This is a genomic window from Sphingobium indicum B90A (assembly GCF_000264945.2).
GTDB classification, from domain to species: Bacteria; Pseudomonadota; Alphaproteobacteria; order Sphingomonadales; family Sphingomonadaceae; genus Sphingobium; species Sphingobium indicum.
Genome location: NZ_CP013070.1, coordinates 3,521,377 through 3,634,888, shown reverse-complemented (window position 1 = coordinate 3,634,888; position 113,512 = coordinate 3,521,377). Strand labels below are relative to the sequence as shown.

105 protein-coding genes and 2 tRNA genes (2 of these 107 running past the window's edge) are annotated in these 113,512 nt (G+C 65.2%); 51 read left to right on the top strand and 56 right to left on the bottom strand.

All coding sequences use genetic code 11. The features are described 5' to 3' along the window. Positions 1 to 933: the start of a TonB-dependent receptor domain-containing protein gene (locus SIDU_RS17565; protein WP_007686821.1), read on the bottom strand. The gene continues 1,872 nt to the left of window position 1, outside the view; the window shows 933 of its 2,805 coding nt (coding positions 1–933); it begins with the start codon at positions 931 to 933; the stop codon falls past the left edge of the window. Between the two features lie 723 nt (positions 934 to 1,656). On the opposite strand from SIDU_RS17565, the gene SIDU_RS17560 reads away from it, so the two are divergent. Then, positions 1,657 to 2,430 carry an EthD family reductase gene (locus SIDU_RS17560; RefSeq protein WP_007686822.1) on the top strand — a complete coding sequence of 258 codons (774 nt, stop codon included), beginning with the start codon at positions 1,657 to 1,659 and terminating at the stop codon, positions 2,428 to 2,430. 108 nt (positions 2,431 to 2,538) lie between these two features. On the opposite strand, the gene SIDU_RS20280 is transcribed toward SIDU_RS17560, so the two are convergent. The 7 genes from SIDU_RS20280 to SIDU_RS17525 all read right to left on the bottom strand — a co-directional run bounded on the left by SIDU_RS20280 (position 2,539) and on the right by SIDU_RS17525 (position 10,644). Then, a complete protein-coding gene (locus SIDU_RS20280) occupies positions 2,539 to 4,503 on the bottom strand; it encodes a 3-hydroxyacyl-CoA dehydrogenase NAD-binding domain-containing protein (protein ID WP_007686824.1) in 1,965 nt (654 codons plus the stop codon). A gap of 20 nt (positions 4,504 to 4,523) precedes the next feature. Beyond that, positions 4,524 to 5,315 carry an enoyl-CoA hydratase-related protein gene (locus SIDU_RS17550; RefSeq protein WP_007686826.1) on the bottom strand — a complete coding sequence of 264 codons (792 nt, stop codon included), beginning with the start codon at positions 5,313 to 5,315 and terminating at the stop codon, positions 4,524 to 4,526. A gap of 2 nt (positions 5,316 to 5,317) precedes the next feature. After that, a complete protein-coding gene (locus SIDU_RS17545) occupies positions 5,318 to 6,463 on the bottom strand; it encodes a thiolase family protein (RefSeq protein ID WP_007686828.1) in 1,146 nt (381 codons plus the stop codon). A 9-nt stretch (positions 6,464 to 6,472) separates the two neighbouring features. Beyond that, entirely contained in the window at positions 6,473 to 6,898 is a 426-nt protein-coding gene (locus tag SIDU_RS17540) for a Zn-ribbon domain-containing OB-fold protein (protein WP_007686830.1), read from the bottom strand. A gap of 95 nt (positions 6,899 to 6,993) precedes the next feature. Then, the gene (locus tag SIDU_RS17535) at positions 6,994 to 9,108 is read right to left on the bottom strand and encodes a PQQ-dependent dehydrogenase, methanol/ethanol family (RefSeq protein WP_073507204.1); all 2,115 of its coding nucleotides are present in this window, start codon (positions 9,106 to 9,108) and stop codon (positions 6,994 to 6,996) included. 30 nt (positions 9,109 to 9,138) lie between these two features. Then, positions 9,139 to 10,029, bottom strand: coding sequence for an amidohydrolase family protein (locus SIDU_RS17530; RefSeq protein WP_007686835.1), 891 nt, complete (start codon positions 10,027 to 10,029; stop codon positions 9,139 to 9,141). Next, positions 10,030 to 10,644, bottom strand: coding sequence for a glutathione S-transferase family protein (locus SIDU_RS17525; RefSeq protein ID WP_025160745.1), 615 nt, complete (start codon positions 10,642 to 10,644; stop codon positions 10,030 to 10,032). Positions 10,645 to 10,826: 182 nt separating this feature from the next. Here SIDU_RS17525 and SIDU_RS17520 point away from each other — a divergent pair, with 182 nt between their 5' ends. From SIDU_RS17520 to SIDU_RS17505, 4 genes are all read left to right on the top strand, one after another. Continuing rightward, positions 10,827 to 12,182: an MFS transporter gene (locus SIDU_RS17520; RefSeq protein ID WP_007686838.1), complete on the top strand. Its 1,356-nt coding sequence runs from the start codon at positions 10,827 to 10,829 to the stop codon at positions 12,180 to 12,182. A 1-nt stretch (position 12,183) separates the two neighbouring features. Beyond that, a complete protein-coding gene (locus SIDU_RS17515) occupies positions 12,184 to 13,602 on the top strand; it encodes a CoA-binding protein (protein WP_007686839.1) in 1,419 nt (472 codons plus the stop codon). After that, positions 13,599 to 14,120 (top strand): DUF4286 family protein, encoded by a 522-nt coding sequence (locus tag SIDU_RS17510; protein WP_007686841.1) that lies wholly within the window; start codon positions 13,599 to 13,601, stop codon positions 14,118 to 14,120. The genes SIDU_RS17515 and SIDU_RS17510 overlap by 4 nt, the downstream gene beginning before the upstream one ends. Positions 14,121 to 14,271: 151 nt before the next feature. Continuing rightward, the gene (locus tag SIDU_RS17505; protein ID WP_233431852.1) at positions 14,272 to 16,308 is read left to right on the top strand and encodes a PQQ-dependent dehydrogenase, methanol/ethanol family; all 2,037 of its coding nucleotides are present in this window, start codon (positions 14,272 to 14,274) and stop codon (positions 16,306 to 16,308) included. Positions 16,309 to 16,539: 231 nt separating this feature from the next. Here the strand turns inward: SIDU_RS17505 and SIDU_RS19520 are convergent, their stop codons facing one another. Then, the gene (locus SIDU_RS19520) at positions 16,540 to 16,812 is read right to left on the bottom strand and encodes a hypothetical protein (RefSeq protein WP_129965625.1); all 273 of its coding nucleotides are present in this window, start codon (positions 16,810 to 16,812) and stop codon (positions 16,540 to 16,542) included. A gap of 42 nt (positions 16,813 to 16,854) precedes the next feature. Here SIDU_RS19520 and lptB point away from each other — a divergent pair, with 42 nt between their 5' ends. The 11 genes from lptB to SIDU_RS17455 all read left to right on the top strand — a co-directional run bounded on the left by lptB (position 16,855) and on the right by SIDU_RS17455 (position 26,505). Then, the gene (gene lptB, locus SIDU_RS17500; RefSeq protein ID WP_007686845.1) at positions 16,855 to 17,640 is read left to right on the top strand and encodes an LPS export ABC transporter ATP-binding protein; all 786 of its coding nucleotides are present in this window, start codon (positions 16,855 to 16,857) and stop codon (positions 17,638 to 17,640) included. 48 nt (positions 17,641 to 17,688) lie between these two features. Then, on the top strand, positions 17,689 to 19,203 hold the full coding sequence (gene rpoN / locus SIDU_RS17495; protein ID WP_007686846.1) for an RNA polymerase factor sigma-54: 1,515 nt from the start codon (positions 17,689 to 17,691) through the stop codon (positions 19,201 to 19,203). 215 nt (positions 19,204 to 19,418) lie between these two features. Continuing rightward, positions 19,419 to 20,270: a D-amino-acid transaminase gene (locus SIDU_RS17490; protein WP_007686848.1), complete on the top strand. Its 852-nt coding sequence runs from the start codon at positions 19,419 to 19,421 to the stop codon at positions 20,268 to 20,270. A 241-nt stretch (positions 20,271 to 20,511) separates the two neighbouring features. Then, a complete protein-coding gene (locus SIDU_RS17485; RefSeq protein ID WP_007686850.1) occupies positions 20,512 to 21,516 on the top strand; it encodes a MarR family transcriptional regulator in 1,005 nt (334 codons plus the stop codon). Positions 21,517 to 21,602: 86 nt separating this feature from the next. Next, positions 21,603 to 21,677, top strand: a tRNA-Val gene (locus tag SIDU_RS17480). Positions 21,678 to 21,765: 88 nt separating this feature from the next. Next, a complete protein-coding gene (locus tag SIDU_RS19850; protein ID WP_007686852.1) occupies positions 21,766 to 21,939 on the top strand; it encodes a hypothetical protein in 174 nt (57 codons plus the stop codon). A 56-nt stretch (positions 21,940 to 21,995) separates the two neighbouring features. Next, positions 21,996 to 22,223, top strand: coding sequence for a zinc-finger domain-containing protein (locus SIDU_RS17475; protein ID WP_013038834.1), 228 nt, complete (start codon positions 21,996 to 21,998; stop codon positions 22,221 to 22,223). Between the two features lie 208 nt (positions 22,224 to 22,431). Beyond that, entirely contained in the window at positions 22,432 to 23,874 is a 1,443-nt protein-coding gene (gene tldD, locus SIDU_RS17470) for a metalloprotease TldD (protein WP_007686856.1), read from the top strand. A gap of 55 nt (positions 23,875 to 23,929) precedes the next feature. Further along, the gene (locus SIDU_RS17465; protein WP_025771279.1) at positions 23,930 to 24,505 is read left to right on the top strand and encodes a DUF924 family protein; all 576 of its coding nucleotides are present in this window, start codon (positions 23,930 to 23,932) and stop codon (positions 24,503 to 24,505) included. A gap of 223 nt (positions 24,506 to 24,728) precedes the next feature. Next, positions 24,729 to 25,067: a P-II family nitrogen regulator gene (locus SIDU_RS17460; RefSeq protein ID WP_007686860.1), complete on the top strand. Its 339-nt coding sequence runs from the start codon at positions 24,729 to 24,731 to the stop codon at positions 25,065 to 25,067. A 13-nt stretch (positions 25,068 to 25,080) separates the two neighbouring features. After that, positions 25,081 to 26,505: an ammonium transporter gene (locus SIDU_RS17455; protein WP_007686863.1), complete on the top strand. Its 1,425-nt coding sequence runs from the start codon at positions 25,081 to 25,083 to the stop codon at positions 26,503 to 26,505. Between the two features lie 103 nt (positions 26,506 to 26,608). On the opposite strand, the gene SIDU_RS17450 is transcribed toward SIDU_RS17455, so the two are convergent. From SIDU_RS17450 to crtY, 4 genes are all read right to left on the bottom strand, one after another. Next, entirely contained in the window at positions 26,609 to 27,562 is a 954-nt protein-coding gene (locus SIDU_RS17450; protein WP_007686865.1) for a phytoene/squalene synthase family protein, read from the bottom strand. A 298-nt stretch (positions 27,563 to 27,860) separates the two neighbouring features. Then, the gene (locus tag SIDU_RS17445) at positions 27,861 to 28,442 is read right to left on the bottom strand and encodes an LOG family protein (protein WP_007686866.1); all 582 of its coding nucleotides are present in this window, start codon (positions 28,440 to 28,442) and stop codon (positions 27,861 to 27,863) included. 9 nt (positions 28,443 to 28,451) lie between these two features. Then, positions 28,452 to 29,933, bottom strand: a complete 1,482-nt coding sequence (locus SIDU_RS17440) for a phytoene desaturase (RefSeq protein ID WP_007686867.1) — start codon at positions 29,931 to 29,933, stop codon at positions 28,452 to 28,454. A gap of 13 nt (positions 29,934 to 29,946) precedes the next feature. Then, positions 29,947 to 31,107 (bottom strand): lycopene beta-cyclase CrtY, encoded by a 1,161-nt coding sequence (gene crtY, locus SIDU_RS17435; RefSeq protein ID WP_007686868.1) that lies wholly within the window; start codon positions 31,105 to 31,107, stop codon positions 29,947 to 29,949. Between the two features lie 145 nt (positions 31,108 to 31,252). Here crtY and SIDU_RS17430 point away from each other — a divergent pair, with 145 nt between their 5' ends. Then, positions 31,253 to 31,525: a metal/formaldehyde-sensitive transcriptional repressor gene (locus SIDU_RS17430; RefSeq protein ID WP_007686869.1), complete on the top strand. Its 273-nt coding sequence runs from the start codon at positions 31,253 to 31,255 to the stop codon at positions 31,523 to 31,525. Beyond that, a complete protein-coding gene (gene dmeF / locus SIDU_RS17425; RefSeq protein ID WP_007686870.1) occupies positions 31,522 to 32,508 on the top strand; it encodes a CDF family Co(II)/Ni(II) efflux transporter DmeF in 987 nt (328 codons plus the stop codon). The genes SIDU_RS17430 and dmeF overlap by 4 nt, the downstream gene beginning before the upstream one ends. 188 nt (positions 32,509 to 32,696) lie before the next feature. On the opposite strand, the gene SIDU_RS17420 is transcribed toward dmeF, so the two are convergent. The 4 genes from SIDU_RS17420 to SIDU_RS17405 form a co-directional block, all read right to left on the bottom strand. Then, positions 32,697 to 33,881 carry a BaiN/RdsA family NAD(P)/FAD-dependent oxidoreductase gene (locus tag SIDU_RS17420; RefSeq protein ID WP_007686871.1) on the bottom strand — a complete coding sequence of 395 codons (1,185 nt, stop codon included), beginning with the start codon at positions 33,879 to 33,881 and terminating at the stop codon, positions 32,697 to 32,699. Continuing rightward, entirely contained in the window at positions 33,881 to 34,309 is a 429-nt protein-coding gene (locus SIDU_RS17415; RefSeq protein WP_007686872.1) for a protein tyrosine phosphatase family protein, read from the bottom strand. Before SIDU_RS17415 ends, SIDU_RS17420 begins: the two co-directional genes overlap by 1 nt. Positions 34,310 to 34,677: 368 nt before the next feature. Next, a complete protein-coding gene (recQ, locus tag SIDU_RS17410) occupies positions 34,678 to 36,450 on the bottom strand; it encodes a DNA helicase RecQ (RefSeq protein ID WP_007683151.1) in 1,773 nt (590 codons plus the stop codon). A gap of 162 nt (positions 36,451 to 36,612) precedes the next feature. Then, positions 36,613 to 36,927 (bottom strand): hypothetical protein, encoded by a 315-nt coding sequence (locus tag SIDU_RS17405; protein ID WP_013038815.1) that lies wholly within the window; start codon positions 36,925 to 36,927, stop codon positions 36,613 to 36,615. Between the two features lie 38 nt (positions 36,928 to 36,965). Here SIDU_RS17405 and SIDU_RS17400 point away from each other — a divergent pair, with 38 nt between their 5' ends. Then, the gene (locus SIDU_RS17400) at positions 36,966 to 38,090 is read left to right on the top strand and encodes a serine hydrolase domain-containing protein (protein ID WP_007683145.1); all 1,125 of its coding nucleotides are present in this window, start codon (positions 36,966 to 36,968) and stop codon (positions 38,088 to 38,090) included. Positions 38,091 to 38,282: 192 nt separating this feature from the next. On the opposite strand, the gene SIDU_RS17395 is transcribed toward SIDU_RS17400, so the two are convergent. The 6 genes from SIDU_RS17395 to SIDU_RS17370 form a co-directional block, all read right to left on the bottom strand. Continuing rightward, on the bottom strand, positions 38,283 to 39,071 hold the full coding sequence (locus tag SIDU_RS17395; protein WP_007683138.1) for a PhzF family phenazine biosynthesis protein: 789 nt from the start codon (positions 39,069 to 39,071) through the stop codon (positions 38,283 to 38,285). Between the two features lie 93 nt (positions 39,072 to 39,164). Next, entirely contained in the window at positions 39,165 to 40,943 is a 1,779-nt protein-coding gene (locus SIDU_RS17390; RefSeq protein ID WP_007683136.1) for an SLC13 family permease, read from the bottom strand. A 380-nt stretch (positions 40,944 to 41,323) separates the two neighbouring features. Further along, positions 41,324 to 42,400, bottom strand: coding sequence for a chorismate synthase (gene aroC, locus SIDU_RS17385; RefSeq protein ID WP_025771271.1), 1,077 nt, complete (start codon positions 42,398 to 42,400; stop codon positions 41,324 to 41,326). 89 nt (positions 42,401 to 42,489) lie between these two features. Next, the gene (gene fabI, locus SIDU_RS17380; RefSeq protein WP_007683122.1) at positions 42,490 to 43,296 is read right to left on the bottom strand and encodes an enoyl-ACP reductase FabI; all 807 of its coding nucleotides are present in this window, start codon (positions 43,294 to 43,296) and stop codon (positions 42,490 to 42,492) included. Further along, on the bottom strand, positions 43,293 to 44,264 hold the full coding sequence (locus tag SIDU_RS17375) for a YihY/virulence factor BrkB family protein (RefSeq protein WP_007683119.1): 972 nt from the start codon (positions 44,262 to 44,264) through the stop codon (positions 43,293 to 43,295). The genes fabI and SIDU_RS17375 overlap by 4 nt, the downstream gene beginning before the upstream one ends. A gap of 14 nt (positions 44,265 to 44,278) precedes the next feature. Next, positions 44,279 to 45,214, bottom strand: a complete 936-nt coding sequence (locus SIDU_RS17370) for a DnaJ C-terminal domain-containing protein (protein WP_007683116.1) — start codon at positions 45,212 to 45,214, stop codon at positions 44,279 to 44,281. Positions 45,215 to 45,337: 123 nt separating this feature from the next. On the opposite strand from SIDU_RS17370, the gene pdxH reads away from it, so the two are divergent. Further along, positions 45,338 to 45,913, top strand: coding sequence for a pyridoxamine 5'-phosphate oxidase (pdxH, locus tag SIDU_RS17365; RefSeq protein ID WP_007683115.1), 576 nt, complete (start codon positions 45,338 to 45,340; stop codon positions 45,911 to 45,913). 175 nt (positions 45,914 to 46,088) lie between these two features. Then, positions 46,089 to 47,420 carry a dicarboxylate/amino acid:cation symporter gene (locus SIDU_RS17360; RefSeq protein ID WP_007683112.1) on the top strand — a complete coding sequence of 444 codons (1,332 nt, stop codon included), beginning with the start codon at positions 46,089 to 46,091 and terminating at the stop codon, positions 47,418 to 47,420. Between the two features lie 226 nt (positions 47,421 to 47,646). On the opposite strand, the gene SIDU_RS17355 is transcribed toward SIDU_RS17360, so the two are convergent. The 6 genes from SIDU_RS17355 to SIDU_RS17330 form a co-directional block, all read right to left on the bottom strand. Further along, positions 47,647 to 48,222, bottom strand: coding sequence for an NADPH-dependent FMN reductase (locus SIDU_RS17355; protein WP_007683111.1), 576 nt, complete (start codon positions 48,220 to 48,222; stop codon positions 47,647 to 47,649). Between the two features lie 155 nt (positions 48,223 to 48,377). After that, positions 48,378 to 48,560 carry a hypothetical protein gene (locus SIDU_RS17350; RefSeq protein WP_007685461.1) on the bottom strand — a complete coding sequence of 61 codons (183 nt, stop codon included), beginning with the start codon at positions 48,558 to 48,560 and terminating at the stop codon, positions 48,378 to 48,380. Between the two features lie 5 nt (positions 48,561 to 48,565). Then, a complete protein-coding gene (locus SIDU_RS17345; RefSeq protein ID WP_007685463.1) occupies positions 48,566 to 49,855 on the bottom strand; it encodes an adenylosuccinate synthase in 1,290 nt (429 codons plus the stop codon). Positions 49,856 to 49,985: 130 nt separating this feature from the next. Next, positions 49,986 to 51,116, bottom strand: a complete 1,131-nt coding sequence (locus SIDU_RS17340; protein ID WP_007685464.1) for an ATP phosphoribosyltransferase regulatory subunit — start codon at positions 51,114 to 51,116, stop codon at positions 49,986 to 49,988. Between the two features lie 61 nt (positions 51,117 to 51,177). Next, positions 51,178 to 52,758, bottom strand: coding sequence for a phosphoglycerate dehydrogenase (gene serA / locus SIDU_RS17335; RefSeq protein ID WP_007685466.1), 1,581 nt, complete (start codon positions 52,756 to 52,758; stop codon positions 51,178 to 51,180). A gap of 125 nt (positions 52,759 to 52,883) precedes the next feature. Next, positions 52,884 to 54,044 carry a phosphoserine transaminase gene (locus SIDU_RS17330; RefSeq protein WP_007685468.1) on the bottom strand — a complete coding sequence of 387 codons (1,161 nt, stop codon included), beginning with the start codon at positions 54,042 to 54,044 and terminating at the stop codon, positions 52,884 to 52,886. Between the two features lie 161 nt (positions 54,045 to 54,205). On the opposite strand from SIDU_RS17330, the gene SIDU_RS17325 reads away from it, so the two are divergent. The 6 genes from SIDU_RS17325 to SIDU_RS17300 all read left to right on the top strand — a co-directional run bounded on the left by SIDU_RS17325 (position 54,206) and on the right by SIDU_RS17300 (position 61,018). Beyond that, on the top strand, positions 54,206 to 54,901 hold the full coding sequence (locus SIDU_RS17325; RefSeq protein WP_039979983.1) for an extensin family protein: 696 nt from the start codon (positions 54,206 to 54,208) through the stop codon (positions 54,899 to 54,901). Positions 54,902 to 54,977: 76 nt separating this feature from the next. Next, positions 54,978 to 55,856, top strand: coding sequence for an LOG family protein (locus SIDU_RS17320; RefSeq protein ID WP_007685472.1), 879 nt, complete (start codon positions 54,978 to 54,980; stop codon positions 55,854 to 55,856). Positions 55,857 to 56,229: 373 nt separating this feature from the next. Beyond that, positions 56,230 to 56,901: a pyrimidine 5'-nucleotidase gene (locus SIDU_RS17315; protein ID WP_007685475.1), complete on the top strand. Its 672-nt coding sequence runs from the start codon at positions 56,230 to 56,232 to the stop codon at positions 56,899 to 56,901. Continuing rightward, positions 56,898 to 57,737 (top strand): 2,3,4,5-tetrahydropyridine-2,6-dicarboxylate N-succinyltransferase, encoded by an 840-nt coding sequence (dapD, locus tag SIDU_RS17310; protein ID WP_007685477.1) that lies wholly within the window; start codon positions 56,898 to 56,900, stop codon positions 57,735 to 57,737. The genes SIDU_RS17315 and dapD overlap by 4 nt, the downstream gene beginning before the upstream one ends. Positions 57,738 to 57,892: 155 nt before the next feature. After that, complete coding sequence (locus SIDU_RS17305) at positions 57,893 to 59,752, top strand: ABCB family ABC transporter ATP-binding protein/permease (protein WP_007685479.1); 1,860 nt, start codon at positions 57,893 to 57,895, stop codon at positions 59,750 to 59,752. Between the two features lie 285 nt (positions 59,753 to 60,037). After that, positions 60,038 to 61,018: a TerC family protein gene (locus SIDU_RS17300; RefSeq protein WP_007685481.1), complete on the top strand. Its 981-nt coding sequence runs from the start codon at positions 60,038 to 60,040 to the stop codon at positions 61,016 to 61,018. A 232-nt stretch (positions 61,019 to 61,250) separates the two neighbouring features. Here the strand turns inward: SIDU_RS17300 and SIDU_RS17295 are convergent, their stop codons facing one another. After that, on the bottom strand, positions 61,251 to 61,649 hold the full coding sequence (locus SIDU_RS17295) for an acyl-CoA thioesterase (RefSeq protein WP_025771262.1): 399 nt from the start codon (positions 61,647 to 61,649) through the stop codon (positions 61,251 to 61,253). A 142-nt stretch (positions 61,650 to 61,791) separates the two neighbouring features. Continuing rightward, positions 61,792 to 63,867, bottom strand: a complete 2,076-nt coding sequence (locus SIDU_RS17290; RefSeq protein ID WP_007682862.1) for a S9 family peptidase — start codon at positions 63,865 to 63,867, stop codon at positions 61,792 to 61,794. Positions 63,868 to 63,960: 93 nt separating this feature from the next. Here SIDU_RS17290 and SIDU_RS17285 point away from each other — a divergent pair, with 93 nt between their 5' ends. Beyond that, positions 63,961 to 65,742 carry an aminopeptidase P family protein gene (locus SIDU_RS17285; protein WP_007682864.1) on the top strand — a complete coding sequence of 594 codons (1,782 nt, stop codon included), beginning with the start codon at positions 63,961 to 63,963 and terminating at the stop codon, positions 65,740 to 65,742. Positions 65,743 to 65,752: 10 nt separating this feature from the next. Here the strand turns inward: SIDU_RS17285 and SIDU_RS20255 are convergent, their stop codons facing one another. Continuing rightward, entirely contained in the window at positions 65,753 to 65,887 is a 135-nt protein-coding gene (locus SIDU_RS20255) for a hypothetical protein (protein ID WP_257787142.1), read from the bottom strand. Positions 65,888 to 66,001: 114 nt separating this feature from the next. Between SIDU_RS20255 and SIDU_RS17280 the strand changes: the two genes are divergently transcribed. Next, positions 66,002 to 66,076: transfer RNA gene (locus SIDU_RS17280), tRNA-Thr, on the top strand. 515 nt (positions 66,077 to 66,591) lie between these two features. After that, complete coding sequence (locus SIDU_RS17275) at positions 66,592 to 68,151, top strand: Fic family protein (RefSeq protein WP_233431851.1); 1,560 nt, start codon at positions 66,592 to 66,594, stop codon at positions 68,149 to 68,151. Between the two features lie 271 nt (positions 68,152 to 68,422). Here SIDU_RS17275 and SIDU_RS17270 read toward each other — a convergent pair whose 3' ends face one another. The 7 genes from SIDU_RS17270 to SIDU_RS17240 are packed head-to-tail and all read right to left on the bottom strand — an operon-like array spanning position 68,423 to position 75,702. Next, entirely contained in the window at positions 68,423 to 69,439 is a 1,017-nt protein-coding gene (locus SIDU_RS17270; protein ID WP_007682869.1) for an NADP-dependent oxidoreductase, read from the bottom strand. Then, on the bottom strand, positions 69,436 to 71,505 hold the full coding sequence (locus SIDU_RS17265) for a 3-hydroxyacyl-CoA dehydrogenase NAD-binding domain-containing protein (protein ID WP_007682871.1): 2,070 nt from the start codon (positions 71,503 to 71,505) through the stop codon (positions 69,436 to 69,438). Before SIDU_RS17265 ends, SIDU_RS17270 begins: the two co-directional genes overlap by 4 nt. 1 nt (position 71,506) lies before the next feature. Next, the gene (locus tag SIDU_RS17260) at positions 71,507 to 73,033 is read right to left on the bottom strand and encodes a class I adenylate-forming enzyme family protein (RefSeq protein WP_007682874.1); all 1,527 of its coding nucleotides are present in this window, start codon (positions 73,031 to 73,033) and stop codon (positions 71,507 to 71,509) included. Continuing rightward, on the bottom strand, positions 73,026 to 73,820 hold the full coding sequence (locus SIDU_RS17255) for an SDR family NAD(P)-dependent oxidoreductase (RefSeq protein WP_007682875.1): 795 nt from the start codon (positions 73,818 to 73,820) through the stop codon (positions 73,026 to 73,028). Before SIDU_RS17255 ends, SIDU_RS17260 begins: the two co-directional genes overlap by 8 nt. Continuing rightward, positions 73,813 to 74,151 carry an EthD family reductase gene (locus tag SIDU_RS17250; protein ID WP_007682877.1) on the bottom strand — a complete coding sequence of 113 codons (339 nt, stop codon included), beginning with the start codon at positions 74,149 to 74,151 and terminating at the stop codon, positions 73,813 to 73,815. Before SIDU_RS17250 ends, SIDU_RS17255 begins: the two co-directional genes overlap by 8 nt. A 3-nt stretch (positions 74,152 to 74,154) precedes the next feature. After that, positions 74,155 to 74,952, bottom strand: a complete 798-nt coding sequence (locus SIDU_RS17245) for an enoyl-CoA hydratase/isomerase family protein (protein ID WP_007682879.1) — start codon at positions 74,950 to 74,952, stop codon at positions 74,155 to 74,157. Positions 74,953 to 74,994: 42 nt separating this feature from the next. Continuing rightward, on the bottom strand, positions 74,995 to 75,702 hold the full coding sequence (locus SIDU_RS17240; protein ID WP_007682880.1) for a carboxymuconolactone decarboxylase family protein: 708 nt from the start codon (positions 75,700 to 75,702) through the stop codon (positions 74,995 to 74,997). Between the two features lie 182 nt (positions 75,703 to 75,884). Here SIDU_RS17240 and SIDU_RS17235 point away from each other — a divergent pair, with 182 nt between their 5' ends. From SIDU_RS17235 to SIDU_RS17215, 5 genes are all read left to right on the top strand, one after another. Next, the gene (locus tag SIDU_RS17235) at positions 75,885 to 77,123 is read left to right on the top strand and encodes an acyl-CoA dehydrogenase family protein (protein ID WP_007682881.1); all 1,239 of its coding nucleotides are present in this window, start codon (positions 75,885 to 75,887) and stop codon (positions 77,121 to 77,123) included. Then, the gene (locus SIDU_RS17230; protein ID WP_007682882.1) at positions 77,120 to 78,202 is read left to right on the top strand and encodes a phosphotransferase family protein; all 1,083 of its coding nucleotides are present in this window, start codon (positions 77,120 to 77,122) and stop codon (positions 78,200 to 78,202) included. The genes SIDU_RS17235 and SIDU_RS17230 overlap by 4 nt, the downstream gene beginning before the upstream one ends. Before the next feature lie 65 nt (positions 78,203 to 78,267). Then, positions 78,268 to 81,156: a TonB-dependent receptor domain-containing protein gene (locus SIDU_RS17225; RefSeq protein ID WP_007682883.1), complete on the top strand. Its 2,889-nt coding sequence runs from the start codon at positions 78,268 to 78,270 to the stop codon at positions 81,154 to 81,156. Between the two features lie 102 nt (positions 81,157 to 81,258). Then, a complete protein-coding gene (locus tag SIDU_RS17220) occupies positions 81,259 to 82,557 on the top strand; it encodes a spinster family MFS transporter (protein WP_007682884.1) in 1,299 nt (432 codons plus the stop codon). Positions 82,558 to 82,564: 7 nt separating this feature from the next. After that, entirely contained in the window at positions 82,565 to 84,037 is a 1,473-nt protein-coding gene (locus SIDU_RS17215) for a DUF1254 domain-containing protein (RefSeq protein WP_007682885.1), read from the top strand. A gap of 170 nt (positions 84,038 to 84,207) precedes the next feature. On the opposite strand, the gene SIDU_RS17210 is transcribed toward SIDU_RS17215, so the two are convergent. The 8 genes from SIDU_RS17210 to SIDU_RS17175 all read right to left on the bottom strand — a co-directional run bounded on the left by SIDU_RS17210 (position 84,208) and on the right by SIDU_RS17175 (position 91,395). Continuing rightward, positions 84,208 to 84,954 (bottom strand): SDR family oxidoreductase, encoded by a 747-nt coding sequence (locus SIDU_RS17210; RefSeq protein ID WP_007682886.1) that lies wholly within the window; start codon positions 84,952 to 84,954, stop codon positions 84,208 to 84,210. A 10-nt stretch (positions 84,955 to 84,964) separates the two neighbouring features. Then, positions 84,965 to 85,963 (bottom strand): acyl-CoA dehydrogenase family protein, encoded by a 999-nt coding sequence (locus tag SIDU_RS17205; protein WP_007682887.1) that lies wholly within the window; start codon positions 85,961 to 85,963, stop codon positions 84,965 to 84,967. 3 nt (positions 85,964 to 85,966) lie between these two features. Then, entirely contained in the window at positions 85,967 to 87,142 is a 1,176-nt protein-coding gene (locus tag SIDU_RS17200) for an acetyl-CoA C-acetyltransferase (protein WP_007682888.1), read from the bottom strand. A gap of 18 nt (positions 87,143 to 87,160) precedes the next feature. Next, the gene (locus tag SIDU_RS17195) at positions 87,161 to 88,339 is read right to left on the bottom strand and encodes an acyl-CoA dehydrogenase family protein (RefSeq protein WP_007682889.1); all 1,179 of its coding nucleotides are present in this window, start codon (positions 88,337 to 88,339) and stop codon (positions 87,161 to 87,163) included. Positions 88,340 to 88,343: 4 nt separating this feature from the next. Then, positions 88,344 to 89,492, bottom strand: coding sequence for a thiolase family protein (locus tag SIDU_RS17190; protein ID WP_007682890.1), 1,149 nt, complete (start codon positions 89,490 to 89,492; stop codon positions 88,344 to 88,346). Next, positions 89,489 to 89,911 carry a Zn-ribbon domain-containing OB-fold protein gene (locus SIDU_RS17185; RefSeq protein ID WP_007682892.1) on the bottom strand — a complete coding sequence of 141 codons (423 nt, stop codon included), beginning with the start codon at positions 89,909 to 89,911 and terminating at the stop codon, positions 89,489 to 89,491. Before SIDU_RS17185 ends, SIDU_RS17190 begins: the two co-directional genes overlap by 4 nt. A 66-nt stretch (positions 89,912 to 89,977) precedes the next feature. After that, complete coding sequence (locus tag SIDU_RS17180) at positions 89,978 to 90,775, bottom strand: helix-turn-helix transcriptional regulator (protein ID WP_007682894.1); 798 nt, start codon at positions 90,773 to 90,775, stop codon at positions 89,978 to 89,980. A gap of 2 nt (positions 90,776 to 90,777) precedes the next feature. Further along, positions 90,778 to 91,395: a TetR/AcrR family transcriptional regulator gene (locus SIDU_RS17175; RefSeq protein WP_007682896.1), complete on the bottom strand. Its 618-nt coding sequence runs from the start codon at positions 91,393 to 91,395 to the stop codon at positions 90,778 to 90,780. A gap of 118 nt (positions 91,396 to 91,513) precedes the next feature. Between SIDU_RS17175 and SIDU_RS17170 the strand changes: the two genes are divergently transcribed. Further along, positions 91,514 to 92,266 carry an SDR family NAD(P)-dependent oxidoreductase gene (locus tag SIDU_RS17170; RefSeq protein ID WP_007682897.1) on the top strand — a complete coding sequence of 251 codons (753 nt, stop codon included), beginning with the start codon at positions 91,514 to 91,516 and terminating at the stop codon, positions 92,264 to 92,266. A 13-nt stretch (positions 92,267 to 92,279) separates the two neighbouring features. On the opposite strand, the gene SIDU_RS17165 is transcribed toward SIDU_RS17170, so the two are convergent. Further along, positions 92,280 to 92,969 (bottom strand): carboxymuconolactone decarboxylase family protein, encoded by a 690-nt coding sequence (locus tag SIDU_RS17165; RefSeq protein WP_007682900.1) that lies wholly within the window; start codon positions 92,967 to 92,969, stop codon positions 92,280 to 92,282. Between the two features lie 168 nt (positions 92,970 to 93,137). Between SIDU_RS17165 and SIDU_RS17160 the strand changes: the two genes are divergently transcribed. The 7 genes from SIDU_RS17160 to SIDU_RS17130 are packed head-to-tail and all read left to right on the top strand — an operon-like array spanning position 93,138 to position 100,044. Next, positions 93,138 to 94,025 carry an SDR family NAD(P)-dependent oxidoreductase gene (locus SIDU_RS17160; protein WP_007682901.1) on the top strand — a complete coding sequence of 296 codons (888 nt, stop codon included), beginning with the start codon at positions 93,138 to 93,140 and terminating at the stop codon, positions 94,023 to 94,025. Further along, positions 94,022 to 94,774, top strand: a complete 753-nt coding sequence (locus SIDU_RS17155) for an SDR family NAD(P)-dependent oxidoreductase (RefSeq protein ID WP_007682904.1) — start codon at positions 94,022 to 94,024, stop codon at positions 94,772 to 94,774. The genes SIDU_RS17160 and SIDU_RS17155 overlap by 4 nt, the downstream gene beginning before the upstream one ends. Then, on the top strand, positions 94,771 to 95,931 hold the full coding sequence (locus SIDU_RS17150; protein WP_007682906.1) for an acyl-CoA dehydrogenase family protein: 1,161 nt from the start codon (positions 94,771 to 94,773) through the stop codon (positions 95,929 to 95,931). Before SIDU_RS17155 ends, SIDU_RS17150 begins: the two co-directional genes overlap by 4 nt. After that, positions 95,928 to 97,367, top strand: coding sequence for a DUF1254 domain-containing protein (locus tag SIDU_RS17145; RefSeq protein ID WP_007682908.1), 1,440 nt, complete (start codon positions 95,928 to 95,930; stop codon positions 97,365 to 97,367). The genes SIDU_RS17150 and SIDU_RS17145 overlap by 4 nt, the downstream gene beginning before the upstream one ends. Beyond that, the gene (locus tag SIDU_RS17140; RefSeq protein ID WP_007682910.1) at positions 97,364 to 98,434 is read left to right on the top strand and encodes a phosphotransferase; all 1,071 of its coding nucleotides are present in this window, start codon (positions 97,364 to 97,366) and stop codon (positions 98,432 to 98,434) included. Before SIDU_RS17145 ends, SIDU_RS17140 begins: the two co-directional genes overlap by 4 nt. Continuing rightward, positions 98,431 to 99,213: an enoyl-CoA hydratase/isomerase family protein gene (locus SIDU_RS17135; RefSeq protein WP_007682911.1), complete on the top strand. Its 783-nt coding sequence runs from the start codon at positions 98,431 to 98,433 to the stop codon at positions 99,211 to 99,213. Before SIDU_RS17140 ends, SIDU_RS17135 begins: the two co-directional genes overlap by 4 nt. A 42-nt stretch (positions 99,214 to 99,255) precedes the next feature. Then, positions 99,256 to 100,044, top strand: coding sequence for a DUF2889 domain-containing protein (locus tag SIDU_RS17130; protein ID WP_007682913.1), 789 nt, complete (start codon positions 99,256 to 99,258; stop codon positions 100,042 to 100,044). Between the two features lie 478 nt (positions 100,045 to 100,522). On the opposite strand, the gene SIDU_RS17125 is transcribed toward SIDU_RS17130, so the two are convergent. Both SIDU_RS17125 and SIDU_RS17115 read right to left on the bottom strand, forming a co-directional pair. Then, positions 100,523 to 102,526, bottom strand: coding sequence for an ATP-dependent nuclease (locus SIDU_RS17125; RefSeq protein WP_007682915.1), 2,004 nt, complete (start codon positions 102,524 to 102,526; stop codon positions 100,523 to 100,525). Positions 102,527 to 102,901: 375 nt separating this feature from the next. Next, complete coding sequence (locus SIDU_RS17115) at positions 102,902 to 103,498, bottom strand: SbcC/MukB-like Walker B domain-containing protein (protein WP_007682917.1); 597 nt, start codon at positions 103,496 to 103,498, stop codon at positions 102,902 to 102,904. Between the two features lie 198 nt (positions 103,499 to 103,696). Between SIDU_RS17115 and SIDU_RS19500 the strand changes: the two genes are divergently transcribed. Together SIDU_RS19500 and SIDU_RS19495 are read left to right on the top strand one after the other, a co-directional pair. Further along, complete coding sequence (locus SIDU_RS19500) at positions 103,697 to 104,581, top strand: hypothetical protein (protein WP_129965620.1); 885 nt, start codon at positions 103,697 to 103,699, stop codon at positions 104,579 to 104,581. Between the two features lie 210 nt (positions 104,582 to 104,791). Beyond that, complete coding sequence (locus tag SIDU_RS19495) at positions 104,792 to 105,259, top strand: hypothetical protein (protein WP_129965619.1); 468 nt, start codon at positions 104,792 to 104,794, stop codon at positions 105,257 to 105,259. A 981-nt stretch (positions 105,260 to 106,240) separates the two neighbouring features. Here SIDU_RS19495 and SIDU_RS19845 read toward each other — a convergent pair. The 6 genes from SIDU_RS19845 to SIDU_RS17085 form a co-directional block, all read right to left on the bottom strand. Continuing rightward, complete coding sequence (locus SIDU_RS19845; RefSeq protein ID WP_007682921.1) at positions 106,241 to 106,399, bottom strand: hypothetical protein; 159 nt, start codon at positions 106,397 to 106,399, stop codon at positions 106,241 to 106,243. 303 nt (positions 106,400 to 106,702) lie between these two features. Continuing rightward, entirely contained in the window at positions 106,703 to 107,413 is a 711-nt protein-coding gene (locus tag SIDU_RS17105) for a hypothetical protein (RefSeq protein WP_007682923.1), read from the bottom strand. Between the two features lie 174 nt (positions 107,414 to 107,587). Continuing rightward, positions 107,588 to 107,863, bottom strand: coding sequence for a hypothetical protein (locus SIDU_RS17100; protein ID WP_013038956.1), 276 nt, complete (start codon positions 107,861 to 107,863; stop codon positions 107,588 to 107,590). Between the two features lie 215 nt (positions 107,864 to 108,078). Next, positions 108,079 to 108,330: a hypothetical protein gene (locus SIDU_RS19490; protein WP_129965618.1), complete on the bottom strand. Its 252-nt coding sequence runs from the start codon at positions 108,328 to 108,330 to the stop codon at positions 108,079 to 108,081. 41 nt (positions 108,331 to 108,371) lie between these two features. Then, complete coding sequence (locus SIDU_RS17095) at positions 108,372 to 108,584, bottom strand: hypothetical protein (RefSeq protein WP_025771247.1); 213 nt, start codon at positions 108,582 to 108,584, stop codon at positions 108,372 to 108,374. A 439-nt stretch (positions 108,585 to 109,023) separates the two neighbouring features. After that, positions 109,024 to 110,220, bottom strand: coding sequence for a tyrosine-type recombinase/integrase (locus SIDU_RS17085; RefSeq protein WP_025771243.1), 1,197 nt, complete (start codon positions 110,218 to 110,220; stop codon positions 109,024 to 109,026). An 8-nt stretch (positions 110,221 to 110,228) separates the two neighbouring features. Between SIDU_RS17085 and SIDU_RS17080 the strand changes: the two genes are divergently transcribed. The 6 genes from SIDU_RS17080 to SIDU_RS17055 all read left to right on the top strand — a co-directional run. After that, positions 110,229 to 110,522: a hypothetical protein gene (locus SIDU_RS17080; RefSeq protein WP_007682935.1), complete on the top strand. Its 294-nt coding sequence runs from the start codon at positions 110,229 to 110,231 to the stop codon at positions 110,520 to 110,522. A gap of 130 nt (positions 110,523 to 110,652) precedes the next feature. Beyond that, the gene (locus SIDU_RS17075; RefSeq protein ID WP_007682937.1) at positions 110,653 to 110,967 is read left to right on the top strand and encodes a hypothetical protein; all 315 of its coding nucleotides are present in this window, start codon (positions 110,653 to 110,655) and stop codon (positions 110,965 to 110,967) included. After that, on the top strand, positions 110,964 to 111,323 hold the full coding sequence (locus SIDU_RS17070) for a helix-turn-helix domain-containing protein (protein ID WP_007682939.1): 360 nt from the start codon (positions 110,964 to 110,966) through the stop codon (positions 111,321 to 111,323). Before SIDU_RS17075 ends, SIDU_RS17070 begins: the two co-directional genes overlap by 4 nt. Before the next feature lie 3 nt (positions 111,324 to 111,326). Further along, positions 111,327 to 112,214 carry an ImmA/IrrE family metallo-endopeptidase gene (locus SIDU_RS17065; protein WP_007682941.1) on the top strand — a complete coding sequence of 296 codons (888 nt, stop codon included), beginning with the start codon at positions 111,327 to 111,329 and terminating at the stop codon, positions 112,212 to 112,214. Beyond that, positions 112,207 to 113,061: a thymidylate synthase family protein gene (locus SIDU_RS17060; protein ID WP_007682942.1), complete on the top strand. Its 855-nt coding sequence runs from the start codon at positions 112,207 to 112,209 to the stop codon at positions 113,059 to 113,061. The genes SIDU_RS17065 and SIDU_RS17060 overlap by 8 nt, the downstream gene beginning before the upstream one ends. Positions 113,062 to 113,067: 6 nt before the next feature. Then, positions 113,068 to 113,512, top strand: the beginning of a protein-coding gene (locus SIDU_RS17055) for a nucleotide kinase domain-containing protein (protein ID WP_007682944.1). The gene runs 728 nt beyond the window's last position; the window shows 445 of its 1,173 coding nt (coding positions 1–445); it begins with the start codon at positions 113,068 to 113,070; its stop codon lies beyond the right edge, outside the window.

The following is a 113,512-nucleotide window of genomic DNA, read 5'->3' as shown; positions in this document are numbered from 1 at the left end:
CAGGATGCCGGAATCGAACGGTCGCACGCTGCCATCGGAATTGAAGGTGTATTTGTTCAGCGAGAAGCCGGCCGGGCCGGTGATCCTGCCGCCCGCGCCCAGATTATTGTGCACCCCCTGCGTCAGGATCAGCGCCGGCTGACCGTTCGTCCTGTAGGCGGAGTTGCTATAGATTTGATATTCCTTGCGGCCCCAGTCACGCGTGTACATGTCGCCGACGCCGCTGTTGCGCTCATAGTCCGCGCTCACGACGACATGGCCGCGATCCTGCGCGAAGCTGGTGCCCGCGATGAAACCCAGGCGCTGCGTCGCATAGTCGCCTTCCTCGGATATGCCCGCCTGGGCGCGCGCCTCGAGCCCGGTGAAGTGTTTCTTCAGGATGACGTTCACGACGCCGGACACGGCGTCGGAACCATATTGGGCGGATGCGCCGCCCGTCACCGTCTCCACCCGATCGACCATCAGCGTGGGGATCAGGTTGAGGTCCACCGTGACGGGCACGCCTAGCTTGCTGGCGGGCGATGACGGCACCATGCGACTGCCATTCACCAACACCAGCGTGCGTTGTCCGCCCAGGGAGCGCAGGTCGGCCGTCGCCTGGGCCGGGCTGCCGGTATTGGTCGCGTTGGCGCCGGGGCTGCGCGTCGGCTTGAAGGCCGGGTTGAGGTTCAGCACGGACATCACCGTTGTGGCCGCGCGGCGATCGATCACCTCGGAGCCGACTACGGCGGTCGGCGACGGGGCCTGGAACCCGCTCAACGCAACGCGCGAGCCAGTGACCACGATGTCCTGCGCGTTGATGTCCTGCGTCTTGTCAGGGGCGGCATCCTGCGCCGCGGCGGTCGCAGGCGCGGTCTGCGCGCCCGCCGCGGCAGCGAGGAAGGACGCGATGCCGATGGCGGACACCGACGCAGTCAAAAGGCGATACCGCATTAAGAGCCCTCTCTGTGTTTCCGGTTTTATTTTCTATAGGTCAGTCTATCATACTTTATGAGCTGGTCAATCATTCTCCAGCGAGTCGACCCACCAGTCAGATGGGCAGAGGGACGAAAACATGGTGGACCATAGCGCAGCTACACGAAATCCTCACGCGTCACGCCGGGCGGCGCGAGATCAGCGTCATGATCTTCAGCCTGCGGCGTCTGGGCGGCACGAAGACATGCCTGCGTCACGAACATATAATGCTGCCCATATAGGTGGGTGCCGCAGCGGCGGCGGAGAGCATCGAAGTCGGGATGGCGGCGCAGGCGCCAAGCGCAAGGACATCTCGCCGCGCAAGCTTCCAATCCCTGGAAGACTCTTAAGCCGCATGGACAAATTCGAAATATCGGCGAATGGCCAATGGTGAGCGTCAATCCTCCCTGCGCGCAGCGTGGAGAGAGGGACCGCCGCTGAAAGCGGTGGTGGAGGGGAAATCGGAGGTCGTGCCCCTTCCCCTCCACCAGCCTTCGGCCGGTCCCCCTCCCCATCTCCCGATGGGGAGGATTAAAGAGGTCCGCTCTCCGTTTAAATCACTTAGCCGGGGCGATGCTCGAATTTGTCCACGCTGCCCAAGGGTCAGAGGGCATCTAGCCAGGATGCTTTTGATAAGCTAATAAATTAGGTCATTAGTGTAAACGTCGGAAAGTGGGCGGCTGAGGAGTGGGCGTGAACAGCATGCGGCATGGGATGGAGCGTCGGGCGCTGATCGGCGGCGCGCTGGCGACGGGACTGGCGGGCGCCTTGCCCGGCCGCCTCCTGGCCGCCGCGCCCGATGGCCGTCTGTTCAAATGCACAGAATTCCTCCGGCGCGCGCCCGGAATGACGCCGGACGCCTTCCTCGCCCATTGGGAGAAGGAACGCGCGCCGCTTCTGCTCGGACTGAAGGGTCTGCGCGGCCTCATTTTCAACCGGGTGATCCGCGAACGATCGCCGGACGCCCCGCATGACGGCATCATCGAAATGTGGTTCGCGGACGAGGCGGCGTACACTCATGCCTTTGGCGCTGCGGACGAGCAGCTGATCGGCGCGCTGGCGGACGACCTGCCGCGCTTTGCGGCGGGCGATCCGATGGGGTTGTTCACGCGGGAAGTGCCCATCCGGATTCCCTACCCCAAAACAGGCAACGCCAAGCGCATCGGCCTGGTCGGACGGAATCCCGGCACGACCGAGGACCAGTTCTTCCGGGAGTGGCGGACCGTCCACGCCAAGGAAGCGGCCAATCAGCCGGGACTCGCCGGCTATGTACTGAACATGCGCGCGGGGCCTCGCCTGCCCGATCTGCCCTGGGACGGCTATGCCCAATTGTGGTGGACCGACTGGCCAGCGTTCGAGGCGGCCAGCCGGGCGATCCACGCCACGGTAGGCGCGCGGCTCCACTTTTTCCACGCGCACCAGCTTTATTATGTCGACGAGTTCATCGCGCTGGCGCCCGAAGGCCGCTTCGGCTGACGATCCGTCAGACCCGTTCTGAGCAGCAAGGCGATGCCCTGACCGACGCCGGCACCGTTCAGCCGACCATCAGGGAGAGGCCGGATCGCATCACAGATATAGCGTGCGTCATCCGGCCTTTCCCCGATGGTCGGCGTAATAGAGCGGCCCGCCACGCCAGCGCGGCCAGCCATAGCCATGCACCCACACCATATCGACGTCGGAGGCGCGCTGGGCGATGCCCTCGGCCACGATCCGGCGGCCTTCCTCGATCATCGGATCGAGCAGGCCGGCGAGTATCGCCTCATCGCTCCAGTCGCGCTGCGGGATACCTTTGTCGGCGGCGAGTTCGGCGATGATCCGCTCCACTTCGGGCGAGGGCCTGGCCCGGCCCTCGTCGTCATAATCGTAGAAACCGGCGCCAACCTTCTGCCCGCGCCGGCCGCGTTCGTTCAGCCGTTCGCGGATGGTCGAGCCGGTGGAGGTCTCGGGCGTCCAGCCGAGGTCGAGACCGGCAAGGTCACCGATCCGAAACGGCCCCATCGGCATGCCAAACGCCACCAGCACACGATCGATCGCGTAGGGACTCGCCCCCTCCAGCGCCATCGCCTCGGCAGCGAGGCGGCGCACCATCAGCATGCGGTTGCCGATGAAGCCATGGGCATTGCCGGCGACGACCGCGATCTTGCCGAGCCGCTTGGCCAGATCAAGCGCGGTCGCGAGCACCTGCGGCGAGGTCCGCGCTCCGCGAACGATCTCCAGCAGCTTCATGATGTTGGCGGGCGAGAAGAAATGCAGACCGAGCACCTGCTCTGGCCGGGATGTGCAAGCGGCGATCGCGTCAACATCGAGATAGGAGGTGTTCGTCGCGAGGATCGCCGTCGGCTTCGCGACGCCGTCAAGCGCGCGGAAGATCACCTGCTTGACCTCCATCGTTTCGAACGCGGCCTCGATCACCAGATCGACCTCGGCGAGATCATCGTAGGAGAGCGATCCGGTAAGCCGGGCGCTGGCCGCGTCCGCCGACGCCCGGTCCATGCGGCCGCCCTTCACCGCGCGCGCGATCAGGTCGCGCACCGCCGCCAGACCGGCGTCGAGCGCTTCCCGCCGCTGCTCCACCAGCACCACCGGCAGACCGGCGGCGAGCAGGGCCATGGCGATGCCCCTGCCCATCGTCCCCGCGCCGATCACGCCGGCCCGATCGATCGGAAGGCGCGGCGTGTCGGCGTCGATTCCCGCGACCTTGGATACCTCCCGCTCGGCGAAGAAGACATGGCGGAGCGCGGCGGATTGCGCGCCGTCGCGCAGCCGCGTGAAGGCCGCGCGTTCCAACGCCAGCGCCTCGTCGAAAGGCACGCGCAGGCCCTTTCGGATCACCTCGACGCAAGCGGCGGGGGCGTCCTGACCGCCGAAGCGCCGCGGATTGGCGTTCCCATATTCGTCTAAGACGGTGTCGACGCGGTCGGGATCAGCCACTGGAAGATCCCGCGTGCGGACCGGCGCGCCTTCGCCGGCGGCCTCGCGCGCGAACTGCCGCGCCGCCTCGATCAGCGTTCCGTCGGCGACCTTGCGGTCGAGCAGACCCGCTTCCAACGCTTCTTCGGCACTGATCGGATCGCCGCCGACGATCATCGCCAGCGCTTTCCCCACGCCGACCAGACGCGGCAGGCGCTGTGTGCCACCCGCCCCCGGCAACAGCCCAAGCTTGACTTCGGGCAGCCCAAATCGGGCGGAGGAAACCGCAATCCGCCGATGTGCGCCGAGCGCCACCTCCAGCCCGCCGCCAAGCGCCGTACCGTGGATCGCGGCGATAATGGGCTTGGCGCTGTCCTCGATCGCGGCGATCACCTCCGGCAGGCTAGGCGGAAGCGGCGGCTTGCCGAACTCACGGATATCGGCGCCCGCGAAAAAGGTGCGGCCGGCGCAGCGGATCACCAGCGCCTCCACGACGGGATCAGCGGCCGCCTCGGCGACCGCGTCCAGCAGCGCCTGTCGCACGTCGCGTCCGAGCGCGTTGACCGGCGGCGCATCGACCACACACTCGCCGATGCCTTCGCGAATGGAAAAGGAGGCAACCTCGCTGGCGAAGGCCATGTCGTTCTCCGGAGCGGTTATCAGCGGAACCGGGGTTCGCGTTTCGATGTGAAGGCGATGACCGCCTCCCGATAATCGGGATCGCGACCCAGCCCGCCCTGCATGATCGCTTCGGCGGCGAGCGCCTCGTCGAGCGTCTGGTCGGCCGCCTCGCGCACACTGCGCTTGATCGCGGCTATCGCGGCGCGCGGACCCCTGGCCAGCCGCGCCGCCAGCGCCTCCGCCTCGGCGGCGAGCGCCTCGTCCGGGCAGACGCGGGACACCAGTCCCCAGGCGAAGGCCTCGTCCGCGTCGAAGGCGTCGCCGGTGAGCAGCAGCGCCAGTGCCCGATTGAGCCCGACCTGCCGCGCCAATGTCCAGCTCAGCCCGCAATCGGGGCCGAGACCGACCTTGACGAATGGCAGCTGGAAGCGCGCCGAAGCACCGGCGAGCACGATGTCCGCCGCAAGCACCAGCCCCACGCCCGCCCCCGCCGCCACGCCGCCTACCGCGGCTATCACCGGCATCGGCAGCGCGATCAGCCGGCGGATCAGCGGGCTGTAATTCTCGACCAGCGAGGCCTGGAGATCCACCTCTCCCTCGGCGAGCATGTCGCGACGTTCGGCCAGATCCTGACCGCTGCAGAACGCCCCGCCCGCGCCGGTGATCACCAGTGCGCGGATAGCCCGGTCCGCCTCGACCGCCGTCAGCGCCTCGCGCAACGCAAGGTGGGTCGCCGCGTCGATCGCGTTGCGCCGGGCCGGACGGTCGAACATCAGCCAGCCGACCGCCCCCCGACGCTCGAACAGGATAGGGGAGGCCGCCTCGGCCATGGTCACTTCCGCAGGATGGTGATGGCGCAATTGCCGCCCGCGCCCAGCACATGGGCGAGGCCGACCCTGGCACCCTCCACCTGCCGCGCGCCGGATTCGCCGCGCAGTTGGGAGACGATCTCCACCACCTGGCCGAGATGCGATGCGCCGACCGGCTCGCCCTTGCTGATGAGGCCGCCGCTCATGTTCACCGGATGCTTGCCGGTGATCTCGGTGACGCCCTCGTCGATCAGGCGCCCGCCCTCGCCGACCGGGCACATCTGCAGTTCCTCATATATCTCCAGCTCGCAAAAGGCGTCGGTGTCCTGCACCTCGAAGCAATCGACATCCTCCGCGCCAAGCCCGGCCTGCTCATAGGCCTTGCGGGCGGTCACCTCGGTCGGGCCCTCATTATTGGCGGTGGCGCTCATGCTGTCGGCGGGGCAGCGGAAATCGGCCGAATAGCGCGCGATGGTGTGGACGCTGCCGGCGATGGTGATCGGCGCGCGTGCGCCGATCTTGCGGGCATAATCCGCGGACGCGATCACGACCGCCGCGGCGCCATCGTCCGGCGCGCAGATTTCCAGCCGGCGGATCGGATCGCACACGAGCGGCGAGCCAAGAATCTCCTCCAGGCTGAATTCCTTGCGATACATCGCGTTGGGATTGTGGACGCTGTTGCGGTGGTTCTTGTAGGCGATCTTGGCGATCTGCAAATCGGTGGTGCCATATTCGTGCATGTGGCGCATCGCGCGCATCGACCAGTAGGACGGATTCAGCGATAGCCCCATCTCGATCTGCCAGTCGGCGTAGATCATGCGCGGATCCATGAAGCCGCGCGGCATCTTCTCCGCGCCCAGCACCATCACCACGTCGCACTCGCCGGACCGGATCGCCAGCACGCCCTGGCGAAGCGCCGCGCCGCCGCTGGCGCAGGCCGCCTCGATATCGACAATCGGCATGTCCGTGCCACCCAGCTTGCGCAGAATGCGCGCGCCGGATGTCGCCGGCAGGTACATGCGCGAAAGATAGGAAGCCTGGATGTCCGACCAGGCCAGCCCCGCGTCCGCCAGCGCCATGCGCGCCGCGTGGGAGCCGATCTCCTCGGCCGTCTTGTCGAAACGGCCGAAGGCATGAATGCCCGCGCCGATGATAACCACGTCCTTCATGGGAATTCCTTAGGCGGCAGGATTGTAGACGAATTCGACGACGCCATCGGCGCGCGCGCGGGCCGTGAACCGCACCGTCATGCCGATGCGCACAGCATCCGGATCGCCGCCCACGGGCGCCACGACGCGCAGCCCTTCGGGCAGTTCGACCAGCCCGATGGCGAAAGGCTGGAACGGTTCCGCGCCCTTGTAATCGCCCGGCGGGCGATAGCGCACCACCGTGTAGGTCCACACCTTGCCCTCGTCGGAGAGCGCGATCGGGAAGACATCGTCGCTGCCGCAATTCGGACAGAGCGTGTTGGCGCCGAGGGTCGTCTCTCCGCAGGCCCGGCAGCGGCTGCCGGCCAGCCCGACCGAGGCGAGGTCGTCCAGCGCCCCGGTCATCAGGCCGCTCCGCACCGGGCGGAAGTCCGAGAGCGGTGTGGAATCAGTCATGGGCGAACGTCCTTCCGAGTCAGCATATTTGAGTCATTAGTATGGTTTAATGTGCTATATCAACCCTCCGCATGCTGATTCCTCTGCCCCGGGCGTCATTTCACCTCATGGCCGTCCCAATCCTGATTGGCGCGATGGACAAGATAGGCGTGGATCGCCTCGGCGTCGGCGCGGGAAAGCTTATCGGCGAAGCTCACCATGCCGTTATCGGCGCGGATGCCGCCCAGCACGATGTCGTAGAATTGCGCGCGCGTCCCGGGCGTCAGTTTGCGCAGGTCCTTGATGCCGCCCCGCGCCTCATCGCCATGGCAGCCGGAGCAATTGGTGGCGTAGAGCGCGCGGCCCCGATCGACCTGCGCCGCCGGCGCGCTGTCGGGCGGCGGCGCCGCGACCGTGGCGGCGGTCGCGACCGGGAGCGGCGGCAGCGTCGCCTTGCCGTCCAGTCGGAACACCAGCAGCCGGGCGGTCGACAGCCGCATCCCTGAGTCGTTGCTGTTCGGGCCATGGGCGAGGCCGCCGCCCCAGCCGGCGTTGACAGCGACATATTGCACGTCATCGATGACATAGCTCATCGCGCCGGCGATCGGCACCTGCCGGACCGGCATCTCCCAAAGCTTCGCGCCGGTGTCTGCCCGATAGGCAGCGAAATTGGCGTCTATCGTCCCCTGGAAGACCAGGTTGCCGCCCGTCACCAGCGCGCCACCGCTGCCGCGGCGCGCGTATGGCACGCGCCAGACTTCCTTCTGCTTCACCGGATCCCAGGCGGTGAGCCAGACCTTCGTCATCGCCGCGATCTCCGCGGCGTGGCGCTTGCGCAGTTCCTCATGACCTGTGGAGGCGATGCCAAGCTGGTGCATCTCACCGGGCTGAACCTTGAAGTTCGGATCGAACGCATATGTCATCGCGCTCTGGAGCACCGGGAAATAGGCGAGGCCCGTCTTCGGACTATAGGCCATCGGGTTCCAGTTATGCCCGCCGCCGGCGCTCGGCGATACCAGCACCGGCGTCTCGCCGTAGCGCGCCTCTGGATTCACGATCGGGCGGCCGGTTTTCCTGTCGATGCCCTTGGCCCAGGTAATGCCGGGCACATAGGGTTCGGCCGAAAGCAGCTCTCCGGTGCGGCGGTCGAGCACGTAGAAGAAGCCGTTCTTCGGCGCGTGCAGCAGCACCTTGCGGTTCCGCCCGCCGAACTTCATGTCCGCGAGGATGATCGACTGGGTCGCGGTATAGTCCCATTCGTCGCCCGGCGTTTCCTGATAGTGCCAGACATAAGCGCCGGTATCGACATTCACCGCGACGATCGAGGACAGGAAGAGATTGTCGCCGCCGCCCGGGCTACGCACCGCTTGCGCCCAGGGGCCGCCATTGCCGGTGCCGATATAGACCAGCCGCGCTTCCGGATCGTAGGCGAAGCTGTCCCATGCGGTGCCGCCGCCACCCTGCTTCCACCATTCGCCCTTCCAGGTCTTGGCGGCCATCGCCTCGGCCTTGCTTTTGTAGCCCTTGGCGGGATCGCCGGGGACGATGTTGAAGCGCCAGAGCTTCCTGCCGGTCTCGGCGTCATAAGCGGAGACATAACCGGGCGCGGCCGCCTCGGCGCCGGCGTTGCCGATGATGACCTTGCCGTCATAGACGCGCGGCGCGCCCGTGATCGTATAGGCCCAACCCGGATCGAGCGTCTGCTGGCTCCACATGGGCTTGCCGGTCCTGGCGTCGAGCGCGATCAACCGGCCGTCGAGGGTGGCGATGAAGATCTTCCCCTTCCATGCCGCGACGCCTCGGGAATTGATGTCGCAGCAAGCGAAGCCGCCAAAGCGGCGCGGTACCTGGGGGTCATAGCGCCAGATCTCCCTGCCGGTCACCGCATCATAGGCGGTGGTCACGTTCCAAGGCGTGATGTTGTAGAGTATGCGGTCGACGACGATGGGCGTCGCCTCCACGCCACGGTCGGTGCCGAGATCGGCGTACCAGGCGAGGCCCAGCCGCTTGACGGTATCGACATTGATCTGCGCGTGCGGGCTGAAACGCTGCTCGCTGTAACCGGCGGCGGGGACGATCCACTCGCCCGACCCGCGATCCACCGCGCGCAATCGCGCATCGTCAACCAATCTCCCCTCGCCCTGGAATGCAAGGGCAGCCGTGCCGAAGAACAGGATTGCCGCGACTGCCCCTTTCCGCGCCCAATGGAACCGCCCACTACGCTTCGCCATCACATCCACCCTATTGTTTCTGCAAATATTTCAGGCCTGGGCCGGAAAGCCGTAGAGCCGCTCCGGATTGTCGACCAGGATGCGCCGCCGCAGCACCGCGTCGCCTTCGATCCACGCGTCGAGCAGATCGAGCAGCGCGCCCGGGTCCGGCGGCGGCGCCACGTTGAGCAGCGGCCAGTCGGTGCCCCAGACGAGCCGGCCCGGGTTGGCGCGCGTCATCGCCTCGTGGAAGGGCCGGAGATCCGCATAGCCGGTCTCTGGCGCGCGACTGTTGCGGAAGACCATCAGCTTCACCCAGACCCGCCCCTCGCGCAGCAGCCCGAGCAGGCGCTGGAACCGGGGATCGTCGACCGTCCGGTCCGACGGCCCGACCCGCGCCAGATGATCCAGCACCAGCGGCACGTCCAACGCCAGCAGGTCGTCGATCCAATCGATCAGCAGGTCGAACGGCGCGAACAGCTGCGCGTGCAGGCCCACGGCGCGCATCCGGGGGGCGATGGCGCGCAGCGTGTCGAAGCCGCTGGCGCCGGCGAGGCGCTTGCCGCTATCCTTGCCGATGATCTCGGTGAAGCGCAGCCCGCGGATGCCGCCCGCCCGGAGCGCCGCAAGCTGCGCTTCGTCGAAGCTCTCGTCCGCGACGCCGACGCCGCGCCGCGCCACGGGATCACGGGCGACGGCCTCCAGCGTGCAGCGATTGTCGGAGCCATAGGCCGAGGCCTGAATGATCACGGCGCGGTCGAAGCCCAGCCGGGCGAGTGCCTCTGCGTGCATGTCGGCGGTCGCCAGCGGGGGCGTATAGGTGCGTCCCTCCGGCAGCGGGAAGAGGTCGAACGGACCGAAAACATGGGCGTGAGTGTCGCACGCGCCCGCCGGCAAGGCTTTGCGCGGCGGCGTGATTGACAGCGACCGGGGATCCGTCATCTAATTCTCCGCGAAAGCGGTCGCGATCGCCGAGGGGCGCGCGGCGAAGCTGTCCTGGAATTTTGCGAGGGCCGGCCTGCCGTCGCGCCAGCCGCGCTCGGCGAACCGGAAATCGAGATAGGCGAGCATCACCCCCACGGTGAGATCGCCAATATCGAAGCCGGCGCCACAGGCCCCCCCGGCCGCCTGTTCCTCAAGCCGATCAAGCGAGGCATCGAGCCGGCCCGCAAAAGTCGCGAGCAGAGTTGCCGAGCGGCACGCCTCCGCGCGCCGCAACTCGGCACGCCACAGCAGCAACTGGTCCATCAGACCATCGGCCAGCGCCTGACGCCCCAAGGCCCGCCACCGCGCGGGGCCGGGCACGGGGAAGAGACTTCCGCCGCCGAGATGATCGAGATATTCGCAGATCACCGGGGAATCAGCGATCGCCGTGCCATCGTCGGCGATCAACGTCGGCAGCTTGGCGATCGGATTGGCCCGATGCAGCTCGACGCACGGAACGGGACTCGGGATCGGCAACGGGATGAGCGCGACACGATCATGCAGGCCGGTTTCATGCGCCACCATCACAACCTTGCGCGCGAACGGAGAGCGCGACGACCAAAAAAGCTTCATCGCCCAAGCCTCCGGGTTCCCGCGCCGAACATTCCGCTTGTCGCGCACTGGCCATATGCGTATTCCATTATCAATAGTTCCATTCAGCTAGTCATTTGGTTTAAACAGATTCGGCGCCTCTGTCCAGATCGCGTATGCCTGCGGGCGGACCGAAAGCGGGAACAAACAGGAAGAAGGATGTCATGGCGAATTCGTCCGTCAAGGTGAGGCCGCTCCTGGCCGACGCGCCGCTTTCGGCCTTCCAGATCGCGGTGGTCGCGCTGTGCGTGCTGATCAACATCTGCGATGGCCTCGACACCACGGCCACCGCCTATGCGGCGCCCGCGATCCTGAAGGACTGGCGTCTCGCGCCCCAAACCATGGGCCTGATCCTGAGCGCCGGGGCGGCGGGGCTGATGCTCGGCGCGATCCTGATCGCGCCACTGGCAGACCGCTTCGGCCGGCGCCCGATCGTGCTCGCGGCGGCCACCACCAGCGCGGTGGCGATGATCGCGATCTCGGCCAGCACCAACTGGGAGACGCTGCTCCTGTTCCGCTTCCTGGCGGGGCTGGCGATCGGCGCGCTGGTGCCGTCGCTGAGCGTGATCGTCGTCGAATTCTCCAACGAGACGCGCGGCAATTTCTTCCTCGCCTGCGTCCATATCGGATTCGCAATCGGCGCGATGATCGGCGCGGCGATCGGCGCGGCGCTGCTCGGCGCCCATGGCTGGCGCAGCATCTATCTCGTCGCCGGCCTGATCACCGGCGCGGTCGCGGTCGCTGCCTTCGTCCTGCTGCCGGAATCGCTGCATTTCCTGCTGAACCGCCAGCCGGCCAACGCCCTCGCCCGCGCCAACGCCATCCTGCGACGCCTGAAGCAGCCGGAGCTCGCCGCGCTGCCGCCGGTGCCGGAGCGGCCGAGCCGCTCGCCGCTCGCCATCGGCGCGATCCTGTCCGGACCGCTGCGCTCGGCAACGCTGTTCCTCTGGCTGGCGTCGTTCATGCGCTATTTCGTCAGCTATTTCCTGACCAGCTGGAAGCCGCAGGTGCTGGTGCTCGCCGGCTTCAAGGGACAGGCGGCGGTGGCGGTCGGCATGGCGACCAGCTTCGCCGCGATCCTTGGCGTACTCGCCATCGGCACCCTGGCGGCGCGGCTGGGCGCGCGCCGCGCCACGGCGGGCGCGCTGCTGCTCTGCGCCGTTGGGCTGATGGGGTTCGCCTGGGTCAGCTCGCCGGTGACGCTCATCCTGTTCGCGATGCTCAGCATGTTCTCGATCGAGGCGGCCTTCACCGGCATGCTGATCACCAGCAACCGGCTCTACCCGGACCATGCGCGCAGCACCGGCGTCGGCCTCGCGGTGGGCATGGGACGGTTCGGGGCGATCGCAGGCCCTTATGCCGGCGGCGTCCTGATCGGCCTTGGCCTCGACAAGTCCGCTTATTATCCCCTCTACGCGGTGGCCGCCCTGATCGGCGCGGGCGCGATCCTGCTGGCCCGCGCGCGGGGGCAGGAGACCGCAGACGACCGCGTGGCCCGGCAGTTGAGCGGCGCCCGCTGACATGTCCGATCACGCCGACAGCATCGCGCACTTCCTGCGTCCCCGCTCCATCGCGATCATCGGCCTCGCGCCGCCCGACGCCGACGCGCCCCAGACCCATTGGGAAATCATGGGAATGCGCGTGCTCGCCAATCTGCGGCGCTTCGGCTTCGATCCGGCCGCGCTCCATTTCGTCAGCCGCTCCCAGTCCATCGACGGCCACCCCGCCCATGCGACGATCCTCGACCTGCCGGAGGGGATCGACATCGCCCTCCTCACGATGGATGCGGCCATGGTGCCGGCGGCGATCAGCGAATGCGGCGCGCGCGGCATCCGCGCCGCGATCGTCTACGCCTCGGGCTTCGCGGAGGAAGGCGAGGCCGGCAAGCAGCGCCAGCGCGACCTCGCCGACGCCGCCGCCCGCGCCGGCGTGGCGGTGCTGGGGCCAGGCACCGTGGGTCTCAGCAACTTCGCCGACGGCCTCTCCCTGTCGTTCGGCAACCATAAGCCGGTGCCGCTGGAAGGACGGCGCGCGGTGGGGCTGATCACCCAGACCGGCGGCGTCAGCGGACAGACGCGGCTCGCGCTGGAGGCGCTGGGCACGCCGGTCTCCTATTCGATCTGCACGGGCAACGAGGCGGTGCTCTGCGCCGCGGACTTCCTCGATTTCATGATCGATGACGCGGCGACGGACGTGATCCTCGTCTTCGCCGAGCAAGTCCGGAAGCCGGAGACCTTCTTCGCCGCGATCCGCCGCGCGCGTGGCAAAGACAAGCATGTCGTCCTGCTGCATCCGGGCCGCTCGCCTCGCGCGCGTCAGGCGGCCGCCTTCAACAGCGGCGCCGAGACCGGCGACCACGCCGCGACCATCGCGGCGGCGCTGGACGCGGGCTGCGTCGTCACCGAAACGCTGGAAGAATTCTGGGACGCGGGCGAGTTGCTGCTGCGCTTCGGCGACCTGCCGCGCGGCGGGGCGGTCCTGCTCACCGATGGCGGCGTCAAGGGCATCCTCGCCGATATCTGCGAGAGCGAGGCGTTGCCGCTCGCTTCCCTGTCGCCGGAGACGACGCAGGGCCTGCGCGAAGCGGCGCGCCACGCGGTCCCGGAGGGCAATCCGGTCGATCTGTCGGGCGCGGGCCTCACCGACTGGCAGGTCTATGGCCGCGCCGCAAGCGTGCTGCTCGACGATCCGGCGGTGGGCTGCCTGCTGATCGCGATCATGCCCGGGCCACCGGATATCGGCCTCCGCAACGCGCGCGCCACCCTTCCCGCGCTCGCGGGCACGACCAAGCCGGTGGTCTATACGCTGATGGGCGGGAGCAGCCCGCTCGCCGCCGAGCTGGCCGAGGAGATGCTGGCGGCGGGCATCCCCCTCCGCCGGTCGCCGGAGCGCGCGATCCGCACGCTCGCGCGCCTGACGCGACAGGGGCTGGCGGATTGAGCGCCGAGGCGATTCATCTGCTGATCGCGGCGGAGACGCCCCGGCCCGTGGCTGGCGAGACGGCGTTGACAGGCCGGGCGCGGGTCGGCAGCGGGGGAGGCGAGGATGCGCCAGTCACGCGCATGCTGCTCTCCCCCCATCCGATCGCCGCGCCCCCCGTCGAGGGCGAGATACGGTGGAGTGGCGCGCGCGTCGCCTGTGTCGGCCTTGTCGAGATTGCGAACGCCACGGCGCTCCTCTGCAACTTCCTCGAAGTCGCGGACGAGGCGGAGGAGGAATTCAACGCCTGGTACGACACCGAGCATCTGCCGCGCCTGGGCGCGCTGCCGGGCGTGAGCGGGATCGCGCGCTATCGATCCGAAGGGTCGCCGCGCTACCTGGCGCTATTCACGCTCGCCGGGTCCGACATTCCGGCGGGCGATGCTTGGCGCACCGCCGCCCGAACGCCATGGACGGCGCGGATCAAGCGCTTCACCCGCGGCTACCGCAGCTTCCTCTTCACGCCCGCCCCGCTGTAACAATCAATATTATGGCTTATAGGTTTATAGATTGACACGCTAATCCCCTTGGTTATCCTGCGCGAAAAGCAGGAAAACGGGGAATATAATGAATCGCATAATCCGGATCATTATCTTAACCGGCGCCGGTGCGCCCCTGCTTGCAGCGACGATGGCAGGTGTCCACCCCGGCGCCGTCGACGATGCCCGGATGATCGCCGCCGCCTCCGAACCGGCGAATTGGCTGGTCAATGGCGGCACCTTCAACGGCGACCATTATTCGAAGCTCGATCAGATCAACGTCAACACGGTCAAGGACCTGAAGCCCGCCTGGAGCTTCGACTTCGACACGGTCCGGGGGCAGCAATCCGAGCCGCTGGTGGTCGACGGGGTGATGTATGTCTCCACGTCGTGGAGCAAGGTCTACGCGCTCGACGCGGCCACCGGGCGACAGATATGGTTCTTCGATCCGATGGTGCCGGGCGACACGGGGGTGAAGGTCTGCTGCGACACGGTCAATCGCGGCGTCGCAGTCTACAAGGGCAAGGTTTATGTCGGCACGCTCGACGGGCGGCTGATCGCGATCAGCGCGCGCACCGGCACCCAGCTTTGGAGCACCCAGACGGTCGATCCGAAGAGCGCGCTCACGATCACCGGCGCGCCGCGCGTGATCCATGACAAGGTCATCATCGGCAACGCCGGCGCCGATTTCGGGGTGCGGGGCTATGTCTCGGCCTATGACGCGGCCACGGGCAAGTTGGTGTGGCGCTTCTACACCGTGCCCGGCGATCCCGCGAAGGGGCCGGACCACGCCGCTTCGGACGAGATCATGGAGAAGCTGGTGCGCCCGACCTGGTCCGGCGACTATGCCAAATATGGCGGCGGCGGCACGGCCTGGCACGCGATCTCGTACGATCCGGAACTGAACCAGCTCTACATCGGCACCGGCAACGGCTCGCCCTGGAATCCGAAATACCGCACCGCGGGCAAGGGCGACAATCTGTTCCTCTGCTCGGTGATCGCGCTCGACCCCGACACGGGCAAATATATCTGGCACTATCAGGAGAATCCGCAGGAGGCCTGGGACTATAATTCCTCCCAGCCGATGATCCTGGGAAACCTGACCATCGACGGCAAGATCCGCAAGGTGCTGATGCACGCGCCGAAGAACGGCTTTTTCTATGTGCTGGACCGCACCAACGGGAAGGTGATCTCGGCCAAGCCCTATGTCCCCGTGACTTGGGCATCGGGCATCGACACGGTGACCGGCCGGCCGATCGAGACACCCAATTCCCGCTATACCGATGGACCGTTCCACCTGCGGCCCAACAGCTCCGGCGCGCATAACTGGCATGCCATGGCCTACAGCCCAAAGACCGGCCTCGTCTATCTCAACGCTTTTGAAAACAGCGCGGAGGTACGTGACGATCCCAATTTCAAGACCTATACGCGCGGCCCCTTCAATACCGGCCTGCTGAGCAAGCTCAAGGGCGGCCCGACCCATCTGCTCGCCTGGAATCCGGTGACCCAGACCGAGGCGTGGCGCGTGCCGGCGGACCGCGCGGGCGTGCTGGCGACGGCGGGCGGATTGGTGTTCCAGGGCCAGGGCGCCGTGACCGGCCGCTTCACCGCTTTCCGCGCCGATAATGGACGGGAGGTCTGGAACTACAAGATGCCCAACGGCGTCCAGGCGGCGCCCATCGCCTACAGCGTCCGCGGCGTGCAATATGTCGCGATAGCTACTGGTAACGGCGCCAGCCCCGCGGCCGGCGACGCCGACGAACGCGAACGCCAGCCGGGCCGGATGGTCGCCTTCCGCCTGAACGGCACGGCCAAGCTTCCCGCCGAACCCGGCGCGCCGCCGCCGCCCAATCCAACCGCGGACCCGTTCACCGGCAAGCAGATCGCCCAAGGCGGAACGAATTACGGCAGGTACTGTTCGCGCTGTCACGGCCCGGCAGCGGTATCCTCGAACGTCATTCCCGACCTCCGCCGCTCAGCTTTCCTCGCCGACCGGGAGTCCTGGCGCGCGGTGGTGATCGACGGCGCGCTGGAGGGCAACGGCATGGTGGGCTGGAAGCAGCATCTCAACGAGGCGGAGGCAGAGGAAATCCGGGGCTATGTGTCCGCTCAGGCGGTCGCGCTGAAAAAGCGCGGATCAGGTGCCGCAACATCAAAGCCGCCGGAATCCGCTTCCCCTGAGCAATAGGCAAGAAGTAGCGGTATCCGTCTCTCGTGACGCACGCTTCCTGTTAGGTGTTTAGTGCCGGCATTTGATGGTGGATCATTCAGCCAGAAGCTGCTGGTTGGCGGAAGGCCGGGCGCGACCTATCCCCGCAGGGCATCCTCAATCAATTCGCTCGATCCATTGCCGAGCAGCTCAGCGCATCCCCTCTGCTGTCACTGGCGTACAGGGGATCATCGGATTGATCTTAAAGGATTAAACTGACAGGATTTTGAGACGCCTTGATACACGTTGTAACACCGAATTCGTGCCTCTCGACCGCACCATTTCTTCCGACCGGAACAGGCCTTCGCCATTGGGCGCCCCGGCATTTCCCTTTTTCTTCCCTGTCGGACGTGCATTGAAAGCACCTGCGCCAACACCAATCTTGTCGCGGATCATGGCCCCAAAAAGGTCCGAAACACCATTTTCCTCTTGCCCCGGCGGCGTTCCCATGCACAAAGCTTGCCAATTGCCGCGCGGGGTCATGGGTTGGACCCGCGACAAGCATTCGGCAGCAAGGATGACGTGATGGACGACGTGATGATGCAGGACCGGACAGCGCCGGCATCGCCCCTTCCCCCCCAGGAAGTGGGAGAAGGCCTGTCCGTCATCTCCATCGCCAAAAGCTATGACAAGCGGGTCGTTCTGGCCGACGTGTCGCTGACCGTCGGCAAGGGCGAGGTGGTCGGCCTGCTCGGCCCCAACGGCGCGGGCAAGACGACCTGTTTCTATTCGGTGATGGGGCTGGTGCGGCCCGACCATGGCCGCATCGTGCTGGACGGGCAGGACATCACTGGCCTGCCCATGTACCGGCGGTCGATATTGGGCCTCGGCTATCTGCCGCAGGAAACCTCCATCTTCCGGGGCCTGACCGTGGCGCAGAATATCGGCGCGGTGCTGGAACTGGCGGAGCCGGACAAGGCGGCGCGGCAGGCGCGGCTGGAACAGTTGCTGGAGGAATTCGGCCTGACCCGGCTGCGCGATTCCTCCGCCATGGCGCTGTCGGGCGGCGAGCGGCGGCGGTGCGAGATCGCCCGCGCCCTGGCGGCCAATCCGTCGATCGTGTTGCTGGACGAGCCGTTCGCGGGCATCGATCCGCTGTCCATCGCGGATATTCGCGACCTGGTGAAGCAGTTGAAGACGCGGGGCATCGGCGTCCTCATCACCGACCATAATGTCCGCGAGACGCTGGAGATCGTGGACCGCGCCTGCATCATCTATGACGGCAAGGTGCTGTTCGCGGGCAGCCCGACGGAGCTGGTCGCCAATGCCGACGTGCGGCGGCTCTATCTGGGCGAGAATTTCTCGCTCTGACATGGGCGGCGGGCGGGCCTTTCCTGACGGCGGCGGCGGGAAGGACTGATGACGCTCGCGCCCCGTCTCGACCTGCGGCAGAGCCAGTCGCTGGTGATGACGCCGCAGTTGCAGCAGGCGATCAAGCTGCTGGCGCTGTCCAATCTGGAGATCGAGGCGTTCGTCGCGGGCGAACTGGAAAAGAATCCGCTGCTGGAGGCGGGCGGGACGGATGATTTCGCGCCGCCCGCCGACGGGGTGGACCGTGCAGCGGAGCAGCATGACCTGCGTGCCGAAACGGGCGATGCGGACCAGTTGATCGGCCAGGGGCTGGGCGCGGCCGATTCCCCGCTGGACGTGGATTATGGCGCGGAGACCTTCATCGACGACGGGCCGGGCGACCGGATGGCGGGCGCCATCGGCTCCGGCGGCGGGATGGACATGCTGTCGGGCGGCAGCGGCGAGGCGCCGGATTTCGACAGTTTCGCCAATCCGGAGCAGGGGCTTCAGGAACATCTGATGGATCAGGCGCGCAGCGCGCTGTCAGGCATGGACCTGATGATCGCCGCGCAACTGATAGGGCAGATCGACGAGGCCGGTTATCTGGAGGTCAATCTGCTGGAGACCGCCCATGGCATGGGCGTGCCGCTTTACAGGATCGAGCAGGTGCTGGGCGTGATCCACGGTTTCGACCCGACCGGGGTGGGGGCGCGGTCGCTGTCGGAATGCCTGGCCTTGCAGGCGAAGGAGGCGGATCGTTACGACCCCTGCATGGCGAAGCTGCTGGCCAATCTGGACCTGCTCGCCAGGGGGGCGCTGCCGCAGTTGCGCCGGATCTGCGGCGTGGACGAGGAGGATATGGCGGACATGATCCGCGAATTGCGCGGTTACGATCCCAAGCCCGGCCTGCGCTTTTCCACCGAGAGCGCCGCGCCGGTGACGCCCGACCTGTTCGTGCGGCCGACGCGGGAGGGTTGGGCGATCGAGGTCAACAGCGCCACCCTGCCCCGCGTGCTGATCAACCGGACCTATTATGTCGAACTCGCCTCCGGGCCGCAGGACAGGACGTCCAAGGCGTGGCTGGCCGATTGCCTGGCGAGCGCCAACTGGCTGGTGAAGGCGCTGGACCAGCGGCAGAAGACCATCGTCAAGGTCGCGAGCGAGATCGTCCGCCAGCAGGAGGATTTCTTCCGCAAGGGGGTGGAGCATCTGAAGCCGCTGACGCTGAAGGCCGTGGCCGACGCGATCCAGATGCATGAATCGACCGTCAGCCGGGTGACGTCGAACAAATATCTGTCCTGCCCGCGTGGGCTGTATGAACTCAAATATTTCTTCACCAGCGGCGTTTCTGCGGCGGGCGGCGAGGGCGCGGTGTCGGCCGAGGCGGTGAAGAGCCACATCAAGGCGCTGATCGCGGCGGAGACAGCCGACGCCATATTGTCGGACGACACGCTGGTCGACCTGCTGCGCGCCAAGGGCATGGACATCGCCCGCCGCACCGTCGCCAAATATCGCGAGGCGATGGGGATCGGATCGTCGGTGCAGCGGCGGCGGCAGAAGGCCTTGCGGGGGCAGGCGGCTTAGGGGAGGTGTTGTTTTCTCCTTCGTCATGCTGAACTTGTTTCAGCATCCATTGTGCCTCCATGCGCCTTGGTCGCGTGGGGAGGAATGGATGCTGAAACAAGTTCAGCATGACGGGTGGTGGGGAGGGGGCGGAAATCCGTTCATATGCTTGACGCCGCCGGGATGAGCGGCGACATCGGGCGTCTCTTCAACCCCAAGGATTTCATTCCCGCCCCATGTCCATCGCCTATCTGAACGGCCGCTTCGTGCCGCTGGAACAAGCCCAGGTCTCCGTGCTGGATCGGGGTTTCCTGTTCGCGGACGGCATTTATGAGGTCGCGGCGGTGATCGACGGCAGGCTGGTCGACAGCGCGTCCCATCTCGCCCGGCTGGAGCGGTCGACCGGGGCCATCGGCATCGCCCTGCCCCTCTCCCTCGCGGAGGTCGAGGCGGCGCAGAAGGAACTGGTGGCGCGCAACGGGCTGACCGAGGGGCTGGTCTATCTCCAGATCACGCGGGGGGCCGACGCGACGCGGGATTTCCTGCCCTCGCCCGGCATCGCGCCGACCCTGGTGATGTTCGTGCAGGCCAAGCCTTTCCTGGACGTGCCCGCCGCGCGCAACGGGATCGCAGTCGCGACCATGCCCGACCTGCGCTGGGCGCGGCGCGACATCAAGAGCGTCGGCCTGCTCGCCCAGGCCATGGCCAAGCGCGCCGCCGCCGAAGCGGGCGCGCAGGAGGCGTGGATGGTCGAGGACGGCTTCGTCACCGAAGGCGCGTCGTCCACCGCCTTCATCGTGACGGACGAGGGCATCGTCACCCGGCCCTACAGCCAGGCGGTGCTGGCGGGCTGCACCGGCGCGGCGCTGAACGCGCTGGCGGAGGAAAGCGGCATCGCCGTCATCCGCCGTCCCTTCACCGTCGCGGAAGCATTGGCGGCCAGGGAAGCCTTCATCGCCAGCGCCTCCACCCTCTGCCAGTCGGTGGTGCGGATCGACGGCCAGGCCATCGGCGACGGCAAGCCCGGCCCGGTCGCGATGCGGCTGCGCGCCCTCTATATAGACTTTGCCCGCCGCACGGCGGTTTGAGCAAAAAGACGCGCAAAAGCTGATCCATATCGGATGAAAAGCGGAATCTCGCCATTCCCGCCATTTCGGCAGAGATCGAGGCTCCATTTCGGTGTCCGTTATGGCGATGTCGGCAAGAGCGCCCTTCGCAACAGGCGCGACGGGCAGGATGCGCGGCATAAACCTCCATATCGGAGAATGGCCTGGCTGCGTAACGACGGCGTTGCGATAAGCTGCGGCAAACGGGAAGGGAGATTTCAGCGTGGGTTCGGATCATGATGAGATCGGTTTCGGTGCATCCCTGGATCAGCCCTTCGGCGCGCGGGACGACCGGCCGGGGCTGCTGATCCTGGCGGACGACGTCTATCTGGACGACGCCGCGCTGCTGAGCCGGGCGGCGGACCTTCGCCTGCTGGGCACGGTGCCGCTGGACCAGGCGTCGACCCGGCTGGACGTGCAGATCGGCTGCGACATCATCCTGTGCTTCTGCCCGACGCCCGGTCCGATGATCGAGCGGTTGCTGGTGCAGATCGAGACATTGGCGCTGCAGAACGACATGCCGGTGATATTGGTGGCCGACCTGGAGACCGTCGACCTTGCCTATGCCTGCCTGCGCAGCGAGCGGACGCAATTGCTTTGCAGGCCGGGGCATACCGACCTTGCGGCCGCCCTTCTGGCCACCGCGAGGCAGACGCCGTCCCGATCGCTGCATGAGGCGAACCGCGACAATGAGGGACTGAGGCTCCAGCAATTGAGCGACGAGGTGAGCCGCCTTGCCCGCACGCTTGAGGCGCTGACGCTGCGTCCCCGCCACGCCACACCCTCCTTCGACCTCGGCCCGCGCATATCGGACGAGCCGAGCGATTATATCGGCATGCCCGCCCTGGAACCCATCGGCAGCGCGGACAAGCCTGCCGACGCCGCGACCCTGGAGTCGGCGCAGGTGCGCGACCTGTTGCGGGCGCGGCGGCTGCGCGACGATTTCCTGCCCGCCGACCTGTTCGCGGACCCCGCCTGGGACATGCTGCTGGACCTGCTGGCCGCCCGGCTGGAGCATGAGCGCGTGTCCGTCTCCAGCCTGTGCATCGCATCCGCCGTGCCGCCGACCACCGCGCTGCGCTGGATCAGGACGCTGACCGAAAAGGGTTTCGTCGACCGGCAGGCCGACCCGCATGACGGGCGCCGCGTCTTCATCGCGCTGGCCGATCACGCGGCGGAGGCGCTGACCCGCTGGTTCATCGCGAGCCGCCGTTTCCTGTGCACCTGACGACCCTGCGCGCATCGCCGCTTGACCGGCAGCCCGATTGCCGTAGATAGGCCCCCACCGGACGCCTGGGCATCGGGACAGGCATCGGGCGATTAGCTCAGTGGTAGAGCGTCTCGTTTACACCGAGAATGTCGGCGGTTCGAGCCCGTCATCGCCCACCATGTCCTGCCCCTGGAGAAATCTGTTCCCGCGGCGGCGCGAATGGCGTAAGGTTCCGGCGACGGAACGCTTTTGTGAGGCACTCGCATCATGGCTCTCACGCTTCTTCTTGCCGGGACGGTGGCGCCCTTTCTGCTGATGTTTTCGCCCGTTTCGCTGGCGACGGCCCGCGATTGCCTGGACTGGGAGGCGCCGGCCAAGGCGGTCGACCTGGGCGTGGAGAAGCCCTGTCCGAAAAAGAAGCCGCCGCTGCTGCTGATGTAAGGCCCCTTCTCCACGGATATTGCAGCGCAACGCCGGCGCTGCTAATCCATGACGCCATGATCCAGCCGCCTGAAATCATCCGAGTCACCAAGCCCCGCGTTTCCTGCGACGGTTCGGGGGAGATTCCCGCCGCGCTAGGCCATCCGCGCGTCTTCCTTGAGATCGATGAGCATGGCTATGTCGACTGCGGCTATTGCGACCGCCGCTTCGTGCTGGCCGGCAGCGTTGCGGACACGCCGGAAATCGCGGGCCTGCCGGATATTCCCTCGGGCGCCAGCCTTTAATTCGCACTGCTTCAGGGCGGAGGCATTGCGTTCGTCCTGATCGGTTATGGGGCGAAGCCGATATCGCGTGTCGAAAGGCCTGATGCTTCGATGCGGGTCTTCGACAAGCTCAGCCCCTGCTCAGCACGAACGGTTCATATTGGGCGGGTGGCGCTCCAGCGTCGATTTTTGATTGGGCTTGCCGCCTGCCGCTCCTATATCGGACGGCATGACCGAAGCTGCTCCCCAGTTCACCGATGCCCGTGGCCTGCTCTATCGCCCCGGCCTGCTCGATCCCGACGGCGCGCGCCGCCTGACCGCCGAGGCGCTGAAAGGCTGCGACGATGGCGAGCTTTACCTGCAATATCGGGCGAGCGAGAGCTTCGGCTTCGATGACGGGCGGCTGAAGACCGCCGATTATTCGACCGATGCGGGCTTCGGCCTGCGCGGCGTGTCGGGGGAGATGACCGGCTTCGCCCATGCCAACGACATCAGCGAAGCCGCGATCCGCCGCGCCGCCGAGACGCTGACCTTGCTCGATCCGGCGAAGGGCCAGCCCGCGCCGCCGCCGCAGCATACCAACCGGCATCTTTATACCGACGTCAATCCGCTGGAGATCGTGCCCTTTGCCGAGAAGGTGACGCTCTGCGCCGCCATCGACGCCGCCGCCCGCGCCCGCGATCCGCGTGTCGCGCAGGTGTCGGCAAGCCTGGCGGGAAGCTGGTCGGTGGTGGAAATCGTGCGCGCCGACGGCTTCACCGCGACCGACATCCGGCCGCTGGTGCGGCTCAACGTGTCCGTCATCCTGGAGGAGAATGGCCGCCGCGAGACGGGCGTGTTCGGGATCGGCGGTCGCTATCTCTATGACGAGGTGATGGACTCGGGCGTATGGAACCGGGCGATTGACGAGGCGCTGGCGCAGGCGCGGGTCAATCTGCGTTCCGTGGCCGCGCCCGCGGGGGAGATGACCGTGCTGCTGGGGCCGGGCTGGCCGGGCGTGCTGGTGCATGAAGCCATCGGGCATGGGCTGGAGGGCGACTTCAACCGCAAGGGCACCAGCGCCTTTTCCGGACGCGTCGGCCAGCGGGTCGCGGCGCCGGGCGTCACCGTGGTGGACGACGGGTCGATCATGAGCCGGCGCGGCTCGCTCTCCATCGATGACGAGGGCACGCCGACGAGGGAAAATGTGCTGATCGAGGACGGCATCCTCAAGGGCTATATGCAGGACCGGCTGAACGCCCGTCTGATGGGCGTGGAGCCGACCGGCAACGGCCGCCGCGAAAGCTATGCCCATGCGCCGATGCCGCGCATGACCAACACCTTCATCAAGGGCGGGCAGGACGATCCGGAGGAACTGCTGAGCCGGATGAAGTCGGGCATTTTCGCCAAGAGCTTCGGCGGCGGGCAGGTGGACATCGTGTCGGGCAAGTTCGTCTTTTCCTGCACTGAGGCCTACAAGGTTGAGAACGGCAAGCTGGGCGAGCCGATCAAGGGCGCGACGCTGATCGGCGACGGGCCGACGGCGCTGACCAAGGTGGTCGGCATCGGCCATGACTGGGCGCTGGACGAAGGCATCGGCATGTGCGGCAAGGGCGGGCAGAGCGTGCCCGCTGGCGTGGGCCAGCCGACGCTGCTGATGGAGGGCCTTACGGTCGGTGGCACGGCGACCTGAGGCGCAGGCGCCATGGACGGAGGAACCCCAAGCGCCCTCCGTCTTTATTTCCATGATGAACATGCTGACCGACAGCCATGACGCCGTGACCGCCGACTGGGCGGCGGCCCTGCTGGATTTCTGGTTCAACCAGGTCGGCGAGCAGGGATGGTGGAGCCACGATCCGGCGCTCGACCGGACGTGCCAGGCGCGATTCCGCGCCCTGTGGGAAGAGAAGCGCCATCTGCCCGCCGAGGAATTTCTGGAGCGGGCCGACGACGCGCTGGCGGCGGTCCTGCTGTTCGACCAGTTGCCGCGCAACATGTTCCGGGGATCGGCCGCGGCTTTCTCCACCGATGCGCTGGCCCGCGACGTCGCGCGAGGGGCAGTGGCCCATGGCTATGACATACAGATTGGCGGCGCCGGGCGGCTGTTCTTCTACATGCCCTTCCAGCATAGCGAGGCGGTGGACGATCAGAAATTGTCGGTCAGCCTGTTCGAAGGCGCGGGCGACGCGAAGTCCCTAGCGTTCGCTCGGGAGCATTATGCGATGATCGAGCGCTTCGGCCGCTTTCCCCATCGCAACGCCGCGCTGGGCCGCGCCGATGCCCCCGGCGAGGAAGAGGCCGCGAAGAAAGGCGGAGGCTGGTAAGGCTGGCTCGGCCTACCCTTTCCTTCATGCCGAACTTGTTTCAGCGGATGGCTTCGCCATTCGACGACAGGCGTGCCTAATTTTTGAGCATCGATCCAGCGCTGCCCATTTTTTCAGCGGGCCGTTTTGACGCGTCAGGGAAAAACCCCGCATTAACCCGCCTTTTACGAATTGGCACGGCTTTTGCTGAGTATGTCGCCGCACACCAGTAACAGGGGGCGACATGAAACTTGTCATGGCTATCATCAAGCCGTTCAAGCTTGACGATGTCCGCGAGGCACTTTCCTCGCTCGGCATCGCCGGCATGACGGTGAGCGAAGTGAAGGGCTTTGGCCGCCAGAAGGGGCAGACCGAAATCTATCGCGGCGCTGAATATTCGACGAACATGGTTCCGAAGATCAAGATCGAGGTGGTCTGCGACGACGATCTCGCGCCCCGCGTGATCGAGGCCGTTCAGGCGGCCGCGAATTCGGGCGCCATCGGCGATGGCAAGATCTTCGTTCTCGATGTCGAGCAGGCGGTGCGCATTCGTACCGGCGAAACCGGCGAAACCGCACTGTAAGAAGGGGGAATTAATGTCCTTTTCCAAGAAGCTTTGCGGCGTGATGGGGGCGGTCGGCCTGTCCCTGCTCGCAGCCGCACCGGCGCTGGCCGCGCCGATCAAGGCGCCAGACGCCGCCGCCATGGCCGGCATGGTCAACAAGGGCGACGTCGCCTGGATGCTGGTTTCCGCCGCATTGGTGCTGATGATGTCGGTTCCGGGCCTGGCCCTGTTCTACGGCGGCCTGGTCCGCACCAAGAACATGCTGAGCATCCTGATGCAGGTGTTCATGATCGTTTCCGTCGCGGGCCTGGTCTGGTGCTGCTGGGGCTATTCGATCGCCTTCACCAGCGGCGGCGACAACCACTTCTTCGGCGGGCTTTCCAAGGCCTTCCTGATGGGGGTCGACGGCACGACCTATGGCGCGACGTTCAGCAACAACGTCTATCTGCCCGAATTCGTGTTCGTGGTCTTCCAGATGACCTTCGCCATGATCACCCCGGCGCTGATCGTCGGCGCCTTCGCGGAGCGCGTGAAATTCTCTTCGCTGATCGTGTTCGTCGTGCTGTGGCTGACCTTCATCTACTTCCCGATGGCGCACATGGTCTGGTACTGGGCCGGCCCGGACTTCCTGGTTGACGCTCCGACCGATTACGGCCTGCTCTGGGGCTGGGGCGCGCTCGACTTCGCGGGCGGCACCGTGGTGCACATCAACGCCGGTATCGCCGGTCTGGTGGGCGCGATCATGGTCGGCAAGCGCGTCGGCTTCCCCAAGGAGCCCATGCCGCCGCACTCGCTGACCATGACCATGATCGGCGCCAGCCTGCTGTGGGTCGGCTGGTTCGGCTTCAACGCCGGGTCCAACCTGGAAGCCAATGCCGTCACCGGCGTCGCCTTCATCAACACCATGGTCGCCACCTGCGCGGCGGCGGTGAGCTGGTCGCTGGTCGAGCAGGTCCACCATGGCAAGGCTTCGCTGCTGGGCGCCGTCACCGGCGCGGTGGCAGGGCTGGTCGCGATCACCCCGGCCGCGGGCTTCGCGGCGCCGATGACCTCCATCGCACTCGGCTTCATCGTCTCGCCGATCTGCTACATCTTCGTGGCGTTCGTGAAGGGCAAGGTCGGCTATGACGACAGCCTGGATGTGTTCGGCGTGCACTGCATCGGCGGCATCGTCGGCGCCATCGGCACCGGCATCGTCGCGGCTCCCTCGCTGGGCGGCCAGGGCGTGTTCGACTACACCGTCTTCCCGGCGGCCTTCCATCCGGAAGCCTACAGCATCCCGGGCCAGGTCTGGATCCAGGTCAAGGCGGTGGTCTTCACCCTGCTCTTCTCCGGCATCGGCAGCGCGATCCTCTACTTCATCATCGACAAGACGATGGGTCTGCGTCCGAGCAAGGAAGCCGAAATGGAAGGTCTCGACCTCTCCAGCCACGGCGAGCGCGCCTACAACTACTGAGATTGGCAGGGCGGGCCGATCAACGGCCCGCCCGCCTCACCTTGTTCCTCCTGCGAACATGCCTCGGGACCGATACGCAAGTATCGGTCCCTTTTTTTGCCTGTCAGCTTAGGGGGCGGGTCCACAGGGAGGCCGGACGCGCCTGCGCGGCGGGCCAGCGGCGGGCGCGGCCCGGCACCTGGAGGCCGGCGCGGAGAACCCAGCCCAGCTTGTCGCCCTTCGGCGTGACGACGCGGCGGTCCCAGGCGTGCTCGCCCCGGCGGGCGACTTCGCGGGCGATGCCGCCATAGATGCCCGCCGCCGCCAGCACCGCCCAGGCGGATCGGGGCGGCAGGGCGCCGGTGCCGTGGCGGGCGCTTTCCTCATAGGCGGCGGCCCTGTCGGCCAAGCGGCGGGCGAGGATGGCGAGGCGCGGGCGGACCCAGGGCTTCATATGCTCGCCGGGGGGCACGTCCATTTCGACCAGCCATTCCTCCGGCAGGTAGCAGCGGCCGGCGGCCTCATCCTCGCTGATGTCGCGGGCGATATTGGCGAGCTGGAAGGCGAGGCCGAGGTCGCAGGCGCGGTCGAGCGTGGCTTCATCGCCTGGGTCGACGCCCATCAAGATCGCCATCATGCAGCCGACCGCGCCCGCGACATGATAGCAATAGCGCAGCATGTCCGCCTCGCTGCGGGGCCGCCATTCGCGGGCGTCGAGGGCGAAGCCTTCGATCAGGTCATGGGCGTAGCGTTCCGGAATGGCGCATTCCCGCATGACGAGGCCGAAGCCGTCGAAGGCCGGGTCGCCGGTGGGTTCGCCCTGGAGCGCGGCATCGGTGAGGACGCGGATGGTGGAGAGGCGCGCCTGGCCGTCCGCGACGCCGCGCATCGTACCGCCATGGTCCTGGCCGTCCGCTATGTCGTCGCATTTGCGGCACCAGGCGTAGAGCAGCCATGCGCGTTCGCGGGTTGGGCGGTCGAAAAGTTTGGACGCAAGCGCGAAGGATTTGGAGCCGCGGGCGATGCTCTCGCGGGCCTGGGCGATGAGAGTTGGGCGGTCTGGAAATTCTGAGGGCATTATCAGGACATGCCGTGTGTGGTGGCGAAAGTCACCTGACCTCGGCTTGTTTCGAGCGAAGTCGAGAGACGGCGGACGGCGTGGGTGGAGAGCGGACCTTCCCCCCTATTCGTCACCCCGGACTTGATCCGGGGTCCCGCTTTCTTCCGAGTGCACGCCTATCCCAAGGCAGCGGGACCCCGGATCAAGTCCGGGGTGACGGAAAACTAATGACCGCTCATGGCCATTTCCGACATTCCGAATTTGTCCACGCGGCCCAGCCATTGTTCGACTCCGCTCGAAACGAACGACGTCTTGATCACAGCCGATCCGCCTTCATCGCGAAGACGGTTTCGTGGGGCTGATAGGCCGCCATCCTGTCGAGCAGGGCTTCGATGGCGTTGGCGTGGATCAGTATATTGGCGTGCTGGGCGCGGATGAAGCCTGCCTCCACCATATGCTGGTTGAAGGCGATGAGCTGGTCGTAGAAGCCCGCGACGTTCAGCAGGCCCACCGGCTTTCGGTGATAACCAAGCTGCGCCCAACTGATCGCTTCCCACAATTCGTCCATCGTGCCGACGCCGCCCGGCAGGGTGACGAAGCCGTCGGACAGGTCGGTGAAAAGCTGCTTGCGCTGGTGCATGGTCTGGACGACGCGCAGTTCGGTGCAGCCGCGATGGGCGACTTCGGCGCCGACCAGCGCTTCGGGGATGACCCCGATCACTTCGCCGCCCGCCTCCAGCGCCGCATCCGCCACCGCGCCCATCAGGCCCAGGCGACCGCCGCCATAGACGACGCCGATGCCGCGCCGCGCCAGCACGCGCCCGACATGGCGGGCGGCATCGACATAGGCGGGGTCGGCCGGGGTGGCCGAGCCGCAATAGACTGCCAGTCTCTTCATATGTCCTCTTTACGCCAGATCTTCCAGCATCAGCGCGGCGGTCGCCTTGGCGCTGCCGACCACTCCGGGGATGCCCGCGCCGGGATGGGTGCCCGCCCCGACCAGATAGAGGTTGGGGATGACATCGTCGCGATTATGGGCGCGGAACCAGGCGCTTTGGGTGAGCAGCGGCTCCAGGCTGAAGGCGCTGCCCAGATGCGCCGACAGGTCGCGGCGGAAATCGGGCGGGGCATAATGAAATTGGGTGACGATGCGCGAACGGATGTCGGGGATCAGGCGATGCTGGATCTCGTCCAATATGCGCTCTGCATAGGCGGGGGCGAACCTGTCCCAGTCGATCGGCAGCTTGCCCAGATGCGGCACCGGGGCGAGCGCGTAGAAGGTCGAATGGCCGTCCGGCGCCATCGACGGATCGGTGACGGTCGGGTGGTGCAGGTAGAGCGAGAAATCCTGCGGCAGCACGCCATGATCGTAAATGTCGGTCAGCAGCCCCTCATAGCGCGGGCCGAACAGGATCATATGGTGCGGTATGCCCGGCCAGCTTCCCCTGATGCCGAAATGCAGCACGAACAGGCTGGGCGACCAGCGTTTGCGGGCGAGCTTTTCCGCCTGTTTCTGGCCACGCGGATGATGGCCGATCAGGTCGCGATAGCTGTGCATCAGATCGGCGTTGGAGGCGACGGCGTCCGCCTCCCCCCGCCAGCCCGAAGCGGTGCGCACGGCGACGGCGCGGTCGCCATAGGTTTCGATCTGCACCACCGGATCGGCGAGGCGCAGCGTGCCGCCCAGCCGCTCGAAATGCGTCGCCATCGCCTGGACGAGGCGGTTGGTGCCGCCCTTCGCGAACCAGACGCCGCCGTCCTTCTCCAGCTTGTGGATCAGGGCGTAGATGGAGCTGGTCTGCATCGGATTGCCGCCGACCAGCAGCGTGTGGAAGGAGAGCGCCTGGCGGAGCTTCTCATTCTTCACATGGGAGGAGACGACCGAATAGACGGAGCGCCACGCCTGATGCTTCATCAGCGCGGGGGCGGCGCGGACCATGGAGGCGAAGTCGAGGAAGGCGACCGAGCCGAGCTTTCTATACCCCTCTTCATAGACGCCGCCCGCATAGTCGAGGAAGCTTTCATAGCCCGCGACATCTTCGGGATTGAGCCTGGCGATCTGGGCGCGGAGGGCGGTTTCGTCGTTGGAATAGTCGAAATTGGTGCCGTCGCGCCAATTGAGCCGGTAGAAGGGGGAGACGGGGACGAGGCTGACATCCTCCGCCATGTCGTGGCCGGACAGGCGCCATAATTCGCCCAGGCAATCGGGATCGGTGATGACGGTCGGCCCGGCGTCGAAGACGAAGCCGTCCTTTTCCCACATATAGGCGCGCCCGCCGGGCCGGTCCCGCGCCTCGACCAGCGTGGTGTCGATTCCGGCGGATTGCAGGCGGATGGCGAGCGCGAGGCCGCCAAAGCCCGCGCCGATGACGATCGCTTTCCGGTTCATCGGGTTCGCTTCATCAGGCGGGAGGGCTCATCAATGCACGCATGGCGTCCCTTATGGGCACCGGGGGCCGCCCGCACAAGATGCGGATGCGATCCCGAAGCGTCGAGCGGCCCGCATAGAAGCGGCCGATCAAGGGGGGGCTGAGCCGATAGAAACGTTCGAAGATGCGCCAGCGCTGCGCGGGGCGGGCGGCGCCGAACAGCATGCGGCCGAGCAGCCGGTAATAGCGCCCCTGCCGCCAATGGAGGGCGGCCCATTCCCGCGTCGCATGCGCCAGCAGCCGTCCCTCCATCGGCCATTCGTCCGCCAGCCATTGGGCGAAACGCACGGCGTCGGGCAGGGAATAGCCGGTCATGGGCTGGAACATCGCCGCCCTCACCCCGATCCGCGCCACCGGGTCATGCTGGGGCCAGAAGCGGTCGAAATCGCCGCCATGGACGACCGGCAGGACGCCGCTTTCGCCATGGACGACCGCCTCGACCTGCCAGCCCTGCGCATTGGCATAGGCGGCGATGCGGCCCTCCAGCGCGGGGATGTCGAGGTCCGGAGTGTCGCTATAATAGGTGTCCTCGACAAAGATCGTCCGGTCGTCGCGGGGGAGCAGGTAGACGAAGCGATAGCCGTCGCATTGCTCGACCGTGGCGTCCATGATGACGGGGCGGGTCAGGCCGTGGGGGGCAGTCAGGCGCAGGGTCTGGCCGACGAATTTCTGCCAGCCGCAGCGCAGAGCGGAAAGGTCGCCCCCTCCCCTGGCGTCCAGCACGGCTCCGGCGCGGATGGTGCGGCCATCGGACAAGGTGACGGTGGTGGGCGTCAGTTCGACGGCCTGCGCGCCGGTCAGGACGGCATCGCCCAGCACCTCCCGGACATGGGCGTCGAGGCGCGTCGAGGTGATGCTGTTATAGGGCGCGGCCAGTTGACGGCTATGGCCGGGGAAGCGGACCTCATAGCCTTCGGGCCAGCGATGGGCGACCAGCGGCTCGACCAGCCAGCGGTCGCCCGCATCCACGTCGCTGTCGAAGAAGGACCAGATATGGTTGCCGCCGAGCGTATCGCCGCTTTCCAGCAGCCGGATGGAGACATGGGGATGGCGCATGGCGAAGGCGAGCGCGGTCAGGCTGCCCGCCAGGCCGCCGCCCACTATCGCCAGGTCGCAATCGGTCATGGTCGCCATCGCACCCCTTGTTCGGAAATCCGGCCGAAGCCGGATTGCCGCACCGAAAATGCGCATATGCGCATTTTCCAAACAGACTCTTAGGGGCTTCGAGAGGAAATGCACGGATTGATTTTCCGGGGAATATAGTATAGGGGGGTATCCTATGCATATCGTGGCGGATCGGGACAAGCTGTTGGCGCGGGTGCGGCGCATCGCCGGGCAGATCGGCGCGGTCGAACGGCAATTGGCGGGCGATGCGGGCTGTTCGGAAACGCTGCAACTGGTCGCCTCCGTCAGGGGAGCCGTGGGCAGCCTGATGGAGGAGCTGATCGACCAGCATATGCGCGAACATGTCGCCCGGCCGGGCATCAGCGACGCAGCGCGACAGGCCGCGGCGGAAGAGATGCTGGCGCTGATCCGGCGCTACGGGAAATGAGCATGCATGACGATCACGACCATGGCCATCATCCCGAGGAGCATGATCATGCCCGTGCCATGCCCGCAACCGGCGCGGACGAGGGCGAGGAAAGCCATTATTTCGACCATATCTATCTGAGCCGGGGACATGACGAGAATGCCCGCAAGACGATGTGGGTCGTGTGGCTGACGGCGGCGACCATGGTGGTGGAGATCGTCTTCGGCTGGCTGAGCGGGTCGATGGCGCTGCTGGCCGACGGTTTCCACATGGCGACCCATGCGGGCGCGCTGGCGGTGGCGGCGGCCGCCTATGGCTATGCGCGGCGGCATGCGCGCAATCCCCGCTATACTTTCGGGACCGGCAAGGTGGGGGATCTGTCCGGCTTCGCCTCCGCTTTGATCCTGGCCTTCACGGCGCTGTTCATCGCCGTCGAATCGGCGATGCGCCTGTTCGATCCGGTGCAGGTGGCTTTCGGCGAAGCGACGCTGGTGGCCGTGATCGGCCTGGTCATCAACCTGATCAGCGCCCTGCTGCTGGGGCATGACCATAGCCATGATCACGGGCATCACGGCCATGCCCATGATCATAAGCAGGGCCATGCCGACAATAATCTGCGCGCCGCCTATATGCATGTGCTGACCGACGCGCTGACGTCGGTGTTGGCCATCGCGGCGCTGCTGGCGGGGCGCTATATGGGCTGGTGGTGGCTTGACCCGGCCGTGGGCCTGCTGGGCGCGGCGGTGATCGCGCGCTGGGCCTGGGGGCTGATGAAGGATACTGCCGCGATCCTGCTCGACACCGCCGAACCGGCGCTGACGGCGCGGATCAAGGGACTGGTGGAGGCGGAGGGGGCGACCATCCGCGACCTGCATGTCTGGCGCATCGGGCCGCATGCCCATGCCGCCATCGTCAGCCTGGCCCCCGGCGCGGACGCCGCCGCCGTGCGCCGCCAGGTCCGCGCCCTGCCGCGCATGGAGCATGTGACGGTGGAGTGCGGGTAGGCGGGTTTCGGAGATGCATGCGGGAACGTCCAGACAGGGCGAGGCATGCGCGAGAAAATTCTCAGTAGCATCTTGAAACGGAAATCGGCCTTCCTATTTCCCTTTTGTCCCGGCTCTCCCCCCCTCGCGCCGGGACATCCCTCTTTGTGGCCCCGGCGTTCCCTTGCGCCGGGGCTGCTTTTTTGGGATTAAAGAAACTGGGCCGCTACCCAGCCGCTCGCCCACGCCCATTGGAAATTATAGCCGCCCAGCCAGCCGGTGACGTCGACCGCTTCGCCTATGGCGTAAAGGCCGGGGAGGTGGCGCGCCTCCATCGTCTGCGAGGACAGTCCGGCGGTGGAGATGCCGCCGATGGTGACTTCCGCCTTGGCGAAGCCTTCGGTGCCGTTGGGGGTGAAGGACCAGGCCGAGAGGCGGCGTTCGGCATCCTGCAACTTGCGGTCCGGGATATTGCCGAGATCGCCGGGCAGCGCGAGCCGCTCCGCCAGCGCGTCGGCCAGACGGTCGGGCAGGTGGCCGCGCAGGCTCTGCGTCAGCGTGGCGCGGGGCTTGCCGCGCTTCGCCTCCGTAAGCCAGCCCGGCGCCTGGTCGGGCAGGAAGTCGAGGGCGATGGCCTCCCCATGCCGCCAATAGGAGGAAATCTGCAAGATCGCCGGGCCGGACAGGCCGCGATGGGTGAGCAAGGCGGCTTCGCGGAAGGCGGTCTTGCCATGGCGGGCGACGACCTCGGTCGAGACGCCGGAGAGGGAGCGGAACAACAGGTCTTCGCCGCCGAGCGTCAGGGGGACGAGCGCCGGGCGGGGTTCGACCACCTTCAGGCCGAACTGGCGGGCGAGATCGTAGGCGAAGGCGGTCGCGCCGATCTTCGGGATGGACGGACCGCCGGTGGCGATGACCAGCGCGGGGGCGGTGGCGGTCCTGCCGCCATGGGTGACGCTGTAGCGGCCGTCGGCATGGGTGACGGCGGTGATGGCGTGGCCGAGGCGGATCGCGACGCCGCCCGCCTCGCATTCGGCAAGCAGCATGGCGACGATCTGGCGGGCGCTCTGGTCGCAGAAGAGCTGGCCCAGCGTCTTTTCATGCCAGGCGATGCCGTGGCGTTCGACAAGGGCGAGGAAATCCTGCGGCGTGTAGCGGCCCAGCGCCGATTTGGCGAAATGGGGGTTGGCCGACAGATAGCGGTCGGGCGCGGTGTGGATATTGGTGAAATTGCAGCGGCCGCCGCCGGAGATCAGGATTTTCTTCCCCGCCTGATCGGCATGGTCGATGACCAGCACGCGCCTGCCCCGCTGGCCCGCCATGGCCGCGCACATGAGGCCGGCGCCGCCAGCGCCCAGGACGATGGCGTCATAGGTTTCCGGTGTTGCGGACATCAACCGGCGGCGAGCGCGTCCATGATCTGGCGGACGGGCGCGACGTCATATCCGGCCGAGGCGGCCTGCTCGGCCAGCGCCGCCGGGTGATCGCCTGCGCGGGCGCGGGTCAGCGCCCAGAGCAATGTGCTGCGCGTGCCGGAGCGGCAATAGGCGAGGATCTTGCCCTCGCCCGCCTGTTCCAGCGCGGCGGCCATGCCGTCGAGTTGCCAGGGGGAGAAGCCGCCATGGGCCACGGGCACGGCGGCATAGGCGATGCCGGCGGCCTTGGCGGCGGCTTCGATCTCCGCGCCGTTGGTCTGGCCCGGTTCCTCGTCGTCGGGGCGGTTGTTGATGATGACGGTGACGCCCAGCGCCTTGGCCTCCGCCACCTGATCGACGCTGATCTGCGGAGAGACGTAGAGGCTTTTGGTAAGCTGGCGGAACATGGGCGGACTCCTTTGCGGGCCTCCTTGCGCCTGTGGACGGCGGGATTCAAGGGGGTTGGCCAAGGAGCAACGTGCTCCTGCGAAGGCAGGAGCCCAGTTCAGACGTCAGCAATAGGCCGCGTGGACAAATTCGGAATGTCGGGAAATGGCCATGAGCGGACATCATTTACCGTCACCCCGGACTTGATCCGGGGTCCCGCTTTCTTTCTGAGTCCGCGCCCAGCCCAAGGCAGCGGGACCCCGGGTCAAGCCCGGGGTGACGAATAGGGGAATGGCCCCTCTCCACCCAAATCCCTCAGTCAGGCGAATCTTGAATTTGTCCACGCGGCCTAGGCTCCTGCCTCCGCAGGAGCGCGTTGCTCTCAAGCTTAAAGATAAGGACGGATCGCCGCCAGAAACGCGTCGCCATAAGCATCCAGCTTGCGCTGCCCTACCCCGCTGATGTGGCCGAGTTCGGTGAGGCTCGTCGGGCGCTGCTCCGCCATTTCGCGCAGGGTCGAATCATGGAAGATGACATAGGGCGGCACGCCCGCCTCCTGCGCCAGTTCGCGGCGGCAGGCGCGCAGCGCGTCGAACAGCGGATCGCCCACGGGATTTTCGGCGCTGCCGTTGCGGGCGCTCTTGCGGCGGCGTTCCTTGCGGGGCGGCAGGACCAGGCTGACCTCTTCCTCGCCGCGCAGGATCGGGCGGGCATTGGGGCCGAATTCCAGCCCGCCATGTTCGTTGGTCTGGAGCGCGTCGCGGACCAGCAAGGCGCGGGATACGGGGCGCAGCAGCGCCGTCTCCTCCCCGTCGACGATGCCGTAGACCGAAATCCTGTCATGGCCGCGCTCGCGGATCTTGTCGGTGACGGCGCCGGTCAGCACCTGCTCGATATGGCCGACGCCGAAGCTCTGGCCGGTGCGGTAGACGGCGGACAGGAATTTGCGGGCGGTCTGGGTCACGTCGATGCTGGGCGGCGGGTTCAGGCAATTGTCGCAATTGCCGCAGGTGGTCGGGGGATTTTCCCCGAAATGGCGGAGCAATATGGCGCGGCGGCAGGTGCCGGTCTCCACCAGCCCGCCCAGCGCGGTGATGCGGGCGCGCTCGCCCTGTTGGCGCAGGGGATCGAGTTCGCCGATGCGCTGGCGGGCGCGGGCGAAATCGTCCGCGCCCCAGAAGAGATGCGCTTCGGCGGGTTCGCCGTCGCGGCCTGCGCGGCCCGATTCCTGATAATAGCCCTCGATCGACTTGGGCAGCGCCGCATGGGCGACGAAGCGGACGTCGGGCTTGTCGATGCCCATGCCGAAGGCGATGGTGGCGACCATCACCATATCCTCGCTGGCGATGAAGGCGGCCTGGTTGGCGGCGCGGGTGCGCGGGTCCAGCCCCGCATGATAGGCGCGGGTCGGGCGGCCGGTCTTGCCGAGGGTTTCGGCCAGCTTCTCGGTCGCGGCGCGGGTGGGGGCGTAAACGATGCCGGGGCCGGTCTGGCCAGCGATCAGGTCGGAAAGCTGGCGGGCCAGGCCATCGCGGGGATGGACGGCGTAGCGGATGTTCGGCCGGTCGAAGCCCGCGATGATCAGGCCGTCACGCGGGATGCCGAGCTGGACGAGGATGTCGTCGCGGGTGTGATGGTCTGCGGTGGCGGTCAGCGCGAGGCGGGGAACGTCCGGAAATTCGTCCAGCAGCGGGCGCAGCAGGCGATAGTCCGGGCGGAAATCATGGCCCCATTCGGAAACGCAATGCGCCTCGTCAATCGCGAAGAGGGCGATCTTCGCGGCGCGCAGGAGGGTGCGGAACGCCTCCCCGCTGGCGCGCTCCGGGGCGACGTAGAGCAGGTCGAGATCGCCGTTGCGCAGCCGGTCCTGCGTCTCCCGCCAGTCGGCATCGACGCTGGTGAGGCTGGCGGCGCGGATACCGACCGCCTGGGCGGCGCGAAGCTGGTCGTGCATCAGCGCGATCAGCGGGGAGACGACGACGCAGCAGCCTTCCAGCGCCACGGCGGGAAGCTGGTAGCAGAGCGACTTGCCCGCGCCGGTCGGCATGATCGCCAGCGTCGGCTGCCCCGCCATGATGCGGCCGACCACCTGTTCCTGCACGCCCCGAAAGGCGGGGAAACCGAAAATATCGTGGAGCAGGGTCGGGATGTCGGGACGCATGGGGAGGGGCTGTAGCGATTTGAGGGCGGTGGGGCCAGCTTCCCGCTATCGTCATCCCAGCGAAAGCGGGGATCTCAGGCGATAGGGCACTGCCTGGCGGCACGAAATCCCAGCTTTCGCCGGGATGACGGATGGGCGACTCATGGGATGTCGGATGGGGCCTCAAGGGTCCAGCAGGCAGCCCCAGCCCTTGCGATAGCGCGCCGTGCGGGAGGCGAGCAGCGGAACCGCCGCGTTGACCGATTGCGATTCGGGCAAGTCCTTCAGCGACACGGCCCACATGCCGGGTTCCTTGTCGCCCTTGCAGCTTTCCATCGACCGCCCTTCCACATAGCGGCAGGAGCAGGTTACGCGCGCGCCGAAGCCCGCGCCGACCTGCGCCTGGGCACGCAGGGCGCTCCAGTTCCAGGCCAGCAGCGCCAGCGGCAGCAGCACCGCCGCCAAAGCTCCGTAAATCCATTTCCGGCGACCGGACATGCTCCCCTTTCCCGCGCACCATGCTAAGGCGGCGGCTTATGAGGCTTGAGCGGAACAGCGTAAAGCGCCTTGGCGCGTTGGGCGGGATTTTGGCGGTGCTGGCGGTGGCCGGGCTGTGGACCGTGCGCGCCGCCGCCGGGCCGGAGCCGGTCTATCATGTCGCGGGCGATTCGGACGCGGACGCGGCGACGCTGAGGGCAGCGATCGACCCGCTGTTCGACGATGCGGTGGGCGAAACGCGAGCGCTGGTCATCATGCACGACGGAGAGATCGTGGCGGAGCGCTATGCGCCCGGCTATGGGCCGCGGACGAAGCTGCCGTCCTGGTCCGCGGCCAAGAGCGTGACGGCGGTGCTGATCGGGCTGATGGTGTCGGACGGGCGGCTGGCGCTCGATTCGCCGGTGCCGGTGGCGGCCTGGGGCCAGCCGGGCGATCCCAGGGGGCGCATCACCCTGCGCCAGTTGCTGGCCATGACGTCCGGCCTGGACCATGTCGAGGATGCCGAACCGCTGGCGGAGGCCGACACGATAAGGATGCTGTTCACCGACGGCGCGCAGGACATGGGCGCCTTTGCGGAGGCAAAGCCGCTGGCCCATGCGCCGGGCGCCGCCTTTTCCTATTCGACCGGCAACAGCGTCATCCTGGCCGACCTGATGGCGCGGATGCTGACCAACAGCACCGATCCCGACGTGCGGCGGCGGGCGATGCAGATGTTCATCGACGGCCGGCTGAAGATCCCGGCGCGGCTCGACAGCCTGACCGTGGAATATGATGCGGCAGGGACGATGATCGGCGGCAGCTTCATGCATATGACGGCGCGGGACTATGCCCGTTTCGGGGAATTGCTGCGCAACCATGGGCGCGGCGCGGCGGGGCACCAGATCGTGCCGGAAAAATGGATCGACCATATGCGCGAGCCTTCGCCCCGCAATGCCGCCTATGGGGCGCATCTGTGGCTGAACCGGGACAGCGAGGACAGCGCGCTGATGCCGGGACGGGCGCCGCGCAGCCTGTTCGGCTGCGTCGGCCATGGCGGGCAATATATACTGGTTTCGCCCTCGCAGCGCCTGACGGTCGTGCGGCTGGGCATGTCGCCCCGCAAGGAGGAGCGCGCCGCGCTGAAGGCGGAACTGGCGAAGCTCGTCGGGCTTTATGCGCGGTGAGGGGTGGAGAGCACGCTTCTCCTATTCCTCCCCATCGGGAGATGGGGAGGGGGTCCAGCCGCAGGCTGGTGGAGGGGAATGGGGCACGACCTCCGAATTTCCCCTCCACCACTCGCTGCGCGAGCGTCGAAGAGAGTCACGTGCCTCTCTTCGACCCTCCCCACGCTGCGCGCGGGGAGGATTGAAGGTCACCTAAAGCAGGAAATTGCCTTCGATCACCGTGCGGCAGGCGCCGGTCAGGATCACCCTGTCGCCGGAAAGCCGGCACGACAGGCGCCCGCCGCGCCGCGATGCCTGAAAGGCCGTGAGCGCGGCCTTGTCCAGCCGTTTCGCCCAATAAGGGGTGAGCAGGCAGTGGGCGGAGCCGGTGACGGGATCTTCGTCTATGCCCGCGCCGGGGACGAAGACGCGGCTGACGATGTCGCTGTCATCGCCGGGCGCGGTGGCGATCAGCAGGATGGGACCGGCCTTCTTCAACGTCGCGAAGTCCGGTTCCAGCGCACGGATCGCGGCCGCGTCGCGATAGAGGAAGATCGCATAGCCCCCTTCGCGCCATTGGGTTTCCAGGATGTCCCCGCCCATGGCCTCGGCCAGTTCGGGCAAGGGCCTGGGTCCGGTAGGCCAGGCGGGAAGGGAGAGGGCATAGCCGTCGCGGTCGCGCGACACGCTGAGGATGCCCGCCTGCCGCGTGCGGAAGCGGACGGCGGTGCGCCCGCCCATCAGCACATGGCCGCTCGCCAGCGTGGCATGGCCGCAGAGCTTGACCTCCACGGCCGGCGTGAACCAGCGCAGCGCATAGTCCGCCTCCGGATCGTCGGGGGTGGGCACGGTGAAGGCGGTTTCGGAGAGGTTGTTTTCCGCCGCTATCGCCTGAAGCGTCGCATCGTCCAGCCATTGGCCGAGCGGCATGACCGCGGCCGGATTGCCGGTGAAGGGCGCGTCGGCGAAGGCGTCGACCTGGATGATGGGCAGGCTGGTCACGGGCAATCCTTTGATCTGCCGATCATCATGGCGATGCGCCCGGCGCCGGGACAGGGCCGGTCGGCCGAAAATGGCTTGGCGCGGCCCAGGGCCTCATCCCAGCAGGACGAGCGCGGTGCAGACCGCCAGCCCGACGACGAGGTTGAGCGGAATCCCGATCCGCACGAAATCGGAAAAGCGATAATCGCCCGCCGCATAGACCAGCGCATTGGTCTGATAGCCGATCGGCGTGGCGAAGCAGGCCGACGCGCCGATCATCAGCGCGATCACAAGCGGGCGCGGATCGGCGCCTAACTGATGGGCGAGCGCGATGGTGAGCGGCGTGAGCAGCGCCGCCACCGCATTGTTGCTGAGCAGTTCGGACAGGAGCAGCGCGAAGAAATAGATGAGGAACACCAGCGACCATGCGGGCGCGGCGGCGAGCAGCGGATCGATCCAGCCGACCATCAGCGCGACGCTGCCCGCCTGTTCGAGCGCCAGTCCGACCGCAAGCATCGCGAAGATGAGGATCAGCACGTCGCCGTCGATCGCGGCCCATGCCTCCTCCGGATCGATGCAGCGGGTGACGAGGATCACGCCCACCGCGATGAAGGCGGCCAGCCCGATGCCGATGACGTCGATGGCCGAGAGCAGCACCACCGCCGTCAGGGCGAGAATGGCGATCCACGCCTTTCGCGGGCGGAAGGCGCGGGCGCGGCTGATGTCGACGCCGATCAGATGGGCATTGTCCTTGAGCGAGCGGATGCTGTCGTCGCTGCCCGCGATCAGCAGGCGGTCCGCGCCGCGCACGCGGGTTTCGCTGAGGTCGGGTCCGGGCAGGTGGCGCGCCCGGTGAATGCCGATGATCCGCACCCGCAGCGCGTGGAGGAAGGGAATGTCGATCAGCCGTTCCCCGATGGACGGATGGCTGGGCGCGATCATCGCTTCGATGACGGTGCCGCCGCCGGGAGTTTCCGACGCCGCGGCCAGGCCGATTTCGAAGTCGCCGGATTCGCGCAGGGTCATGATCGTCGCGCCGTCGGCATGGACCAGCAGGTGGTCGCCGGCGTGCAGTTCCTCTTCCTCTATCCCCCGGCGCCGTATCTCCCCCGCCCGCTTGAGGCCGAGCAGGCTGGCGGAGCGGCCGAAGATCGACAGGGAGCCGACGGTGCGGCCGATCAGGTCGCTGTCCCGCGACAGGATGAGTTCGGTCAGATAATCCTGCACATTGCCGCCATCCTCCCCCGCGATGGAGGGCGGATCGCTGGGCAGCAGGAAGGACAGGCCGGCCAGCGCGGCGATGCCGGCCGCGACCCCGGCCAACCCATAGGGCGTGATGTCGAATATGCCGAAGGGCGCCATGCCCTGGTCGGCGGCGATGCCCGCGACGATCAGGTTGGTCGATGTGCCGATCAGCGTCACGCAACCGCCCATCACCGCGACGGCGTTCATCGGGATCAGCAGTTTCTTGACCGGATAGCCGGTCGCCTGCGCCAGCTTGAACATGATCGGGATCAGCAGGATCACGACCGGCGTGTTGTTGAGGAAAGCCGAAAGGACGACCGTGCCGAGCGTGACTTCGGCCAGCGCCAAGCGGGGGTGGCGCTGGGCGCGGGCCATGACCAGGTCGGCGACGCGGTTGATCGTCCCCGTGCGGATCAGCGCGCCGGAAAGCACGAACATCGCCCCGACCGTCAGCGGCGCGCTGTTGGAGAAAACGGAGAACAGATCCTTTTCGTCGAGCAGGCCCAGCAGCGCGAAGGCGCAGGCCCCGACCACCGACACGACAGTGGGCGAATAGCGTTCGCGCACGAAGGCGACGAACATCAGGGCGAGGATGACAAGCCCGATCTCCGCGCCATAGATGCCGATCAGCGCGGTGATGAAATGCATGCGTCTTGTGCCCCGGATCGCGTTTTCGCGTCCTGCTTCAACGAAATGGGCCAGCCATGGTTGCATGGCTGGCCCGTGTTCGCGGCTGAAGGGGACGTTTTGACCGTCAATCCATGCGGGGCATGGTGACGCTCCCCAGGCTTACGCGCTGCCGCTCGCCCTCCCGCGGGCGATCCGTGACGGCGATGGTATCGCAGATTGGGTGAGTCGTCTCGCCGGAATCGCGCCTTTGCCGGAATTATGGCTCGATTCGGCGCGTTGTGGGGGGTGGCGAGCAGGATTCTCCTTCGTGCTCCTGCGAAGGCATTTGAGCCTCGCGAGAAACGGACCTGACGGCAGGGCTGGACTCCTGCGTTCGCAGGAGCAGGGCACGGCCTGGATCAGCCCTCGCCGCACTGGGCGCGGTGGAGCAGTTTCTGGTCGGCCAGCACCAGCGCCATCATCGCTTCGACCACCGGCACGCCGCGAATGCCGACGCAGGGGTCGTGGCGGCCCTTGGTCACGATGTCCGACGCCTCGCCCTCGCGGGTGACGGTTTCGACCGGGATCAGGATCGAGCTGGTCGGCTTGAAGGCGATGCGGACCTTGACCGGCTGTCCGGTGGAGATGCCCCCCGCAATGCCGCCCGCATGGTTGGCGAGGAAGACGGGATTCCCCTCATTACCGGGCCGCATCGGGTCGGCATTCTGCTCGCCGCGCAGGCGGGCGGCGGCGAAACCGTCGCCGATCTCCACGCCCTTGACCGCGTTGATGCTCATCATCGCGGCGGCGAGTTCGCTGTCGAGCTTGGCATAGAGGGGCGCGCCCCAGCCGGCCGGAACGCCGCTGGCGATGCATTCCACCACCGCGCCGAGCGAGGAGCCGTCCTTGCGGGCGTCGTCCACCAGCTTCTCCCAGCGCTTCGCCGCCTCCCGATCGGGGCAGAAGAAGGGGTTGTTGTCGATCTCGCTCGCGTCAAAACGGGCCGGGTCGATGGCGTCGCCGCCGATTTCGGTCACATAGGCGAAGATGTCGACATCGGGGATCACCAGCCGGGCGACCGCGCCCGCCGCCACGCGGCTGGCGGTTTCCCGCGCCGAGGATCGCCCACCGCCGCGATAGTCGCGAAAACCATATTTGGCGTCATAGGCATAGTCGGCATGGCCGGGGCGATAGGCCTTGGCGACTTCGCTATAGTCCTTCGACCGCTGGTCGGTATTTTCGATCATCAGGCTGATCGGGGTGCCGGTTGTGCGCCCCTCGAACACGCCCGACAGGATGCGGACCTCATCGGCTTCGCGGCGCTGGGTGGTGAATTTCGAGGTGCCGGGCTTGCGCTTGTCCAGGAAAGGCTGGATGTCGGCTTCGGTCAGGGGCAGGCCCGGAGGGCAGCCGTCGACCATCGCGCCGATGGCGGGACCATGGGATTCCCCCCAGGTCGAGAAGCGGAAGACGCGGCCGAAAGTGTTGAAGCTCATATCTGCCTTTCGTGGGTGAGGTGGTTCGCCCTCACCCTCCCACCGCTTCGCGGCGGGTCCCTCCCTCTCCCGGTGGGAGAGGGGTTTTGTTACTTGTCCAATGCGATGTCCGGCGCGTCTTCGGCCTTCATGCCGATGACATTGTAGCCCGCGTCGACATGATGGACTTCGCCGGTCACGCCCGCCGCCAGGTCGGAGAGGAGATAGAGGCCCGCGCCGCCCACATCCTCTATCGTCACGTTGCGGCGGAGCGGGCTGTTCAGTTCGTTCCACTTCATGATGTAGCGGAAATCGCCGATGCCGCTGGCCGCCAGCGTCTTGATCGGACCGGCGGAGATGGCGTTGACGCGGATATTTTCCGGACCCAGGTCCATGGCCAGATATTTGACGCTGGTTTCCAGCGCCGCCTTGGCCACGCCCATGACGTTATAATGGGGGATCACCTTTTCCGCGCCATAATAGCTGAGCGTCAGCAGGCTGCCGCCCTCCGGCATCAGCGCTCGCGCCCGCTTGGCGACGGCGACGAAGCTGTAGGCGGAGATGTTCATCGTCAGCAGGAAATTTTCCAGGCTGGTGTCGACATAGAGGCCGCGCAGTTCATTCTTGTCGGAAAAGCCGATGGCGTGGACCACGAAGTCCAGCCTGCCCCATTTCGCCTCGATCTCGGCAAAGGCGGCGTCCAGCTTTTCCATGTCCGACACGTCGCAGTCGATCAGGAAATCGGACCCCAGTTCCTCCGCCAGCGGCCTCACCCGCTTGGCCAGCGCCTCGCCCTGATAGGAGAAGGCCAGTTCCGCGCCCTGCGCATGCAGCGCCTTCGATATGCCCCAGGCCAGCGACTTGTCGTTCGCCAGCCCCATGATCAGACCGCGTTTTCCCGCCATCAAGCCTGTCATACCGTCGTCCCATTCCCTTTATCGTCCGGCGCGGCCGCCGCGGCCTCCTCTTCCGGGAACTCCGCCAGCGCCGCATTCAATTCCGCGCCAATTACCACGCCAAGCCCGACAAGAAAGAAGAAAATGAGCGTGATCATCACCCCGGCCAGGCTGCCATAGGTCATGTCATAGCCGCCGAGCATGGAAAGCGTGACCGGCAGCAGCAGGGTGACGCCATACCACCAGAGCGCCGTGGCGATGGCGCCGGGCCATTTCGGGAAGCGCGGATCCTTGTACAGGCTGGGGGTCAGGGAAACGTAGAGATAATAAAGCGCGACGCACAGGATCGCCATGGGCGCCAGCTTCGTCAGGCTGACAATCTGTATCGCCTGGTCGGCAAAGGGCAGGATCTGGTGCAGGAACTGGTCGATGCCGGTGATGATCACCTGCATGGAGAAGGCGAACATCACCGCGAACACGCTGACCAGCGTGATGCCGATGGCGGTCAGGCGATAGTGCCAGAAGGGGCGCGTGCTCCTGGTCCCATAGGCGCGGCGCAATATGTCGCGGATCGTCTCTATGAGGCTGCCGACGGTCCACAGCCCGACCAGCCCGCCCAGCCAGAGCAGCGGCCCAGTGCGGGCGTTCAGCACGTCGACGATGGGCTGGCGCACCACCTCCGCGACGCCCGGCGGCACCGTTTCCAGAAAGGCGCCGACCGCCGCCAGCCCGTCCTGCGACCGGCCGAAGATGCTGGCCACCGCCGCCGCCACGATGAAGAAGGGGAACAGCGTCATCAGCGAGAGATAGGCAAGGTTCCCGGCATGGATGAAGCCGTCATTATAGGTGCCGACCGCCACCCGCTTCGCGATTTCGAACGCGTGGCTGCCGGGCCGCACGCGGGCGATCTGGCGGTGGAACTTGGTGCGGGCTTCTTCAGCGATATGCTTGCGGCGGGATTCCGGCGACAGGGGGGATGGATGCGGCATTCCCCCCTAACCCCTCATACGCCCAGATGGGTCCGCACGGCGCGGCTGTCCCGCCAGCCTTCCACCAGCGCCTTGATCGCCGGATCGTCGGCGGGCACGTCGATCAGCAGGGTGACGAGCTGGTCGCCCCGCTGCCCCTTCCTGCCCGTGAAGCCCTTGCCGCGCAGCCGCAGCGTCTTGCCGGAGGAGGCGCCCGCCGGCACGCCCAGCATCACCGGGCCGTCGACCGTCGGCACCTTGACCTTCGCCCCCTTCACCGCCTCGTCCAGGGTGATGGGCAGGTCCAGCAGCACATTGTCGCCGTCGCGGGTGAAGAAGGGGTGCGGCTTCACCTCTATGGTGACGATGGCGTCGCCCGCGCCGCCGGGGCCCTGCTGGCCCTTGCCGGAAAGGCGCATCTGCGTGCCCGTCTCGACCCCCGCGGGCAGTTTCAGGTCGATGGTCTTGCCGTCCTGGAGCGTGATCCGTTGGGGCGCCAGGGTCGCGGCGTCGACGAACTGGACGGCCAGGCGATAGGTGACGTTCGCGCCCTTCTGCGGCGGCGCGCCCCGGCCGAAACCGCCAAAGCCTCCGCCCGCTCCCCCACGCCGGCCCGCGCCGCCGAAAAGCCCTTCGAATATGTCGCCGAAATCGGCGCCGCCATCCTGGAACTCGAACCCGCCGCCCTGCCCCGGACGGCCGCGAAAGCCCCCCGCCCCGCCGCCGCCGAAGCCGAAGGGCGCGGTCGGATTGCCCTCGCCGTCGATCTCGCCCCGGTCGAAGCGGGCGCGCTTGTCCTTGTCCGACAGCAGGTCATAGGCGCCGGTGACGGCGGAAAATTTCTCCGCTGCCTTCGGATTGTCCTTGTTCCGGTCGGGATGCAGTTCCTTGGCGAGCTTCCGATAGGCCGATTTGATCTCTGCCTCGCTCGCGCCGCGCGCGACGCCCAGGGTGGAGTAGGGATCAGCCATTGCCGTCAACATATCCTTTGCATCAAAAAGCCGTTTGCGTCCTATGTGGCGAAAGGCGCGGGATCGTTCAAGCGTGGGAAAGCCGTATCGACATGGCTTTGTGAGGGGCGTACAGCACCGCGCATGACCGATCCCTTCCTGCTGTTCGACGCCTGGTATGCCGAGGCGCGCGAAACCGAGATCAACGACAGCAACGCCATGGCGCTGGCCACCGCCGACGCGCGCGGGCGGCCGTCGCTGCGCATGGTGCTGCTGAAGGGGCATGGGCCGGACGGCTTCGTCTTCTACACCAATTTCGAGGGGCGCAAGGCGGAGGAACTGCACGCCAATCCGCATGCGGCGCTGCTGTTCCACTGGAAATCGCTGCGGCGGCAGGTCCGGATCGAGGGTCCGGTGGGTCCGGTGGACGACGCCACCGCCGACGCCTATTTCGCGACCCGGAGCCGCGACAGCCAGTTGGGCGCATGGGCGTCGGACCAGTCGCGTCCGCTGGAATCGCGCGACCTGTTCATGGCCCGCTATGACGAGGTCAGCCTGCGGTTCGAGGGCGGGCCGGTGCCGCGTCCGCCGCACTGGTCGGGATTTCGCGTCGCGCCGGAGCGCATCGAATTCTGGCAGGACCGCGAACATCGCCTGCATGAGCGCCGCCTGTTCGAGCGCGACGGCGGCGGCTGGCGGGAAGGACTGCTTTACCCCTGAGTTCGTCTATTTCCCGCGCCGGACGGGGCGCGGAATATGATTCCTCATTCGTCTAACCGGGATGACGGCATTCACGCGCCTTCGATTGCGGGCGCTGCGGGTGGCTGTTAGGTGTAGCCACCATTTGGGACAGACCATGAATGCGGTGCGCCCGCGCGCCGGTTAAAGGAACGAGATGCGAAATCGACTGACGGCGTTCATCCTGACGGGAATGGTTCTGGGGGTGATCGTGGGCTTTGCCACCAATATCTGGGTGGGTGGCGACAAGGCGCTGGCCAAGGATGTGGCGGGCTATTACCATCTGCTGGCGGACATCTTCCTGCACCTGATCAAGATGATCATCGCGCCGCTGGTCTTCTCCACGCTGGTGGCGGGCATCGCGCATATGGGCGACAGCGCGGCGCTGGGCCGGATCGGCGGTCGCGCCCTCGCCTGGTTCATCATCGCCAGCCTGATCTCGCTGACGCTCGGCCTCATCTTCGTCAATTTCTTCGCGCCGGGCGAAGGGCTGAACCTGGTCCGCTCGGGCGCGGATTCGGGGGTGAATACCGAAGCGCTCAACTTCCGCGACTTCATCCTGCACGTCTTCCCCACCTCCATGGTCGGGGCGATGGCGGAAAATTCGATCCTCCAGATCGTCGTCTTCTCCCTGTTCGTGGGCATTGCGCTGACCGCCATCGGCGAAAGGGGCAAGCCCATCGTCACCGTGATCGAGGCGATGGTCGAACTGATGCTGCAAGTGACGGGCTATGTCATGCGTGTCGCGCCCTTCGCCGTCTTCGGCGCGCTGGCGTCGGTCGTGACGACCGAAGGGCTGGGCGTGCTCAAGACCTTCGGCGAGTTGGTGGGCGAATTCTATCTGTCGCTGATCGCGCTCTGGGTGCTGCTGTTCGCGGCGGGATCGATCTTCCTGGGCAGGCGGATGGTGAAGCTGATCCGCTATGTGCGCGAGCCGATATTGATCGCCTTCTCGACCGCGTCGTCGGAGGCCGCCTATCCCAAGATGCTGGAGCAGCTCGACCGTTTCGGCGTGCCGCGGCGCATCTACAGCTTCGTGCTGCCCCTGGGCTACAGCTTCAACCTGGACGGGTCGATGATGTATTCGACCTTCGCCACCATCTTCATCGCCCAGGCCTATGGCATCGACCTGCCGATCGCGACGCAGATCACCATATTGCTGGTGCTTATGGTGACCAGCAAAGGCATCGCCGCCGTGCCCCGCGCGTCGCTGGTGGTGGTCGCCGCGACGCTGGGCCAGTTCGACCTGCCGGTGGAGGGCGTGGCCTTCATCCTGGCGGTCGACCATTTCATGGACATGGGTCGCACCGCGACCAACGTGCTGGGCAACGCCATCGCCACATCCGTCATCACCAAATGGGAGGGCATGCTGGAGGTCGAGGAGCCGGAATATGTGCCCCATCCCAAGGCGCCCGCGCATACCCCCTCCCACGGTCGTGCCGGGCTGGAACTGGCGTCGGACATGGTGGAGGAGGAGAAGCGGGGGTGAAGCGGGCGGCGCGTCGGGGTGCCGTTATGCTGAACATGGGCGTGAGCGGGCATTAAATCCTCCCTGCGCGAAGCGTGGGGAGGGTCGAAGAGAGGCGCGTGACTCTCTTCGACATGCGAAGCATGGTGGAGGGGAAATTCGGAGGTCGTGCTCCATTCCCCTCCACCAGCCTGCGGCTGGTCCCCCTCCCCATCTCTCGATGGGGAGGATTAGGATGGGCCGTTTATTACCCCTCGCTAACCTTCTTCACCGCCTCGTCCCAATAGACCAGGCTCCGCGCGAAGCTGGCGAAGCCGCGTTCCAGCGCCGCGCCGCTTTCTCCGTGAGGACGGGCTTCGGCATCCAGCGTGTCGCTGATCTGGCCGACGCTCAGGCGCTCCGGGATGACGGTCATGCCCATGGCGTTCAGCGTCACCGTCCAGGCGGCATGGCTGTTCACCCCGGCATAGCGGCCCATGGAATAGCTGGCGATGCCCGCCGGGCGGCGGTCGAATTCCTTGAGATAGTGATCGACGAGATTCTTGAGGCCCGGCTGCATGCCCCGATTATATTCGCCCGCGACGAAGACGAAGGCGTCTGCGGCGGTCAGGCGTTCGGATAGAGCCGTCATGGCGGCGGGGGCTTCGCCCGCGGGATAGTCGCTGTAGCGCAGATCCAGCATGGGCAGCCCTATGGCCTGGGCATCTATGAGTTCGGCTTTGTGGTCCAGGGCCTGGAAACCCTTGATCAGATATTCCGCCAGACGGATGCCGAGGCGGCCCCGGCGATAGGAACCGTAAAGAACGAGGATGTCGAGCGCCATGGGAGACTCCCTTCAGGGGTTGAGGGGAGTGTCGCACCGGCGATCGATGGCGTCCAGCGTCTTGCAGCACGGCGTGCCCCTGCAAAGGCAGTGTCCAGTTCAGACGGCGGGACTGGGCTCCTGCCTTCGCAGGAGCACGCCGTATTTCAGGGCAACTATCTCAACTTCGCGATGTTCAGCCCGTCCTGCTTGGCGCGGGCCTTCACCGATTCCTCGCTGCGGGTCAGCGCCTTGGCGATCGCTTTCAGCGCCATGCCCTTCTTCGCCAGCGTGTGGAGCTTCTGCAACTCGTCCGCCGTCCAGGGTTGCTTGTGCCGCTCGAAACGATCGCCCGCCATGCCGGTCAATCCGCGAAAGGATCACGCACGAGGATGGTGTCCTCGCGCTCAGGGCTGGTCGAAACGAGCGTGACCGGGCAGCCGATCAGTTCCTCGATCCGGCGGATATATTTGATCGCCTGCGCCGGGAGTTCCGCCCAACTGCGGGCGCCCGCCGTGGTGTCCTGCCAGCCTTCGATGCTTTCATAGACCGGCTCCGCCTTCGCCTGGTCCTGCGCATGGGCGGGGAGATAGTCGAAGTGCCGGTCGCCGATCCTGTAGCCGACGCAGATCTTCAACTCGTCGAACCCGTCCAGCACGTCCAGCTTGGTGAGGGCGATGCCGGTGACGCCCGACACCGCGACCGACTGGCGCACCAGCACGGCGTCGAACCAGCCGCAGCGGCGCTTGCGGCCTGTGACGGTGCCGAATTCATGGCCCCGCTCGCCCAGCCGCTGGCCGACGTCATTCTCCTGCTCGGTCGGGAAAGGACCGGAGCCGACGCGGGTGGTGTAGGCCTTGACGATGCCGAGCACGAAGCCCGCGCCATTGGGACCGAGGCCGGTACCGCTCGCCGCCGTGCCCGCCACCGTGTTGGAGGAGGTGACGAAGGGATAGGTGCCGTGGTCGATGTCGAGCAGCGTGCCCTGCGCCCCTTCGAACAGGATGCGCTTGCCCTCCGCCTTCGCCTTGTTGAGCGTCAGCCAGACGGGCTTGACGAAGGGCAGGATGAAGCCGGCGATGTCGCGCAGTTCGGCCATCAGCGCGTCGCGGTCGATGGGCGCTTCGTTGAACCCGGCGCGCAGCGCGTCATGATGCGCGGTCAGGCGGTCAAGCTGCGGGCCGAGATCGTCCAGATGGGCCAGGTCGCAGACGCGGATGGCGCGGCGGCCGACCTTGTCCTCATAGGCCGGGCCGATGCCGCGGCGGGTGGTGCCGATCTTGCCCGCGCCCGAAGCATCTTCGCGCAGGCCGTCGAGGTCGCGGTGGAAGGGCAGGATCAGCGGGCAGGTTTCCGCGATCTGGAGGTTGTCGGGCGTGATCTCCACCCCCTGCCCCTTCAGCTTCGCCACCTCGTCGCGGAAGTGCCAGGGGTCCAGCACGACGCCGTTGCCGATCACCGACAGCGTGCCGCGCACGATGCCGGAGGGGAGCAGCGAGAGCTTGTAGACCTTCTCCCCCACGACCAGCGTGTGACCGGCATTATGGCCGCCCTGGAAGCGGGCGACGACGTCGGCGCGCTCCGACAGCCAGTCGACGATCTTGCCCTTGCCCTCGTCGCCCCATTGGGCGCCGATCACGGTCACATTTGCCACAGATACAGTCCTCCGCCCGCCGCGCGGACCGGCCATGCCCTTCGACGGGACTCGGCATGCCGGTGGGATAAAGCGGGCGCGTCGCCCAGTTGCGGGGGCGCGTTAGCCCCGCTGCCCCGGTCCCGTCAAGTCAATAGGCGCGGGGTTCCGCGCCGTCGAGCCAGTGCGAGCAGCGCAGCGCCTCGCCATTTTCCTCTCCGGTCAGCGCGGCGACCGTCTGCCAGCCTTCCGCCCGCAACCGGGCGGCGCGGGCGGCGTCATGGTGCAGGGGCAGGAACAGCCGCCTGGGCGCCTCGCCGCCGAAGCCCGCGTCGATCAGCGGATCGGGATAGAGGGAGAAGCCCATGGCCGGTTCCTCCGACCCGTCGGCGCGGATGATCGCATAGCTGCCGCCCCGGCCGATCTCCCCGGTGAAGCCTTCCGCGAAGATCGAGAAGCCGAACCAGTTTTGATATTCGAAGCCGTGCCGCTCGGTCGGATCGAGCGTCAGGCTGATGTCCCAGCCGATGGGCTTGGCGATGGCGCGCAGGCCCGCGATGCGGCTGTCGATGGCACCGCCCAGGTCGGCGTTCAGCGCCTCCAGCCTGTCCATCGCGGCGTGGAAGGGGCCGGTGCCCTCGATCAGCGGCAGATAGGCAGCTGCGGCCGGGCTGATCGCGGCGAGCGCGCCCGCATCCTTGGCGTCCAGTTCGGTGCGGACGGCCTCTATCTCTTCCGGCGCGAGCGGCAGCGGCCCGGCGGCGAGCGCGTCGATCAGGTCCGGCAGGGTGAAGTCGATGGTGATGCCGGTGACGCCCGCCGCCTGCAACGCCTCTATGGCGACGTTCACGATCTCCACGGCGGCGGCGACGCTGTCGCTGCCGATGAGTTCGGCGCCGACCTGGAACCGCTCCCGCTCCGGCCGGAGCTGATTGGCGCGCAGGCGGATGACGGGACCGGCATAGGACAGGCGCAGCGGGCGCGGCGCGGCGGCCAGGCGGGTGGCGGCGATGCGGCCGACCTGCGCGGTCATGTCCGGGCGCAGGGCCAGGCTGCGCTGCGACACCGGGTCGATGGCGCGGACGAGATCCTGCGCCTTCATCGATTTGAGGCGGCCGACCAGCGTGTCCTCAAACTCCGCGATAGGCGGCATGACGCGTTCATAGCCGTGGCTCGCCACGGTATCGAGCACGCGGCGCGCAAGCCGGGCGGAAGCCTCCGCCAGCGGCGGCAGGCGGTCGGAAAGTCCTTCAGGCAGGAGGCCGGATGGAATCGAGGTCATGGGCTGGCCTTTAGCGGATTATGCGCGCAAGGCCAGCCCGAACCATATCAGGCCCGAACCATCAGGCGAAGCGGAGGAGCTTCACGGTCTTCACGCCTGCGAGCTTGCAGATGTCGCTGAGGACCGCTTCGTTCACCGCGCCGTCGAGCGAGAGGAGCAGCACCGCTTCCCCGCCCTGGTTGCGGCGGCCGAGGTGGAAGGTGCCGATATTGACCTGCGCCTCGCCCAGCGTCGAACCCAGGCGGCCGATGAAGCCCGGCGCGTCCTGGTTGACGATGTAGAGCATGTCCCCGGCCAGATCAGCCTCCACCTTGATGCCGAACAGTTCGACCAGGCGCGGCTGGGCATTGCCGAACAGCGTGCCCGCGACCGACTTGTCGCCGCTTTCGGTCTTCACGGTCACGCGGACCAGGGTCTGATAGTCGCCCTCGCGGTCATGGCGGACCTCACGGACATCCAGACCCCGTTCCTTCGCCAGGAAGGGCGCATTGACCATGTTCACCGTGTCGGAATAGACGCGCATCAGGCCCGCCAGCACCGCCGCCGTGATCGGCTTCTGGTTGAGTTCGGCGGCATGGCCCTCCACCTCGACCGAAACGCTCTGGATGCGGTCGCCTTCAAGCTGGCCGACCAGGCTGCCCAGTTCCTCCGCCAGCGCCATATAGGGCTTGAGCTTCGGCGCTTCCTCGGCCGAGAGCGACGGCACGTTCAGCGCATTGGTGATGCCGCCGTCGAGCAGATAGTCGCTAAGCTGTTCCGCGACCTGGAGCGCGACATTGACCTGCGCTTCGTCGGTCGATGCGCCCAGATGCGGGGTGCAGATGAAGTTGGGGGTGCCGAACAGCGGCGATTCCTTCGCCGGTTCCTGCACGAACACGTCGAGCGCGGCGCCCGCCACATGGCCCGAATCCAGCGCTTCCTTGAGCGCGGCTTCGTCGATCAGGCCGCCGCGGGCGCAGTTGATGATGCGCACGCCCTTCTTCGTCTTGGCGAGATTTTCCTTGGAGAGGATGTTGCGGGTCTGGTCGGTCAGCGGCGTGTGCAGCGTGATGAAGTCCGCCTTCGCCAGCAGCGTGTCCAGATCGGCCTTCTCCACGCCCATTTCGACGGCGCGTTCCGGGGTCAGGAAGGGATCGAAGGCGACCACCTTCATCTTGAGGCCGAGCGCGCGGCTGGCGACGATGGAGCCGATATTGCCCGCGCCGATCAGGCCCAGCGTCTTGCCGGTGACTTCCACGCCCATGAAGCCGTTTTTGGGCCACAGGCCCTGCTGCGTCTGGGCGTTGGCTTCGGGCAACTGGCGGGCCAGCGCGAACATCAGCGCGATGGCATGTTCGGCGGTGGTGATCGAGTTGCCGAAGGGGGTGTTCATCACGATCACGCCCTTGGCCGAGGCCGCCGGGATGTCGACATTGTCGACGCCGATGCCGGCGCGGCCGATGACCTTCAAATTGGTGGCGTGGTCGAGAATGTCCTTCGTGACCTTGGTCGAGCTGCGGATGGCGAGGCCGTCATACTGGCCGATGATCGCCTTGAGTTCTTCCGGGGTCTTGCCGGTGATTTCGTCGACTTCGACGCCGCGCTCCCGGAAGATCGCGGCGGCGCGGGGGTCCATCTTGTCGGAAATGAGGACTTTGGGCATGACGAATTGCCTTTCTTGCAATTCGTCATCCTGACGAAAGTCAGGATCTCAGGCGGCTAGGTTCGACCTAGAGGCCCGAGATCCCAGCTTTCGCTGGGATGACGGGGAATAGAGGATTAGTTGGATTAAGCGGCCTTCACGGTCGCATAGGCCCAGTCGAGCCAGGGACCGAGCGCTTCAATGTCGGCGGTCTCTACCGTCGCGCCGCACCAGATGCGCAGGCCCGCCGGGGCGTCGCGATAGCCCGCGACGTCATAGGCGGCGCCTTCCTTCTCCAGCAGGGCGGCGAAGCTCTTGATGAAGGCTTCGTCCGCGCCCTCTACCGTCAGGCAGACGCTGGTGGTGGAGCGGGAAGCCGGATCGGCGGCGAGATGGCCCAGCCAGTCCCGTTCCTCGACAATCCTGTTCAGCGCCGCCGCATTGGCGTTGCTGCGGGCGATCAGGCCGGAGAGGCCGCCCAGCGACTTGCCCCATTCCAGCGCGAAGATCGCGTCTTCCACCGCCAGCATGGAGGGGGTGTTGATCGTCTCGCCCTTGAACACGCCTTCGGCCAGCTTGCCCTTCGCCATCAGGCGGAAGACCTTGGGCAGCGGCCAGGCGGGGGTGTGGGTTTCCAGGCGTTCCACGGCGCGGGGGCCGAGGATCAGCACGCCATGACCGCCCTCCCCGCCCAACACCTTCTGCCAGGAGAAGGTGGCGACGTCGATCTTGGTCCAGTCGATTTCGTAAGCGAAGACCGCGCTGGTGGCGTCGGCGAAGGTCAGGCCTTCGCGGTCGGCGGGAATCCAGTCGGCGTTCGGCACGCGCACGCCGGAGGTCGTGCCGTTCCAGGTGAACAGCACGTCATGGGCGAAGTTCACACCGTTCAGGTCGGGCAACTGGCCATAGTCGGCGCGGATGATCGTGGGGTCGAGCTTCAACTGCTTGGCGGCGTCCGTCACCCAGCCCTCGCCGAAGCTTTCCCAGGCCAGCGTCGTGACCGGGCGGGCGCCCAACATGGTCCACATCGCCATTTCGAAGGCGCCGGTGTCGGAGCCGGGGACGATGCCGATGCGGTGGGTTTCGGGCAGGTTCAGCAGTTCGCGCATCAGGTCGATGCAATAAGCGAGGCGGGTCTTGCCGATCTTGGCGCGGTGCGAGCGGCCGAGGGATTCGGCGCTCAGCTTGTCGGCGCTCCAGCCCGGAGGCTTGGCGCAGGGACCGGAAGAGAAATAGGGGCGAGCCGGCTTGGTTGCGGGCTTGGCGGCAGGCGCAATGGTGGCGTCTGCGGCGGTCGTATCAGTCATGTAATGCTTCTCCTTGCAGAGAGCACGCGCGGCGTTGGGACCGCGTGGCCCGTCGGCCGCCCTAAAGTTTCCGGCCAAAGAGTCAAGCCGAATGTCTGCATGCGATGAAACGAGTCGGCCGTTAACCCTTGGGCCAGCCGAACGTGGTAAATCATGCCGTCATGATCGAGCGGGTTTGGGGGAATGCGATCCTTCGCGGCACGGGTCTTGCGGCCCTGACGGCGGCCGTGCTGGCGCTGGCGGGCTGCGGCGGCGACCTGGTGCCGCGCGGGCGGGTGGAGCGCCCCGCCAAGTCGGTTCGGACCGCCCGCCCCGCCGCGCCGCCGCCGATGGAGTTGCGCCAGTGCATGGCGAAGCTGACGTCCCAGTCGGTCCTCTTCACCCCCCTGCCCGACCAGAATTTCGGCGGCGGATGCAGCGCGACGGGCAGCGTCAAGCTGATCGACATCGGCGTGCCCGCGACCAATCTGGGCGCGATGACATGCGGCCTGGCGGCCAATTTCGCGGCCTGGGCGCGCTATGGCGTGCAGCCCGCCGCCCGGCTGATCCTGGGGGCGGAGGTCGAGCGGATCGAGACGTTCGGCACCTATAGTTGCCGTCCCATCGCGGGCAGCGGCAAATTGTCCGAACATGCGCACAGCAATGCGGTCGACGTGTCCGCCTTCGTGCTGAGCGACGGGCGGCGCATCAGCATCCAGAACGACTGGAATGGCGACCGGCGGGTCCGGCAGTTTCTGGAGATCATCCACGCCAGCGCCTGCAAGCGGTTCCGCACCGTGCTCAGCCCCGATTACAACGCCGCGCATCACGACCATTTCCATTTCGACATGGGCGGCCGCGGCGGCTTTTGCCGCTGAGCGCCAACAAATACTTTGGGGGATTTTGCCGCTAGACGCCTTGGCTTTGTCACGCGGGCGTCCTACCTTTCCGGAAATGACTAGAAAAGAAATCGAAGAACGCAAATTCCGCCCCGCCAGCCAGGAAGCAGCCGACGCCCGGCTGAGGACGGAAACCCCCCAGACCAGCAGCGCCGCCTACCGACTGGCCTTCCAGGACACGGAATTCCTGCTGCGGGAGGATCTGCGGCCGGTGCGGTTCCAGTTGGAACTGCTGAAACCCCAATTGCTGATGGACGAGGCGAAGATCGAGTCCACCTTCGTCTTCTACGGTTCGGCGCGGATTCCGGAGCCGGAGCAGGTGCAGGCGCGGATCGACGCCGCAACCACGCCGGAACAGAAGCGCATCGCCGAAAATCTGGGCAGGAAGGCGCGCTATTATGAGGAAGCGCGCAAGCTGGCGCGGATTTCAGCGCAATATCCAGTGAATGAGGCCGGATGCCGCCATTTCGTCGTCTGTTCGGGCGGCGGCCCATCGATCATGGAGGCGGCCAATCGCGGCGCGGCGGATGTCGGCCAGACCACCATCGGCATGAACATCGTCCTGCCGCATGAACAGTCGCCCAACCGCTTCGTCACGCCGGAACTGAGCTTCCAGTTCCACTATTTCGCGCTGCGCAAGATGCATTTCCTGCTGCGGGCGCGGGCGCTGGCGGTGTTTCCGGGCGGGTTCGGCACGTTCGACGAGATGTTCGAACTGCTGACGCTGATCCAGACCGGCAAGATGAAGCCGATCCCGGTGCTGTTGTTCGGGCGGGAATTCTGGACGCGGGTGGTGGATTTCGAGGCGCTGGCGGATGAAGGCGTGATCTCTCCGTCCGACCTCAACCTGCTGACCTGGGTGGAGACCGCCGAGGATGCGTGGGAGGCGGTGCAGAGATTCTATGAGGACAGCGAAGCGCCGGGGTGCGGGTAATTTATCCTCGCCCCTTTAGCGCCAAGCTTGCTCCCCTCTTTCGCCTGACTGATCGATTTGGGTGGAGAGCGGACGTTCCCCTATTCGTCGCCCCTCCCCCTATTCGTCACCCCGGACTTGATCCGGGGTCCCGCTGCCTTGGGCTGGGCGCGGTGTAGAGGCAAAAGCGGGACCCCGGATCAAGTCCGGGGTGACGGAAAACTAATGTCCGCTCATGGCCAATTGCCGACATTTTCGAATTTGTCCACGCGGCCTGGTTCCGCCGTCTGATAAATGCACGACGTCTGGACTGGGCTCCTGCCTTCGCAGGAGCACGGCTTGGGATGGGGCTATTGTCCTTGCCCTCCCCGTCCCAGCGGACTAGGGCGCGGCCATGCGTCGCGACCTTGCCCATGTCGACACCTGGATCTTCGATCTGGACAATACGCTCTACCCGGCGAAGGCGGACCTGTTCGCGTTGATCGACGTGAAGATGGGGGAGTTCATCCAGGGCCTGCTCGGCTGCGATCCGGTGGTCGCGAAGCAGACGCAGAAGCGCTATTTCCTGGAGCATGGCACCACCCTGTCCGGCCTGATGCACCATCATGGCATCGAGCCGCGCGCCTTCCTCGACTATGTCCACGACATCTCCATGGACCGGCTGGAGGTGGACGAGGCGCTCAACGCCCATATCGCGGCGCTGCCGGGGCGGCGGCTGATCTTTACCAATGGCGATGCCGCCTACGCCACGCGCGTGCTGGACCGGCTGGGCCTGAGCGGCGCGTTCGAGTTGATCCACGACATCCACGCCTGCCAATATATTCCCAAGCCCGATCCGTCGGGCTATGCGGAACTGTGCCGGGTGCACCATGTCGATCCCGCCCGCGCCGCCTTTTTCGAGGATATGGCGCGCAACCTGAAGCCGGCCAAGGCCATCGGCATGACCACCATCTGGGTCAATAACGGCTCCGAAGCGGGCGACCACGGGCATCATCCCGACTTCATCGATTTCGAAACCGACCATCTGACGCCGTTTCTGGCGGATATTTTTGGGGAGCAGCCATGAGCAACGAACTGATCGCGACCATCGACGCCGCCTGGGAGGACCGGGCCAATGTGAGCCTGTCGACGCAGGGGGCGGTGCGGCAGGCGGTGGACAAGGCGCTGGCGATGCTGGACAGCGGCGAACTGCGCGTGGCGGAGCCGACGGCAGAAGGCTGGCGGGTCAACCAGTGGGCGAAGAAGGCGGTGCTGCTGTCCTTCCGCCTGAACGACAATGTCATGATCGACAATGGCCCGGGCGCGGGCCATTGGTGGGACAAGGTGCCGAGCAAGTTCGCCGGTTGGGATGAGGCCGCCTTCCGCGCCGCCGGTTTCCGTGCCGTGCCGGGGTCGTTCGCCCGCGCCGGGGCGCATATCGCAAAGAATGTGATCCTGATGCCCAGCTTCGTGAACATCGGCGCCTTCGTCGATGAGGGCACGATGGTCGACACCTGGGTGACGGTGGGTAGCTGCGCGCAGATCGGCAAGAATGTCCATCTGTCCGGCGGCGTCGGCATCGGCGGCGTGCTGGAGCCGTTGCAGGCCGATCCGGTGATCATCGAGGATGACTGCTTCATCGGCGCCCGGTCCGAAGTGGTGGAGGGCGTGCGCGTCGGCAAGGGATCGGTGCTGTCGATGGGCGTGTTCATCGGCCAGTCGACCAAGATCGTCGACCGCGCCACCGGAGAAGTGTTCATGGGCGAAGTGCCGCCCTATTCGGTGGTGGTGCCGGGGTCGCTGCCCGGCAAGCCGCTGCCCGACGGCACGCCGGGGCCGAGCCTCTATTGCGCGGTGATCGTGAAGCGGGTGGACGCGCAGACGCGGTCGAAGACCGGGATCAATGAATTGTTGCGGGATTGAAGGCTGCCTCACTCCCCTCCCCTTCAGGGGAGGGGCAGGGGGTGGGGGCGCGCCTCCACCCTCAGCGCTTGGGGAGATCCCCCACCCCAACCCCTCCCCTGAAGGGGAGGGGCTTATAAGTGGCATTTGGCGCAAGCTCGCCTTACATAATCCCCATGCCGCCATCCACGCCCGACAATAGCCCCCTTCCGCCCGTCTGGGCGACGATGCGGCGTTTCTTTCCTTATCTCTGGCCGGCCGACGCCCCCGCGCTGCGGCGGCGCGTCGCCGTCGCCATGGCGCTGGTGCTGGTGGCGAAGGCCGTCAGCCTCGCCATGCCCTTCGCCTATAAGGGCGCGATCGACCGCATGGCGCCGGGCATGGAGTCCGGCGTAGGCCTCGCCGTCGCGCTGGTCGTCGCCTATGCGGGCGCGCGCTTCGGCGGCGTGCTGTTCGACAATCTGCGCAACGCCATTTTCGAGCGGGTCGGGCAGGAGGCCGGGCGGCGGCTGGCCGACGACGTGTTCGTCCATCTGCACCGGCTGTCGCTGCGCTTCCATCTCGACCGGCGCACCGGGGCCGTCACCAAGATCGTGGAGCGCGGCACCAAGAGCATCGACACCATGCTCTATTTCCTGCTGTTCAACATCGCGCCGACGGTGCTGGAACTGGCGGCGGTCTGCGTCATCTTCTTCGTGAAGTTCGGTCCCGGACTGGTGGCGGCGACGCTGGTCATGGTGGCGCTCTACATCTGGTTCACCCGGACGATCACCGAATGGCGCAACCAGCTTCGCCGCGACATGGTGGACATGGACACCAATGCGGTCGCCCATGCCGTCGACAGCCTGCTGAATTTCGAGACGGTCAAATATTTCGGCGCGGAGGAGCGCGAAGCGGCCCGCTATGCCAAGGCGATGCGGCGCTATGCCAATGCGGCGGTGAAGTCGGAAAATTCGCTCGCCTGGCTGAATATCGGGCAGTCGCTGATCACCAATCTGATGATGGCGGGGGCGATGGGCTATACCGTCTGGGGGTGGAGCCGGGGGCAGTTCTCGACCGGCGACGTGGTGCTGGTGAACACGCTGCTGAGCCAGCTTTTCCGGCCGTTGGACCTGCTGGGCATGGTCTATCGGACGATCCGGCAGGGGCTGATCGACATGGAGGCGATGTACAGGCTGATCGACACGCAGGCGGAGATTGCCGACGCGCCGGGCGCGCCGATGCTGCATGTCGAGGCGGGCGAGGTGCGCTTCGACCATGTGCATTTCGGTTACGATCCGGAGCGGGAGATATTGCACGGGGTCAGCTTCACCGTTCCGGCGGGCAGGACGCTGGCCATCGTCGGACCTTCGGGCGCGGGCAAGTCGACCATCGCCCGACTGCTGTTCCGATTCTACGACATTCAGGGCGGGCGGATCAGCATAGACGGGCAGGACATATCGGCGGTGACGCAGCAATCCCTGCGCTCCACCATCGGCATCGTGCCGCAGGACATGGTGCTGTTCAACGACACGGTCGGCTATAATATCGGCTATGGCCGCGAAGGCGCGACGCAGGAAGAGATTGAGGCGGCGGCCAGGGCGGCGTCCATCCACGACTTCATCATGGGCCTGCCGCAGGGCTATGACACGCGGGTGGGCGAGCGGGGGCTGAAGCTGTCCGGCGGCGAGAAGCAGCGGGTGGCGATTGCCCGGACGCTGCTGAAAGACCCGCCGGTGCTGGTGCTGGACGAGGCGACCAGCGCGCTCGACAGCCGGACCGAGACGGAAATCCAGGACGTGCTGCGCACCATATCGCGCAGGCGCACGACGCTGGTGGTGGCGCATCGGCTGTCCACCGTGGTCGACGCGGACGAGATCATCGTCATGGAGAAAGGGCGCATCGTCGAACGCGGGCGGCATGGCGATCTGGTGCGGGCGGACGGACTCTACGCCGCCATGTGGGCGCGGCAGGGGGCCGAGCGGGACGATATGCCGGTGGAGCCGGGGATCGAGGATATTTTCGAAGTGGTGGACGTGCCGGGCGGCAGGGGGTGACGGTTGGTTCGGGTGGTTAGCGGTCATTCCCCCTCCCGCCTGCGGGAGGGGAATGTCTTGGGATGGCCAAAACCCGTGCCTCTACCCAGCCCGATTGATTTTTGCGGTCTTATATCCTATCCTCGCCCTCGCGGACCGGGCCCCTCTGGCGCGCTTTTTTCAGCGCGTGATGTCGGACCGCATCGGACTATCCGATGCGCATGGCGGTCTGGCTCACCCCTCCCCCATGGCTGGCAGCGGATTTCTCCGATCGACCTTTGTCGTTGATCAAGAGGAGCATATCCCATGGAATTTCTTTTCGCCGACTGGCTGGGGACGCCCGCCTGGTTCTGGCTCGCCTTTTTCGCCATCGTCGTCGCGCTGACCGCCTTCGACCTCGGTTTCCTGCACAAGGAGAACAAGGAAATCGGCATCAGGGAGAGCCTGAAGCTCTCCATCTTCTACATCGGCATCGCCTGCGCTTTCGGCGCCTGGCTCTGGTTCGTGCGCGGGCCGGAGCCGGGGATGCAGTATTTCACCGGCTTCTTCATCGAAAAGGCGCTGTCGATCGACAATGTCTTCGTCATCAGCCTGATCTTCACCTATTTCGCGATTCCGGCGAAATATCAGTATCGGGCGCTGCTGTGGGGCATTATCGGCGTGATCGTGCTGCGCGGATTGATGATCGCGGGCGGGGCGATGCTGCTGCACCAGGCCTATTGGGTGCTGTACCTGTTCGCCGCCTTCCTGATCTTTACCGGCATCAGGATGATGTTCGCGGGCGACGAGCCGATGGATGTCGGCAAAAATCCGCTGATCCGCTTCATTTCGAAGCATATGCGGGTGACGCCAGAGCAGCATGGCGAACATTTCCTGGCGCGCATGACCGATCCGAAGACCGGCAAGGTCGTCATGGCGGCGACGCCGCTGCTGCTGGCGCTGGTGGTGATCAACTTCGCGGACCTGGTGTTCGCGGTGGACAGCGTGCCCGCCATCTTCGCGATCACGACCGACATGTTCATCGTCTACACGTCGAACGTGATGGCGATATTGGGCCTGCGCGCGCTCTATTTCGCGCTGGCGGCGATGGTGCACCGCTTCCACTATCTGAAATATGCGCTGGCAGCGATATTGGTGTTCATCGGCGCCAAGATATTCGTGGCGGACTTCGTGATGGACGGGGGCAAATTCCCGCCCGTCATCAGCCTGGGCGTGACCTTCGCGCTGATCGGCGTGGGGGTGGGCTGGTCGTTGTGGAAGACGCGGGGCGAGGAAAAGCTCGCCTAGGCTGTATCGACATTCAGAAGATGGCGAGCCGAAAATGGTGGTTTCCCGTGACCCGGCGCGCAGCCTACTCAAAGTAGGTGAGCACCGGAAGCACGGAAAAGCGCGATTTGCAGGCCGTCAGGGCTGAATGTCGATACAGCCTAGGGCATTTTCAAGTTGACCGTTCACGCTCAACGGCTCGGAAAATGCGACATCAAAGGACAAGAGCGTTTTCGCTCATTGCGAAAACGCTCTAGCCTTCGAAGAAGCGGGCCGCGACGTCCGGGGGCACCCGGAGGATGCGGCCCGTCTTCAGGTCGATGATCGCCCAGGTTGACTTGGCCGACACCTTCACCTTGCCGTCGGGTCCGGTGAATTCCATGTGCCGGTCGAAGCGGGCGCCGCGCGGCCCCTGCGGAATCCAGGTGCGGGCGGACACGGTTTCGCCCTGCTTCACATTGCCGCGATAGTCGATCTCATGCCGGATCACGACCCAGGCATAGGCGTCCAGATGATCCGGCGCGGCGTCGCGAGCCCAATGTTCGGTCGCGACCTGCTCCATCCACTGGACCCAGACGGCGTTGTTCACATGGCCGAGCATGTCGATATGTTCGGGACCGGCGGTGAAGTGGGTGGCGTAGGTGGAGGCCATTATCCTCTCCCTCCGTTCGGGCTGAGCCTGTCGAAGCCTCTTCCTTCTTCAAAAAAGGAGAGGCCCCCTTCGACTGCCTGCAGGCAGGCGCTCAAGACAGGCTTCGACAGGCTCAGGGCGAACCGGGGAGAGCTTGCCGCCTTCATGCTTCCTCGACGCCTAACTGCCAGAGGATGAAGGCGAATTCCTCCGCCGTTTCGTGGAGGCTTTCGAAGCGGCCGGACTTGCCGCCATGGCCCGCGCCCATATTGGTCTTGAGCAGCAGGATATTGTCGTCCGTCTTCGTGGCGCGCAGCTTCGCCACCCATTTGGCCGGTTCCCAATAGGTGACGCGGGGGTCGTTGAGGCCCGCGGTCACCATCAGCGGCGGATAGGGCTGCGCGCTCACATTGCTGTAGGGGTCGTAGGACAGGATCGTCTCGAACGCCGCCCTGTCCTCGATGGGATTGCCCCATTCGGGCCATTCGCCCGGCGTCAGCGGCAGCGTTTCGTCCAGCATGGTGTTGAGCACGTCGACGAAGGGCACATGCGCCACCACCGCGCCCCACAGGTCGGGATCGCTGTTGATGACCGCGCCCATCAGTTCGCCGCCCGCCGATCCGCCGGAGATGCTGATCCGGCCCTTCGACGTGTAGCCGCGTTCGATCAGCCCCTTGGCCACGTCCACGAAGTCGGTGAAGGTGTTGGTGCGCTTGTCCAGCTTCCCGTCCAGATACCATTGCTGGCCGAGGTCGTCGCCGCCCCGGATATGCGCCAGCGCGAAGGCGAAGCCGCGGTCCAGCAGCGACAGGCGGCTGGTGGAGAAGCCCGGCTCCATCGCGATGCCATAGGCGCCATAGCCATAGAGGTGCAGCGGCGCGCTGCCGTCGCGGGGCAGGTCCTTGGGATAGACGATGGACACCGGGATCGGCGTGCCGTCGCGGGCCGGTATCATGAGACGTTCGGTCGCATAGCGGGTCGCGTCATAGCCGGACGGGATTTCCTGGACCTTCAGGACTTCAAGATCGCCGGTCGCCAGATGATAGTCGTAGATGGTGTCGGGCGTGACCATCGATTCATAGCCGATGCGCAGCTTCGTCACGTCATATTCGGGATTATCGTCCAGCGATGCGGAATAGCTCGCCTCCGGGAAGGGAATGCGCTTGGGGCGGTGCGTGGCGTAATCGCGCAGTTCGATCTGGTCCAGGCCGTCCTGCCGCCCCTCCGTGACATAGAAGCCTTTGAACAGCGTGAAGTCGGTCAGGTAGAAATGCGCGTCCGGGGCGATGACCTCTTCCCACTCGCCGGGGCTGGCGAGCGGCGCCTTCACCAGCCGGAAATTGGGATGGGTGTCGTTGGTGCGGATGTAGAGCGTGCCGTCATGCTCATCGACATCATATTCGCGGCCGGGCTTGCGCGGGGCGACGAGCAGCGGCGGGGCGGCGGGATTGTCGGCGGGGAGCAGCCAGACCTCGCTGGTCACATGGTCGCCGGTCGCGATCACGATCCATTTTTCCGAAGAGGTGAGGCCGACCGAGACGCGGAAGCCCTCATCATCCTCATGGAACAGTTCGGCGTCGCTTTCCACCGGCTGGCCCAGCCAGTGGAGCCGGGCATTGTCGGTGCGCCACTGGTCGTTGGCGACGCCGTAGAGCAGGCCCCTGCTGTCGCTGGTCCACACCAGCGACGACAAGGTGTCGGGGATGATTTCGGGCAGGATCTCGCCGGTGAACAAGTCCTTGATCCGCGCCTCGAACCGTTCGGAGCCATTATTGTCGATGGCATAGGCGAGGTAGCGGCCGTCCGGGCTGACCGACAGCGCGCCGAGGCGGAAATAATCATGCCCCTCCGCCAGCGCGGGTTCGTCCAGGATCAACTGGTCCTCGCCGTCCTCGTCTTTGGCGGCGGCGGGCCTTCGATACCATTTGCGATATTGCGCGCCGACCTCGAAAGCGCGCCAGTAGATATAGTCGCCGTCCTTCTGCGGGACGGAACTGTCATCCTCCTTGATGCGGCCCTTCATTTCCGCGAACAGCCTGTCGGTCAGCGCCTTGCGCGGCTGCATCGCCGCTTCGAAATAGGCGTTTTCCTGCTCCAGATAGGACAGCACCTCCCCGTCCTTCACCTCCGGATAGCCGGGGTCGCGCAGCCAGGCATAGGGATCCTCCACCATGATCCCATGATGCGAGAAGCTGTGCGGGCGGCGGGCGGCGACGGGGGCTTTGGGGGATGCGGTCATTCAATGTCCTGATCTGGCGAAACGATGCTGTTCCGCTTATGTTGGCGGCCATAGGCCCTGCGCAAGAGGGCCGGCAAGTCCAAGGGAAATTTGATGTCCACTTATGAAGATCGCCTGAAAGCCCTGCGCGCCCAACTGGTGCGCGTGGCGCTGGACGGCTTTGTCGTGCCGCTGACCGACGAGCATATGAGCGAATATGTCGGCGCCTATGCGCAGCGGCTGGCCTGGCTAACCGGCTTCCAGGGATCGGCGGGCAGCGCGGTGGTGCTGCCGGAGGAAGCGGCGATCTTCGTGGACGGCCGCTATACGCTGCAGGTGCGGGAGCAGGTGGACGGCGCGCACTGGCAATATGAGAGCGTGCCGCAGACCTCCGTTGCGGCCTGGCTGGGCGAGCATGTCCCGGCGGGCGGGCGGATCGGTTACGATCCGTGGCTGCACACGCGCGCCTGGGTGAAGGCAGCGGCCGAGGCGCTGGCCGAGCGGGGCGCGGAACTGGTGGCGGTGGACACCAATCCGGTCGACGCCGTGTGGCCGGACCGGCCCGCGCCCAGCGACGCCAAGCTGGTGGTGCATGAGGACCGCTATGCCGGGCAGTCGGCGGCGGAGAAGCGGCAGGCCATGGCCGATTGGCTGGTGGCCAAGCGTGCCGACGCGGCGGTGCTGTCGGCGCTGGATTCGCTGGCCTGGACCTTCAACATCCGGGGCAAGGATGTGGAGCGGACGCCGGTGGCGCTGGCCTATGCCATCGTCCATGCCGACGCGACGGCGGACCTCTATGTCGCGCCTGAGAAGATCGACGAGGCGGTGGTGCAGCATCTGGGCAATGCGGTGCGCGTGCATGACCGCGCCGATTTCGCCGGAGCGCTGGCGGATTTCGCAGGGAAAACGGTGGTCGCCGATCCGGAGCGGGCGGTGGCCGCCATCTTCGAAGCGCTGGAGGCGGGCGGCGCGAACATATTGGCGCTGCGCGATCCGGCGGTGTTGCCCAAGGCGGTGAAGAACCCAGTCGAGATCGCCGGGCACAAGGCGGCGCAGGCCCGCGACGGCGCGGCGCTCAGCCGGTTCCTGCACTGGATCGCGACCGAGGCGTCCAAGGGCGGCGTCGATGAACTGGGCGCGGCGGCGAAGCTGGAGGCGTTCCGCAAGGAGACCGGGCTGCTGGAGGATCTGTCCTTCGACACCATTTCCGGCGCGGGGCCGAACGGCGCGGTGGTGCATTACCGGGTCGAGGAAAGGACCAACCGGCCCATAGAGACGGGCAGCTTCTATCTGGTCGATTCGGGCGGGCAATATCGCGACGGCACCACCGACGTGACGCGCACCATCGCCATCGGCACGCCGAGCGAGGAGATGAAGCGGCGCTTCACCCTGGTGCTGAAGGGGCATATCGCGCTGGGCCGCGCGCAATTCCCGAAGGGGACGCGGGGCGGGCAGCTCGACGTGCTGGCGCGGCAGTTCCTGTGGGCCGAAGGGCTGGATTACGCCCATGGCACCGGCCATGGCGTCGGCAGCTTCCTGTCGGTGCATGAGGGGCCGCAGCGGATCGCGACCTTCGGCGGCGGGGACGAACCGCTGCAGGCGGGCATGATCCTTTCCAACGAGCCGGGTTATTACAAGACCGGGGAATATGGCATCCGCATCGAAAATCTGGTGCTGGTCGAACCCCGCGACGTGCCGGGCGCGGAGCGGGAGATGCTGGGCTTCGAAACGCTGACCTTCGCGCCGATCGACCGCAACGCGATCGCGACGGAGATGCTGACGGGCGAGGAGCGCGCATGGCTGGACGCCTATCACGCCAGGGTGCTGGAGGTCGTCGGGCCGCAACTGGAGGGCGGGGCGCTCGACTGGCTCAAGGCGGCCTGCGCCCCGCTGTAGCGGAACGGGATCACCCCTTGGCGTCGTCCGGGCGCCGGGGGTTTTCCGCGTCGCGCGATTCGCGGGACTGGGCCTTGCGGCGACGCAGATTGTCCCGCAACGCCTGCGCCAAGCGCTCTTTCCGTTCGTCCTGACCGTTTGTCATGGCCCGCCCATAATCAAATTGCATCTTCCGCCGCAAGCCGCCTTGACATGGCGCGAGGAGGCAGCCATAGGCCCGGCTCCGCCGGCGCGATAAGCCGGATGGAACTGAAATAGTGCTGCCGTAGCTCAGTGGTAGAGCGCATCCTTGGTAAGGCTGAGGTCGCGAGTTCAATCCTCGCCGGCAGCACCATTTTTCCCCAGCAGATCAGCCATTTGGACAGCCGGCATGCGATGGCGGCAGGCGCGGTTCCGCCGTCAGCTCTTGCCCGCGCCATCCTGCGGGGGCAGGTCGGCGTCGGCTGCATCCAGCTTCGCCGCGTGCCGAAATCATCCCACGCTGTAGCCCCTTTCCATCCACGCGGGACGCGTCGAACCGCTGGCGGGCCGGTTCTACGCGCCACCGTCGGCGCCGGCCTGGTTCATGGCGCAATGGTGAACGATATTCGCATTATGAAATTTCTGTGATAGATATTCGCAACGGGTGAACGCTTTTTGCAAGGCGGCCTAGGGTGTGTGGGGATTCAGTTCAGGGCGCGGCGAAAATAGTGGATTTCGAGAACCGGCGCGCAGCGTACTTCAGTACGTGAGCACCGGAAGCGCAGGAAGCCGCTATTTGCAGCCCGCCATGGACTGAATCCCTACACACCCTAGACCAGGTGAATGTTCTTCGCAGGATCGATCATGAGTGAATGGCTTTCGCAACCAGTGACTGACTTTCGCGGGCGGCCGCTTGCCGAGCCGGGAACGCCCGCCGGCTACGCGGCGCTGATCGAACGCTATGGCCTTCGCCTGCCGCTGCCCGCCCGCCTGGCCGCGATCGCCGAGCGGCATCATCCTCGATCCACCGCCGAATGGCAGATGATGACGCCGCGGCACATGCCCGACGCGACACTGATCGGCCATCTGACATTCGCTTTCCGCTATGAAGGCATCGATCTTTCCGTTCTTGCCCAGCTTTTCCGGGCCGAGGAGCCGGATGCGTTCGCCCGGATCGTGCGCGATGCGCCGACGGGCAGCTTCGCTCGCCGGATCTGGTTTCTCTACGAATGGATGACCGGCGACCGGCTGGACGTGCCGGATGCCGGCAAGGTGCGCCTGGTGCCGGTCGTCGATACAAGGCTGCAACTGGCGCTGACGGACGGCGTTGCGTCGCCGCGCCATCGCGTCGCCAACAACCTGCCCGGCACGCCGCGATATTGCCCGATGGTGCGCAGGACCGACGCGATCCTCGCCTATGAGGCGCAGGCATTCGACGAGCGAGCGCGCGCCGTGGTCGGGCGCATTCGCGCCGACCTCGTCGCCCGCGCCGCCGCCTTCCTGCTGCTCAACGATTCGAAGTCCTCCTTCGCCATCGAAGGGGAGAAGCCTTCGGGAACCAGAGCCGCCCGCTGGGGACAGGCGATCGCCGAAGCCGGGTCGCGGCCGCTGAGCCTGGCGGAGTTCGACCGGCTGCAACGCATCGTCATCGGCGATCAACGCTTCGTCCGGCTGGGCCTTCGCGAAGAGGATGGGTTCGTCGGCGTCCACGACCGGGAGACGGGATTGCCCGTGCCCGACCATGTCAGCGCCCGCGAAAGCGATCTGCGCGATCTCGTGGAGGGTCTGGTCGCCTATTCGGCGCGAGCCGTCGCCGGCGGCATGGACCCGGTCGCGGCGGCGGCCGTGCTCGCTTTCGGCTTTGTCTACATCCACCCCTATGTCGACGGAAACGGCCGCCTGCATCGCTGGCTCTTTCACCACGTCCTGGCGTCCGCGGGCTTCAATCCGCCGGGCATGGTGTTCCCGATCAGCGCGGTGATCCTGCGCCGGATCGACGCGTACAAGAGCACGCTCACCTCCTATTCGGGACCGCTGCTTCCCTTCATCGAATGGGAACCGACGCCGGAGGGCAATGTGCGGGTGCTGAACGACACGGCCGACTTCTACCGATTTTTCGACGCCACCGCGCATGTCGAATTCCTGTACGCCTGCGTCCAGCAGACCATCGAGGAGGACCTGCCCCGCGAAGCTCGCTTCCTCGAAGCCTTCGACAGCTTCAACGAGGCGGTGCAGCAGATCGTCGACATGCCCACCGGCCAGGTCGAACTGCTGCTGAAGTTTCTGGAGCAGAATGAGGGACGCCTGTCGCAGCGTGCCCGATCGAGGGAATTCGAGGCGCTCACCCCCGCCGAAGTCGAACGGGTGGAGGCAGTCTACGCAGATACGTTTGGGCCTGAAAAGGTCGGCGATCACCCGCACCTGCCGGAGGGCCGTGATCGCCAATAAGCGGAAAACCGATTCCCGCTTTTTCAAGATGTTATAGGTCGCGTGGATAAATTCGAAATGTCGGGAAATGGCCAGTTGCGGACATCAGTTTCCCGTCACCCCGGACTTGATCCGGGGTCCCGCTTTCTTTCTGAGTCCGCGCCCAGCCCAAGGCAGCGGGACCCCGGGTCAAGCCCGGGGTGACGAATAGGGGGAGCGGTGACGAATAGGGGAATGACGGCTTCCCACCCAAATCACTCAGTCCGGCGAGTCTTGAATTTGTCCACGCTGCCTAGATGCGGACGATCAGTGTTCCGGCATTGCGCCCGTTGAAAATGTCGACGAACGCGTCGGGTATGCGCTCGAACCCGTCGCGCATATCATAACGATTGCGCAGCCGTCCTTCAGCTTCCCATTGTCGTATCGATGCAATCGCGGACGCATAGTCGTCGGCATAGTCCCCGAAGACAAAGCCCTGCATCCGAATCCGCCCATAGACCAGCTTCATCATATCCCTGGGTCCGGCGGCCGGTTCAGTTGAATCATAGGCGGCCAATTGTCCGCAAAGCACGATGCGGCCATGGGGCGCCATCCGGTCGACCGCAGCCTGCAGCACGTCGCCGCCCACATTGTCGAAGAAGATGTTTATGCCGTCGGGACTGGCATGCTTCAAGGCCGATGGGAGGTCTGCCGAGCGGTAGTCGATGGCGACCTCCGCCCCGACGTCCTCCTTCAGCCAACGGCATTTTTCCGGGCCGCCCGCCACCGCAATGACCCGGCAGCCAGCGATGCGGGCCATCTGGCACGCCATCGCGCCGACCGATCCGGCCGCGCCGGATACGAGCACGGTCATGCCGGGCTTTGGCTCCCCCACCGCGAAGAGGCCGAAATAGGCGGTCAGGCTGTTGGGCGAATAAAGCGTCATCGCGTCGACCGGATCCATCCAAGTCTCTATTGGCGTGACGGGCACGGCAGCCTCGTCCGGACGCAGGACGGCAAAGTCCTGCCAGGGCGCGACCGCCGTCAACCATTGCCCCTCCGCAAAGCGCGGGTGACGCGACGCCAGCACTTCGACCGCCGCCATGCCCCGGATCGGATCGCCGATGCCGATCGCGCCGCGATAGCTGCGTTCGGGCGGGTTCAGCCAGTTGCGGATCGTCGGCGCGCAGGAGATGATCCGCGTGCGGACGAGAATGTCGCCTTCCTGCAGGGCGGGCATGTCGAATGCTTGCTCCCGATAGGCGAAGTCGCTGGCCCGCACCGCGCCTTCGGGCCTTTGCGCAAGCACCCAGGAGCGATTGAGGGTCACGATCCGTCGCCGAACCGCCGCCCCGCCTCCGCCAGCCGCACGAGCAGCGGCGCGGGGCAGAAGGTTTCGCCATGCACCGCCTCAAGCCGGCGCATCTCCACGACGATCCGGTCCAGCCCCACCTGATCGGCCCAGAAAAGCGGTCCACCGCGATAGACCGGCCAGTTATAGCCCAGCACGGCCGCTATATCGATGTCGGAGGCGCGCAGCGCGATGCCTTCCTCCAGGATCTTCGCGCCCTCGTTGACGACCGGATAGAGCAGCCGCGCAAGCAGCGCTTCGTCGCCCGACGTGGGGGCATGCGCGACGCCCCGGGCTGCCGCCACCTCCTTTATCAGGCTGTCTGTCACGTCCGAAGGACGCGAGCGCCGCTTCTCGTCATAATCATAATAGCCCGCGCCGCCCTTCTGGCCCAGCCGACCGGCGGTGACCAGATCGCCCATCACGGTCCGTTCCGTCGCGTTCCGGCCAATGACGTCCAGCCCGACCAGATCCATCATCTGGAAATGGCCCATGGCAAAGCCGTAATCGACGAGCACGCGGTCGATCTCCGCAATCGGCGTGCCTTCCAGCATCATCGCTTCGGCCTGAGCGCCGCGCGGAGCCAGCAGACGGTTGGCGATGAAGCCGTCGCACACCCCGCTCAGCACCGCCACCTTGCCGATCCGCTTGGCGAGCCGCATCGCCGTCGCGACCACGGGCTTGGACGTTGCCGCGCCTCGCACCACCTCCAGCAGGCGCATGACATTGGCGGGCGAGAAGAAGTGGAGGCCGACGACCCATTCCGGCCGGCTGGTCGCCGCGGCGATGCGATTGAGGTCGAGGAAGGAGGTGTTGGACGCCAGGATCGTGCCCGCTTTGGCGATCCGGTCGAGCCTGGCGAAGATGTCCGTCTTGACGTCCATGCTCTCATAGACGGCTTCGATGATGAGATCGGCGTCAGCAAGCGCGGCGAGGTCGAGGCTGGGCGATATCAGCGCCATGCGCTGTTCCACCTGCGCACCCGTCATCCGCCCCTTGGCGGCCGTCGCCTCATAGTTGCGGCGGATGGTGGCGATGCCGCGATCCAGCGCTTCCTGGCTGGTTTCGACCAGCGTGACGGGGATGCCCGCGTTCAGGAAGTTCATCGTGATGCCGCCGCCCATCGTGCCCGCGCCGATGACGCCGACCGACCGGATGTCGATCGCGGATATGTCGGGACCGATGTCGGGAACGCGGGCCGCCTCCCGCTCGGCGAAGAAGACATGGCGCTGGGCGGCGGACTCCGGGCTGGCGACCAGCCGTTCGAACAGGGCGGTTTCCTTCGCCAGCCCCTCCTCGAAGGGGAGGGTCACTGCCGCCTCGACGGCCTCGATAATGGCGGCGGGCGCGACGAACCCCTTGAACCGGCGCGCATGTGCGGCGGCGAAGGCGGTGAACAGGTCCGGGCGATCCCTATCGGCCTGGAGCGCGTCGGCCCGGTCACGTATCCGCGGTTTCGCGCCGCCATCGGCCACGACGCGGCGCGCGAAGGCCAGCGCCTCTTCCGCCAAGGCCGCGTCGTCGACCACGGCATCGACCAGGCCGAGCGAAAGGGCTTCGGCCGCCTTGATCTGCCGCCCCGACGTGATGATTTCGAGCGCCGCCTCCGTGCCGACGATCCGGGGCACGCGCTGGGTGCCGCCCGCGCCGGGGAGCAGGCCCAGATGCACCTCCGGCAGGCCGACCTTCGCGCTCCGCGCCGCCACCCGATAGTGGCAGGTGAGCGCCAGTTCGAAACCGCCGCCAAGCGCCGTGCCGTGAATGGCGGCGATGACGGGCTTGGGCGCATCGTCCAGCATCGCGCAGAGGTCGGGCAAGGACGGCGGCTGCCAGGGCTGGCCGAATTCGGTGATGTCCGCGCCGGCGATGAAGGTCCGCCCGGCGCAGAGCAACAGGATGGCGCCAACCTCTTCGTCGCCGAACGCCTGTTCGAGTCCGGCCTGCAATCCCTGCCGCAGGGGCGCGGAGAGCGCGTTCACCGGCGGATTGTCGAGCGTGATCAGGGCGACGCCGTCGACGACGACGCTGGTTGCGGTCTGCTTCATGTCATGCGTCCTGTCTGGTGGGCGGCTCCGCGCGCCTGCGGGCGACCTCCTCCACGGCGATGGCGGCCATCGCCTTCTTGTCGAGCTTGCCGGTGGCGGTGACGGCCATCGCCTCGACCAGCACCAGATGTTCAGGCCATTTCTTGCGGGACAAACCCTGCTGCGAGAGATGGTCGAGCAGCGCGGGCAGGTCGATGCTCCCGTCATCGCTCCGCAGCCGGCAGACGGCGCAGGCCTGTTCGCCCAGCTTGCGTTCGGGCACCGCGACCACCGCCACCTCCGCAACGGCGGGATGGCGCAGCAGCGCCGCCTCCACCTCGGCCGGGTCGATGTTGAATCCGCCGCGAATGATCTGGTCCTTGATGCGGCCGACCACCCGGACGAAGCCGTCCTGATCGCGGACGATCTCGTCGCCGGTCAGGTAGAAGCCGTCGGGCGTCATGCGCTCCTGCCCCGCCCCCATGCCCTGCGCATAGCCCAGGAAGAGGGAGGGGCCGCGCACGCCCGCCTGACCCCGGCTGCCGCGCGGCAGGGGGCGCAGATCGGCGTCGAACGCCTCCTCCTGCGTGCCGGGAAAGGGGATGCCGTCGAAAAGCTGACGGCGTTCCAGCGAATGGGACGGATGGGTGGAGGCATGGCCCATGCATTCGGACATGCCGAACATGCGCAGCGCCTTGAGGCCAAGCAGCCGGTCGGCGTCCTCGATCAGTTCCGGCGTCATCGCGCTGCCGCCCACCGCCATGGCGCGAAGGGGCAGGCGGCCGCTCCATTCGCCAAGCCGGGCGGCCTCCACCATCGTGAACAGATGCGTCGGCACCGCAATCGCCCAGCCGCAGCCATAGCGTTCGGCCCGCCGCAGCGCTTCGGCGGGCACCCATGGGTCGACCAGCACCAGCGGATGCCCCAAGGACAGCGCAAAATGCGCCGTGAAAGTGAAGCCCGGTGCACTGTCGAGCGGGACGATGCCCAGGATCGCGTCGTCCGGTTGCAGGCCCGCTATGGCTGAACAGGCGCGGGTAGCATAATTCAGGGCTTCCGGGCCGTGCATCACCCCCTTGGGCACCCCGGTGCTGCCGGAGGTGAAGCCGATGAGCGCGGTGTCGCGATCGCGGGGGTCGCTCGATCGTTCGCCGACAGCAGCGAAAATATCGGGCAGGGCGCTGCCGGCTCCGCTCACCTTGACGACATGGCCGAGCGAGGATTCGAGCAAGGCAAGGTCGCCCGCTCCGAGCTTTGGCGATACCGGGCAGAAGATCGCCTGCAGCGACGATATGGCGAGCGCCGTGGCGATTGTCGCGGGGCTTTTGTGCGCGGTGACGAGGACGCGGTCGCCCGGCTCTACGCCTGCCCCTTTCAGCAAGGCCGCGATTTCAATCGCCTGCTCCCGCAATTCCCCCCGGCTCCACAGTCGGTCGTCGCAATCCGCCAGGGCAAGCGCGTCCGGTTGGGCGTCGGCACGGCGTGCGAATTGCGGCCAGAGCCGCTCGGCATCCCATTCGAACGGCGGATGGCTTTGCTCCTCAGGCAAGGGATTGGCCTCCGTCGACCAGGAAGGTCTGGCCCGTGATGAAACTGCCCGCGTCCGACGCCAGCAGGGCCAGCGTGCCCGCCACCTCCTCCGGGCGGCCGAAGCGGCGCATCAATATGCCCGCCCGCGTCCTTTCCTGAATGGCGGGATCGAGCGTTTCGGTCATCCCGGTCTCGATGGAGCCCGGCGCGATGGCGTTGACGCGGATATTGTGCCCGGCCCATTGGGCGGCGAGATCGCTCGTTAGGTGAACGATCGCCGCCTTGCTGGTGGTATAGGGAACGACCTGCCCCGCGTCCGGCTGATAGGACAGGAATGCGCCCACCGACGCGATGTTTACGATGGCGCCGCCGCCCGCCGAGATCATGTGGCGCGCGGCGTGGCGGCAGGCGAGGAAGGTGCCGGTCACATTGACGTCCATCACCTTCTGCCAGCCCTTGAGCGGGATGTCCTGCGGCAGTCCCCACCAGGACGCGCCTGCATTGTTGATGAGGATGTCGAGCCCGCCCAGCCGGTCGATCGTTCCCGCGACCGCCGCCTCCACCGACGCCTCGTCGGCGATGTTGCAGGAAAGGCCGACGGCCGGAACACGGAACCGTTCGGCTATGCCGGCCGCCAGATCGGCGCAGTCGGCCTCCGTGCGGGAGGCGAGGGCGACGGCGCAGCCCAGGTCCGCCAGCGTCGCGGCCATGGCTTCGGCCAGCGCGCCGCGTCCGCCGGTGATGAGCGCGCGCTTGCCGTCCAGACGGAATTGCGCGGCGGTGAAACCGGGGTTCCAGTCAGCCATGATTGTCTCCGGCAAGCAGATCGACCTCATCAGTGATGAGGATGATGCGCCGACCGCCCATGCCCTTGGTCTGGGCGGTCGCCGCCTTCCATTCGGGCGAGGCGAAGGCGGCGTCGAGCGCCGCCTGATCGGCAAAGGTCAGCACGGCATGGCCGTCCCAGCCCGGCGCTTCAGGATTGTCATAATCCTTCGTCACCGCGCCATGTCTATAGGCTATCAGCCCCGGCAGCACCCTGGCGGCGTCGGCATGCGGCCCACGCCACCAGGTTGTGAACCGCTCCTGCGTCCAGTCCTGCGGCCGGCTGGCCAGGACGACCATGCTGACCGCCACGGCTTACTTGCCCGTCCAGACCGGCTGGCGCTTCTCGAGGAACGCCGCGACGCCTTCCTTCGCATCGGCGGAGTGATGCACGACGTTGCAGGTCATCGTCTCCAGCGTGATGAGCGAGTTGGTGTCGGCGTCCATGCCGCGATTGACCGCCATCTTGGTCATCCACATGCAGAAGGGGCTCTTGTCGATCAGCGGCGCGCAGAAATCCTGGATCAACTGCTCCAACTGGTCGCTGGGCGCCGAGGCGTTGCACAGGCCCCATTCGACGCATTCCTTGCCCGACAGCAGCTTGCCGGTCAGCATCAGTTCCTTCGACTTGCGCATGCCGATATAGCGCGGCAGGCGATAGATCGGGCCGGCGCCGCCGAACAAGGCGCGGCGGATGTGGAAGTCGCCGATCTTGGCGTCGTCGGCGGCGATGCCGAAGTCGCAGGAGATGAAAAGCTCGAACCCGCCGGCAACCGCATAACCCTCGACGCAGGCGATGGTCGGCTTCTTCATGTTGTAGATCTTGTCATAGGTGCGCGCCGAGTCGATCGCGAGCTGAAGCGAGGTGCTGGTTTCGTGCAGCACCGGACCCACAAGCTGCCCGAGGTCCGCGCCGGCGCAGAAGGTGTGGCCGCGACCGCGGAACACGACGGCCAGCACCGAATCGTCCTCGGCCGCCTTGTCCACCGCCGCCTCAAGGTCGCGCAGAAGCTGGGGGCTGACGCAATTCTTCACATGGGGACGGTTGAGCCAGATCGTGCAGATGCCGTTATCGGCCACTTCATATTGGATGACGTCCTTTTCCGGTTCCATGTAACTCTCTCCTTGGCAAAGATGTGAAAAGATCGGTCGTTTTCAGCGGGCGATGCCGCCTTCTTCGGGCGGGGCAAGCATGCCGCCCACCGCCATCCAGGCGGCGATCCCCGCCGACGGAATGGCGCAGAGCACCGCTTCGGCAATTTCCTCGTCGCTCGCGCCTGCATTGCGCGCGCCGCGCACATGGGTCGCGGCCATGGGACTGTATCCGGCCGCCAATATGGCGAGCAGGAGCAGTTCGCCATATTTGGCGGACAGCGGGTTGGCGTCGATGCTGCCCCGCCGCATGAGATAATAGGCGTCCGCCGCTTCTGGCGCCAGGCGCATCAACGCGCCGAGCGGCGCCGGGATGTTCCCTGCCCAATAGGCCCGGAAATTGGCTTCCGCCTCTCCCTCCGCCGCCTTGGGCAGGGGTTGCGGGTCCGGCGCCTGGGCGTCGCCGAAACTCTCCTTGATGATCTGCGCGAAATCGAGCGCCGCAGCCTCGCCGCGGAGGCTGGACAGCACGATGAGGCCAGCGGTCGCCTCCTTCGATGTCAGGCCCAGCGTTACGCCGCGTTCCAGTTCCCGGCGCGCAAGGGGCAAATGACGGCGATCGACGGCAGCCACCGCTGCGAACAGCGCTTTCAGACGAGCGGGCACCGCGCCGTCCGACTCGATCACCGATCGGAAAATGTCATATCCTGCAAGCGTGTACGGCGCATAGCCCCGCAACAGGGCGACTTCCATGAGTGGGCTGTTCGTCATCGCTTGCTCTCCTGCGATCCAGATGATCGACCGACTGGTCGGGCGTCAACCAAAAATTTCTCTCCTAACCAGTTTGACAGCCGACCAGTCGGTCGACTACTTATCACTCGACCGATCGGTCGGGTGAGTATTAGAACATGAGCAGGCCGGCTCGAATCCGGCGGCATATCTGGAGCGGATGCGTGGATTTCGAACAGTCGGCCAAATCCAGGGAATGGATGGAGCGCGTAAGGGCGTTCATGGAGGAGCATATCGTTCCTGCCGTTCCGGTCTATCACCAACAGTCCGCCGCGATCGACCGCTGGACCGAGATCCCGCCCGTATTCGACGAACTCAAGGACAAGGCGCGGCAGGCGGGGCTGTGGAACATCTTCATGCCGCCATCTGAGCATGACGACGAATTTTTCACCAGCGTCGGCCTTACCAACGTCGAATATGCGCCGATCGCCGAGCTGATGGGGCGCATTTCCTTTGCGTCCGAAGTGTTCAACTGCATGGCGCCGGACACCGGCAATTTCGAGGTGCTGCATCGTTACGGCACGGCCGAGCAGAAGCAGCGCTTCATGGTGCCGCTGCGTGACGGGAAGACCCGGTCCGCCTTCCTGATGACCGAACCGGCCGTCGCCTCCTCCGACGCGCGGAACATCCAGACCGACATTCGCCGCGACGGCGGCGACTATGTCATCAACGGCCGGAAATGGTGGTCGTCGGGCGCGGGCCATCCGCGCTGCGACTTCTTCATCGTCATGGGCAAGACCGACCCGGACGCCGCGCCCTACCGGCAGCAATCGATGATCCTGGTGCCGCGCGACACGCCCGGCGTGACGCTTGTGCGGCATCTGCCCGTCTTTGGCTACGACCACGCCCCGCACGGGCATTTCGAGGTGGCGCTGGAGAATGTCCGCGTGCCGGCGGAGAATATGCTGCTCGGCGAAGGTTGCGGCTTCGAAATCGCACAGGGGCGCCTTGGTCCCGGACGCATCCACCACACGATGCGCAACATCGCGACAATGGAAGTCGCGCTGGAGAAGATGTGCCGCCGCCTCCTTTCGCGACGGGCCTTCGGCAAGGCGATCGCCGAACATTCGGTCTGGGAGGAGCGGATCGCCCGCGCCCGTTGCGAGATCGAGATGGCGCGCCTGCTGTGCCTGAAGGCCGCCCACATGATGGACACGGTCGGCAACAAGGCCGCGCGCGCCGAAATCGCGATGATCAAGATCGCCGCGCCCAAAATGGCGCAGCAAATCGTCGACGACGCGATCCAGGCGCATGGCGGCGGTGGCGTCAGCGACGATTTCGGCCTGGCGGAGCTTTGGGCCAACACCCGCATCGTGCGGCTGACCGATGGACCCGACGAGGTCCATGAACGCCAGCTCGCCCGGATGGAACTGGCCAAATATGCGGAAGGGGCGGCATCGTGAGCGCTGCGCAGCCCGCTGCGACGATCGGCTCGACCGTGGATGTCGCCGCGAACAGCGCCTTCGACGAAGCCCGTCTTGCCGCTTATCTGGCGGGCCGGATCGCGGATTTTTCCGGACCCATGCGCGTCCAGCGGTTCGAGGGCGGACAATCCAACCCGACCTTCCTCCTGTCGACGCAGGACCAAAGCTACGTCCTGCGGCGCAAGCCCGCGGGCATATTGCTGAAGTCCGCCCATGCGGTGGATCGCGAATATCGCATCACCATGGCCCTGCACGAAGCCGGCCTGCCGGTCGCCGAGCCGCTGCTGCTGTGCGAGGACGAGGATGTCATCGGCAGCATCTTCTACGTGATGCGCTACGTTCCGGGGCGCAGTTTCTGGGATCCGCGCATGCCGGGCCTCGACCGGGCTGAACGCGCCGCCATCTACGATTCCGCCAATGAAACGCTTGCCCGCCTGCATCTGGTCGATTTCACGGCGCTCGGCCTGGCCGACTATGGCAAGCCGGGCAATTATTTCGCGCGGCAGATTTCGCGCTGGTCGCGGCAATATGAAGCCTCGCGCACCCGCGACATTCCCGAAATGGACCGGCTTGTCGCCTGGTTGCCGGATGCGGTGCCCGCCACGGAGGAGCGCACCACGATCATTCATGGCGACTATTCCTTCCACAATCTGCTCGTTCACCCGACCGAGCCGCGGGTGTCGGCTGTCATAGACTGGGAATTGTCGACCCTGGGCGATCCGCTCGGCGACCTCACCTACCATATGATGGAGTGGTTCAGGCCGGAGGGCGTTGACGTGCGCGGAACCCTGCGCGGCGCCGATCTTGCCGCGCTCGGCATTCCCACGGCCGAAGATTATGCCCGGCGCTATTGCGAGCGGACCGGCCTTCGCTGCGATCCGACGCACCCCTTCTACCGCGCCTTCAACCTGTTCCGGGTGGCCGCCATTTTGCAGGGCATAGCCGGCCGGGCGCGCGACGGCGTGCAGACCGCAAGCAATGCCGGCGACATCGTCACGCGGATCGAACCGCTCGCCAAGGCCGCCTGGCTGGCGGCGCAGGAGGCTGGCGCGCGCTGATCTGCTCACAGGACAGAAGAGATTTCTGGGCGAAAGACAAAATGGCCCTAATCAGAGGGAGAGAGATGATGACAAGGTTCAAGATTGGCCGAGTAGCGCTCCTTTCGGGATGCGCGTTTGCCGGGATCATCGTGCCGGCCCATGCGCAAACGGCGGCGACGGCAACGGCCGAAGCGCAGTCGGCGGAGGATGCCGGCGCGCCTTCCGCGCAAGACATCATCGTCACCGGAACGCGCGTCGTGCGCGACGGCTATAACCAGCCGACGCCCGTCACCGTCGCGCCCACCACGGAGCTGGAGAAGGCGACCCCCACCAACCTTGCCGACGCGATCAACAAGCTGCCGCAATTCGCCAACTCCGTCAGCCCGCAATCCAACAGCCAGTTGCAGGGCAATAGCGGCGAGCATGGCAATCTGCTCAACCTGCGCGGCGTCGGCCCGACGCGGGCGCTGATCCTGCTCGACGGCATCCGCGTGCCGCCCACGACATTCCGCGGCGCGGTGGACGTCAACACGATCCCGCAACTTCTGATCCAGCGGGTCGACGTCGTGACCGGCGGCGCATCCGCCGTCTACGGCTCCGACGCCGTCAGCGGCGCGGTGAACTTCGTCCTCGACAAGAAGTTCACCGGGGTGAAGGGCGTCGCGCAGCGCGGCGTGTCCACCCGCGGCGACCTTGGCAACTACCGCATCGGCATTGCGGGGGGCATGAGCTTTGCAGGCGATCGCGGTCATGTCCTCGCCTCGGTCGAGCGCTTTCACAGCGATGGCATCAAGCGCAGCGCGCGCATCTACGGTGACGACGCCTATGCGGCCGTGGGTTCGGTCCCCGGATCGACCGCCGCTCCGGGCCGCGAGGCAAATCCGTTCATCTTCCTGCCGAACCTGCGCTTCACGACGAACGACTATAATAACGGCATCATCACCGCGAGCACGGTGCCCGCGCTCGTCAACACTATCTTCCTGCCCGGCGGCGCGGTGCGTCCGATACAGCGCGGCACGCCGACCGGCACGCCGGGCACCAATGTGGGCGGCGACGGCCTCTACATTCCCGGCTTCAACCAGTTGATCGCGCCGCTGACGACGACCCAGGGCTTTGGCCGGCTGGCCTACGACCTGACCGATGGGCTGACGGCGCATGTCCAGGGCAGCTACTCGCGCAGCGTCACCAGCTATGACACGCAGGCCCAGTCCGTGCTCGGCTTCCGCTTCTTCAGCGGCAACGCCTTCCTGGACCCGGCGGTCCAGGCGCAAATGGGGCCGAATGACAACTTCACCGTCTTCCGCTTCATCGCCGAGCAGGGACCGATCCCGACGCGGGAGGCGACCAACGCCTATCTCATCAACGGCGGCCTTGAATGGAACCTGGGCGGATGGAACATCACTGCCGACTATACCCATGGCAAGTCCGTCACCAAATTCGCCCAGACGCAGGTCGAGATTCCGAAGCTGGCAGCGGCGCTGGACGCGGTTCGCGGACCTAACGGTTCGATCGTCTGCCGCGTCACGCTGACCAACCCCGGCCTCTATCCGGGGTGCACGCCGCTCAATGTCTTCGGCGCGGGAACGCCCTCCGCCGCCGATCTGCAAACCGTGCTCGGCGTATCCCGCTACCGCGCCATGAACTCGACCGACGACTTCGTCCTGTCGGCGCGCGGGGACGTTTTCGAGCTTCCGGCAGGCCCGGTCACGGTCGCCATCGGCGGGCAATATCGCAAGCAGAAGCTGGACCTGACGTCCAATTCCGATCCCGCCGTGCCCATCGACTTCACCGGGCTGCGGGGCATTCCGGCCAACCGCATGACCCGCTTCAACAACACCAATGTCGGCTCGGCCTTCGGCAAGCTGAATGTGAAGGAGGTGTTTGCAGAAGCGCAGGTTCCGATATTCAAGGGCCAGCCCCTTGCCGAGGAACTGAGCCTCAACGGCGCTTTCCGCCTCACCGACTACAGCACCAGCGGAAGCGTCAAGACCTGGAAGGTCGGCGCGGTCTACAAGCCGATTGAGGACGTGATGTTCCGCGTCACGCGCTCGCGCGATATTCGCGCGCCCTCGCTGTTCGAACTGTTCGCGGGCGTTCAGACCGCGCCGGTGAACTTCAACGACCCTCACACGGGCCAGCCGGGTTCGATCCGTCAATTCAGCGGCGGCAATCCCAACCTCGATCCCGAAACCGGCGACACGTTCGCCGCGGGCGTGGTCCTCAGCCCCAGTTTCCTGCCCGGCTTCGACGTTTCGGTCGATTATTACGACCTCAAGATAAAGGGCGCCATCGCCACGCAGGGGCTGAACGATGTCGTCAACGAGTGCGAAACGTCGAACGGCACGTCGCCGACATGCGCTCTTATCGAAAGGCCGCTGCCGTTCAGCGATCGCTCACCCGCCAACTATCCGATTTCGGTGAGCCTCATCACGCAGAACATCAGCTTCCTGCGCACCAGCGGCCTCGACATCACCATGTCGTACCGAACCAAGCTGGGCGATGGCGAACTCGCGCTGCGCGCTTTCGCCAACTATCTCGACCGCTACAAGTCTCAGACCAATTCCATCGCGCCGGTGATCGATTATGCCGGCCATGGCGTCAACAGCCAGACGGGCTATGCCTATCCCAAGTTCAGGGGCACGCTCAGCGCCAATTACACCAATGGCGGCCTGACGCTGTTCGTGCAGGAATCGATGATCGGCAAGGTGACCATCGGCAACCTCAAGAACGATCCGACGTCCTTTTATGCTGTCCCGGCGATCAAGCCGGTCTTCTATACCGACGCCACGGCATCCTATAAGTTCGACGTCCGCGGAGAACCGGAGCTGTTCGTGACAGCCACCAACCTGTTCGACCGCAAGCCGCCGCTGGTGGCCGCGGCCGCCGCGCCGGGCCTTCTCTATCCGACGCTGTTCACGCTCTACAACGTCGCCGGGCGCACGCTCACGGCGGGGGTTCGTTTCAAATTCTGAGGGATTGCCAAGCGGACCACCGGCGAGGGAAGTTCGATAATTCGGGGAGGCCCGCCCAAGCGGGCCTCCCTTCAATCAAAGAGCCTTTAAAGAGGTAGTCGCATGAACAGCCCTCCCATCGGACTCACCGCCCCGCCGACGACCTCCGCCGCCGGGTTGCGCCGGACGATGCTGGTCATGCTGGGGCTGGTGTCGATGTTCAACTATATCGATCGCACGGTCCTGTCGGTGCTTCAGGAACCGATCAAGCGCGAGCTGGGGCTGAGCGACGGTCAGCTCGGACTGCTCACCGGCCTTGCCTTCGCGCTGTTCTACGCGACGCTGTCCGTTCCCATCGCGCGGCTGGCGGACCGCTTCAATCGCCGCAACATCATCGCCGCCTCGCTCGCCACCTGGAGCGGCATGACCGCGCTTTCGGGCCTGGCGACCGGCTTCGGCTCGCTGGTCGCGTTCCGCATCGGCGTCGCGCTGGGGGAAGCCGGTTCCGTGCCCGCTTCCCATTCCATCATCGCCGATTACTACCCGCCCGAAAAGCGGGTCACGGCGCTTGCCCTGTGGGGACTGGCGCTCCCGGCCGGGATCATGCTCGGCTATGCATCGGGCGGCTGGATCGCCGCCGCGCTGGGGTGGCGTCTCGCCTTCGGGGTGATCGGCGTCGCGGGGCTGGCCCTGGCGCCGCTCGTCCTGCTGCTCGTGCGGGAACCTGCGCGGACGGGGTCGGGCCTTTCCGCGAGAACGGAAAAAGCGCCGCCCCTCGGCGAAGCCATGCGCTTCCTGTGGCGGCTGCGGACCTATCGCTACATGCTGATCGGCACGACCCTTCATGCCTTCGCCCAATATGCGATGATGAGCTGGTCCGCGCCCTTCTACATGCGCGTCCACCAGATGCCGCTTGCCGACGTCGCCTCCTGGCTGGCGCTGATGAACGGGCTGGGCGGCGGCATCGGCATCTATCTGGGTGGCCGCCTGTCGGACGCGGCGGGATCGCGCAATCCGGCGGGCCGCGTCTGGGTGAGCGCCGCCGCGATGCTCCTGATGGTCCCCGCCGCGCTGGTCCAGTTCCTGATCCCTTCGCTGACGGCGTCGCTGGCGTTCGGCTTCCTGGCGACCATGCTGATGTTCTTCTATTACGGCCCGATCATAGGCGTCCCGCAGTCTGTCGTCCCGCCGCGCATCCGGGCATTGACCTCGGCCGTGACCCTGCTGGTCTTCAACCTGTTCGGGCTGGGCCTGGGGCCGGCGGTGACGGGGTTCCTCAGCGATCATCTGGCGGCGGCGGAAGGGATGCAGGACACATCGCTGCGTTACGCGCTGTCGGCCGTGGTGCTGTTCTCGCTCGCGGGCGCCGGCAGCATCGCCTGGGCATCCCGCTTCTACGCGGGAGATCTCAAGGAGCATTGAACCTTCCATGCCGCCAGTCCGTTCTCTCATGCTGTTGTTCGCCTTTCTGCTGAGCGTCGTTGCCCAGCCGCTCCAGGCAGGGCCGCTCCCAAACGCGACGAACACGCGGCAGATATTTGCCGGCGCAAGCACCGACTCTTACACGCTGGCCGTCCGCGCCACTGTCTGGGGCTACCCCCTGGTTCGGGCGGCGCAGTTGCGGCAGAAGGCAACCCAGCCGGAGCATCCTTTCGCACCTCGCCCGACGACGCTCGCCACCGCGCCGATCAACCGGATCGGGCAGGCGCGCGACCTTGCCGGACCCGACACGCGGATCGGCGTCGCGCCGAACAACGACACGCTCTACAGCCTCGCCTTCCTGGACATGCAGGCAGGGCCGTTTCAGCTCGACACGCCGGACTTCGGGACACGCTACTATGTCTTTCAGTTCGGCGACGCCGACAGCGAGACGCGGCAATCCTATGGTCAGAGCAGCCATGGCGGGCGGCTTCCGCCGATCTTCATCGTCGGGCCGGACTATCGCGGAGAAATCCCGAAGGGCGTAAAAGTCGTCCGCAGCGCGCAGCGCTACCTCATGGTGGCGGGACGCATCCTCGTCGACGGATCGCAGGACCTACCGAACGTACATCGCCTTCAGGATGCGATAAGGCTGCACCAATGGTCTGAGAGGGGACGCCTGACCGAAGCGCCGATAACATCGCAGCGCGCCCTGGCGGGCGACAGGAAGGACGTGCCCGATGGCCTGAAGCTCCTGGCCAGCCTGGGCACGGTGCTTGAAGACTGGCGCGTATCGAAAGAGGATGCCGGCCTGGTCGCATCCCTGCGCCGGATCGGCCTCACCGTCGAAAACGGCTTCCGCTACGCGCATCTGCCGCCGGACGAGCGTGCAGCCATCGAGCGTGGCGTCGCCGATGGCCTTGCCATCATTCGGGAGAAGACGCGTCATCTCGGCACGCTTTCGGGCGGCTGGTCGACCAGCTACGCCGGCTCCCGCTTCGGCCGGGACTTCCTGTTGCGCGCAGCCGTGGCGATGGACCAGATCTATGTGCTGGACAAGGGCGAAGCGCTTTATCCGGTCGCCCATCTCGATGCGCAGGGGCGACAGCTCGACGGTCGGAACAACTACGCCCTGTGCTTTCGCAAGCAGGATCTGCCGCCGGTGGACGGCTTCTGGTCCATCACGCTCTATTATGAGAAAGGTTTTCTGGCCGCCAATCCGATCGATCGCTACTCGATCGGCGACCGGACGCCGGGCCTTGCCTATGGGCCGGACGGATCGCTTCGCCTTCTCATCCAGAATGACGATCCCGGCGCGGACAAGCGGGCGAACTGGCTGCCCGCTCCGCGCGAACCATTCATGCTGATGATGCGCCTTTACCGGCCCAAGGCAAAGGCGGCGGAGGGGGGATGGCATCCGCCAGCCATCCAGCCGATTGCCATAAACGTCCCGCCTGCCTCAGGAGGCTGTGGGGCGCCCTAGGCTGTATCGACATTCAGAAGATGGCGAGCCGAAAATGGTGATTTTCCGTGACCCGGCGCGCAGCCTACTCAAAGTAGGTGAGCACCGGAAGCACGGAGATTGAAGCGAGGCACGTGACTCGCTTCAACCATTTGCAGGCCGTCAGGGCTGAATGTCGATACAGCCTAGCATCAGGCCACGGTCCGGCCATTGTCGATGACGATCTCCGCGCCGTTCAACCGGGCCGACTCATCCGACACCAGGAACAGGACCAGGTCGGCGACATGCTCCGGCTGTCCTTCGTGCTTGCGGGCGGCTTCGCGCAATTCGGGCGCGGCGAAGCGATAGGCTTCGCGCACCATCTGCGTATCGTGCGATCCGGGGAGAACCACATTGGCGCGAACGGGATAGCCCTGCTGCTGGCAATGCACGATCAGGCTGCGCGTCATGGAGAGCACGGCGCCCTTCGCCGCGCTATAGGCGAACACGGCCGGATTGCCCCGGATCGCGGCCACGGACGCGATGTTGACGATCGATCCCGCGCCGCTGGCCGCCAGCGCCGGCAGGCAGGTCTTGCATCCCAGGAACGTTCCTTCCGCCGAAACGGCCATCACGCGGCGGAATGCCTCCAGCGACGACTGCTCGACCGTTTCGAAGGCAGCAATGCCCGCATTGTTGACCAGCGCATCGAGCCGGCCATAGGCGTGCATGATTTTCGTCAACGCGGCCTGCCATTGCGCTTCGCAGGTCACGTCCAGGCGAAGCGCCATCGCTGCCGGAAGCATGTCGGCGACCCGCTGCGCTTCCTCCTCGTCGACGTCGGCGACGATCACCCGCGCGCCCTCGCGCGCCAGCGCCTCGGCATCGGCCTTGCCCAGCCCGTGCGCCGCGCCGGTGATGAGAACGACCTTCCCTTCAACCCTGCCTTTTGTCGCCATCGTTGATCCCTTAGGCTGCCAGGGCGGCACGGGCGGCGATTCCACCGCCATGGAGGCGCGACAGCAGCAGCACGCGGCGCAGCCCTCGCCCGATCGCAAGTTCATCGGTCACGCCCATGCCGCCATGCAACTGCACTGCCTCCTCAGCGAGTTTCAAGGCAGCGTCGCCAATATAGGCCCTCGCCGCCGTCACGGCCCGGACCCGCGCTTCCTCCTCGGCCAGGGCCGCCTTCAAAAGCAAGGATCGGGACTGCTCCAACCAAGTGTACATCCGGGCGCAGCGATGCTGGACGACCTGAAAGCTCGCGATCGGCTTGCCGAACTGGTGGCGCTGCCTGACATAATCGACGGTCAGGTCGAGCAAGCTCGCCATCGCGCCCACTAACTCGGCGACGATCGACAGGCCGGCCAGGGCTTGGGCCTCCGCCCACATGCCCGCCGGAACGGTGAGCGGCTGGGCCTGCACCGCATCGAATCGCACATGGGCCGCCATGCTGCCGTCGACCAGGCGAACCGGCGTCCTGCGGACTCCGCTGTCCTGCCCGTCGACCAGCATAAGCGCGCCTGCCTCGGTCTCCACGACAAAGGCGGCGGCATCCATGCCATCCCGGACAATGGCCGCCGATCCGCGGAGCCTTCCGTCCACAAGCGCGCCACCCGGCGCGAATGCGAGCAGGGCGTCCCCCTGCATCAGCCTGTCGCCCCATTCTTCGGCGGCGGCACTGCCAGCGATGGCCCGGCCGCACAGCAGGATGGCCTCGGCCAGCGGGGTGATCGCAAGGGCGCGCCCCATCTCTTCGGAGACGATCATCACCTCCGCCGCGCCGCCGCCCAGGCCGCCTGCCTGCTCCGGCGTCAGCAGGGCGAAAAGGCCGAGTTCCCCCAATGCGCGCCAGTCGTCGGGAGACATCGGCCCTTTCGCCATGGTCGTCGCGTCATATCGGTCCGCCAGGAAGCGGCGGACCATGTCGCGGACCATCGCCTGCTCATCGCTGAGCGCGAGGTTCATGGCTCAGAGCACCTCGATGATCGAGGCGTTGGCGATGCCGCCGCCTTCGCACATGGTCTGGAGACCGTAGCGCTGGCCCCGCGCCTTGAGCGCATGGATCAGCGTCGCCATCAGCTTCGTGCCGGTCGCGCCGAGCGGATGACCGAGCGCGATGGCGCCTCCGTTGACGTTCAGCCTCTCCGGGTCGGCATCAAGCGCCTTCATCCATGCCAGGGGGATCGAGGCGAAGGCCTCGTTCACTTCGAACAGATCGATGTCCTTCATCGTCATGCCGGCGCGGTCGAGAACCCGCCGCGTCGCCGGGATCGGCTCTTCCAGCATGATGACCGGGTCGCCCGCCGTCACCGCCAGGTTGACGATGCGGGCGATGGGCTTCAGGCCATGCGCCCTGACGGCGGCTTCGGACGCGACGAGCACGCCGCTCGCGCCGTCGCAGATCTGGCTCGCGGTCGCCGCGGACAGCGTGCCGCCCTCGCTCAGCAACTTGACCGAACCGATCGACTCCATCGACGCATCGGCGCGGACGCCTTCGTCGCGGTCGTGGATCGCCTGCTCCCCTTCCGCCGTGACGACGGGCACCGGAACGATCTCGGCGTCGAACGCGCCTGCATTCATGGCCGCCGCCGCTTTCCGGTGGCTGGCGAGCGCGAACCTGTCATGGTCGTCGCGGGTGAAGCCATATTTGTCGGCGATCATCTGCGCGCCGTGGAACTGGCTGAACATCTCCACGCCATAGCGCTTCTGGATCGCCTCCGAGAAGGGGTTGGCGCCGATGCCGCCCGCCTTGGCCAGCGTGATGGGCGAGCCCATCGGCACGCGCGTCATGCTTTCGACGCCCCCTGCGATCACGATGTCCTGAAGGCCCGACATGACCGCCTGCGCCGCGAAATGCACGGCCTGCTGGGACGAGCCGCACTGCCTGTCGATCGTCACCGCCGGCACGCTGTCGGGCAGGCTGGAGGCGAGCACGATGTTGCGGCCGAAGGCGAAGGTCTGCTCGCCCACCTGGCTGACGCAACCGATGATCACATCGTCGATCGCGGCCGGATCGACGCCCGCGTCGGCGACCAGCGCGTCCAGCACGAGGGCGCCAAGATCGGCGGGGTGCCAGCCGGCAAGGCGGCCGTTGCGGCGGCCGCCAGCGGTGCGGCGGGCGGAAACGATATAGGCTTCAGGCATGGTGCATCCTTCTTGTGTCTAAAGGCCGAGCGCGGCCTTCGCGATGAGTGTGAGCTGGATTTCGCTGGTGCCGCCGAAGATCGACCAGGCGCGGGCGTTGAGGTAGCGGGCGGCCGCGACCTGCGCCTCAGGCGAACCGATGGGTGTGGGCATAGCGTCGCCGTAAAAGGGACGCTCGACCGGCAGTTGAAGACCGGCGAGGCCGAAGGCGTCAACCGCCAGCGCCTCCACGCCCTGCCGGATCTCGGACGCCAGCAGCTTGGTGGTCAGGCTGCGCGGGTCGGGCGCGGCGCCATGCTCGATCTCGATCAGCGTCCGCAGTTCGGTCATCTCCAGCGCTTCCGCCTCCAGTTGAAGCCGGACGGCGCGATCCGCCAGTTCGCCGGTCAGCGGCCCCATCGATGTGCGCAACCGGGCAAGATCGGCCAGGATCGCCGGGGCGAAGCTGGACCCGCCCCGCTCATTCTCCAGCAGGAACTTGGCGATAGACCAGCCTTGCCCCTCTTCGCCGACACGGTCCGAGACCGGCACCCGCACCTCGTCGAGGAAGACCTCGTTCAACTCGTGATCGCCCGACGCGCTGAGGATCGGCTTCACCGTCACGCCGGGCAGCGCCATGTCGATCAGCAGGAAACTGATGCCCTGTTGCGGCTTCACATGCGGATCGGTGCGGACCAAAGCGAACAGCCGGTTCGCATGGTGCGCCTGCGTGGTCCAGATCTTGTGGCCCGACACGACATAATGGTCGCCGTCGCGCACGGCGCGGGTCCGCAGGCTGGCGAGGTCGGAGCCGGAGCCGGGTTCCGAAAAACCCTGCGCCCAAACATGCTCGGCCGTGCGCAGGCGCGGGAGATAATGGTCCTTCTGCGCCTGGGTGCCATAGGTGTAGAGCACCGGCCCCACCAGCTTCAGGCCCATGCCGGGCAGGATCGGAGCGCCCGCCTCCGCGCATTCCTTCTCGAAGATCCAGCGCTGGACCGGCGTCCATCCCGGCCCGCCTGCATGGTCCGGCCAGTGATAGACCAGCCATCCCTTCGCTTCCAATATCGCCTGCCATTCGCGTGCGATATCGGGTTCGGCGAAGACGCCGGACGTCAGTGCGGCCCCGCGCCGAAGCTTGGGCGAGAGCGATGCGGCGAGGAAAGCGCGCACCTCCTCGCGGAAGGCGCGCTGCTCTGGTGTAAGCGCCAGGTCCATGGCCTCAGCGCTCCACGATGGCGACGGCGGACACGCCCGGCGCGCCATAGACATGGCTGTAGCCCAGGCGCAGCTTGCCCGGAGCCTGCCGCGCACCCGCCTGCCCGATCAATTGCACATAATTTTCATACACCTGGCGAAGCCCCGATGCGCCGATCGGCTCCCCGCAGGCGAGGCACCCGCCATCGGTGTTGACCGGCAGGCTGCCGTCGATCCGCGTGCGGCCCTCGGCGATCCATGCGGCCTGCTCGCCATCGGCGCAGAACCCGTTTTCGGCCATGTGCATGATCTCGGCCCCCGCCTCCGTGTCCTGAAGTTGCGCGATGTCGATGTCCTCGGGGCCGACGCCCGCCATGTCATAGGCTGCCTGAGACGCGACGCTGGTGGGCGAGCCGCCGCGCTCCAGATCAAGCGCTGGCGAAAAGACCTCGAACGATCCGGGGGGCCGGGTGCGAACCGCGGCCGCACGCAACCGCACCGCGGGCAGGCCGAGTTCGCGGGCTTTCCTGCCGCTCGCCAGCAACAGCGCCACCGCGCCCTCCCCCGGCGAGCAGAACATGAATTTGGTGAGCGGGTCGCTGACCATCTGCGAATGGAGGATGGTGTCGATGTCCACCGCTTCGCGCCGCCAGGCATGATCGGCGAGGACGCCGTTGGCGAACGCCTTTTCGGCGACCGCGCCCAGCATGCGCGGGGTGATGCCATGGAGGCTCATATAACGCTGGATCTTCATGGCGAAGAACTGGGTGGTCAGCATCAGCCCCGTCTCGCCATACCAGTCCGGCAACCCCCAGTCCGCCGGCAGGGGCGAGAAGGAGCCTCGCGGGTGCTTGTCGAAACCTACAGCGAGGCCAAGATCGAACTCGCCGGACTTGATCGTGCTGTAGGCGCCGAACATCGCCGAACCGCCAGTCGCGCACCCGTTGGCGACGTTGATGAAGGGGATGCCGGTCAGCCCCAGTTCCGACACCATCGTGTCCGCATTCCCGGCGGCGTCCGATCCGCCGAACGCGAACTGGATATCGCGCCATGCCAGCCCCGCGCGTTCGAGCGCCTGGCGGACGGCGAAGACGCCCTGCTGCAGGCCCGAAAGGCCGGGCGTGCGGCCGAAGGGATGGATTCCCGCGCCGACGATGAAGACGTCCTCGCTCATATCCCGGCGCTCCCGTCCGGTGCGAAGCCGAAGCTGGTGCGCACTGTGCCGTCCGCCAGCGGGAAGGGCAGCGGCACGACGCGCATCGCCATGCCGATTGCCAGATCATCGAACGCCACGTCGACCAGGCGACCCTCGACGATCAGCGCCCCATCCAGTTCGACATAGCCCACGGCGTAAGGCTCGAACGCTTCCGGGCCGGCATAGGGCGGCGACTTGGGGCGGAAACGCTGGACAGTCCACGACCAGAGCCGGCCCGTGCGCGGCAGCAGGACGCGGTCGTAGCGCGTGTCGTCTTCCGGCCGTGCCGGAAAGCACAGGCGATGGGTTGCCCGCTCTCTGGAGGCAAGCAGCGCAATGCCGTCTGCATCGGGGCAGATGAGGCCGTCGGCTATCGGAATGGGCAGGGTGTCGGGCATCGCTTATCTCCTTCCGAAGACATAGCGCCCGACCGTTCGGTCGGCTTCTGACCAATGCGACAGGGGCTAGTTTATCATGCCCAGGAAGCCGAGCTGCGCCGCCTTGAACATCGTCTGGTCGCGGTTCACGGCATCCAGCTTCACCGACGCCGATCGGATATGGAATCGCACCGTGGTGCGTTGCAGGCCCAGGATGATGCCGATTTCCTCGTTCGTCTTCCCGGCGGCCGCCCAGCGCAGGCATTCCACCTCGCGCTTGCTCAGGGATATGCTCCCCAGACCGGGGCGCGCCCGCGCCGTCACCTTGACATAGCTTTGCACGAAGGCCCGCGCCAGCACGGCCAGAGCGTCCGCGGCGCAGGCATAGGCATCCGACAGGTCATTGGCCTCCGGCTCGGGCGAGAGGAAGCTCGCCGCGCCGATCTGCCCGAAGGGCAGGTGGATCGGAACCACGATCGCCGCCGCCGTCATGGCCCGGATGCGGAAATCGTGCAGGTCGATCACGTCGAGCAGCGGGTTGGGCAGACGGGTGAAAAAGCCATGCGCGTTGCACCAGAAGGGTTCGGCCTCCACCCGGCAGGCGTGAACGATGGGCGAGGAAAGGGCAAGCTGAGGCACCTCCCACCAGCGCGGTTCCTCGCCGCGAAAACCGAATATCTCGCTGGCGAGCACAGCGCCGTTTCCGTCGCGCATCGGTTCGCGGGAGGCCACATTATGCGTGACCGCCGTGCGAAGCCCGCAAAGGTCCATCACCGCATCGCGCAGCCGCTCCGCCGCTGGCCCTATGCCCCCCGGTTCCGAAAAGCGGACCGCGTCGATCAGGACGGCGGACGGCATCGTGCAGGAGCGGCCGGCAGCGGACATGGTCAGCGGTCCTTCAGGCTCAGCCCCTCGAAAAAGGGCTTGCAGATCGCGTCGGCGACGTCCTCCGGCGATCTGCGCTTGGCCAGGGGAGGATACCATTTATAGGCCCAGTTGCACATGCCGAGGAAGCCCAAGGTGGTGAGCCCCGGGTCGCACGGGCGGAAATGACCGTTCGCGATCCCCTGCTCGATGATGCCGCGCACCCGCTGCAGATAGGCGTTGCGCTGCGCCCGGATATGGTCGCGCATCTTGCCTTCCAGATCCTCATAATGGTCCATGAACGCCCGGACATAACCCGGATGCTCCGCGATCTGCCGCAGGATGTCGATGCATGCCGCGCGCAGGCGGCCCAGCGGATCGTCCGATCCTCCTTCCTCGTCGAGTCCGGCCAGCAGCGCGCTCATATGCGCGTCGTGCATCGCGAAGAGGATGGCGTTCTTGCTGGGGAAATAATGGTAGAGCGTCGGCTTGCCGAGGCCCACCTCATCCGCCAGCATCTGCATCGACGCCTTGTGATACCCCACCCGGTCGAACAGCGTTGCGCAATGCCTCAATATCTCGTTGCGCTTCTCGTCATGCGCTTCGGTCGTCTGCCGTTTCTTTGCTGCTTCTCGCGCCATTGCCGGCTCTGTTCCCTGTTCTGCGTTCCTACCTCTCACAAAGGTAAGTCGACCGTCTGGTCGGTTCCTCCTAGGGATAGGGCTGGATGACGAGAATGCAAGCGCGAGGGAGCGGACAATGCAAGTTGAGGGCAAGACAGCGCTGGTCACGGGGGCGAGTTCGGGTTTGGGCCGGCATTTCGCTCGCCTGCTGGCGCGGGAAGGGGCGACGGTCGTGGCGGCGGCGCGCCGAGTCGGCGCGCTTTCGGCGCTCTCCGATGAGATCGGGCGGGAGGGCGGCACATGCATTCCCGTCGCCATGGATGTGACCGACCCGGACGCGGTGGCGGCAGCCTTCCGGCAAATCGAGAGCGACCTTGCGGCGCCTCTCTCGATCCTCGTCAACAATGCAGGCGTAGCCCACACGCGCGCGGCGCTCGATCTCAGCGCGTCCGAGTGGTCGCAGGTGCTCCAGCCCAATCTGACCGGCGCCTTCCTCGTGGCCCAGCAGGCGGCGTGCATGATGCGGGGCGAAGGCGGGACGATCGTGAACGTCGCCTCGATCCTGGGGGAACGCGTGTCCAAGGGGTTGGCCGCCTATGCCGCCAGCAAGGCCGGCCTCATCCAGTTGACGAAGGCGCTCGCGCTGGAATGGGCGGCGTTCGACATAAGGGTCAACGCGCTCGCGCCCGGCTATATCGAGACGGACCTGAACCGCGACTTCTTCGCGTCCGACGCAGGTCAGCGGCTCATTTCGCGCATACCGCAGAAGCGACTCGGCCAGATGCAGGATCTGGACGGGCCGCTCCTGCTGCTATGTTCCGATCAGTCGCGCTACATGACGGGCGCGGTCATCGCGGTGGATGGCGGGCACCTCGTCAGCGGTCTTTGAGGGCGGACGGCCCTCACGCATCCATCGCGGTCGCGCCGATGACCCAGGCGGACAGGCCGGCGGTCGGCACGGCGCAGATCACCGCTTCGGCCACCGCTTCCTCGCTGGCGCCGGCGGCGCGCGCGCCCTTCATATGGACGGACGCCCATGAACTATAGTCGGCCACGAGGACGGTGACGAGCAGCAGTTCCGCATAGACAGGCCCCAGCGCCGTCCCCGACAAAGTCCCCTCGCGCATGAGATAATAGGCGTCGGCGCCCAGAGGCTTGACCTCGAACAGCTTGCCCAGCGAAGGGGGCATGGCGCCGAAATATTGAAGGAAATTGGCCTGCGCCGCGCCATCTTCCACGATCATGTCGTCGTCGGGCCAGTCGGGATCGGTGGCTTCGGGGTAGATCTCCCGGAAAAGATCATGGAAGCGCAGCGACGCCCCCTCGCCGCGCACGCTCGCGAGGATTGCGATCGCCGCTCCGGCCTCCGCCTCGGTGAGACCGGCCGCCCGCGCTTCTGCCAGTTCCCGCGTTGCGAGTTCCCGATAGCCCTTCATCGTGGCGGCGCAGGCGACGAACAATCGCTTCACTCTGGCAGGAAGGGCGCCGTCGGTATCGATGATCGCGCGCCAGCGGCGAAATCCCGCGACGGTCTTCGGGGCGTCGCGGCGCAAGCGGCCAAGACTGGCGAGCGGGGGCAGAAGATCAGTCATCGTCTCTCCGTTAGTGCACGGACCGTCCGGTCGGTTGAACATGGCTATGCCGCTTCGAGATCGCGGTCAACTGCCGATAAGGAGTTGACGTCCGACCGGACGGTCGATTACATCACACCCTTATAGAAGGCCGCCCTAATTCGGCCGATGCGAGAGGAGCAGGCCCGGATGAGGGACTTCAAGGGCAGGACGGCAGTCATTACGGGGGCCGGCAGCGGCATTGGCGCGGCGCTTGCCCATCTGGCGGCGCGGGAGGGGATGAACCTGGTCCTCGCCGACATCAATCTGGCCGACCTTGAAGCGGTGGCCGCAACCATCGACAGTCCGGCAATCGCGCTCCAAAGGACCGACGTGGCCGATCCGGAGGCGGTGCAGGCCCTGGCCGACCTCGCATGGTCGCGCTTTGGGGAGGTGTCCCTGCTGTGCAACAATGCCGGCGTCGTCCCCGGCGGCCGTCATCGGCTCGTCTGGGAATATGCGCTGGAGGACTGGCGCTGGGCCTTTGGCGTCAATATGGATGGCGTGGTGAACGGCATCCGCAGCTTCGTGCCCCGGATGCTGGCCGAGGGGCGGCCGGGGCATATTCTCAACACGGCGTCCGTGGCCGGCTTCGTGAGCGGCGAAGGCTCCGCCGTCTATGGCGCGTCCAAGCATGCCGTCGTCCGCATTACCGAAGCCCTCTATGCCGGCCTGCGCGATCGGAACGCCCCGATTGGCGTCACGATGCTGTGTCCCGGCCTGGTCGCAACGCGCATTTACGAGGCCGAACGATCCCGCCCTGCCCATCTGCGGTCCAGCGACGGGCGGCCGGCCGAAGCCGCCGAGTTCCAGTCGATTTCGGACAATCTGTTCCAGAACGCCCCCTCGCCGGAGGAAGTGGCCGCGCAGGCGTTCGACGGCATCCGGAATGACCAGTTCTACGTCTTTACCTCGACCCGGTATGACCAGGTGATCGCGCAACGGACGCAAGCCATCCTTGCCCGGGAAAATCCGGTCTTCGACAGCCTGATTTCGCTCAGCAAGGGCAAGGCTGACGCAGGGGAGGAAAGGTCGTGAGCAGGCTTCAGGGGCGGATCGCGCTCGTCACCGGCGCTGCTTCGGGCATCGGGCTCGCCACCGCCCGGCGCTTCGCGGCGGAGGGCGCGACACTCATTCTGTCCGATCGCAACGGGGATGCCCTGTCGGATGCGGCCAAGTCCCTGCCGGGCGACCGCCATGAGGTCGTGGTCATGGACGTCACCGACGAGCAGGCATGGATCGCGCTGGCCGATCGCGTGAAAACGCGGTTCGGCACGCTCGACATCCTCGTCAACAATGCCGGGTTCGGCAAGTTCGCGTCGATCGCGGACACGACGCTGGCGCAATGGCGGTCGATCATCGCCGTCAATCTCGACAGTGTTTTCTTAGGCACCAAATATATGATGCCGCTGCTCGCCGCCTCCGGCCGGGGGGCGATCGTCAACATGTCCTCCATTCGGGGCATCGTGGCGGGCGCCGGCACCGGCTCCTACAGCGCGGCGAAGGGGGGCGTCCGGATGTTCACCAAGGCGACCGCTATCGAATGCGCGGCGGCCGGCAACGGCGTGCGGGCAAACTCCATTCACCCCGGTCACATCGCGACGCCGCTGACCGCGCCTGCCCATGCCGATGCGGAAATCGCCAGAACCCTGCTGGCGGACGTCCCGCTCGGCCGGATCGGGCAGGCGGAGGAGATCGCCGACGGCATCCTTTTCCTGGCCAGCGACGAATCCCGCTACATGACGGGCGCCGAACTCGTGATCGACGGCGGGAGCACCGCGCAATGACCGAGCGAGCAACCGCCATCGCCTCAAGGGTGGAAGCCTTCGTCCGGAACCTGGTCATTCCCTATGAAAAGGATGGTCGCCTCGGCTTTCATGGCCCGGAAGACGCGCTCGTCGGGGAACTGCGCGCAAAAGCGTGCGAGGCAGGCGTGCTGACCCCGCATATCCTGCCTGACGGATCGCATCTGACGCAGCGGGAAACAGCCATCGTCCTCATCAAGACGGGCCTGTCGCCGCTCGGCCCCCTCGCCTGCAACACCGCGGCCCCTGACGAGGGCAATATGTATCTGCTCGGAAAGGTGGGCAGCGCCGGGCAGAAGGCCCGGTTTCTCGACCCTCTGGTGAGGGGCGAGGCGCGCTCCGCCTTCTTCATGACCGAGCCTGCCGAAACCGGCGGCGCGGGGTCCGATCCGTCGATGATGCAGACGACCTGCCGCCTCGACGGCAACCATTGGGTCATCGACGGCCGCAAGAAGTTCATCACCGGGGCGGAAGGCGCGCGCGTGGGCATCGTCATGGCCCGGTCGGACGAGGGCGCTTGCATGTTCCTCGTCGACCTGCCCAACCCGGCGATCCGGACGGTGCGCGTGATCGACACTATCGACAGTTCGATGCCCGGCGGGCACGCGGAAGTCGACATCGTCGATCTGCGCGTGCCGGCGGACCAGATGCTGGGCGCGAGCGGAGAAGGCTTTTCCTATGCGCAGATACGCCTCAGCCCTGCCCGCCTGTCCCACTGCATGCGCTGGCTCGGCCTCGCGACGCGCGCGCATGAAATCGCCACCGACTATGCCTGCCGCCGCCACGCCTTCGGCAAGCCGCTGGTCGATCATGAAGGTGTCGGCTTCATGCTGGCGGACAACCTGATCGACCTGAAGCAGGCCGAACGGATGATCGACTGGTGCGCGGGCGTCCTCGACACGGGATCGCTCGGCACGGCGGAAAGCTCCATGGCGAAGGTCGCGGTGTCGGATGCGCTGTTTCGCGTCGCCGACCGCTGCGTCCAGGTGATGGGCGGGACGGGCGTGTCCGGCGACACCATCGTCGAGCAGGCGTTCCGGGAAATCCGCGCCTTCCGCATCTATGACGGTCCGACCGAAGTCCATAAATGGAGCCTGGCCAAGAAGATCAAGCGCGACTGGAAGGCGGCGCAGGGATGAGCGCCGGACGATGGATGCCGGCCATGCGGCCGATGCTGGTTCTCCTGCCGCTCCTTGCCTCGACCGCTGGACATGCCCAGCCAGCGAACTTCGCCGCGCCGGAGGCGCCCATTTCGCAGGCCGGATATGGCGAAGACCTGCTGCCCAGGGACGAGAAGGATCGCGCCACCCTGCTCCGGACCGTCGCGTTCGACGCGACCGTCTATGGCATGGCTGCCTATCTGCACTATGAGCAACTCTATCGGCAGGTGTTCGACCGGAGTTCCAGCAACTACACGGGGTTCAACCGCTTCGCGCATGAGAGGAACCTTGCGGGGCCGGACTATGCCACGTTCAAGGTGCCCAATACGGACACGCTCTACTCCACGGCCTGGATCGACCTGAGCAGGGGCCCGGTCGAAATCGACATCCCGGCCACGCAGCTCAAATATTTCACGCTCAACATCTTCGACATCTTCGGCAATCCCAGCAACCTCAGCAATCGCACGATAGGCGTCAAGGGCGGCCGCTTCCTGCTGGTGCCGCGCAACTGGCGCGGGACCGCGCCCGCCGGGGTCACGGTCTATCCGGCCGCCACGACCCAGCTTTGGATCCTGATGCGCGCCTTTGCCCAGTCCGACGCCGAAGTCCGGACCGCGCGCGCTTTTCAGGATGCGGTCCGGATCATCGTTCCGGAAGGCGAAGGGACGGCGGGCTCTCATGGCGGCGCAGCGCCACCACCACCCGCCCCTGGCGCTATCGGCTATTTCCGGGCGCTCGACTATCTGCTTCGGGCCAATGGCTGGCAGCCGGGCGAGGAGGCCCTTGTGTCGCGATTTCGACCGCTCGGCATAGGGGACGACCGCCCGTTCAACCCTGACAGGCTGGCCCCGACCACGCGAGCCGCCATCGAAAGCGGTTACGCGGAGGCGCTGGACATGCTCACACGCGCCAAGTCGCAATTGGGCGAACCCACCGGCACGGGCTGGATGAAGGTCAACAAGGGCGTCTACGGTTTCAATTATCTGCGCCGGTCCGTCATCAACATGGCTGGCCTCGGGGCGAATGTGCGGGAGGAAAATGCCTCCTACACCACGTTCGCGGACGGCAATGGATCGGCGCTGGACGGCGCGTCGTCGCGCTACATGCTCCGGCTGCAAACGCCCCCGCCCGTCAACAGCTTCTGGTCCGTCACGCTCTACGACGCAAAGACCTTCGCCCTCCATCCCAATCCGCTGCGTCGCTATCTGGTGAGCGACCGGACAAAGGGCCTGAAGGTGCGGAAGGACGGCTCCATCGAAATCCGCATCCAGCATGCCGCATCATCCGATGGAAACTGGCTTCCCGCACCGGCGGGCCCATTTTTCGTCGTGATCCGCGCCTATGGGCCAAAGCCCGACATGCTGAACGGCCAATGGCTGCCCCCGCCCATTTCGAGGGAAGGCGACGCCCGATGAATGCCCTGGTCGAAGACAATAGCGGAACCGCCGCCGTTCGCCCCGGCTATGAGCTGGATCTGGGAGCGCTGGACGCCTGGATGCGCGCCCATGTCTCCGACTATGCCGGGCCGCTCACGATCGAGCAGTTCAAGGGCGGGCAGTCCAATCCGACGTACAAGCTGCTCACGCCCGGCAAGACCTATGTCCTGCGCAAGCAACCGCCCGGCCCCTTGCTCAAGGGCGCCCATGCGCTCGACCGGGAGGCAAGGGTGCTCGCCGCCCTCTCGCGGGCAGGCTTTCCGGTCGCCGCCGTCCATGGCCTGTGCACCGATCCCGCGGTCATCGGCACGATCTTCTACGTCATGGACATGGTGGAAGGCCGCATCTTCTGGGATGCCGCGCTTCCCGGCGTGTCTCCCCCGGAAAGAGCCGCGCTGTTCGATGCGATGAACGCGACGATCGCCGATCTCCACAGCATCGATCATGTGGCCGCCGGCCTTGCGGACTATGGCCGACCCGGCAACTATTTCGAACGGCAGATAGCGCGCTGGTCCCGCCAATATCTTGAGGACGCGCAGGCGGGCCGCGATCCCTATATGGACCGGCTGGTGGAATGGCTCCCCGCCCACATCCCGCCGGGCGAGGAAACGAGCATCGTCCATGGCGATTTCCGCATCGACAATCTGATCTTCCACCCGACGCAGCCTCGCGTGCTGGCCGTGCTCGACTGGGAGCTTTCGACCCTGGGGCATCCGGGCGCGGACTTCGCCTATCATGCGATGATGTATCGGATGCCGCCGCACATCGTCGCGGGCCTCGGCGGGAGCGACCCCGCCGCGCTCGGCATAGCCGATGAAGAGGCCTATCTCGCGGCCTATTGCCGGCGCAGGGGTCTGGCGGACATGCCGGGTTACGACTTCTACGTGGCCTTCAACTTCTTTCGGCTCGCGGCCATCTTCCACGGCATCAAGGGCCGGGTCATCCGTGGCAACGCCTCCTCCGCGCAGGCGCGCGAGCGGGTTGCGGTACTGCCGGAACTCATGCGCCTGGCGTGGCGGCAGGCGGAGAAGGCCGGCGCCCGATGAACGGTCCGGCCATCACTCTCGACATTGATGACGGCATCGCATGGCTGACGCTGGCACGCCCCGAAAAGCGCAACTCCGTCGATCCTGAATTCGCATTCCGCCTTCATGAACTGGCGGAGCGATGCGCGGCGGAGCGGGACATACGCTCCGTCGTCCTCACCGGAAGCGGCAAATATTTCTGCGTCGGCGGCGACATCGACGCCTTCTCCGCCGCCGGGGAGGACGCCGAAGCGGCGGTCGGCGCCCTTGCGCGCAGTTTCCACGCCGGCGTCCATCGGCTCGCCACGATGGAAAAGCCTCTGGTCACGGCGATCAATGGTCCTGCCGCCGGTGCGGGGCTTAGCCTTGCAATATTGGGGGACATTGCGCTGGCGGCCGCCTCCGCGCATTTCACCTCGGCCTATAGCGCCGTCGGACTGACGCCGGATGGCGGCGCATCATGGTGGCTGCCGCGCCTGGTCGGGATGCGGCGGGCGCAGGAAATGCTGTTCGCCAATCGACGAATCAGGGCGGAGGAAGCGGCCGCCATCGGCCTTGTGACGCGCATGGTCCCCGACGACGCGCTTCGTGCCGAGGCGTCGGCCATTGCGTCGACGCTCGCAAAGGGGCCGATCCGCGCACTCGCCAGATGCCGCGCTTTGCTGATGGAATCGGCAACCGCCGACCTTGCCGCCCAGTTGGATCGCGAGGCCGCCTCGATTGCCAAGTCCGCCGGTGCCGCCGAAGGGCGGGAAGGAGTCGCCGCCTTCCTGGCGAAGCGACCGCCGCGTTTCGCATAGGGGCGCATTGATGGACAAGGCGCTCGACAAGCCGCGTGAATCTTGCACCTGCGCCGGCAGGTCCGCGCCCTTGCCATGAGACCCGGGCAGCTCAACTTTCCACTCAATCCGGATTACGGGACCGGCTCCACCATTCGTCGCGTGTCCCTGCGCGCGCGGCCCAATCGGGTCGACAGCCATCTCCTCGACAATTTCCATGAAATGCGCTGTTCCATCCTGCATGACGCCTCGATCGTGACCGCCATTGCGGGCCAAGGCATCCGCCTTCCCACCACGGCATGCCCCGGCGCGATCGCCCAGCTTCAGTCCCTGGTCGGGCTGCCGATCGGCACGCCAAGGCGCGACTTCTACACCGGGGGGATCGCGCGCCGTCATTGCACCCATCTTCTGGACCTGGCGGTCATGGCGATTGGCCATGCTCAAGGACCGTCGATGGAGATAGTCTATGAAGCGGAAGTCCCGGATGAGGTAGAATTGCCAGTCCCCATCACGATCCGGCGAAACGGCCGGCTGGTCTGTCGCTGGCTGGTCCGACAGGGTGCGATTCTCGATCCGCTGGAGCTTCGGGGAAGACCGCTGGGAGCAGGCTTCGCCGCATGGGCCAGCCGCGCCTTTGAGCAGGATCGACTTGAAGCCGCCACCATCCTGGCGCGGACTTGGCTCATAGCCATCGGTCGGCGCTACCGCCCCTCACAAGTTGCAGGTCGACCTGCTCGCGACAACCCGGAGATGCTCGGGCGATGTTATGCATATAGCGCCGGGCAGGTGGAAACCGCCGCCATGACTGGAGAGGACGAGGTTCATTTGCACCACCCCCAGCGTGAAGCGTAAGCGCTTTCACCAGTTTATGGCACAAGGATGGCAAATGGTGCAGAAGAGGACTCGAAATCAGATTTTATGCAATTGTTTTAAAATCTTAGTCCTCAAAACGAGTTCGACTAAATACCCTCATTTGTACCCGCAGCAGTGAATGAAGGAGAGGTTCGATGCCCAAAACCGCCTCTTTGACAACTTTTTTCGATCTATTCGCGCCTACCATATTCCGTCGCAGTCTGCACCTGATCGCAACCATATTTTTTGGTGATGCCTCTCGTCTATGCGTAGCCCCAGGGAAGCTTGCGACCCTTCTCCGTCGCTCAGCGGCCGAATTGCCCTTCCCAGTAGCGGACACCTCACTGCCGCGCTGAGGCCAGGCATTATGTCCGCTATGTCAGACAGTCCGGAACGGCAAGTTATAGGACTAGCTCGAGGATAGCTGCCCTCGATGCGGTCTCCGATGGCAGCATGCCTCATATGTTGCTGCCAAAGCTTAGTGCGCCTGTGGAATTTCCTCATCACGGAAGAAGCGCCACATCGCACGAACAAGGTTCGTTAGCATTTCGCTTTCATGCCCTAGTTCCTTCGCCCGCAACAGCATCTGGTAGACAACGTCGGGAATCTTTTGGCTATCTTTACTGGGGTGGACCCCGAACGGTTCGCACGCGGCGGCAAGACATTCCGTGTGGATGACGGGCGTCAGGTCCTCCTTGAGTTTTAACTCTAGCGTCTTTTCGAAATGAGCATAGCAGTCCGCGATCAGGTCAGTCGTGGGGGCTGCTTGGAACTGCTGTTCGGGTTTCGCAAGCTTGCTGAGCGCGAGATCGATAGCAGGCGATCGTTTGTCCTCAGGCAGTTGCTGGTCACAATCCCAGAGAATGAATGTCGGAATTCCCAACTCGCGAAAGATCACATATGGACGATCGAGGTTCGCTTTGCCTTCGGCCGACAAAATCGCGATCCCCGCCGCTTCGAAGCTCACACCCAACATTCGTGCCGTCGCTGTGAGTGCTGCTTTGTCGCTTCGCCCCTCGACCAGTATGACGCCGTTGGCAAAGAACCCTTCCGAAAGCTCGGCACCTAGGATGTGCAATCTCGGAATGAGCGTCTGCGCGGTATATTGTTCCGGCGGCTTGTCCCATCCAGTTCTCAGCTTCTGAGCGACATTCGACAAGTCGAGCGCCTGCAGCGCGCATTGCTTAAACTCACTGTCTTCACAGGGTGTTCGGCGAGTCAATCTGATCTCATCGGCTTTGCCCATCGAAATGAACATCGGCGAATGCGAGCCGAAGATAATCTGCGTATGGCCTTGGACACCAGGAAGAGTGCCACTACTCAAGCCGCGCAGCACGTCTGCGAAATGTCGCTGTTTGGTCGGATGCTGGTAGAGCTCGGGTTCCTCGATCGCGAGGATGAGCGTAGGCGCCTGCGCCGGAATAGGCGCCACTGCCGGCGCGACTTCACCGGCGTTCACATCTGGCTGAAGGTCGTCGCTCTCCGGTACTGTAGTGCGCGCGAGATGCTGGAGCAGCGTGAAGATAAACGCGCGCTGAAGGCCATGACCCTGCCTGTCTACTGGACCGCCAAATCCGTCATCCTTGAGAAACACGTCAGCCATGGGAAGTGGAACCGGCATTTCGCCGATTTCGCGCCAATTCAACGAAACTTCGGCATCTTGGTATAAGCCCCGCAGATCGGCCGTCAGCGTCCCGGCAAGCGCGCCGAGCTCCGGCATGTTGTCGGCAGATACCAGCGCCTGGTAGGCTTCAGTCATCGTTGCCTTGAATGCTTGGACATCTGGCCTCTGGAGGATCTGACTTCGCACCAGCAGTTCGAGCAACTTTCCGATGACGCTCGCCTTGCCGTCTGCCGCATCCGCTGAGGCTTCTCGTACGGCAGGTACGAACACAAAGCTGGTGTGTCGCTGGAGTTTGCCGCGACTATTGTTCTGAAATCCGAAGAACTGACCATCGTCGGGGAGCAACACTAGCTGTTCGGGGTGGTTTGCCTCCCATTCTAGGAGCGCCTGATCTACTGCCGCCTGACTGCCAGCGTTCGGGAGACCAGCATAAGCTGGATTATTCTCGCGAAGCTCGTTGTAGGCAGCGCGCTTCGATGTGGCGGTAGCGTGGGCACGGATCGCCAAGAAATCAGCGACTTGAGGAACAACGCCGTGATACCTGCCGCTTGAAGAGCTCTGGTCAAATATTCGCGTGACAACGAGCTTCCCATCCCGCACGCGATCTTCAAAAGCGGTGGCCTCCTGCTCACTTAACCGGTGGAAAGTGAGTTCGATCGCTATCGGTTGCGACTGATCGCGGCCGAAGAAATCGTCGGCGCTGCAGGTCTTGGAGGTTGAGTAGAACATTTCGATCGCCTTCAGGATAGACGACTTTCCTGCACCATTGCCGCCGATCAGGGCCGTATGCGCGCCGAATTCCACTTCAACATCGCGAAGTGATCTGAAGTTCTTTATGCGCGCGCGCTCAAGCTGCACCTTGCCCTCCCTCGAAGTGAGCTACGACCCGATTCCAATCATTGGGACATTGCGACATGAGAAACTTGGTATGCCCGCAGATTTGCAACCTGTCTCTTCTTTAACGCAACCTTGATGAATATCGATTCTTTACTACTCGATTTATAAAGTTATTTAGACCTTCACCGGCCCGCGCAAGAGCTACCATTTGATCAAAGTTTGCCGACCCGACTGAGGCAGATGTATACCGGTAAACTGCTCCGGTTTTGAATTGAATGTCGATTTGACCTTCAGAAATCTCAAAGGCTCGAACACCTGAATCATTATCCCAATCTCGATAAGGTTCCATAAATCACCTATATTTCAATTACATATTAATTGACGAATAATGAATAGTCAGCCTGCCCGAGCCTCGATCTGGCTGCCATTTGCACCCTTGTGCACGGTGAAGCCATTTGGAACTGCCTGTTGGACCAAGGGCACGTGTGAAATCAGGCCCACGGCACGCCGCTCGCCGACAATATTCTGAAGCACCTGCAGGACCTGATCGAGCGTGCCGGCGTCGTTATCTGTATCGAGGCTGCCGAAGCCCTCATCGATGAAAATGGTGTCGAGCCTGATGGCCCCGTTTGTCATTTCGACGATGTCGGACAGGCCGAGTGCGAGGGACAAGGCTGCGATGAAGGTCTCGCCGCCCGAAAGCGTGATGATCTCGCGGGCGCGGCCGGTCTCGATGTCGTGGACGCGAACGTCCAGCCCTCGTTTTGAGCGTCCTCCGATGCTCTCGGTGTCGCGCTCGAACCGATATCGGCCGGTGGTCATTGGATCGAGCCGGAGGTTCGCCGCTTCAAGAACCTGATCGAACATAGCACCAATGGCGAATGTCTCGAGGCTCGTCCGCATCTCGTTCTGACCATCGAAGGCTTCCGCGATACCGCGCAGTGCTCCCGAGGACTGCTCAAGGACCCGAAGGTTCTCAAGTTGGTCGGCCAAGCTGGCCTGCAGGTCGACGAGTGATTGTCCGACGCGTCGAACAGCCAGGCAGCGTGTGGCTGCATGGTGTGACCCTCGCCTCGCGCCTTCGGCCGTGCCTGGTCAGCTGTCTCCATGACTGAACATTGACGGAAATGTGTGCCTGTCGAGCAGCGACGCGACCTGCGCCACATTCGACAGGGGAAAGAGTTTCAAGACATGAGCATTCAGTCTGCCCTACCAAGCTTGACCAAACAGCTTGCATTCGTCCTCTGCGCATTTCTTGCCCTCCCCAACAGCGCCCTGTCGGCGAAAAGTGCCGGTTCCGTGTCGCTTTCTCCAGTCTGGCGGATGGAAAGCGATGAGGACTACAGTTATCAGGCGAATTACCAACCGCCTGGCCCTGTTAAAGGCCTTGCTCTGCATGGTTACTTCGCCGACGATAGACTTAACGTTAGCGACGCAAAGGTGTCATTGCCTGCAAGTGCGGAATGCCGCGAGTCCGTCACACTTCCCGATCCGCGAAGCCTCCCTGACTATCTTCCGGCGCGGACACATACCGAATTCTGGTTCTACAGGTCGGGCGATCAAGGCCTTTATCTAGGCCGCACTTGGCGGGTCGAACGATCCGATCAGTGCGATGTCAAAGCAAAGGTAGAGACAAGGATCATCCATATGTCCCTGTTCAACGGTATGGCGCGCTTTATCGTCATCCACAACGGCGCTGCGCCGGTGGTTTCGACGAATAATATTGCTGAGGGCGAACTTTATCCGATTCCGGCCCACTTCGTCGTCATGGACCGCCAATTGCTGCAAGAAGGGCCGAGGGCTGCTGTCAGCAGGCGGACGGACGACCGGTTGGAGAATACCTCTTTCCGCCGCACCTGCTTCGACACCTCTTTCGCGTTCTTCTTTTCCAATAGCTGCGTTCTCAACGAGACCGGGCCATGGCAAGGCTTATTGATCTCGGCCGACAGCGAGGCCGATGACGGCACATCCTATTCCGAATATCGGCTGCTTGACCTCGATCCTGAGGCCCGGATTGATGGACGCCTCTTCCAATGGGATCGCAAGATTGTGTTGGCACCCACTGCCGGGAAATGACCGTTATTGCGCTATACCTTCCCGTTACCGGAACGACCGCTAGCCACCCGCGATCGTCGTTCCTCGCCTGCGAATCACACCGCGCCGCTGACAAGCTCCTGGTCTGGTTCGGGATTGGATAGCAGCCCAGCGGCAAGCGACCAGTTGTTGCCAAAAATGCTTCAAGTTTTATTCCTCAACTGCGGACATTCCGGCAGGGGGGAAGAAGACATGAAACTGTGGGTGCTCATCGTTGCGGGAGTGCTTGCTCAAACGCCCGCGCTCGCTTGCGAATGTGTTTTCTACGCCAGCGAAGCCGAGATGGTGGAGGCGGAAATCAATCGTCTCGATAGCGCATCTGTAGCCTTGGATGGAGAAGTAATTAGTTCCTCGACTTCCATCTTTGGTTCAACAACAACGGCTATAGTTAGGCCAACTCACATATGGTTTGGCGAACGGCTAAGAGAATATCGGGTTGAAGGCCAAACGAACTGCGATTTAAAGCTTCATGTAGGCGAGAAAGTTAGAATTGATCTCCGAAAAATACCACTTGATACAGGGTTTATAGCGCAATTTCGTGCAAAACTATTCGGTGAATCCCTGCGCTTTAGAAGCTCTGGCTGTAGCGATTTTGCCGAAGCAATGAGAAGCCCGAAGATGCAAAGAGCGGTTTATGCTAGATCACGCAAAGGCCGATAATCCGCTTCATATGCACCCAACCTGCCAGTCCGCTACCCACCCGCCTTCGGCGTTCCCGACCTGCGAATCACCCCGCGCCGCCGATAACCCGCTGGTCCGGTTCGGGATGGGAAAGCGGCCCAGCGGCAGGCGACCATATGCAGACATTGTGAGCCGCGCAGCGAGCAGCCATAATCGGTCGTCATGAGCGCATCAATTTTCCCTTTGGCTTTTGCCGTTCTGTTTGCTGTTCTTCTCGTCCGGGGCTTGGCGACGGGTATTATGCCTTCATACGGCCTTTCTCCAAGGCGGCGTAAGGGGCCATTATTGTTCTGGATGCATACCGGACGGTTAGTCGCACTGACGCTCATGACTGGGTATGCGGCATTCGCTATATGGGTCGCAGGTATGTGACGGACAGCAGTCGGCCAGAAATGGACACTTGATGCCGCGCTGCCAGCATTTAAAAGCGGCCACGGCGCAGCTTGCGAAGCATCCGCATTACCAAGGGTCTGCGCACCAGCCACGATCATCAAGATAACGAAACGCTTGTTGATGTGTTTTCCAACTCCGGTCAGGATATTCTTGTAAACGGGTTGCCACAAATCGTTCTGTTATCGAGCATTGCACCTTGTTGCGCTGCTCTCTGTTCCACTCACATTTTAAGTTTTTGACCTGATACTTTCCAGCAGCTCTGTCAGCGCATGGCCCTGTGCCAAGCATACATGCGCAGCTTCTCAACATAGCAGACACCGCCGAATTCTCCGTGGGAAGATCGGGCGAAGTCGCAGGAATGTGGGGCGAACAAGCACCTAGAACGAGCGACAAAAAGAGGCACTTCGTGCCCTGTTTATCGCGCGTGACGACATGGCTTTTGGCGCCGACGCCAAATGAGCGAAACCTAGTTAACGACAACTGCCCCCTCCCAAATTTCAGCACTCGAATGTCGGCTTAATGCATTAATTGTGCGTAAGCGGAATGTCGCCTACCCACCCATCGGCGCTATTCGGTGCCCTTGCTGCCGAACATACGATGGATCGCTTCCCAGAATAACGCGGTGCCCATTACACCGGCGGCAGCGAAGCGTTGACCATCGACAAGCAGCCACCCTGCCAACGCAACCGTGAAGACCCAGAGCGCGATAATCCATGGCTTCGTCATAGGTCGAGCCTACAACGAATGTCGGCAGCTTACCACCATGCCATGCTCGACAGCGGACCGTCCTTCCCACCATGCATCGTCGCTCACCGCCAGCGAGTCGCTCTGCGTTGCCATAACCCGCTGGTCCGGTTCGGGCTTGGAAAGCAGCCCAGCGGCAGGCGACAGGACCGAACTGGTTGGTTGTGGACCGAGGCCATCTGAATTTCGTGCTGCTATGACCAGGCTGGGTGGTTTGCGGACTGGCAGCTTTTTTTTGCACGAAAGAGCAAAGCTGCCATCGTAGGAACCCGATCATCAAACTCGCTAGATAGGCTCCATTCTAAAGTCGCCATTAGATAGCCTTCTCGCAAGGGGCATTCCGGTATCGCCTCGATAGACTCCATCCAATCTGGATTCAGGATAAGCTCCCAACCACCCCAACCGCTTCTCAATTCCCGTCGTGACAGGATCATCGGTCACTTGCAGGGTAATCCGGCGTACCCCGACCATGTCGGGGTTGACCGCCCCAACGCTCTTTGGATTGCCCAGATCACCAAAACTCACCAGCATCGGATAATCCTCACGCCGAAGCACGGCGAACGGTTTGACATCTTCGGCTTCGTCGTATGCCTCTTGCCATTCGTGCAGCTTGAATTGCCGCGAGAGGGGCGGTTTCAGGTCAGGGTAATTGAGCACACGCGGCACCATGGCATAAATGCTGCGCCCTTCGGGTCCGCTTAGCAGTGCAAATATTACACGCCCGCCGCCAAGATCGACCGCCACCGCTTCACCGACAACCCCGCCGCCACCGCCAGAGCCAAGCTCTTGCGGGACCAGAGGCTGCGCCCCCTGTTGCCGCGTCTCTATCACCGAAGAGCCGGTCCTAAGGCCAGAAGGCGTATCCACTTCAACAGTAATCCGATACCGCAGCCGTCCGCGTTTCGCACACCCTGCCAGCGCCATCGCCGCAGCCGACGCCAAAAGACCAATCACCCCACGTCGCGCCATCATGCAGTCGTTCTTAACTCGCATCATATAACCCTGCGAACTCCGTCGCCTTCCAATAGCGGAATATTCTTAAGAACGATGGCATGGCCGACAAACAGGTATTTTCCGTCAGTGTCCGGTTCGGAGTAAGACACAAGGCCAGTTAAAAGACCGGCTATGGTCGCTTCCGCTGGGGCAGCTTTCGGGGAGGGCTAAGCGGACTTAGATGCAGTCGCCTGTGGAACAGACCGCAAGAAGGCCCGCGAGGGGCAAGGCAGGAATACCGATGATCGTATAGATGACCATCAACCCGACGGTAATTTTACGCGACCATCCCGCCGACCCGATAGCCACCATGCCAATGAGCCATGCCAGAACAAGTATGGCATACGTCAGAGGCCTCGATCCGAGTGCGAACAAGCCGGTGTGCGCAGCGGCAACCAGCAGCAAAGCAGGTGCTATAACCATGGCGACTGCTGCATTTAATGAACGAACCATGCCGCATTCTCGCACGATGACGGGCGTTCGAGCAACGTCTGGTTACAGGCGCCAGCGGACCAGTCATTAACGGCGAAAACTGGTCGCCTGCCGCTGGGCGGCTTTCCAATCCCGAACCGAACCAGCGGGTTATCGGCTGCGGGACTGATTCGCGTGCCGGGAATGCCGGTGCTGGGTGGATAGGGGAATGTCGGCTTTCGATACGGTGACTGTGGTTAGCTACCGTTCGCTTTTAATGCTGCTATGTGATCTTGCATCCAGTCACGTTTTAACGTCGCGTAATTCGCGTCCCTTTGCCGAATGTCCGCATCGTCTGCCCAATTACTCAATTGCTGCCAAGCGTCCTTCTCGACAGGATCAAGGGTCAGCGGGTTCGGCACGGCGGCGTCAAGTTCTTCGTGTTCGATATCGCCGCCGTCAACGACACGTTGAAGCGCCTCTAGTAGGAAGGAGCGAATGGCAGTCATTGGGCAAACATATGACGATATGGAGCGACCGCAAGTGGTCGCTAACGGCGGTGAACCGATGGCGCGAACCGCAGCAGGATCAATCCAATCAGTATCAGCAGGCCCATGACCTGCTTCTCGTAGTCTGCGAACAGGCCCCATCCCGCGTACTCACTGGCCAGGGTGACAAGAAGAACCGCTACGAAAACGCCTGCGATGATTCGCTCGCGCAAATTTGGAGGGCGGGGTTTCCATTCGTATTCTGCGTCACTCATGATCGTGAATTTGTAGCGATGTGCTGGCGGCCGCAACGTCTAATCACATTGTCGGCTTTTAAGAAATGACAGTGGCACGTTGAGCTGCAATTTCTGGTCGATGAAAGCGTGCTGACCTGCGGCTACAATCGAACCTCAGCTATCGCATCGTCCCGTTCCATCTCCCAGCATTCGACCATGTTGAGCACGTCGTCATATGTTTCGTCAGGATGAGACGTGGTGCAAAGGAAGCGGTCAGTCACGGACCCATCGCCCACAACGATTTCATCAATCAAGTCTTCTAATCGCGAACAGCCCGGCCCGACAATCGCAACCAGAGACACGCCAGCCTGAAGGCAGCGCTCTACAAAATCATCAAGGAGGGCCTCGCCAATTAAAGCCAACGTGCCCGCTGGTGTACTTTAACCACCAGCCTTATCCGATGATGCATTTCCAGGGTTCAAGTTGGTGGCTTACCGGCTAGGTCATCGAGATAGTCCGACCATGCCTGCATCATCGCTACACGTTCGTCCCAATATTCTCCTCGGGCATAGGCGCGCCGAACCGCGTCAGCTTCAGCATGTGCTAATTGGCGCTCAATAGCGTCTGGATGCCATCTTCCCATTTCATTGAGCAAGGTGCTCGCCATGGCTCGAAAGCCGTGACTCGTCATCTCGTCGCCTGAATAGCCGAGTCTACGAAGCGCTCCGTTCAAAGCGTTCTCGGACATAGGACGCTTCAAGGACTGGAAGCCGGGAAAGACAAACTTACCTGTCCCGGTGATCTCTCGAATGGAAGCAAAGATCGCCAGCGACTGCCTCGATAGCGGTACGCGATGGGGGCGGCGCATTTTCATCTTTTCCGCCGGGATGCACCACAACGCCTTGTCGAAATCGATCTCGGCCCATTCGGCATGACGTAGCTCGCCGGGGCGGACGAAAACATGAGGCGCAAGTCGCAGAGCTGCCCGTGTAACCGCATGGCCATCAAAGGTTTCGATTGCCCGCATGAGTGGGCCGACCTGCTGACTGTTGGTGATTGCAGCCAGATGCTTCACCTTGGGCGTGGTCAGGGCGTCGCGCAGATTGGCCGATAGATCATGTTCTGCCCGTCCGGTGGCGATCGCATAACGAAAGATCCTGCCGCACACACTTCTCAACCGTCTGGCAGTCTCGTGCCGACCGCGACCTTCGACCTGACGTAGAACTGCCAGCAGTTCCATGCTCGTGATCTCGCTGATCTTTCGGTTGCCCAGAGAGGGATAGGCGAACTCAAGCAGCCACTTCACTTTGCCAAGGGTGACGGCCCCAAGCCCTTCGCGTTCTCGTTTCGCCAGCCACTCTTCGGCGACGGTCCGAAAGCCAGTGGTCGCTTCAAACGCTTCGCGTGCCTCAGCTTCCTTGCGTGTTGCGCTCGGGTCCGATCCAGCCGCGAGTAGCCTCCGGGCCGCATCTCGTTTCTCTCGCGCTTCCGCCAGGGTGATCAATGGGAACACCCCCATTGCCATCGTCTTGGCTTTGCCGCCGAACCGGTAATTCATGCGCCAGTAACGGCCGCCTTGAGGGGTAATCAGAAGGTAGAGGCCGTGCCCGTCTGCGAGCTTGTAGGGCTTTTCACGGGGCTTTGCTTTGCTCAGTGCAAGGGATGAAAGTGCCATGGGGGTATTTGATTGGTCCAGCGGGCAAGTCGCTGATCGCAGCGAACCCCCAGCGGCAAATCGTGACCGCAGTCGATCTCGATTTTCGCGATGTCGGCTTCAATCCTGGCGCAAGTGATCTCGAACGTGTCGTTCGCTTCGCGCAAACCGTGCGCAACAATCTGTTCCACGGCGGTAAGCACGGCAGCGCCTATTGGAATGACGCAGATCGCATGAGACTGCTGCTTGAAACGACGATCGCAGTGCTCGACGACTTGGCCGATCAGATGGGCCTGACCTCCGATTATCGTAGCGAATATTGAGATTGGAATGGCGATAGCGGCGACCGTGACCGTGACCGCGTGATACTGCCATGCCCAAACTGAAAAGCCGCATCCTTGACATTACGGGTGGTAAGCATATCTTACTAGCCGTAAGAGACGGAGAGTCGCGATGGACGCTAACATTATCAAGGCCAAGCTGATCGAAGTGCTGCGGACAGTGCAGACGCTGAGCGGCGAAGACTGCCCCACGATCGACGGGAGCACGAAGCCTGCCGAAGCCTTGCCGAAGTTCACCAGCAAGGTCTGGCCGGTCGCTGCCGGCATGCTGGGCATCGCGCTTGGCAAGTCCATCCCGTGCGAAGCGAACATCTTTGTCGATGACGACACGAAAGTGCCGCTCGCGATCAACCAGACCGTAGCGCTCGTTCTCAAGATCCTTGAAGCGCAGGACGCCAAGGAAGCCGAAGAGGCCGTGGCGGGATGACCGACGCACCCTCTGACAAGACTGCGACACTTCCGACGCGCCTTCGTGCCGCGCGCGAGGCTGCCGGCCTCTCGCAAGGTCAGGTCGCCAAGCTGATGAACATGCACCGCCCCACAATTTCGGAAATGGAAGCCGGCAATCGCCGGATCACTGCCGACGAACTCGCGAAGCTCGCCGACCTCTACGACACCAAATTGTCGTGGCTGCTGGGCGACGCGCCCGAACGTGCCGCGACCGACGATCCCAAGCTGCAGCTCGCTGCTCGCGAGCTCAGCAAACTCAAGCCCGATGACCTCGACCGCCTCCTGAAGCTCATCGCCGCCATGAAGTCCGACGATGACGAGAAAGGAGCCTAACCCATGAAAGCGCTTGCCAAGACGATGATGCACAACCGCCGCGCCTTGGCAGACAAGGCCATGAAGGCAGCGATCACGGCGCGGCTGAAAGCCGGCAAGGATCTGGTCAGCCCGGTCTGCATCTATTCGATTGCAGAAGCGCACGGGGTTCGCGTGACCTTCAACGACATCAACATGGAAGGGATGTACCAGCGCGGCTCGCCGCCGCGCATTCATCTCTCCAGCAAGCGCCCGTTGCCGCGCCGCGCCTATAATTGCGCGCACGAACTGGGCCACCATCTGCTCGGGCATGGATCGTCAATCGACGAGCTGCGCGAGAACCAGCTGGTCCGCCCGTGGAATGTGCCCGAGGAATACAGCGCCGACACCTTCGCCGCCTATGCCCTCGTGCCGACCTTGGGGCTGCGCAATGCCTTCGCCGTTCGCGGCGTGAAACCGGAAACCGCGACGCCGATCGATATCTATCGCATCGCCTGCCTGTTCGGCGTGGGGTACTCGACGCTCGTCACGCACCTGCTGTGGGGCGAGGCGATGATCAGCCGCGCTCGGGCGGACGCGCTGCGCAAATTCACGCCCCGCACGCTACGCGCCCACATCCTCGGTTCGCTCACCCCGAACCCGCTCATCGTCGCCGACGAGGCATGGGGCGGCCATGCGATCGACGCTGAGGTCGGGCATCTCCTGCTGCTTCCGACCGGCACGGTCGCGCACGGCGACGCCGTGGTGCCGGTCGCTGATCTGGAGAGCGGACGCCTGTTCGAGGCGATGCGCCCGGGCTTGGTCCGTATCGATCGCCCGGGAACCGACTGGGCCGCCTTCGGGCGTATTGCACGCACGGCCTATGTCGGGCGTGCCGAATTCCGCCATTTGGAGGATGATGCAGATGAGTAAGGCATCCCGACCGGAGAATTCGGAACCGCTGATGATCGCGGCGAAGAGCGTGTCCGAGGCCTATGCCCGAACCTTGCTCCACGTTCTTGAGCATCCGGGAAATGAGATTGCCCCGCTTGTTCTTACCATGGATGGGTTCGGCGACGGATATGAAATCCCGGAGAATACCCAGGTTCGCGCCGCACTGGATGCCCTTTTAAGCAAGAAAAAGAAGCGGGACGTCGAGGACGTCGCCTACACGATCTTCCCGCAGCGGCTCTGGACCATGGCGCAGGGCGACCGCGCCAAGCTGTTCGAATTTTACAAAATGGCGTTCCCCTTCTATCGCGCCCAGAATCCCAAAGCTAATGGCAAGGGCCTCTATTTCGAGCGGCTGATGATGTACGGCCGCGGCCCTTGCGACGGAAACCAGTTGGAGTGGATTTTGAGTCAGTATGATAGCCGCCCTGGCGTGCGCCGGTCGATGTGGCAGGCAACGACCTTCGACCCCGCCCGCGACCATAGCGCGACCGCCCAGCTTGGTTTTCCCTGCCTTCAGCATGTGAGCTTTGTGCCCACGAAGGCTGGTCTGGTCGCCAATGCCTTCTACGCCACCCAGCAGCTGTTCGATAAGGCTTATGGCAACTATCTCGGGCTCGCCCAGCTCGCCGCTTTCATGGCGCATGAAATGGGCATTCCGCTCGCGCGTCTCAACGTGACGATCGGGGTGGCCAAGCTGGAGCGAATCACCAAAACAGACAGCGCGATGAAGCCGCTGATCGAGGCAGCCCGCGCCTGCGTGGCGCCGCCGGCTCCGCCGGCGCCGCGGCCGTCTGCGTCCCTCCAGCTCGCCGCGCAGCCGGCCTGACGCGCTGTGACCAAGACTGGTACCCCGAGCGGTCGCAAGCGCGGCCGCCCTGCCAAGATTCCCGCAGCGACGCCGCGGACCCTTGAGTTCGACTATTCCGCCGCGGCGGCGCCGGCGGCGCCGACGATCATTTCGAGCCATCTGGCGCCGGCCAAGACGACGGACGTCTACGACAGCTACTGGCGCTTCGCGGCTGAGCGGCAGCGGATATTTTATCGCCGCGCCCTCGGCAGCCCATGGCCGTGGACCGACAATCCGGTGATGGCCGTCTTCAAATTCACCAACGCCTACCGGGCGTCCGATCGCGTGAGCCAGTATCTGATCCGCCATGTGATCTACCGGGGGGATCTTCCTGCTTCGATCGACGAAGTGGTGTTCCGCATCCTGCTGTTCAAATTGTTCAACAAGATCGAGACTTGGGAGAAGCTCGAAGGCGCGCTAGGATCGGTCA

Excerpts from the sequence above, each read along its gene's own strand:
- SIDU_RS17560 (WP_007686822.1), top strand. The coding sequence starts at position 1,657 with ATGCGGCATGGGATGGAGCGTCGGGCGCTGATCGGCGGCGCGCTGGCG.
- SIDU_RS20280 (WP_007686824.1), bottom strand. The coding sequence starts at position 4,503 with ATGGCCTTCGCCAGCGAGGTTGCCTCCTTTTCCATTCGCGAAGGCATC.
- SIDU_RS17550 (WP_007686826.1), bottom strand. The coding sequence starts at position 5,315 with ATGGCCGAGGCGGCCTCCCCTATCCTGTTCGAGCGTCGGGGGGCGGTC.
- SIDU_RS17545 (WP_007686828.1), bottom strand. The coding sequence starts at position 6,463 with ATGAAGGACGTGGTTATCATCGGCGCGGGCATTCATGCCTTCGGCCGT.
- SIDU_RS17540 (WP_007686830.1), bottom strand. The coding sequence starts at position 6,898 with ATGACTGATTCCACACCGCTCTCGGACTTCCGCCCGGTGCGGAGCGGC.
- SIDU_RS17535 (WP_073507204.1), bottom strand. The coding sequence starts at position 9,108 with ATGGCGAAGCGTAGTGGGCGGTTCCATTGGGCGCGGAAAGGGGCAGTC.
- SIDU_RS17530 (WP_007686835.1), bottom strand. The coding sequence starts at position 10,029 with ATGACGGATCCCCGGTCGCTGTCAATCACGCCGCCGCGCAAAGCCTTG.
- SIDU_RS17525 (WP_025160745.1), bottom strand. The coding sequence starts at position 10,644 with ATGAAGCTTTTTTGGTCGTCGCGCTCTCCGTTCGCGCGCAAGGTTGTG.
- SIDU_RS17520 (WP_007686838.1), top strand. The coding sequence starts at position 10,827 with ATGGCGAATTCGTCCGTCAAGGTGAGGCCGCTCCTGGCCGACGCGCCG.
- SIDU_RS17515 (WP_007686839.1), top strand. The coding sequence starts at position 12,184 with ATGTCCGATCACGCCGACAGCATCGCGCACTTCCTGCGTCCCCGCTCC.
- SIDU_RS17505 (WP_233431852.1), top strand. The coding sequence starts at position 14,272 with ATGGCAGGTGTCCACCCCGGCGCCGTCGACGATGCCCGGATGATCGCC.
- SIDU_RS19520 (WP_129965625.1), bottom strand. The coding sequence starts at position 16,812 with ATGACCCCGCGCGGCAATTGGCAAGCTTTGTGCATGGGAACGCCGCCG.
- lptB (WP_007686845.1), top strand. The coding sequence starts at position 16,855 with ATGGACGACGTGATGATGCAGGACCGGACAGCGCCGGCATCGCCCCTT.
- rpoN (WP_007686846.1), top strand. The coding sequence starts at position 17,689 with ATGACGCTCGCGCCCCGTCTCGACCTGCGGCAGAGCCAGTCGCTGGTG.
- SIDU_RS17490 (WP_007686848.1), top strand. The coding sequence starts at position 19,419 with ATGTCCATCGCCTATCTGAACGGCCGCTTCGTGCCGCTGGAACAAGCC.
- SIDU_RS19850 (WP_007686852.1), top strand. The coding sequence starts at position 21,766 with ATGGCTCTCACGCTTCTTCTTGCCGGGACGGTGGCGCCCTTTCTGCTG.
- SIDU_RS17475 (WP_013038834.1), top strand. The coding sequence starts at position 21,996 with ATGATCCAGCCGCCTGAAATCATCCGAGTCACCAAGCCCCGCGTTTCC.
- tldD (WP_007686856.1), top strand. The coding sequence starts at position 22,432 with ATGACCGAAGCTGCTCCCCAGTTCACCGATGCCCGTGGCCTGCTCTAT.
- SIDU_RS17465 (WP_025771279.1), top strand. The coding sequence starts at position 23,930 with ATGAACATGCTGACCGACAGCCATGACGCCGTGACCGCCGACTGGGCG.
- SIDU_RS17460 (WP_007686860.1), top strand. The coding sequence starts at position 24,729 with ATGAAACTTGTCATGGCTATCATCAAGCCGTTCAAGCTTGACGATGTC.
- SIDU_RS17455 (WP_007686863.1), top strand. The coding sequence starts at position 25,081 with ATGTCCTTTTCCAAGAAGCTTTGCGGCGTGATGGGGGCGGTCGGCCTG.
- SIDU_RS17450 (WP_007686865.1), bottom strand. The coding sequence starts at position 27,562 with ATGCCCTCAGAATTTCCAGACCGCCCAACTCTCATCGCCCAGGCCCGC.
- SIDU_RS17445 (WP_007686866.1), bottom strand. The coding sequence starts at position 28,442 with ATGAAGAGACTGGCAGTCTATTGCGGCTCGGCCACCCCGGCCGACCCC.
- SIDU_RS17440 (WP_007686867.1), bottom strand. The coding sequence starts at position 29,933 with ATGAACCGGAAAGCGATCGTCATCGGCGCGGGCTTTGGCGGCCTCGCG.
- crtY (WP_007686868.1), bottom strand. The coding sequence starts at position 31,107 with ATGGCGACCATGACCGATTGCGACCTGGCGATAGTGGGCGGCGGCCTG.
- SIDU_RS17430 (WP_007686869.1), top strand. The coding sequence starts at position 31,253 with ATGCATATCGTGGCGGATCGGGACAAGCTGTTGGCGCGGGTGCGGCGC.
- dmeF (WP_007686870.1), top strand. The coding sequence starts at position 31,522 with ATGAGCATGCATGACGATCACGACCATGGCCATCATCCCGAGGAGCAT.
- SIDU_RS17420 (WP_007686871.1), bottom strand. The coding sequence starts at position 33,881 with ATGTCCGCAACACCGGAAACCTATGACGCCATCGTCCTGGGCGCTGGC.
- SIDU_RS17415 (WP_007686872.1), bottom strand. The coding sequence starts at position 34,309 with ATGTTCCGCCAGCTTACCAAAAGCCTCTACGTCTCTCCGCAGATCAGC.
- recQ (WP_007683151.1), bottom strand. The coding sequence starts at position 36,450 with ATGCGTCCCGACATCCCGACCCTGCTCCACGATATTTTCGGTTTCCCC.
- SIDU_RS17405 (WP_013038815.1), bottom strand. The coding sequence starts at position 36,927 with ATGTCCGGTCGCCGGAAATGGATTTACGGAGCTTTGGCGGCGGTGCTG.
- SIDU_RS17400 (WP_007683145.1), top strand. The coding sequence starts at position 36,966 with ATGAGGCTTGAGCGGAACAGCGTAAAGCGCCTTGGCGCGTTGGGCGGG.
- SIDU_RS17390 (WP_007683136.1), bottom strand. The coding sequence starts at position 40,943 with ATGCATTTCATCACCGCGCTGATCGGCATCTATGGCGCGGAGATCGGG.
- aroC (WP_025771271.1), bottom strand. The coding sequence starts at position 42,400 with ATGAGCTTCAACACTTTCGGCCGCGTCTTCCGCTTCTCGACCTGGGGG.
- fabI (WP_007683122.1), bottom strand. The coding sequence starts at position 43,296 with ATGACAGGCTTGATGGCGGGAAAACGCGGTCTGATCATGGGGCTGGCG.
- SIDU_RS17375 (WP_007683119.1), bottom strand. The coding sequence starts at position 44,264 with ATGCCGCATCCATCCCCCCTGTCGCCGGAATCCCGCCGCAAGCATATC.
- SIDU_RS17370 (WP_007683116.1), bottom strand. The coding sequence starts at position 45,214 with ATGGCTGATCCCTACTCCACCCTGGGCGTCGCGCGCGGCGCGAGCGAG.
- pdxH (WP_007683115.1), top strand. The coding sequence starts at position 45,338 with ATGACCGATCCCTTCCTGCTGTTCGACGCCTGGTATGCCGAGGCGCGC.
- SIDU_RS17360 (WP_007683112.1), top strand. The coding sequence starts at position 46,089 with ATGCGAAATCGACTGACGGCGTTCATCCTGACGGGAATGGTTCTGGGG.
- SIDU_RS17355 (WP_007683111.1), bottom strand. The coding sequence starts at position 48,222 with ATGGCGCTCGACATCCTCGTTCTTTACGGTTCCTATCGCCGGGGCCGC.
- SIDU_RS17350 (WP_007685461.1), bottom strand. The coding sequence starts at position 48,560 with ATGGCGGGCGATCGTTTCGAGCGGCACAAGCAACCCTGGACGGCGGAC.
- SIDU_RS17340 (WP_007685464.1), bottom strand. The coding sequence starts at position 51,116 with ATGACCTCGATTCCATCCGGCCTCCTGCCTGAAGGACTTTCCGACCGC.
- serA (WP_007685466.1), bottom strand. The coding sequence starts at position 52,758 with ATGCCCAAAGTCCTCATTTCCGACAAGATGGACCCCCGCGCCGCCGCG.
- SIDU_RS17330 (WP_007685468.1), bottom strand. The coding sequence starts at position 54,044 with ATGACTGATACGACCGCCGCAGACGCCACCATTGCGCCTGCCGCCAAG.
- SIDU_RS17325 (WP_039979983.1), top strand. The coding sequence starts at position 54,206 with ATGATCGAGCGGGTTTGGGGGAATGCGATCCTTCGCGGCACGGGTCTT.
- SIDU_RS17320 (WP_007685472.1), top strand. The coding sequence starts at position 54,978 with ATGACTAGAAAAGAAATCGAAGAACGCAAATTCCGCCCCGCCAGCCAG.
- SIDU_RS17315 (WP_007685475.1), top strand. The coding sequence starts at position 56,230 with ATGCGTCGCGACCTTGCCCATGTCGACACCTGGATCTTCGATCTGGAC.
- dapD (WP_007685477.1), top strand. The coding sequence starts at position 56,898 with ATGAGCAACGAACTGATCGCGACCATCGACGCCGCCTGGGAGGACCGG.
- SIDU_RS17305 (WP_007685479.1), top strand. The coding sequence starts at position 57,893 with ATGCCGCCATCCACGCCCGACAATAGCCCCCTTCCGCCCGTCTGGGCG.
- SIDU_RS17300 (WP_007685481.1), top strand. The coding sequence starts at position 60,038 with ATGGAATTTCTTTTCGCCGACTGGCTGGGGACGCCCGCCTGGTTCTGG.
- SIDU_RS17295 (WP_025771262.1), bottom strand. The coding sequence starts at position 61,649 with ATGGCCTCCACCTACGCCACCCACTTCACCGCCGGTCCCGAACATATC.
- SIDU_RS17290 (WP_007682862.1), bottom strand. The coding sequence starts at position 63,867 with ATGACCGCATCCCCCAAAGCCCCCGTCGCCGCCCGCCGCCCGCACAGC.
- SIDU_RS17285 (WP_007682864.1), top strand. The coding sequence starts at position 63,961 with ATGTCCACTTATGAAGATCGCCTGAAAGCCCTGCGCGCCCAACTGGTG.
- SIDU_RS20255 (WP_257787142.1), bottom strand. The coding sequence starts at position 65,887 with ATGACAAACGGTCAGGACGAACGGAAAGAGCGCTTGGCGCAGGCGTTG.
- SIDU_RS17265 (WP_007682871.1), bottom strand. The coding sequence starts at position 71,505 with ATGAAGCAGACCGCAACCAGCGTCGTCGTCGACGGCGTCGCCCTGATC.
- SIDU_RS17255 (WP_007682875.1), bottom strand. The coding sequence starts at position 73,820 with ATGGCTGACTGGAACCCCGGTTTCACCGCCGCGCAATTCCGTCTGGAC.
- SIDU_RS17245 (WP_007682879.1), bottom strand. The coding sequence starts at position 74,952 with ATGGAACCGGAAAAGGACGTCATCCAATATGAAGTGGCCGATAACGGC.
- SIDU_RS17240 (WP_007682880.1), bottom strand. The coding sequence starts at position 75,702 with ATGACGAACAGCCCACTCATGGAAGTCGCCCTGTTGCGGGGCTATGCG.
- SIDU_RS17225 (WP_007682883.1), top strand. The coding sequence starts at position 78,268 with ATGATGACAAGGTTCAAGATTGGCCGAGTAGCGCTCCTTTCGGGATGC.
- SIDU_RS17220 (WP_007682884.1), top strand. The coding sequence starts at position 81,259 with ATGAACAGCCCTCCCATCGGACTCACCGCCCCGCCGACGACCTCCGCC.
- SIDU_RS17215 (WP_007682885.1), top strand. The coding sequence starts at position 82,565 with ATGCCGCCAGTCCGTTCTCTCATGCTGTTGTTCGCCTTTCTGCTGAGC.
- SIDU_RS17210 (WP_007682886.1), bottom strand. The coding sequence starts at position 84,954 with ATGGCGACAAAAGGCAGGGTTGAAGGGAAGGTCGTTCTCATCACCGGC.
- SIDU_RS17205 (WP_007682887.1), bottom strand. The coding sequence starts at position 85,963 with ATGAACCTCGCGCTCAGCGATGAGCAGGCGATGGTCCGCGACATGGTC.
- SIDU_RS17200 (WP_007682888.1), bottom strand. The coding sequence starts at position 87,142 with ATGCCTGAAGCCTATATCGTTTCCGCCCGCCGCACCGCTGGCGGCCGC.
- SIDU_RS17195 (WP_007682889.1), bottom strand. The coding sequence starts at position 88,339 with ATGGACCTGGCGCTTACACCAGAGCAGCGCGCCTTCCGCGAGGAGGTG.
- SIDU_RS17190 (WP_007682890.1), bottom strand. The coding sequence starts at position 89,492 with ATGAGCGAGGACGTCTTCATCGTCGGCGCGGGAATCCATCCCTTCGGC.
- SIDU_RS17185 (WP_007682892.1), bottom strand. The coding sequence starts at position 89,911 with ATGCCCGACACCCTGCCCATTCCGATAGCCGACGGCCTCATCTGCCCC.
- SIDU_RS17180 (WP_007682894.1), bottom strand. The coding sequence starts at position 90,775 with ATGTCCGCTGCCGGCCGCTCCTGCACGATGCCGTCCGCCGTCCTGATC.
- SIDU_RS17175 (WP_007682896.1), bottom strand. The coding sequence starts at position 91,395 with ATGGCGCGAGAAGCAGCAAAGAAACGGCAGACGACCGAAGCGCATGAC.
- SIDU_RS17170 (WP_007682897.1), top strand. The coding sequence starts at position 91,514 with ATGCAAGTTGAGGGCAAGACAGCGCTGGTCACGGGGGCGAGTTCGGGT.
- SIDU_RS17165 (WP_007682900.1), bottom strand. The coding sequence starts at position 92,969 with ATGACTGATCTTCTGCCCCCGCTCGCCAGTCTTGGCCGCTTGCGCCGC.
- SIDU_RS17160 (WP_007682901.1), top strand. The coding sequence starts at position 93,138 with ATGAGGGACTTCAAGGGCAGGACGGCAGTCATTACGGGGGCCGGCAGC.
- SIDU_RS17150 (WP_007682906.1), top strand. The coding sequence starts at position 94,771 with ATGACCGAGCGAGCAACCGCCATCGCCTCAAGGGTGGAAGCCTTCGTC.
- SIDU_RS17145 (WP_007682908.1), top strand. The coding sequence starts at position 95,928 with ATGAGCGCCGGACGATGGATGCCGGCCATGCGGCCGATGCTGGTTCTC.
- SIDU_RS17140 (WP_007682910.1), top strand. The coding sequence starts at position 97,364 with ATGAATGCCCTGGTCGAAGACAATAGCGGAACCGCCGCCGTTCGCCCC.
- SIDU_RS17135 (WP_007682911.1), top strand. The coding sequence starts at position 98,431 with ATGAACGGTCCGGCCATCACTCTCGACATTGATGACGGCATCGCATGG.
- SIDU_RS19500 (WP_129965620.1), top strand. The coding sequence starts at position 103,697 with ATGAGCATTCAGTCTGCCCTACCAAGCTTGACCAAACAGCTTGCATTC.
- SIDU_RS19495 (WP_129965619.1), top strand. The coding sequence starts at position 104,792 with ATGAAACTGTGGGTGCTCATCGTTGCGGGAGTGCTTGCTCAAACGCCC.
- SIDU_RS19845 (WP_007682921.1), bottom strand. The coding sequence starts at position 106,399 with ATGACGAAGCCATGGATTATCGCGCTCTGGGTCTTCACGGTTGCGTTG.
- SIDU_RS17105 (WP_007682923.1), bottom strand. The coding sequence starts at position 107,413 with ATGATGCGAGTTAAGAACGACTGCATGATGGCGCGACGTGGGGTGATT.
- SIDU_RS17100 (WP_013038956.1), bottom strand. The coding sequence starts at position 107,863 with ATGGTTCGTTCATTAAATGCAGCAGTCGCCATGGTTATAGCACCTGCT.
- SIDU_RS19490 (WP_129965618.1), bottom strand. The coding sequence starts at position 108,330 with ATGACTGCCATTCGCTCCTTCCTACTAGAGGCGCTTCAACGTGTCGTT.
- SIDU_RS17095 (WP_025771247.1), bottom strand. The coding sequence starts at position 108,584 with ATGAGTGACGCAGAATACGAATGGAAACCCCGCCCTCCAAATTTGCGC.
- SIDU_RS17085 (WP_025771243.1), bottom strand. The coding sequence starts at position 110,220 with ATGGCACTTTCATCCCTTGCACTGAGCAAAGCAAAGCCCCGTGAAAAG.
- SIDU_RS17075 (WP_007682937.1), top strand. The coding sequence starts at position 110,653 with ATGGACGCTAACATTATCAAGGCCAAGCTGATCGAAGTGCTGCGGACA.
- SIDU_RS17070 (WP_007682939.1), top strand. The coding sequence starts at position 110,964 with ATGACCGACGCACCCTCTGACAAGACTGCGACACTTCCGACGCGCCTT.
- SIDU_RS17065 (WP_007682941.1), top strand. The coding sequence starts at position 111,327 with ATGAAAGCGCTTGCCAAGACGATGATGCACAACCGCCGCGCCTTGGCA.
- SIDU_RS17060 (WP_007682942.1), top strand. The coding sequence starts at position 112,207 with ATGAGTAAGGCATCCCGACCGGAGAATTCGGAACCGCTGATGATCGCG.